The sequence below is a fragment of the Photobacterium sp. TY1-4 genome (genome assembly GCF_025398175.1).
Classification (GTDB): domain Bacteria; phylum Pseudomonadota; class Gammaproteobacteria; order Enterobacterales; family Vibrionaceae; genus Photobacterium.
Map to the genome: position 1 here is coordinate 512,330 of NZ_CP099734.1, position 115,343 is coordinate 627,672.

Consider the following 115,343-nt stretch of genomic DNA (forward strand, 5'->3'; position numbering starts at 1 on the left):
GGCGCCAATCGCAGTGCCAGCGACAGCCCGGCAGCGCCGCTGCCGATGACCAGCACATCGCACTGATGTTCACGGTTCTCGTTCATATCAATATCATATCCCTGTGGTAGTGGCGCTATGGTAGCAAAATCCGTCTCATTTGTTCATTTTTGACGGCGGGTTAACCACTTCATCGCTTGACGAGATATAATCGTCCGTTAACCTAATTGCAATACCGTTTTCTTAACAATCAGAATTCGTGCAGGGTGAGCCAGAAATAATAACGATGCGCGGGAACTTTGCCTGGTGCATTGAGTCTGAATAAGTGCTCATGCTCATTAATTTCATAGATGCTTGTTTTGTCGGGCTGAAACCAGAAGCCAGGCAAAATGCCGTTGGCATCGCGCGTCGGTGGAGACTTGCGGCAGGTGCAGGAAATCACGAGTGAATGACAGATATAGGAGTACACGCTCGAATGAGCGAGCAGCAAACTGATCAGGTCCTAGTAGAGCGGGTACAGCGAGGAGACAAGCAGGCATTTAACCTGTTAGTTGCGAAATACCAGAACAAAGTTTGTAGTCTGGTGGCTCGGTATGTCAGTAACTCCGGTGATGTGCCGGATGTTGCGCAGGAAGCTTTTATCAAAGCTTACCGGGCGTTGCCGACGTTTCGCGGCGAAAGTGCGTTTTATACCTGGTTGTACCGGATTGCCGTGAACACGGCGAAAAATTACCTGGTGGCTCAGGGGCGGCGTCCCCCGGCATCGGATGTCGATGCGGAAGAGGCCGAATATTTTGAAAGCGGCAATGCGCTGAAAGAAATATCGAACCCTGAGAACCAAATGTTGTCTGACGAATTGAAGCGGGTTGTTTTCAGTACCATTGAAGCGTTACCGGATGATCTGAAGACAGCAATTACCTTGCGCGAGCTGGAAGGGCTAAGCTATGAGGAAATTGCTGAGGTGATGGGTTGTCCTGTCGGTACAGTGCGATCGCGTATTTTCCGTGCACGAGAGGCCGTTGAAAAACGAATTCGTCCTCTGATGCAGCGTTAATTGTTAAGCCAAACGGTGAACAAACATGGCTGATAAGCAAAAGATTTCGGCATTATTAGATGGTGAGGCGCTCGACCAGAGCATCGTGAATGCACTGGCCGTTGATGAGGAAAGCCAGCAAACCTGGCAGCGCTACAGCCTGATTGGGGATGTCATGCGCGGCGAAGCACCACAGAATCCGGACTGGGATATTACCGCCCGGGTTGCCATGGCGCTGGAGCAAGAGCCGGTACACAACGGCCCGGTTGACGTCGAGCCTGCACCCGTGGTGCATCTGGCCAGTGTGCGCGAGCAACACGCGTCTGCCCCGCAACAAGCGCAGCCGACCCCGCAACAGGCCAAGCGGACTTTGCCGGCCTGGCTGAGCCAACTGGGTCAGGTGGCGGTGGCCGCCAGTGTCTCCCTGGCTGTGATTGTCGGGGTGCAGCAGTATAATGGCGGTGACGAGACCCTGGTGGTTTCAGCCGAAGAGTCCCAGGTCCCGGTGTTACAGACCATTCCTTTTGCCGGTGTTGCCGAACCTGTTAGTCTGACCCGGGATTCCATCCGAAGTAGTAATCATCATGCCGCGCCGAGTGAAGCGCAGGTGATGGAACAGCGTCGTCGGATCAATGCCATGCTTCAGGACTATGAGCTCCAGCTGCGTTTAAATGCTGAAGATGGCAGTATTGACAGAACTTTGCTTGAACAAAATTAATCTGGCGGATAAATGAGAAAAATTCTGGTCGGTGCATTGACACTGGTCAGCCTGTTGATGCCATGGCAAGCCTCTGCTGAAGAGTCCACTCCTTCGGCCGAGGCTTTGTTACATCAAATGGACGAGGCTAGCCGCGCGCTCAGCTACGAGCTGTCGTACATACTCATCAAGAAAAACAGTATCGAACCGTTGCGATATCGCCACAGCTATGAAGATGGTGAGACATTTGCGCATCTGGTTTACCTGAGCGGTCCGCCGCGGGAAGTGATTCAGCGGGGTAACGAAGTGAGCTACTTCGAACCGGGGCTGGATCCGTTCACCATTCATAGCAACAAGATGGTGGCGCCGCTGCCGCCAATTATGCAAACGGACATCACGGCGCTGGCGAAGTATTACGACTTTATCTCTATGGGGCGGGCCCGGGAAGCCGGAGTGGGCTGCGATGTGGTGCGGGTTGCGCCGAAAGACGGTGCCCGATATTCCTACCTGTTGTGGGTCGATACCCGCAGCAAGCTGGTGATGCGGGCGGACCTGCTCGATCGCGACGGCGAGCCGCTGGAGCAGTACCGCGCAGTCTCCTATGTGGTGAACCCGAAGGTCGGGGAAGTGCTGCAGAGTCTGAAAACCGTTGAGCTGCCGGCAGTGGTTCAACTGCCGCCCCAGCCACAGGTTGAGCTGGGCTGGCAGGTGAAATGGCTGCCGCAGGGGTTCGAGACCGTCTCGCATAACCGTCATCGCCTGATGATGACCGAGCGCCCGGTCGAGAGCAAAATGTTCAGCGACGGCCTGTTCAGTTTCTCGATCTATGTCGCCTCGGCCGATCAATTTACCGTTCGTGAGCAACTGGTGCGCCAGGGGCGCCGGACGTTGCACAGTTACCTGGCGAAAGGCAAAGAAGTGACGGTGGTCGGGGATATTCCACCGGCTACCGCCCGTCGGGTTGCCGAGTCCGTCGCGTTTCAAACGGCCAAAGGCGAGCAGCCATGATGCGCTCACTGGCGACCGTGGTCGCGGTTGCGCCCGGTCAGGTGACGGTGAGTTGCCAGCAGGAAACCAGCTGCGGGCATTGCGCCTCCCGGGATAGTTGCGGTACCGGTATTGTCAGCAAGGCGGTGCCGGGGCGCAGCCATCAGATTGACATTGCTACCCGTGAGTCCGTCGTAGTCGGTGATATCGTGGAAATCGGCCTGCCTGAGCAAAGCATGCTCAATTCGGCCCTCTTGGTCTATGTGCTGCCTCTGCTATGCTTGATCCTGGGCGCCGCGTTCGGCCAGTGGTGGTTTGTTGATCTGGCGGGCGGCGGAGAGCCGGCGGTGATCCTGAGCGCTGTGCTTAGTGCCGGTGCCGGGCTGCTGCTGGCGCGCCGCATGGCGAGACGTCTGGAACATCAAGCCGCCTATAAACCCAACCTGATTCGGGTGTTAGGCAGCCCGCTTGCGGCAACGCAATTGATAAATGCCGCACCGAAAGATAGCAGCTAGCGGTGAAATTGGGTAGAATCGGCCAAATTGATCTGTAGATCCCATTCATTTTTAATCACGAGTTAGTCACGCCAATTCATGAAGCACATTCGTAACTTTTCGATTATTGCACACATCGACCATGGTAAGTCGACGTTATCTGACCGCCTGATCCAAGTCTGTGGTGGCCTTTCCGACCGTGAAATGGCAGCCCAGGTGCTGGATTCCATGGACCTTGAGCGCGAGCGCGGTATCACTATCAAAGCCCAGAGCGTGACGCTCGATTACCTGGCGAAAGATGGTGAAACTTATCAGCTGAACTTTATCGACACCCCGGGACACGTCGACTTCTCGTATGAAGTTTCCCGCTCACTGGCCGCCTGTGAAGGGGCGCTGCTGGTGGTGGATGCCGGCCAGGGGGTGGAAGCCCAGACGTTGGCCAACTGCTACACAGCGATCGAAATGGATCTGGAAGTCGTGCCGATTTTGAACAAAATCGACCTGCCGGCCGCCGATCCTGACCGTGTTGCGGAAGAAATTGAAGAAATCGTCGGCATCGACGCGATGGAAGCGACTCGCTGCTCGGCCAAAACCGGTCTGGGCGTAGACGATGTGCTTGAGAATATCGTGTCGGCGATCCCAGCGCCGGAAGGCGATCCGGATGCGCCGCTGCAGGCGTTGATCATCGATTCCTGGTTCGATAACTACCTGGGCGTCGTGTCGCTGGTACGGATCAAGAACGGCGTCCTGAAGAAGAACGACAAGATCAAAGTCATGAGCACCGGCCAGACCTGGGGCGTTGACCGTCTGGGGATCTTCACGCCGAAGCAAGTTGATAAAGACGTGCTGAAAACCGGTGAAGTCGGCTGGGTGGTCTGTGGGATTAAAGACATCCTGGGCGCGCCGGTGGGCGATACCTTGACGCACGCGAAAAACGGTTGTGAAAAACCGCTGCCGGGTTTCCAGAAAGTGAAACCGCAGGTATACGCCGGTCTGTTTCCGGTCTCTTCCGATGATTACGAGAACTTCCGGGATGCGCTGGGCAAATTGAGCCTGAATGATGCGTCGCTGTTCTACGAGCCGGAAAGCTCGGCGGCACTGGGCTTTGGTTTCCGTTGTGGTTTCCTCGGCATGCTGCACATGGAAATCATTCAGGAGCGTCTGGAACGCGAATACGATCTGGACCTGATCACCACGGCACCGACGGTGGTGTACGAAGTGAAGAAAACCGACGGTACCATGATGTACGTTGACAGCCCGGCGAAACTGCCGGCGGTGAACGATATCGATGTGATTGGTGAGCCGATTGCCCGTTGTAACATTCTGGTCCCGAGTGAATACCTGGGTAACGTCATCACTTTGTGTGTCGAGAAGCGCGGCATGCAGGTCGACATGGTTTACCACGGTAACCAGGTTGCCCTGACTTACGACATCCCGATGTCCGAAGTGGTGCTGGACTTCTTCGATCGCCTGAAATCGACCTCTCGCGGTTATGCGTCTCTGGATTACAACTTCCAGCGCTACGAAGAATCCGACATGGTACGTGTGGATATCATGCTGAACGGCGACCGTGTTGATGCTCTGGCGATTATCACGCACAAAGACAATGCGCAGCACCGCGGCCGTGATCTGGTGGAGAAAATGAAAGAATTCATTCCTCGTCAGATGTTCGACATCGCGATTCAGGCGGCCATTGGCAACCATATCATTGCCCGCTCGACGGTGAAGCAGTTGCGTAAAAACGTTATCGCCAAGTGTTACGGTGGTGACGTGAGTCGTAAGAAAAAACTGCTGCAGAAACAGAAAGAAGGTAAGAAACGTATGAAGCAGATCGGCAACGTCGAACTGCCTCAGGAAGCCTTCCTGGCAATTCTGCACGTCGGTAAAGACAAGTAAGTAATGACAAAACTCATGGCTGTTGTCGGTTACCTGTGGGGATCGCTTGATCGCCGGGACCATGAGGCAAGAGTCGATGAGCAGTGCAGCAAGTTCGCTTGCTGCACTGTTACATTTATTAGGGATTAAAATGGCAAATACTTTTTCGCTCATTCTGGTGCTGGCTACGCTGGTGACCGGGATCATTTGGGTACTGGAAAAATTTCTCTGGGCGCCGAAACGTCAATTGAAGATTGAAGCCGCCGCCTTAAATGCCGGCGATCAAGTCGATGCTAAAACCCTACAAGCCGTAGCACCGCAACCGAGCTGGGTCGAGTCGACCAGTTCGCTGTTTCCGGTGATTGCGCTCATTATGGTATTTCGCTCATTTATTTATGAGCCGTTCCAGATCCCATCCGGCTCGATGATGCCGACACTGTTGGTGGGAGATTTCATCCTGGTTGAGAAATACGCCTATGGCCTGCGCGATCCGGTCTTCCGACACAAGTTGGTGGAAACCGGTGAACCAGAGCGTGGTGATATTGTGGTGTTTAAGTTCCCGCCTCAGCCGAATATTGACTACATCAAGCGAGTGGTCGGCCTGCCGGGCGATACCGTTCGTTACAGCGCCTACAAACAGCTGTGTGTGGCGCCGAAAGGCAGCAATGAGTGTACCCCGGTTCCGCTGGAGAATATGACCGACAGCGAATTTAGCCAGGGGATGACCCGCTTGGTGCAATTCAATGAGCAACTGGGCGAGCAGCAGCACAAAATCCTGATCCATCCGCTTAAGCGTGATCGGGTGCTGAACTACAAGCCGCGTCCGGGGATCAGCGAATGGGTTGTGCCGGAAGGACAATATTTCGTGATGGGTGATAATCGCGACAACAGTGCTGACAGCCGTTATTGGGGATTTGTGCCTGAAGCCAATCTGGTGGGTAAGGCGGTCGGGATCTGGATCAGCTTTGAGTTTGAACGAAGTGCTGAAAGTGTTCTTCCATCTTGGATTCCTACCGGTGTGCGCTTGAGTCGCATCGGTGGCATAAACTGATCGGGAAAAAATGACGTCTCCTGCAAATAAACTGCAGCGTAAGCTGGGTTATCAATTTAACAACACTGATCTTTTGACCTTGGCACTGACACACCGCAGTGCCAACGGAACGCACAACGAGCGCCTGGAGTTTCTGGGCGATTCGATTCTGAGTTTTGTGGTTGCCGATGATCTCTACCACCGCTTTCCGGCGGTGGACGAAGGCGATATGAGCCGGATGCGCGCAACGCTGGTGCGGGGCAAAACCCTGGCCGAGTTGGGGCGTGAGTTTGAGCTGGGCGATCACCTGCTGCTGGGACCGGGCGAGCTGAAAAGTGGCGGGTTCCGCCGTGACTCGATCCTGGCGGACTGCGTGGAAGCGATTATCGGGGCGATTTACCTCGACAGCGACATTGAAGTCGTCCGAAAAATCGTGCTGAGCTGGTATCAGTCGCGCCTGGAAACCATCAAGCCGGGGATCAATCAGAAAGATCCGAAGACCCGGCTTCAGGAGTGTCTGCAGGGGCGCCGTTTACCGCTGCCTGCATATACTGTAATTAAGGTGCACGGTGAGGCCCACAATCAGGAGTTTACCGTACAGTGCGAAGTGGCAGGCCTGGAGAAGCCTGTGATTGGTAAAGGCGGCAGTCGGCGCAAGGCAGAGCAGGCGGCAGCAGAAATTGCGCTTAAGCAGTTGGAATCATGACAGACAAAACACATTGCGGCTTTATCGCCATCGTCGGCCGACCAAATGTCGGGAAATCGACGCTGCTGAACCGTTTGGTCGGCCAGAAGTTGTCGATCACCTCGCGGAAACCTCAGACCACCCGCCACCGGATCATGGGAGTCGATACCCGTGACGGTTACCAGGCGGTGTATGTTGATACCCCGGGCCTGCACATTGAAGAAAAGCGCACCATTAACCGCCTGATGAACCGTGCGGCCAGCAGCTCGCTGACCGATGTGGAGCTGGTGCTGTTTCTGGTCGACGGCACCCTGTGGACGCCTGATGACGAGATGGTGCTGAACAAGCTGGCCAAGTCGCAGTTGCCAACCGTGCTGCTGGTCAACAAGGTCGACAACGTCAAAGAGAAGTACGATCTGTTCCCGCACCTGCAGGAATTGGCGAGCAAGATGGACTTTGTCGATGTCGTCCCGGTGTCTGCTAAACACGGGACTAATGTTGATACGGTTGAGAAGATCGTCCGCAAGCACCTGCCGGAAGGTGAGTACTACTTCCCGGAAGAGTATGTGACCGACCGTTCGCAGCGTTTCATGGCATCCGAGATCATCCGGGAGAAGCTGATGCGCTTTACCGGTGATGAACTGCCGTACTCGGTGACGGTGGAAATCGAGCGCTTTGATTACAACCCGGACACCGACGGCTTTGATATCAACGGCCTGATCCTGGTTGAGCGTCAGGGCCAGAAGAAAATGGTGATCGGCAAAGGCGGCGAGAAGATCAAAACCATTGGTCGTCAGGCACGGCTCGATATGGAAGATCTGTTCGAGCGCAAGGTCTACCTGGAGCTGTGGGTGAAAGTGAAATCCGGCTGGGCCGATGACGAACGTGCCCTGCGTAGCCTGGGTTACATCGACGATCTGTAAGGGGCACTATGGAGGGGCTACAGCGCTGTTTTGTCCTTCATACGCGTCCCTATAGCGAGACGAGCCTGATCCTGGATGTCTTCAGCGAGGACTCAGGCCGTGTCACCCTCCTTGCCAAAGGCGCGCGCCGCAAACGCTCCAACCTCAAAGGCGCGCTGCAACCTTTTACACCGCTGTTCATCAAATGGTCAGGCCGGGGCTCAATGCCGGTGCTGACTCAGGCCGAGCCGATCAGTATCGGCCTGCCGATGCGCAGCTATATCCTGTACTCCGCTATGTATGTCAATGAGATCCTGGCGCGGGTGCTGGAGCCCAATACTCCTTACCCGGTGTTGTTTCTGGATTACCTGAATGTGCTGCGTGAGCTGGCGCAGGCGGAGAATCCAGAGCCTGCACTGCGGCGCTTTGAACTGGCACTGCTGTACCATCTCGGCTATGGCATCGACTTTCTTCACTGTGCCGGTAGCGGCCTGCCGGTAGAAGATGGGATGACCTATAGCTACCGTGAGCAGCGGGGCTTTATCGCCTCGATGGTGCAGGGGCAACTGACGTTTACCGGCAATCAGCTCAAGGCCATCGCAGCCAGACATTTTGACAGTCCGGATCAGCTTCGGGCCGCAAAACGCTTTACACGGATAGCCCTGAAACCGTATCTTGGCGGCAAACCATTAAAAAGCAGGGAATTGTTTACCCTCAGAGGAAGGAGTTCCGGAAAATGAACAACATTTTACTCGGCGTGAATATCGATCATATTGCGACCTTACGGAATGCACGGGGGACGCGTTACCCGGATCCGGTCCACGCAGCAGAAGTGGCAGAGCGTGCCGGTGCCGATGGGATCACCATTCACCTGCGTGAAGATCGTCGCCATATCACTGACCGCGATGTCCGTATTTTGCGTGAAACCATCCAGACCCGAATGAACCTGGAAATGGCGGTGACCGATGAAATGGTCCAGATCGCACTGGATACCAAGCCGGAGTTTGTCTGTCTGGTGCCGGAGAAGCGTGAAGAGCTGACGACTGAAGGTGGCCTGGATGTCGCCGGGCAGTTGGAAAAAATCAAAGCCGCGACGGCAAAACTGACCGAAGCCGGGATTTTAGTATCGCTGTTTATCGATGCCGACCGTGCGCAGATCGATGCCGCCGTTGCCTGTGGCGCGCCGTACATTGAGCTGCACACCGGCCACTATGCGGATGCCCAAACGGAAGCGGAGCAGCAGGCCGAGCTGAAGAAAATTGCCGCTGCGGCCAGCTACGCTGACGATCAGGGCATCAAGGTCAATGCCGGTCACGGCCTGACTTACCACAACGTGAAGCCGATCGCCGCGCTGCCGGAGTTGTACGAGCTCAATATCGGCCACTCGATTATCGGCCGTGCCGTCTTTGACGGCCTGCACACTGCCGTGGCAGATATGAAAGCGGTGATGCTGGAAGCGCGTCGCTGATGGCGATTCTGGGGCTGGGCACCGATATCGCGGCCATCGACCGGGTGGAGAACGTGTTCTCACGCACCGGGGATACGTTTGCTGAGCGGGTGCTGGCACCGGAGGAGCTGGCGGTTTTTCACGGCCTGAAGCACAAGGCCCGCTATCTGGCCAAGCGGTTTGCGGTCAAAGAAGCGGCCTCGAAAGCGCTGGGCACTGGCATTGCCTGCGGGGTGACGTTCCATGACTTTACCGTCAGCAACGATGCCCTGGGTAAACCGGTGCTGGCGCTGTCCGGCAAGGCCGGGGAGCTGGCGGCGCAGATGGGTGTGCGGCATGTTCATCTGACCATTGCCGATGAAAAGCAATACGCGGTGGCGACGGTGATCCTCGAAAGCTGAGGCACAGCCACCGGGCCGATGGCTAACTCGGTAGATACAAAAAAGGCGAGCACACTGCTCGCCTTTTTTGTATTACTCAGTTCAAGCTAAGCCTAAGGCCGGTAGGCTTTGGAGGCCTTGACGACGTTGTTCATTTCGTCGACCAGCTCAAACAGCTCGGGTTCGAGCTCATCGGTGCTGGTCCCGGCCTTGAGCTCGGTTTCGATGGTGTGGCACAGGCTCTTGAGGCGCGGAACGCCGCTGTAGGCACAGCTGCCGTGCAGCTTGTGGATCGGCGGCCACAATTCGATATCCTTGCCGTCCAGCGCTTCGTTGACCAGCATCTCGACCTCCGGCATATAGTCAAGCAGCATTTGCAGCATGTCCCGCGCCAGTTCCTCTTTCCCCGCGGCCTGTTTCAGGGCCAGATCCCAGTCCCAGCTAATATTCTGATTGAGCGGCTCTGACTCAGGCTGGGGCGCCGGGGCGGCAGACAGCTCACCGTTTGGGACAGCATCCGTTGTCGTGTCATCTGCCCGGATCCACTTGGCAAGGATCTGCTGCAGGATATGCTCTTCAATCGGTTTGGTCAGGTAGTCATCCATCCCCGCATTGAGCAGGCGTTCGCGCTCGCCGGCCATGGCGTGGGCGGTGACCGCGATCACCGGGGTGTGGTGGTTGAGGTCGGTTTGGTGGATTTCCTGACAGGCGGTGACCCCGTCCATTTCCGGCATCTGGATATCCATAAAGATCAAATCGAAGCGTTTCTGGTGGGCATACTCGACCGCTTTGCGCCCGCCGGTGGCAGTGATCACGGTCTCGACCCGCTCGCTCAGCAGGGCTGAAATCAGCTTCAGGTTGGCCGGGTTATCATCGACCGCCATCACCGTCAGCGGCAGGATACTTTGGGCCGCGGCCGGCAGGAGTTGCGGCGCCGGCTCAGCCAGCTCGTCCGGCTCGGTGATCAGGGTCTCCAGTAGCTTGCGCTGTGCCAGCGGTTTAGGCAGGCAGGCGGAAACGCCAGCATTGAGCAGGCGCTCGGACAGGGCCAGCTCGGTGGTCGGCAGGCAGACCATCACTTTCTCGCTGTGCTGCTCGGCCTTGAATACCATATCGAGCAGGGTAGCAATCGGCGGCTGCTCGCCCGGTGCCAGACAGAGCAGGGCAAACTCATGCTGCTCGGCTTCTTCCGGCATGGTCGAGCGGTAGGTGACATGGATGCCGGCCCGGATCAGGCGTTGTTGCAGGATCGAGGCGGCCTGCATGTTCGGCTCGATCAGCAGCAGTTTCTTGCCGTTGAGCGAGGCGGTGTTGAGTGGCTGCGAGACCGGCAAGTCGGTTTTGGTCAGGCGCAGGCTGAACCAGAACGTTGAGCCCTGATGTAGGCGACTGGTCAGGCTGATCTCGCCGCCCATCTGGGTGACCAGTTTCTGGGTGATCACCAGCCCCAGCCCGGTGCCGCCGTAGCGACGGGAGATACTGGCATCGGCCTGGCTGAAGGCCTGGAACAATTGGGCCTGCTGACGCTCGGAAATCCCGATCCCGGTGTCGCGGACGATAAATTGCAGCTCGACGGTTTCATCCTTGTCGGCCTTGAGTTCGACGGACACATCGATGTTGCCGCGCTCGGTGAATTTCACCGCGTTGCCGATCAGGTTGGTTAGCACCTGCTGGATCCGCAGTGGATCGCCGATCAGCCCGGCAGGGATCCGCTCGTCGATTTTCAGCGTCAGCTCGAGGCCTTTCTCGTGGGCGCTCGGGGCCAGCAGCTTCATCACTTCATCAAGCGAGTCGGTAAAGTCGAACGGAATATTTTCCAGCAGCAGCTTGCCGGCTTCGAGCTTCGAGAAGTCGAGAATATCGTTGATGATGGTCAGCAGGTTGTTGGCGGATTTCTCGATCGTCTGCAGGTAGTCCTGTTGGCTGCTGCTGAGCCGGGTCTTGAGCATCTGGCGGGTAAAGCCGATGACGCCGTTGAGCGGGGTACGCAGCTCGTGGGACATATTGGCCAGGAACTCGGATTTCACCCGGGCCGCTTCCTGAGCCCGTTTTTTGGCGATATCCAGCTCGACGTTCTGGATCTCCAGCTGCTCCAGGGTTTCGCGCAGATCTGAAGTGGCTTGATCGATACTCTGCTGCATCTCAATGTGGTATTCCGACAGTGAGATCGCCATGGCATTGATGCCGTTTTTCAGCGTGTCGAGCTCGCCCAGCAGCTGGCCTTCAATTCGTACGTCCAGGTGGCCGCGGCGGATCCGATCAACCACGCTGACCATATGGGAGACCGGCCGGGTGACATCACGCATCAGGCGGTAGGCGAACATTGAAGCCAGCGTCAGGCCCAGCAACAGCACCATCAGGGCGGTAAAGACTTCCTGGTACTGCTGCAGGCGCAGGGCGCTGAGATCAAGTTCCAGCGCAATGTAGCCCAGTGGTTTGGCCTGCATGCCCGGGGTGGACAAGGTGCTGAATTGCCCCTCGCTGAGGATCGGCGCTCTTAAAATCAGGGCATTTTCATTGAGCCGGGTGTCGAGCAGCAGTGGGATCGGCTGGTCGTCCGGGTACATCAGGGTTTCGAAGTTGCGGTGGAAATTGGAGGTGACGAACAGCTGGTTGTCGGCATCAAACACCGCAATGCTGCGGACAATTTCCGAGTGCTTGCGGTGGGCGTAGCTGATCAGGCGCCGGACCGCTTCGCGGTTTTTGTCGGTCATGCCGTATTCGGTGGAAATCGCAAGGGGCTCGATAATACTGGCGCCGGTCGACAGCAGCTGATGTTCGAGGTCTCGGTAGCGGCTCATGGTGAAAAAAGCGCTCAGGAGCAGGCCGATAATCAGCGTCGGTGCTAATGTCAGGGTGAACACCCTGGCACGAAGTCCATATTTGGTCATGGTTCTCTTAATTACAAGAATGCGATTCTGTGGGAGAATTGTCCTCCACCTGTGGCCGTTAGCTTAATGAAACTAAGGCTGCTCGACAATCAACGAATACCAAACTGCTGGCAATATCACTCAGTTTGGTCGATCTGCTCCGTGAGTCAAAACACTATGGCACGTTTTTTTAAGCCTCAGAAACGAAAATTAACCGACACCAAACACAAGGAAATGACCATTCGCCGACTCGATCACCTCGGGGCCGGGATTGGTCATCTCGACAAAAAGCCGGTATTTGTTGATGGGGCCTTACCGGATGAAACCGTGGTGGTGCAGCTGACGGAAGATAAAAAGCAGTATGCCCGTGCCAAAGTGATCAAGCGCCTGAACGATAGCCCCGCACGGACTCAGCCGCAATGCCCGATCTACGAGCAGTGCGGCGGCTGTAATTTGCAGCACTTGTCCCATGCCGGCCAGGTGGCTGCCAAACAGCAGGCACTGGGCGAGCTGATGGGTAAATTTGCCGCCACGGATCAAGGGCAGTCTGTTGAACAGGCGCCGCCCATCACCGGGGATGCCTGGCACTATCGCCGCCGAGCCCGGTTCAGCCTGCGCGCTGAGAGCGGGCCGTTGCAGTTTGGTTTTCGCCGCAAGCAGAGCAAAGCTATCGTGGACGTCAGCCATTGCCCGGTGCTGGCAGAATCGCTGAATGCATTGTTGCCGCCGTTGCGGAAATTGCTGGCGGGCCTGAAGGGCAAAAAGCATCTCGGGCATTTGGAGCTGGTGGAAGCCGACAATGGCCGGGTCGTGATGATCCGTCACCTGCAGCCGTTCAATGACGTCGATCAGGCGGCGCTGCTGGCTTTTGCAAAGCAGCATTCGGTGATCCTGTATCTGGCACCGACAGCTGACAGCCTGGAGCGCGTGACCGGCGAGGCGCCTTACTATGCGCTGAACGGACAGAAGCTCTATTTCACCCCGCGTGATTTCATCCAGGTCAACGCACCGGTCAATGCCAGGATGGTGCAGCAGGCGCTGGACTGGCTTGACGTCGGCCCACAGGATCGGGTGTTGGATTTATTCTGTGGTTTAGGTAACTTTAGTTTACCCTTAGCCAAACAGGTCCAGGCCGTCGTCGGCGTGGAAGGGGTGGACGAGATGGTCCGCCGCGCCACGGATAATGCGACGCAGGCGCAGTTGGCCAATACCGAATTTTACCAGGCCAACCTGGAAGCGGATGTCACCACCCAGCCCTGGGCGCAGGCACCGTTTACCAAGATTTTGCTGGATCCGGCCCGGGCCGGTGCTGCGGGCGTGATGTCGCACGTGGTCAAGCTGGCTCCGGAGCGGGTGGTGTACGTCTCTTGCAACCCGGCCACCCTGGCCCGGGACAGTCAGGTGCTGTTGCAGCAGGGGTATCAGTTGGCACGTTTGGGAATGCTGGATATGTTCCCTCACACCGGACACTTAGAATCAATGGCGCTGTTTATCCGGTCGGAGCAGGGCCGCAAAAAATAGTGTTGAATCACGATAGAACAACAGGATAGAGAGATGGTCGCAGTTCGCGGTGCGCACTTAAAGGAAAATGAGACATTTGAGCTGGCTGCCTGGGTTGAGAGCCTGAAGCAGGACGCCAAAGTGGCGGAGCAGATCAAACAAACCTATCAACGTTGTATCGAGCTTACGAGCGAGGAAGCGTCGGCGCCGCAGTTGCTGTGGCGTGGTCGCGAAATGGTTGAAATTCTGGTGACCCTGAGTATGGATCGGGACACCCTGGTTTCGGCGTTGCTATTCCCGCTGGTGGAAGCGGGGATCTACAGCTACGAAGCCCTGAATGAAGATTACAGCAATACCATCTTGCAGATGGTATCCGGGGTTGAGCAGATGGCGGCGATCGGCCAGCTCAAATCCACCACTGAAGGGGCGTCGCAGTCAGCCCAGGTGGATAATATTCGCCGGATGTTGCTGTCGATGGTGGACGACTTCCGCTGCGTGGTCATCAAACTGGCCGAGCGGATCTGCAACCTGCGGGCGGTGAAAGATGAACCGGATGAAGTACGCCGGGCAGCAGCCAAAGAGTGTGCCAACATCTACGCGCCGCTGGCCAACCGGTTGGGGATCGGTCAGCTCAAGTGGGAAATTGAAGACTACGCGTTCCGCTACAACCATCCTAATACCTACAAGCAAATCGCCAAGCAGCTCTCCGAGCGCCGGATTGACCGCGAACACTACATCGAGCACTTTGTCGACGATCTCGACAGCGCGATGAAAGCGTCCAACATCAAGGCGGAAGTCCACGGCCGTCCGAAGCACATCTACAGCATCTGGCGCAAGATGCAGAAGAAGAACCTGGCATTTGACGAGCTGTTTGACGTTCGGGCGGTGCGGATCATCGCTGATCAGCTGCAGGACTGTTACGCCGCGCTGGGGGTGGTGCACACCAAGTACCGTCATCTGCCGAAAGAATTTGATGACTATGTCGCCAACCCGAAACCGAACGGCTACCAGTCGATCCATACCGTGGTGCTGGGGCCGGAAGGCAAAACCATCGAGATCCAGATCCGGACCAAGCAGATGCACGAAGAGTCGGAGCTGGGGGTGGCGGCCCACTGGAAATACAAGGAAGGGGCGACCGGCGGCGCCAAGTCGGCCTACGACGAGAAAATCAACTGGCTGCGTAAACTGCTGGCCTGGCAGGAAGAGATGTCCGACTCCGGCGAGATGCTGGAAGAGCTGCGCAGTCAGGTGTTTGATGATCGCGTTTACGCCTTTACGCCGAAAGGGGATGTAGTTGACCTGCCGATGAATGCCACACCGCTTGATTTTGCTTACCACATTCACTCGGAAGTGGGGCACCGGTGTATCGGGGCTAAAGTTGAAGGGCGGATTGTGCCGTTTACCTATCACCTGCAAATGGGCGATCAGGTCGAGATCATCACCCAGAAGGAGCCGAATCCGTCGCGCGACTGGCTGAACCCGAACCTGGGCTTTGTGACTTCCAGCCGGGCCCGGGCCAAGGTGCATGCCTGGTTCCGTAAACAGGACCGCGACAAGAACATCGCCGCCGGGCGGGAAATCCTCGAGACCGAGCTGGCCAAAATCGGCGCCACCCTGAAAGATGCCGAAGCCTACGCGCTGAAGCGGTTCAATGTGCCGTCGCCGGTCGAGCTGTTTGCCGGGATCGGCAGCGGCGACCTGCGGATCAACCAGGTCGTCAACCACATTAATGCACTGGTGAACAAGCCGACGGCCGAGGAAGAAGATCAGCAGCTGCTGGAAAAACTCAGTGAAGCCGCGCCGAGAGCCACCAAGAAGCCGCAGCGGGATGCGGTGGTGGTCGAAGGGGTCGATAACTTGATGACCCACTTGGCGCGCTGTTGTCAGCCGATCCCGGGCGATGATATCCAGGGCTTCGTCACCCAGGGCCGCGGTATTTCGGTGCACCGTCAGGACTGCGAGCAGTTGGAAGAGCTGCGCCATGTTGCGCCGGAGCGGATCATCGATACCGTCTGGGGCGGCGGCTTTGTCGGCAACTATATGCTGACGGTCCGGGTGACGGCCTCGGAGCGCAACGGCTTGCTCAAGGAGCTGACCAATACCTTTGCCAACGAGAAAGTGAAAGTGGCCGGGGTGAAGAGCCGGATCGATTTCAAAAAACAGATGTCGATTATGGACTTCGACCTGGAGCTGACCGACCTGGAAGTGTTGGGCCGGGTGCTCAAGCGGGTGGAGCAGGTCAAGGATGTTGCGGAAGCCAAACGGCTCCATTAATGTCCTCCCATCACGGGATTGGAACGGGTAGCCTGGCTGCCCGTTTTTGTATCGCCAGTAGATTGAAAAGGCAGTATTTGACATGAGTGACAACACACAGGCGCCGATTGAGCAGTTGCTTGAGATTATGGCGACATTGCGGGATCCCGAGACGGGATGTCCGTGGGATCTGAAGCAGGACTTTGCCTCCATCGTGCCGCACACGCTCGAAGAAGCGTATGAGGTCGCTGATGCCATCAATCAGAAAAATTGGGATGAGGTGCGTGAAGAGCTGGGGGATTTGCTGTTTCAGGTGATCTTTTACAGCCAGCTCGGCAAAGAGCAGGGGCTGTTTGCGTTTGAAGATGTGGTTCGCGGCATTAATGACAAATTGATCCGCCGTCATCCCCATGTATTCGGAGGCACTGAATTTGCCAACGAGGCGGAGATCCTCGCCAACTGGGAAGCTGAAAAAGCCAAAGAGCGGGCCGCGAAAGCGGCAGATGCCAGCCTGCTGGCGAATATCCCTCAAGCCCTGCCGGCGCTGATCCGGGCCGAGAAAATCCAGAAGCGCTGTGCTAAGCACGGTTTTGACTGGGACAGCCTGGGCCCGGTGGTGGAGAAAGTCCGCGAAGAACTGGACGAGGTGATGGATGAAGTCATCCAGGTGTCACCATCTCAGGACAGCATCGAGGATGAAATCGGCGATCTGCTGTTTGCTGTGGTTAACCTCAGCCGCCATCTGCAAGTGAAGCCGGAAACGGCACTGCAGCGTGCTAATCGAAAATTCGAGCGCCGGTTTCGCGAAGTTGAAAAAAGTGTGCTAGAACAAGGGAAGCGTGTTGAAGACTGCTCGCTCGAGATGCTTGATCAGGAATGGCATCGCGTCAAACAGCGCGAGCGTTAACCGCCTTGCTTAGCCGTTGAACGGTATGGGGTCCCTGATGTCTGTACCCGCGGGGATCTTTGATTTGAGACAAAAAAAAACTGCCAATGCTGTGATAGTTTTCACGTTGTGGCGATAAAGTGTGTCTGGTATACTAATTTCCCGTCCAGATACTTTTTATATCCTCTATACCAATCTTCCAGGTAAAACATGACGACGAATTACATTTTTGTTACGGGCGGGGTCGTATCCTCTCTAGGTAAAGGTATTGCTGCAGCCTCTCTGGCAGCGATTCTAGAAGCACGTGGTCTGAAAGTGACCATGATGAAACTAGACCCTTACATCAACGTTGACCCAGGCACCATGAGCCCGATTCAACACGGTGAAGTATTCGTAACGGAAGACGGTGCAGAGACCGACCTTGACCTGGGTCACTACGAGCGTTTTATTCGCACCAAAATGACCAAGCGCAACAACTTTACGGCTGGCCGCGTGTATGCGGACGTGCTGCGTAAAGAGCGCCGTGGCGACTATCTGGGTGCGACTATCCAGGTCATCCCGCATATCACCAACGAAATCAAAGAGCGTGTGATCGCCGGTGCCGAAGGCCATGATGTGGCGATCGTCGAAGTCGGTGGTACTGTGGGTGACATCGAGTCCCTGCCGTTTATGGAAGCCATCCGTCAGCTGGCGGTTGAACTGGGCCGCGAGCGCGCCATGTTCATGCACCTGACGCTGGTGCCTTACCTGGCTGCTGCCGGTGAAGTGAAAACCAAGCCAACCCAGCATTCGGTGAAAGAGCTGCTGTCGATCGGGATCCAGCCGGATGTGCTGATTTGCCGTTCTGACCGCATGATCCCGGCAAACGAGCGTGCCAAGATTGCACTGTTCTGTAACGTGCCGGAAAAAGCGGTCATCTCAATGAAAGATGTCGATTCCATCTACAAGATCCCACAACTGATCAAGGCTCAGGGCCTGGATGATCTGGTCTGTCAGCGCTTTGGCATTAACGCACCGGAAGCAAACCTGGCGGAATGGGAGCAGGTGATCTACGAAGAAGCCAATCCAACGGCTGAAGTGACCATTGGGATGGTCGGTAAGTACATCGAACTGCCGGATGCGTACAAGTCGGTGAACGAAGCCCTGAAACATGCGGGCCTGAAAAACCGTCTGTCAGTCAACATCAAGTACGTCGATTCACAAGATGTGGAGTCGAAAGGCACTGAAGTGCTGGAAGGCCTGGATGCAATCCTGGTTCCTGGCGGTTTCGGTGGTCGTGGTGTCGAAGGGAAGATCACGACAGCGCAATACGCCCGTGAGAACAAGATCCCATACCTGGGGATCTGCCTGGGCATGCAAGTGGCGCTGATTGAATTTGCCCGTCATGTAGCCGGCATGGAAGGCGCGCACTCGACAGAATTTAACGCTGAGACCAAATATCCGGTGGTTGGTCTGATCACCGAGTGGGTTGACAGCGAAGGCAACGTGGAAGAGCGTACCGAGAAGTCGGATCTGGGCGGCACCATGCGTCTGGGCTCTCAGCTGTGTCACCTGGCAGAAGGCTCGAAAGCCCGTGCGCTGTACGGCAACGCGACGATTCACGAGCGTCATCGCCACCGTTACGAAGTGAATAACAACCTGCTGCCGAAACTGGAGAAAGCAGGTCTGAAAATTTCGGGTCTGTCTGCAGACAAGAAACTGGTGGAAATTATCGAGATCCCGAACCACCCATGGTTTGTGGCGGCTCAGTTCCACCCTGAGTTCACTTCAACGCCTCGCGACGGCCATCCGCTGTTTGAAGGCTTTGTGAAAGCGGCAGGCGATAACCTGCGCGGTGAGCTGAATAAGTAAGGATTACGGATAGCTGTGGCAAAAAGTGCTACAGCTATTTTTTTAGCTTTTAAATTGAAGATAAAGCAAGAGGAAACATAATGTCTAAGATCGTTAAAGTTCTAGGTCGTGAAATTATCGATTCACGTGGTAACCCAACTGTTGAAGCAGAAGTTCACCTGGAAGGCGGTTTCGTCGGTATGGCTGCTGCACCATCGGGTGCATCGACTGGTTCTCGCGAAGCGCTGGAACTGCGTGACGGCGACAAGTCTCGTTTCCTGGGTAAAGGTGTTCTGAAGGCTGTTGAAGCTGTGAACGGCCCAATTGCTGAAGCACTGCTGGGTAAGGATGCGAAAGCTCAGGCTGATATCGATCAGATCATGATTGACCTGGACGGTACTGAAAACAAGTCTAACTTCGGTGCGAACGCTATTCTGGCGGTTTCTCTGGCGAACGCCAAAGCTGCTGCTGCTGCCAAAGGCATGCCACTGTACGAGCACATTGCTGAGCTGAACGGCACTCCGGGTCAATTCTCTATGCCTCTGCCAATGATGAACATCATCAACGGTGGTGAGCACGCAGACAACAACGTTGATATCCAGGAATTCATGATCCAGCCTGTCGGTGCGAAGACGCTGAAAGAAGGTCTGCGTATCGGTGCTGAAGTGTTCCACAACCTGGCGAAAGTTCTGAAAGCGAAAGGCATGAGCACAGCTGTTGGTGATGAAGGTGGTTTCGCGCCGAACCTGGAATCCAATGCTGCTGCCCTGGCTGCAATCAAAGAAGCTGTTGAACTGGCTGGCTACGAGCTGGGCAAAGACGTGACGCTGGCGATGGACTGTGCGGCCTCTGAATTCTTCGACAAAGAAGCTGGCAACTACAACATGAAAGGTGAAGGCAAGATCTTCACTTCTGAAGAGTTTAACCACTACCTGGCAGGTCTGGTTGAAGAGTACCCAATCGTGTCTATCGAAGACGGTCTGGACGAGTCTGACTGGGACGGCTTCAAGCACCAAACTGAGCTGCTGGGCGACAAAATCCAGTTGGTCGGTGACGATCTGTTCGTAACCAACACCAAGATCCTGAAAGAAGGCATCGAGAAAGGCATCGCTAACTCTATCCTGATCAAATTCAACCAAATTGGCTCTCTGACTGAGACGCTGGCTGCGATCAAGATGGCAAAAGATGCGGGTTACACGGCGGTTATCTCTCACCGTTCTGGTGAAACTGAAGATGCGACCATCGCTGACCTGGCTGTGGGTACTGCCGCGGGCCAAATCAAAACCGGTTCTATGAGCCGTTCTGACCGTGTTGCGAAATACAACCAGCTGATCCGTATCGAAGAAGCGCTGGGCGAGAAAGCCCCTTACAACGGTCTGAAAGAAGTGAAAGGCCAAGCGTAATTCATACGTTGAATCCCGGATGGCTTTCGGTCATCCGCAATGAGAAAACCGCCTGTATCAGGCGGTTTTTTTTCGTCTGAAGCCCGGCCTGCCGAGATGAATGACTTGTGGCTCAATCTGTTATCCGCCGGTGTGTCCGCTCTGTTCTGAGCGGTTTGACGGTAACTGGCCCTAGTCACACTCAGCGCTTTATGGGATTATTAGGACTATTTTTTAAATGACCCTGCTGATTGATGACAATGATCACTGTGGGGGTCCCCGAAAGTGCAAAACACGAATGAGCATGGGAGCCGTATGCGTTTATTCATTGTCGCGCTACTGATGACACTGGCATGGTTGCAGTACGATTTCTGGCTGGGGAAAAACGGCATGGGCGATTATCTGGCAGCCAAAGATAATGTGGCGTTGCAACAACAGGCCAATGCTGAGCTGGCGCAGCGTAACCAGCAGATGTACGCCGAAATCCACGATTTGCACCGCGGCCAGGAAGCGGTGGAAGAGCGGGCACGAAATGGCCTGGGCATGATCAAGCCGGGCGAAACCTTCTTTCGGATCGTCGGCGAATAGCCGTCGCGTCCGGGCTGGTGGATACAGCAGCGCCGCAGGATGAACCCTTGAAGTAATCAGCGAAAAGCGATACCTGAATTCATGACTGAACAAATCACCGCTGTCGTACCTGCGGCCGGGATCGGCAGCCGCATGGCGGCGGACCGTCCGAAGCAATACCTGCACATTGCAGGCAAAACAATTTTAGAACATACCCTGGACCGCCTGTTAAGCCATGCGGCGATTCGCCGTGTGATTGTGGCAATCAGTCCGGCGGACCCTTATTTTCACACCTTGCCGCTGGCGGATGATCCGCGTATCACGGTGGTGGACGGCGGTGCCGAGCGAGCCGATTCGGTGTTCGCCGGGCTGGCGGCCATTGAAGATGAGGCCAGCTGGGTTTTGGTACATGATGCGGCCCGGCCGTGCGTGCGCCGGACCGATCTGGACAAACTCATCACCTCGGCCCATGGCAGCGACTGTGGGGCGATCCTGGCAGCGCCGGTACGCGATACCATGAAGCGAGGCAATGGCCGTCAGGGCATTGCGGAAACCGTATGCCGGGATGATCTCTGGCATGCGCTGACACCGCAGATGTTCCGGGTGAAACAATTGCGCGATTCACTCCAGTACGCGCTGTCGCAAGGCGCGGTGATCACTGATGAGGCCTCGGCACTCGAGTTTTGCGGTTTACAACCCCGGTTGGTTCCGGGGCGGTTGGATAACCTCAAGGTCACTCAGCCGGAGGATCTGGCCCTGGCTGAATTTTATTTACAACAATTGATGAAGGACGAGCCATGATTCGCATTGGACACGGTTTTGATGTACACAAGTTTGGTGGTGAAGGGCCGGTCATTATTGGTGGCGTGGCGATTCCGTACGAGCAGGGGCTGATCGCTCACTCGGATGGGGATGTCGCCCTGCACGCCGTGTGTGATGCATTGCTCGGCGCGATTGGCGCCGGGGATATTGGCCGTCATTTTCCGGATACCGATGCCGAATGGGCCGGTGCCGACAGTCGTTTCTTACTGCGCGATGTCTATAGTAAAGTGAAGGCTCGGGGGTATCGTCTGGGGAATCTGGATGTGACGATTATTGCCCAGGCGCCGAAAATGGCCCCTTACATTGAGGCCATGTGCCAGGCGATTGCGGCGGATCTGGAAACGGACATCGGTAATATCAATGTCAAAGCGACCACCTCGGAGCGATTGGGATTCACCGGTCGCAAAGAAGGGATTGCTTGTGAAGCGGTCGTTCTGATCCATCAACAATAATGATAATGAATAGCAGCTGGCTGTGAAGGTCAGCTGGATTGCAGCAGTGTGCTGCTGCCTCTAAATGGTGTTTGTATGTCTAGTATTATGGACGGCTTTAGCTGGTTGTATGGGAAGCCTGCCTGTCAGGGGCGCTTGAAGGTTCAGCCTGAGGATTTCGTGGTGAATGAAATTCTGGGGTATACGTTTGCCGGAACCGGTGAGCATTTTATGGTGAAAATCCGCAAGACCGGGGAAAACACCAAGTACGTCGTAAATGAACTGGCCAAAGCGTGCGGCGTGAAATCCCGCGATGTCAGCTGGGCCGGACTGAAAGATCGTCATGCCGTGACCGAGCAGTGGCTCAGCGTTCACCTGCCGGGCAAGCCGGATCCGGATTTGTCAGCATTCGAAGCCACCCATCCGGGGGTCGAAATCCTGGAAACGGCGCGTCACGATAAAAAATTGCGCCCGGGCGATCTGCAAGGCAACTGGTTTGAATTGCGCCTGACTGAGCTGGATCAGCCGCAGGAAGTGATCGCCCGCCTCGAGCAGGTTGCCGCCCGGGGCGTGCCGAACTATTTTGGGGAGCAGCGTTTCGGCCATCACGGTAACAACGTGGTGAAAGCGCGGAGCTGGGGCAACGATGAATTCCGCGTTCGCGACAAGAGCAAGCGCAGCTTTTATCTGTCCGCGGCACGCTCCTGGCTGTTTAATCAGGCGCTCTCAGCCCGGATCGCCCAAGGTCAGGTACACACGCTCCTGGCCGGCGATTATCTGCAGGCTGCGGCTGGTGGACAGGATCAGGTGATTGACGCTGTCAGTGCCGACGTTCAGGCGCAGGTGGATCGGGGTGAGCTGGCCATTACCGCGCCGATGATGGGGGACAATGTCCTGCCGACCACAGCGGAAGCCGAAGCATTTGAAATGGCCGTGGTGGAGCAGGAGCCGCTGCTGCTGAAGCTGATCCGCGATAACCGGATGCGCCATGAGCGTCGCCCGTTGTTGCTGCAACCTCAGCAAATGGCGTGGCAGCAACAAGGGGATACGATCACCGTATCTTTTGCCCTGCCGGCCGGCTGCTTTGCTACTGCAGTGGTCAGAGAATTAATGATTGAACGTGAGCGAGAGGATGGCAGCCATGCGCATTTTGATCAGTAATGACGATGGTATTTTTGCAGAAGGGATCAACACCCTGGCAACCGCATTAGAAGCATTCGGGGAAGTCACGGTGGTGGCACCGGATCGCAACCGCTCCGGCGCGTCAAACTCGCTGACCTTGGAAACGCCGCTGCGGATCCGAGAAGAAGGCACGCGGCGGGTTTCTGTCGAAGGCACGCCGACCGACTGTGTCCACTTCGCCTTAAATGAGTGGCTGGACTACCGTCCCGATCTGGTGGTCGCCGGGATCAACCACGGTGCCAACCTGGGCGATGACGTGCTGTATTCCGGAACGGTGGCAGCGGCAACGGAAGGGCACTTCCTCGGGGTGCCGGCGATTGCTGTCTCGCTGGTGGGCTCGCGTTATTTCGCCACGGCTGCGCATGTGGTGAAAGATATTGTGGCTAAGCTGGCTGAGCAGCCGTTGCCGTCCAATAAAATCCTCAATATCAATGTGCCGGATGTGCCGCTGTCGCAACTGGGCGAGTGGCAAATCACCCGGCTTGGCGCACGCCACCGGGCTGAGAAAATGATTAAAGAGACGGATCCACGCGGCAAAGCTATTTACTGGCTGGGACCGCCGGGGGCCTGCCAGGATGCCGGTCCGGGCACCGACTTTTATGCCATCGAGCACAATCAGGTGTCGATCACGCCGCTGCAGGTGGATTTGACGGCCCATGATGCGCTTGCGGGTATGCAGCAATGGCTTGAGCAAGGGGAGAGCAAGTAAGGATGCGCTATGTGGAAGAGCGGCATAGTCTGCTGACATTTTTGCATCAGTTGGGGATCCGTGACGAGCGGGTCCTCAAGGCGATGGATGCGGTTCCCCGCGAACGGTTCATCGATGAAGCGCTATCGCATAAAGCGTATGAAAACAATGCCCTGCCGATTGGCAATGGACAGACGATCTCGCAGCCTTATATCGTTGCCAAAATGACCGAGCTGCTGGCTCTGAAGCCGGATTCCCGGGTGCTGGAAATCGGTACCGGCTCGGGTTATCAAACCGCGGTTCTGGCGCACCTGGTGGAGCATGTGTATTCGGTGGAGCGGATCAAGGCCCTGCAATGGCAGGCCAAGCGTCGCTTCAAGCAACTGGATCTGCATAATATCTCGACCAAGCACAGTGACGGCTGGCAAGGGTGGCCGAGTAAGGGGCCGTTTGATGCCATTATCGTGACGGCGGCTGCCGAGCGTATTCCGCTGGGGCTATTGTCCCAGTTGGCAGAAGGGGGACGGCTGATCATTCCGGTCGGTGAGGCGTCTCAGGTCCTTAAGCAGATTGTGCGTCAGGGCGATGAGTTCAGCTACCTCGATGTCGAAGCCGTCCGCTTCGTGCCGTTAATTGCCGGAGAGTTGGCATAGCGAACGATGAAGGTGGCGGTGAACTCTGTAGCTTGGCAAAAAACAACGGTAGCAGCCCTGGTGTTGCTGCTGTCGGCCTGTAGCAACCATTCACCGGCACCGGTGACCAGCATCGGAAAAGATTATGCAAGCCTGGAACGCGGCAGTTTCCGTGGTAGTTATTACGAGGTGAAAAAGGGCGATACCCTGTACTTTATCTCTTACATCACCGGCCGTGATGTGGCAGAGATTATTGCCAACAACAAACTGACCCCGCCCTACACCATCTACCCGGGGCAATCCCTAGAGCTGTGGAAGCCAAAGTATGTCGCCCCTGCCTTTGGCAAGCCCGGTACCGTACCGGCTGTAAAAATCCCAGAAAAAACAGTCAGTACCCCAGTCAAGCCCACAGTGAAACCAGCCCCGCCCCCAGCTGTTAAGCCGACGCCGGTTCCGCCTGTGGCAAAAAATGAGCCAAAACAGGCCAAGACAGCACAAAAAACGAGCAATAAAGATGTTGATCAGGCTCGCACAAAAGAGTACTCTCAAAATTCCAAAAGTAACAAAGTTGTTACAAAAAAGGGACCGGTAAGTAACAAGGTGACCAGTTGGTCATGGCCGACTCGAGGGCGTGTGGTTGGGAAGTTCTCCAATACTGAAAACGGCAATAAGGGAATTGATATTGCCGGTCAGCGGGGACAAACCGTGAAAGCCTCGGCCGCAGGGGTCGTCGTCTATGCGGGAAATGCACTGCGTGGTTACGGCAACCTGGTGATCATTAAGCACAACGATGACTATCTCAGTGCTTATGCTCACAACGACACCATACTGGTCAAGGAGCAGCAGACGGTCCACGCCGGACAGAAAATTGCTGCCATGGGCAGCAGTGGCACCAACAGTGTCCGTCTGCATTTTGAGATCCGTTACAAAGGTAAGTCCGTGAACCCGTTGCGGTACCTACCCAAGTAGACAACATGGCACCGTAACTTTGCTATGTTTTGCTAACTCGCCATCTGGGAGGCGCTATGAGTAGAAGCAATGCAGCGACCGATATCGACAACTTCGAGTTTGAAGAAGATATGGAATTAGATGCGGAGGAGATCGAGACCAAAGCAGCCGCTGAGGAAGACACGACGACCGATGATGTCGATATTTCGCAATACGGCGGCACGCAGAAAGCCCTGGATGCGACTCAGTTGTACTTGGGAGAGATTGGCTTTTCCCCTTTGCTAACCGCGGAAGAGGAAGTCTTGTATGCTCGCCGCGCGCTCCGGGGGGATGAGGTTGCCCGCAAGCGGATGATCGAAAGTAACCTGCGCCTGGTGGTGAAGATTTCCCGGCGTTACAGCAACCGGGGCCTGGCGCTGCTGGATCTGGTTGAAGAAGGGAACCTGGGCCTGATCCGGGCGGTGGAGAAGTTCGATCCTGAGCGCGGTTTCCGGTTCTCAACTTATGCCACTTGGTGGATCCGACAAACCATCGAGCGGGCGATCATGAACCAGACCCGGACGATCCGTCTGCCCATTCATGTGGTGAAAGAGCTGAACGTTTATCTGCGGACAGCTCGTGAGCTGGCGCAAAAGCTGGATCATGAACCGACTGCGGAAGACATCGCGCTGAAGCTGGATAAGTCAGTCGATGATGTCAACCGGATGCTGCGCCTGAATGAGCGGGTCGGCTCGGTGGACAACCCGATCGGCGGTGATTCGGAGAAAGCACTGCTGGACATTATCCCGGATGAGAAGAGCGGCGGACCGGAAACGTCCACGCAGGATGATGATATCAAAGCCTCGATTGTGACCTGGCTGCAAGAGCTGAATCCGAAACAGCGTGAAGTGCTGGCGCGTCGCTTTGGTTTGCTGGGGTATGAAGCATCCACACTGGAAGATGTGGGCCGTGAAATCGGTCTGACCCGGGAGCGGGTCCGTCAGATCCAGGTTGAAGGGCTGCGTCGCCTGCGCGACATGCTGACCCATCAGGGGCTGAATATCGAATCGCTGTTTAACCAAGAGCAGTTGTAAGTCGAGATTCACTTGAAGACAAACAAAAAGGGTTGATGCGCTGGCATCAACCCTTTTTTGATCGCAGTGGTTTGGCCCTTACAGCAAGGCTTTCAGGCGGTAGAGTTCATCCAGTGCCTGACGCGGCGTCAGCTCATCCGGGTTCACATTCGCCAGCGCCGTTTCCACTTCGCTGGGCTCCGGCAGCAGGGTCAGCTGGTGCTCGGCTTTCGGTGCTGTACCGGGAACATTCACGGCTTGTTGATGGCCGCTGGCTTCCAATTGCTGCAGTTTGGTTTTGGCGCGTTTGATCACTGGTTTCGGAACACCGGCCAGACTGGCAACGGCCAGACCAAAGGACTTACTGGCCGCCCCTTCTTGCACGGCATGCATAAAGGCGATTTCGTCACCGTGTTCGACGGCATCGAGGTGAACATTGGCCAGGGCAGACATCAGCGACGGCAGCTCGGTCAGTTCAAAGTAATGGGTCGCGAACAGGGTCATGGCGGCGATTTTATCCGCCAGCCACTCGGCACTGGCCCAGGCCAGAGACAGACCGTCGTAGGTGCTGGTCCCCCGACCGATTTCATCCATCAACACCAGGCTGTTTGGCGTCGCATTGTGGAGGATATTGGCGGTTTCGGTCATCTCAACCATGAAGGTCGAGCGGCCGGAGGCCAGATCGTCCGATGCGCCGATCCGGGTGAAGATCCGATCCAGCGGACCGATCGTGACCGCTTCGGCCGGGACAAACGAGCCGACATGAGCCATCAGGGCGATCAGGGCTGTCTGGCGCATATAGGTCGATTTACCCCCCATGTTCGGCCCGGTGATGATCAGCATCCGGCGATCCCGATGCAGCGAGATTGGGTTGGCGATAAACGGCTCACTCAGCACCTGCTCCACCACCGGGTGGCGCCCGGCGGTGATTTCAATCCCGGCGGTTTTGCTCAGCTGTGGCCGGCAGTAGTTGAGCGTGTCTGCCCGCTCGGCCAGGTTGGTGAGCACATCCAGCTCCGACAGGGCATTGGCAGCATTTTGCAATGCTTCCAGGTGCGGCAGCAGTTGATCAAACAGCTCTTCCCACAGTTTTTTCTCCAGTGCCAGTGCTTTGGACTTGGAGTTCAGTACTTTATCTTCGTGCGCTTTGAGCTCAGGGATAATATAGCGCTCGGCATTTTTCAGGGTCTGGCGGCGAACGTAGTGGCTCGGGACCTGATGGCTCTGGCTGCGACTCACTTGGATGTAGAACCCGTGGACCTGGTTGAACCCGACTTTCAGGGTATCGAGATCGTGGCGTTCGCGTTCGCTGGCTTCCAGCTCTTCAAGAAACTTGGTCGCTCCGTCGGCCAGATCCCGCCACTCATCCAGTTCGGCATTGTATCCCGGTGCCAGCACGCCGCCGTCGCGGATCACCACTGGTGGATTGTCGATGATGGCACGCTCAAGCAATTCGCAGAGTTCATCCATCGGCGCGGCCAGTTGGGCCAGCTCACCAATGCGAGGTTGGGCACTGTCTGCCAGTACATCGGCCAATGCCGGCAGGTGCTGCAGGGCGGTGCGCATGCGGGCCAGATCGCGCGGGCGGGCAGAGCGCAGAGCCAGACGGGCCAGGATCCGCTCCAGATCGCCCATATGGCGCAGGACGTCGGCCACATCGGTAAACAGTCCGGTGTCTTTAAAAGCACTGATGGCATCCAACCGGGCATTGAGCTGTTTCTGATCTCGGATTGGCTGGTGCAGCCAGCGCTTGAGCAGTCGGCTGCCCATCGGGGTCGCGGTCTGATCCAGGACAGACGCCAGCGTATTGTCGAACCCGCCGGCCAGATTCTGGGTCAGCTCCAGATTGCGGCGGGTGGCGGCATCCAGGATCACGGCGTGATCTCGGGTGTCCAGGGTGATCGCCCGAATGTGCGGTAGCGCAGTGCGCTGGGTGTCTTTGACGTATTGCAGCAAGCAGCCGGCGGCGCACAGGCCGCGCTCGGCATTGTCGACGCCGAATCCGACCAGGTCGCGGGTGCCGAACTGCATCGTCAGTTGCTGGCGGGCGGTTTCTAAATCGAATTCCCACACCGGTCGGCGACGATTGCCTTTAAACGGTTGCAGCAGGCCGGGCAGAGCAAAATCTTCCGGGTACAGCAGCTCGGCCGGGCTGGTGCGCTGCAGCTCGGCCTGCATCGCTTCTTCGGTGTCCGGCTCGGTCAGCATAAAGCGACCAGAGGTGATATCCAGCGTGGCGTAACCGAACCCCTGGCTGTTCTGGTAAATCGCGGCGATCAGGTTATCCCGGCGCTCGTTGAGCAGCGCCTCATCACTCACGGTTCCCGGCGTCACGATGCGGACCACCTGACGTTCAACCGGCCCTTTGCTGGTGGCCGGATCGCCGATTTGCTCACAAATCGCCACTGATACCCCTTGCTGTACCAATTTGGCCAGATAGCCTTCGACGGCATGATAAGGCACCCCGGCCATCGGGATGGGTTGGCCATTGGACGCGCCGCGTTTGGTGAGGGAGATATCCAGCAGTTGGGAAGCCTGCTTGGCATCGTCGTAAAACAGCTCGTAAAAATCCCCCATGCGGTAAAACAGCAGCACTTCCGGATTTTCGGCTTTGATCCTCAGGTACTGCTGCATCATAGGCGTGTGTTTGGTTAAATTATCTTTCGTTGTCATGGTGTTGTATTTCCTATGATGCTGATTTCAGGTGTCGTCGGAGCCGTGGGAGCACGATGGTCATCGTCTGAGGAAGGAGCGCGACACCGTGCGATACATGCGCGATGCCATTCGGACCATTTAGGTTGACAGCGCCGCTTTCAACACGTGTGTGGGCGGATTTCGGCCAGGCCACAGACAGCCCCGAAGGATATCAAATCGCACTCCGAAAGAGCAATCAGGAAAGGTGCGCTTCTGCGTTCCCTGAACTTAGCTGACTCGGGAGCAGGCAGAGGGAGATAGCGAGGATGGCAGCGCCGCCCAGCTCGGCAATCTTCGATAGATGATTGAATAATATGTGTTTGATGGCATAATTGCCGTTTTGTGAGTGCGCGTTTGCATATGTGCGATTCTCGCGTCAATCAGGAATAATCACGATGAAGATAAAAGCAGCAGTTATGTTGTTGTCACTGGCGGTGTTGGCCGGGTGCGGCAGTGACGATGACAATAAAGATGGCAAAACCGGCCCTACGTCCCCTTATGATTTGTCCAAGATTTCTCCGACTTGTTATGTGAAGCATCAAGAAACGCGTGATAACAGCGGGCAGGGGATTTATCTGCCGACAGGGGCGAACATCTATGCCTATACATCTTCCGATCTTACGCGGCTGAACCAGTGCTCCCCTGATGGGACGGATATTCCTTCATTTTTAGTCAATGATAATTTGCTGTCTGTGTTGGCGTACGTGCAGGATGTCGACAGTACCCACTATGTGTTTGCCTATGTGTTGCCGGATCCGGCGACATCTGTGGTTGGACTCGATCTCGCGGATGAGGTATGGCCGACATCGATTGCGGTTGAGGGAACGAATGCTCAGGGAGATTATACCATCGAAATTAATCTGGAACTGAATGCCCGGGTCTTTACTCAGAACAACGATGAACCGGTTGTTGAAGTGTATACGCTGGCACAAGCCCAGGCGGAATTCCCTCATATGTTGCAGCAAGGGGACGCGATGTTCCTGTTCCAACTTGCGAACGGGCAGGAGCCGTCGCTGTAACCTCCTCGATGCCAAGGTGGTTTATACGACCTTGGCCTTTTCGCAAGCCGAACTCTCTCCCCTCTATCTTGGCCCATTTTGAACGGGGTCCAACTTCGTTACGCTCGGTTAGGCTGGTGCTTGCTGTCCGGGCGGTGGCAGCGTATGGTGAGGCCAACTTTTACAAAAGGTGGGCAAGCAGATGGCAGATATCGCGCAACTGGCCCGGGAGCTGGGAACAGCGCTGAACCGGCAAGGCTGGATGGCAACGACGGCAGAGTCCTGCACCGGTGGCGGCGTGTCGATGGCGATCACTGAGATTGCCGGCAGCTCGGCTTGGTTTGACCGGGCTTTTGTCACCTACAGCAATGAAGCCAAACAACAGATGCTCGGCGTGACCGAAGCGACACTGGCGGAGCATGGCGCCGTAAGCGAGCCGGTCGCTGCGCAGATGGCAACCGGCGCGCTGGTATATTCTGCGGCAGCGATCAGTGTCTCCGTCAGCGGGATTGCCGGGCCGGGCGGCGGCAGCGCCCTCAAGCCGGTCGGGACCGTCTGTTTTGCCTGGGCGGATCAGACGGGTTGGCTTGTCACGGAAACCTGCCATTTTACCGGAGATCGTCGTGCGGTTCGCACCCAGGCCGTCGAAAGGGCGCTCACCGGTCTGCTGCAGCGTCTGCAGCAGTTGGACTAAATCAGAGTTTCTTGTTGTCTGGCCGGACGATCGAAAAAATTTTGATCCAGTGCTGGACACTGTATGAATAGACAGTATACTAAGCTTCATAAACAAGCTCCGTTTTTTACTTTAAGCATCCGTTGGAGAGTCGAATGGACGACAACAAGCAGAAGGCTCTTGCCGCCGCGTTAGGTCAGATTGAAAAGCAGTTCGGGAAGGGGTCGATCATGAAGCTCGGCGACAACCGGGCGATGGATATTGAAACTGTGTCTACCGGCTCCCTGTCGCTGGATATCGCTTTGGGCGCGGGCGGTCTGCCGATGGGACGTATCGTTGAGATTTACGGCCCTGAGTCTTCAGGTAAAACAACGCTGACGCTTGAAGTCATTGCCGCCGCGCAGCGCCAGGGCAAGACCTGTGCGTTCATCGATGCTGAGCATGCGCTCGATCCGGTGTATGCCCAGAAACTGGGTGTGGATATTGATAACCTGCTGGTGTCTCAGCCGGATACCGGTGAGCAGGCGCTGGAAATTGCAGATGCCCTGGCACGTTCCGGTGCGGTAGACATCATGGTTGTGGACTCCGTGGCAGCCCTGACGCCAAAAGCTGAGATCGAAGGGGAAATGGGTGACAGCCACATGGGTCTGCAGGCGCGAATGCTGTCTCAGGCGATGCGAAAGATCACCGGCAACCTGAAAGCATCGAACTGTATGTGTATCTTCATCAACCAGATCCGCATGAAGATCGGGGTGATGTTTGGTAACCCAGAAACCACCACCGGTGGTAACGCTCTGAAATTCTACGCATCGGTTCGTCTGGACATCCGCCGTACCGGTGCGATCAAAGATGGCGATGAAGTCGTGGGTAACGAAACCCGGATCAAGGTCGTGAAGAACAAAATTGCGGCGCCGTTTAAGCAAGCGGAAACGCAGATCCTGTACGGTCAGGGCTTCAACCGCCTGGGCGAGCTGGTGGATCTGGGCGTGAAACACAAGATGGTCGAAAAAGCCGGCGCCTGGTACAGCTACCAGGGGGATAAAATCGGCCAGGGTAAAGCCAATGCCTGTAAATTCCTGGGCGAGCACCCGGAGCTGGCTGAAGAGCTGGACAAAAAACTGCGTGACCTACTGCTGACGCCGGTGAAGCCGGAGGATGTAAAAGCGGATGTGGCGGAGCCGGTTGACAGCGAAGAAGATCAGGCATTCTGATTCTCGAGCACATGCAGTGAGCCCTCGTTATCGGCGGTAAATTCACAGGCATGTATCACAGGCTGACGCTGGACGTCGGCGAGAAAAATTGACGGGCTTTGTACTGGGTACAAGGCCCGTTTTGTATTTATCGGCCGGAACGCCAGGGCAATGTTTCGAAGGGGAGAGAGATGAAAAAAGCACCACCCAAACAGACGGTGAAAGAGGCCGCCGTCGGTTATCTGTCACGCCGGGATCACGCGGAAAAAGAGTTGCGGCAGAAACTGAAAAATCGGGGCTACAGTACCGAGGAAGTGGCTGAAGCGATTGCGTATTGTCAGGATTACAACTGGCTGGATGATGCCCGTTATGCTGGCATGATGCTGCGAAGCGGGATCGCCAAGGGGTGGGGAAGCCTGCGGATCCGTCAGGAAATGAAGCTCAAAGGTGTCCATGACACCATTATCCGCCAGACGCTGGATGCGTGCGAGCATGACTGGTATACGCAGGCCCGCGACATTGCCCGACGCAAGTTTGGCGAGGGTTCGGCCGACACCCCGAAAGAGAAAGCCCGGCGCTTTCGTTTTCTGCAATACCGGGGGTTTGACTTTGATCAGATCCAGTACGCCCTGGGCAATGACGAAGCCTTCTGATTTTTCATGAAATTGCCGTTTGACCGGCGGGTCATCGGCGCTTTCGGGCGGATGGCCACCCGGCTAATTTACAACAATTCTTAACATAACATTTCCCGTAGCCCCCACCCTTGTTTTACAATGGTCGGCAAAGATTTTATTTTAGAACCTGACCAGCATATTTATCCCGTGCCGAAGCGGGGTTGTGGGTGACAGGTTGTAGTCGCGCTGACGCGACTTTTCAGTATTTATAAAAGTATTTATTCAGGATTTTCCCATGTACATGAGCACTGATGAGATTCGCCGCGCGTTTCTTGCATTTTTTGAGAGCAAAGGTCACCAGATCGTCGAAAGCTCTTCTCTTGTACCTGCCAATGACCCGACATTGTTGTTTACCAACGCAGGTATGAACCAATTCAAAGATACATTTCTAGGCCTGGAAAAGCGCAACTACTCGCGCGCAACGACGGCTCAGCGCTGTGTTCGTGCCGGGGGGAAACACAACGACCTGGAAAATGTTGGTTTTACGGCCCGTCACCACACTTTCTTTGAAATGCTGGGTAACTTCAGCTTCGGTGATTACTTCAAACAAGATGCGATCAAGTATGCCTGGGCGTTTCTGACAGACGTTCTGAAACTGCCGCAAGACCGTCTGCTGGTGACTGTCTACGAAACCGATGATGAAGCGTTTGACATCTGGAACAAAGAGGTCGGCATTCCGGCGGATCGCATTGTGCGCATCGGTGACAAGGAAGGCGGTAAGGCTTATGAGTCGGACAACTTCTGGCAGATGGGCGATACCGGTCCATGTGGCCCATGTACTGAAATTTTCTATGATCACGGTGAGCATATCTGGGGTGGCCGTCCGGGTACACCAGAAGAAGACGGCGACCGTTTCATCGAGATCTGGAACAACGTCTTTATGCAGTTCAACCGCCAGGCTGACGGCACTATGGAGCCGCTGCCGAAGCCATCGGTTGATACCGGGATGGGGATTGAGCGGATCGCCGCGATCATGCAGGGCGTTCACTCAAACTATGAAATTGATATCTTCCAGACCCTGATCAAAGAAGCTGCGGCAGTGATTGGTCATGATGATTTGTCGAACCAGTCCCTACGCGTTGTGGCGGACCATATCCGTTCTTGTGCGTACCTGATCGTCGATGGCGTGATGCCATCGAATGAAGGTCGGGGCTATGTGCTACGCCGTATTATCCGTCGCGCGGTGCGTCACGGCAACAAGCTGGGTGCCAAAGACGCGTTCTTCTACAAACTGGTCGGGCCGCTGGCTGACATCATGGGCACCGCCGGTTCGGAGCTGAAGAAACAGCAGGCGATGGTTGAGAAAGTGCTGAAGATCGAAGAAGAGAACTTCGGCCGGACTCTTGACCGCGGGATGACAATTCTGAACGAGGCGCTGGATAACCTTGACGGTAAAGAGCTTGACGGCGACACCGTCTTTAAGCTGTATGACACCTATGGTTTCCCGGCGGACCTGACCAACGATGTGGCCCGTGAGCGTGGCTTCACGATTGACGAAGAAGGCTTCAACAATGCGATGGAAGCCCAGCGCCAGCGTGCCCGTGAAGCCGGCCAGTTCGGCGTTGACTATAACGACGCCATTAAGGTGGATGCGAATACTGAATTCTGCGGCTATAGCGGCACGCAAGGTGAGGGTGAAGTGATTGCCCTGTACCACAACGGTGAAGCGGTCGAGTCGATTCAGGCCGGTGATGAAGCCCTGGTGGTGCTGGATAACACGCCATTCTACGCCGAATCAGGTGGTCAGTGCGGGGATGCCGGGAGCCTGAAAGCGGCTGCGGGTCTGTTCAGCGTTGCTGATACGCAGAAGTTTGGCGATGCCATTGGTCACCAGGGCACTCTGAGTGAAGGCAGCCTGCGGGTGGGCGATTCAGTGGTGGCCGAGGTTGACGCGGAGCGTCGCGGGGCCATCAGCCTGAACCACTCTGCAACGCACCTGTTGCACGCAGCCCTGCGTAAGCTGCTGGGTGAGCATGTGACGCAGAAGGGCTCACTGGTGAAACCAGAAGGACTGCGGTTCGACTTCTCTCACCTGGAAGCGGTGAAGCCGGCGCAACTGCGCGAGGTTGAGCGGATGGTCAATGCCCAGATCCGTTTGAACCATGCCATCGAAACGGAGCTGATGGACATTGAAGCGGCCAAGCAGAAAGGCGCGATGGCCCTGTTTGGCGAAAAATATGACGATGAAGTGCGCGTGCTGAGTATGGGCGACTTCTCGACGGAGCTGTGTGGTGGTATTCACGCCAGCAACACCGGTGATATCGGCCTGTTTAAGATTGTCTCGGAAGGCGGGATCGCCGCCGGGATCCGTCGGATTGAGGCGGTCACGGGTGCTGCGGCGATTGAAGCATTGCATGCGCAAGAGGCGCTGCTGTCAGAGACTGCGGGTCTGGTGAAATCCGACAGCGCATCGGTGGTTACGAAAGTCAGCGCACTGGTCGCCCAGAATAAGCAGCTGGAAAAAGAGATCCAGCAGCTGAAAGACAAATTGGCGGCGCAGGAAAGTGCGGGCCTGATCAACCAAGCGCAAGAAATTAACGGCGTAAAAGTACTGGTTGCGAAGCTGGATGGTGCGGACAACAAAGCCCTGCGTGGCATGGTGGACGAGCTGAAGAACCAGCTGGGCAGCGGTATTGTCGTGCTGGGGAATGCCAGCGACGACAAAGTCGGACTAATCGCAGGGGTTACCAAAGACCTGATCGGCAAAGTGAAAGCCGGTGAACTGGTCAACATGGTGGCCCAGCAAGTGGGTGGTAAAGGCGGCGGCCGTCCGGATATGGCACAGGCGGGGGGCTCTGATGTATCAGCGCTTCCGGCTGCGTTAGAATCTGCACAGGTATGGATCGCAGAGCGCCTCTAAGGCGCTCTTTACCGCTATGTTTAGCAACGGGGTACAAGCCCCAGGAAGGTGAAGTAAAGTGACGCAGATTGCGCGTGAATCGCTAATAGTGCAAAAGTTTGGTGGAACATCAGTCGGTTCGATTGAGCGAATTGAGGCTGTAGCCAAGCGGGTCATGAAAGCTAAAAGTGAAGGCCATCAACTGGTAGTGGTTGTTTCGGCTATGTCTGGTGAGACGAATCGTCTCCTGGGCCTTGCACAGCAAATCGATGCTGTGCCTGCAGCGCGAGAACTTGATGTTCTCTTGTCGGCGGGTGAACAAGTCTCAATGGCGTTACTCGCGATGATGTTGAATAAGATGGGACAGCCCGCCGTGTCATTGACGGGTTGGCAGGCTGGCATCGAAACGGACGGTACGTTCAATGATGCAAGCATTACCCATATTGATCCTCGTCCTATTCAACAGTTACTGGCACAAGACAAAGTTGTGATAGTAGCTGGATTTCAAGGCATTAGTGACGAAAGGGAGATAACAACCCTGGGGCGCGGTGGTTCCGATACCACGGCCGTTGCACTGGCAGGCGCTTTACACGCGGATGAATGTCAGATCTTTACCGATGTGGACGGGGTGTATACCTGTGATCCACGGATTGAGCCGGATGCTCGTCGTCTGGACGTCGTGCATTTTGACGATATGACGTCAATGGCACGAAATGGCGCGAAAGTGCTACAATTACAATCAGTTGAGCATGCGCGAGAAAACGGTGTCCCGTTGAGGGTCCTGTCTTCGTTTGAAGAGGGGAACGGAACACTGGTGAGTTTCGACTCGCGAGTATCAACTGAGGTGGTTGGGGTGGCGCTGAAAGGCCAGCAAACTTTGCTGGAAGTGGCCATGCCGATTACAGAGCTGCAAGATCAGCTCAACTTGTTTGGTCTGGCGTGTTGGTGTCAACCGACCGCGATCCAGACAACGCAATTAGTGACAGCCAACGAGCAATTGGCTCGTTTGGAGCTGGTGCTGGAGCATAAGATGCAACCGCTGGCCGGCGTTGCGACGTTGTCGCTGGTCGGAAATGGGGTGGTGGATCTGGTGGATCCAGTGTGCGCTGTCTTGGCGGAGGCCGGTATCACCGTGCGTCAGCATCTGTGCTCCGCGCATTGTCTCTCCCTGCTGGTGAGCGACAGTGATCAACAGTTGGCTGTTAATATTGTCCATAAAAGGTTTGTGGTCGAGGCCGAAAGTCTGGATAATCGACCGCTTCTCGCTGTTTCTTGAGCAGTGAATATTTACGAATTCGTAAATATTGTTGGATAATAAACATTAAACGCTTATAAAACTGAGAATACTCAAGGAGCACACGAATGCTTATTTTGACACGTCGCGTAGGTGAGACGCTAATGATTGGTGACGAAGTAACCGTTACTGTCCTTGGCGTGAAAGGGAATCAGGTTCGCATTGGTGTGAATGCACCAAAAGAAGTTTCTGTGCACCGTGAAGAAATCTATATGCGTATTCAAGCAGAAAAAGAAACCGGTTCACAGGGATCGGGCAACTACTGATTCGGAAAAGGTCGGCCTAGGCTGACCTTTTTTGTAATTATTGCAGGCTGGTGTTCCTCGCCCGTTATGTTATTTTATTGAAATCAAATGCGATATTGTGCAAGTGACGTTGGATAAATTGCCGGGTTGGCTATTAAGTATCCATCTGCGCAAGCAATGTTATTTTTTGACGATAAAGTGTTTGACTTATTTTCGGGTGGCAGTAATATGAGCCCCCGCAAGACGGTGAGGTGGCCGAGAGGCTGAAGGCGCTCCCCTGCTAAGGGAGTATACGGTTTATAGCCGTATCGAGGGTTCGAATCCCTCCTTCACCGCCATTCTTTTTCAGAATGAATGGCCTTGCATTGCGCGTCCGTAGCTCAGCTGGATAGAGTACCTGGCTACGAACCAGGCGGTCGGAGGTTCGAATCCTCCCGGACGCGCCATTATTTTTACAGACAGGACGAAGTTGTCTGTCTGACAAACCGAATTAAGTGTGCGCTCGTAGCTCAGCTGGATAGAGTACCTGGCTACGAACCAGGCGGTCGGAGGTTCGAATCCTCCCGAGCGCGCCATTATTTCGTGTGGTGAGGTGGCCGAGAGGCTGAAGGCGCTCCCCTGCTAAGGGAGTATACGGTTTATAGCCGTATCGAGGGTTCGAATCCCTCCTTCACCGCCATTCTTTGTCCGGTTTTCCGGAACAAGAATATGCCTGCGCGTCCGTAGCTCAGCTGGATAGAGTACCTGGCTACGAACCAGGCGGTCGGAGGTTCGAATCCTCCCGGACGCGCCATTATTTTTACAGACAGGACGGAGTCGTCTGTCTGACAAACCGAATTAAGTGTGCGCTCGTAGCTCAGCTGGATAGAGTACCTGGCTACGAACCAGGCGGTCGGAGGTTCGAATCCTCCCGAGCGCGCCATTATTTCGTGTGGTGAGGTGGCCGAGAGGCTGAAGGCGCTCCCCTGCTAAGGGAGTATACGGTTTATAGCCGTATCGAGGGTTCGAATCCCTCCTTCACCGCCATTCTTCTCTTCAAGTCATGCTTGAGAAAGAAACCCTGCGCGTCCGTAGCTCAGCTGGATAGAGTACCTGGCTACGAACCAGGCGGTCGGAGGTTCGAATCCTCCCGGACGCGCCATTTCCCTTTAAGTATCAACGGACTGTTACTTAATACCGATGTTGTTTCAACATCGGGGTTAGGCTTTTCCTGACCCAAGCAAAATTATTCTGCGCGCTCGTAGCTCAGCTGGATAGAGTACCTGGCTACGAACCAGGCGGTCGGAGGTTCGAATCCTCCCGAGCGCGCCATCATTAAGGTCACTGACCTGATATTGCAACTGCAATATCGAAAAGCCTGCGCGTCCGTAGCTCAGCTGGATAGAGTACCTGGCTACGAACCAGGCGGTCGGAGGTTCGAATCCTCCCGGACGCGCCATATGACATCTGCAACGTTCTGACGTTGTGGCACATCGAGATTAAGCGTGCGCTCGTAGCTCAGCTGGATAGAGTACCTGGCTACGAACCAGGCGGTCGGAGGTTCGAATCCTCCCGAGCGCGCCATCTTTAAGGTCACTGACCTGATATTACGACTGTGATATCGAAATGCCTGCGCGTCCGTAGCTCAGCTGGATAGAGTACCTGGCTACGAACCAGGCGGTCGGAGGTTCGAATCCTCCCGGACGCGCCATATTGCTTTGGCAACGCTCTGACGTTGCGAAATACCGAGATTAAGCGTGCGCTCGTAGCTCAGCTGGATAGAGTACCTGGCTACGAACCAGGCGGTCGGAGGTTCGAATCCTCCCGAGCGCGCCATCTTATCAAGCCCGGCCTTTGGCCGGGCTTTTTTATTTTCTGCGCTTTATTTTGAAAATCAGTCGGAACTGTTTATTTTGCTATATGAAGTAACGAGATGATCTATTGCTGATCGATTCCTCGCTGTCATCGTGTGCACTGGCTTACTTTCGATGTTCCCCACTGGTAAATAATCATATGTTGGTTTATTGATTTGCTGTTGCTGGGGTATTTTGGAGATATATCCTTATCTTCCCTTGTGTACTTCCTGCTTCCCTCTGCTCCTGCCCTGGCCTTAAGAGCGATTGAAATTCAGTGTGTTATGTTGATTTCGCAACTATGTTAACAAAATGATGCCAATGCGGCGTAAATTGAGGTTAAATGCAGATATCAGCGCTTAAACTGTGAATCAATTTGACATATTTTGACCGCTCGTGTTAATTCTTAGCCAGCCAAATACTCGTTATGAAAGGAATCAATAATGGCAGATTTAGGTAGCCTGCTGTGGGAGGCCGCGACAATCATGATCACCGGGATGGTGGTTGTCTTTGCCTTTCTCAGCATTCTGATCTTTCTCGTGCAACTGCTCGCCAAAGTCGCGCCCAAAGATGACCTGCCGGCATCTCAGCCTGCGCCAGCCGTTGCCAATACTCAACCTGGTGTCCAGGCGGATGTTGTGGCCGCCATCACCGCTGCGGTGCATCAATACCGTCAGCGTTGACATTCAGGTTGCCGGACGATTTTAATTACAAGGAGTTTGTGAGCATGTCCAAGTCTTTAGCGATCACTGACGTTGTGTTACGTGACGCCCATCAGTCTCTTTTTGCCACCCGTTTACGTCTTGAAGATATGTTGCCGATTGCCGAGCAGCTCGATAATGTCGGCTACTGGTCTCTGGAAACCTGGGGCGGGGCGACATTTGATGCCTGTATCCGTTATTTGGGGGAAGATCCCTGGGAACGTTTGCGGGCACTGAAGCAGGCGATGCCGAAAACCCCGATGCAGATGCTGCTGCGGGGTCAGAACCTGCTGGGTTACCGGCACTATGCCGATGATGTGGTTGATAAGTTTGTCGAGCGGGCCCACGCCAACGGGATGGATGTGTTCCGGATTTTCGATGCGATGAATGATGTCCGGAACTTCGAGCGTGCGGTCAAAGCCACTGTTGATGTCGGCGCGCATGCCCAGGGCACCATTTCCTATACCACCAGTCCGGTGCACAATTTAGATACCTGGACCGATCTTGCCAAGCGCTTGGAAGATTTGGGCTGTCATTCAATCTGCATCAAAGACATGTCCGGCCTGCTCAAGCCGTACGAGGCCGAAGAGCTGGTCAAGCGGATCAAAGCCTCCTGTGATGTACCGCTGGCGCTGCATTGCCACGCCACCACCGGCCTGTCGACGGCGACGGCCATCAAAGCGGTGGAAGCCGGGTTGGATATTCTCGATACCGCGATTTCGTCGATGAGCCAGACCTATGGCCACACCCCGACGGAAACCGTGGTCGCGATGCTGGAAGGTACCGAGCGCGATACCAAACTGGATCTCCAGCAACTGGAGCCGATTGCCGGATACTTCCGGGATGTGCGCAAGAAATACGCCAAATTCGAAGGCAGCCTGAAAGGGGTGGATGCCCGAATCCTGCTGGCCCAGGTACCGGGCGGCATGCTGACCAATATGGAAAGCCAGCTCAAGGAGCAGGGCGCAGCGGATCGTTTTGATGAAGTGCTGGAAGAGATCCCGCGCGTGCGCGAAGACTTGGGCTTCATTCCGCTGGTGACGCCGACGTCCCAGATCGTCGGAACCCAGTCGGTGCTGAATGTGCTGACGGGCGAGCGCTACAAGAGCATCAGTAAGGAAACGGCTGGGGTGCTGAAAGGGGAGTACGGCGCAACGCCGGCACCGGTGAATGCTGAACTTCAGGCCCGGGTGCTGGAAGGGGCGGAGCCGATCACCTGCCGTCCGGCGGATCGGCTGGAAGCTGAGCTGTCGAACCTGACGGCGGAGCTGACGGCAAAAGCCAAGGCGGACGGGATCAAATTGGCCGATGCGTCAATTGATGATGTCCTGACTTATGCCCTGTTCCCACAAGTGGGGTTGAATTTCCTCAAAAACCGTAATAATCCGTCGGCCTTTGAACCGGTACCGGGCTCGGAGCCTGAAGCGGTACCTGCGCAAGCGGCAGCGGCGCCTGCTGCAACCGGTGGAGTCGAAGCTTACAGCGTGCGTGTCAATGGTCAGGTCTACAATGTGGAAGTGGGGCCGGGCGGTGAGCTGTCTTCTGTCGAGCCGGCTGCTCCAACTGCTTCAGCTGCTCCAGCAGCGTCCTCGGCGGAGCCGGTTGCTGCGCCGCTGGCGGGGAATATCTTTAAGATCAATGTTCAGCCGGGTCATCAGGTTTCCGAAGGCGATGTGCTGGTGATCCTCGAAGCCATGAAAATGGAGACGGAGATCCGTGCCACTCGCAGTGGGGTTGTCCAGGACTTGCATGTCAAAGAAGGCGACGCCGTAGCGGTCGGCTCTCCGATCCTGAGCCTGGCATAAGAGGAAACCATGGAAGGTTTATTGAAACTTTGGTTAGAAACCGGGATCGCCAACTTTGAGCTCGGCCAGTTGGTGATGATCCTGGTGGGTGCCGGTCTGTTGTTTCTGGCGATTCGTAAGGGCTTTGAGCCCTTGCTGCTGTTGCCGATGGGTTTTGGCGCCATTCTGGCGAATATTCCCAATGCCGGATTTACCGAGCCGGGCGGGTTGCTGTTTTACATCTACCACGTCGGGATTGAAACCGGGGTCTTCCCGCTGCTGATCTTCATGGGCGTGGGGGCAATGACCGACTTCGGGGCCCTGATTGCGAACCCGAAAACGCTGCTCCTGGGGGCGGCGGCTCAGTTCGGGATCTTCTTCACCCTGTTCGGCGCGATTTTGCTGAACCTGGTGCCGGGGATGGAGTTTAGCCTGGCTGATGCCTCGTCCATCGCGATTATTGGTGGGGCGGACGGCCCGACGGCGATTTTCCTCGCCAGTCGGTTATCTCCGGATCTGCTCGGGGCGATTGCGGTCGCGGCCTATAGCTATATGGCGCTGGTGCCGATCATCCAGCCGCCGATCATGAAAGCCCTGACCACCCCGGAAGAACGGACCATCCAGATGGAGCAGCTGCGCCACGTCAGCAAAACTGAAAAGGTGCTGTTCCCGTTGGCCGTGCTGCTGATGACCATTCTGTTCCTGCCGTCTGCGACGCCGCTGGTCGGGATGTTCTGCCTGGGTAACCTGATGCGCGAGTCCGGCGTGGTGGAGCGTTTGTCCAACACGGTGCAAAACGAGTTGATCAACATCGTCACCATCATGCTGGGGTTGGGGGTCGGCTCTAAACTGGAAGCGGACAAGTTCCTCCAGTTCGAAACCCTGGGGATCCTGGTGCTGGGCGCCGTCGCTTTCAGCGTCGGAACCGGCGGCGGGGTTCTGATGGCCAAGTTGCTCAACCGCTACAGCAAAGAAGCGATCAACCCGTTGATTGGTGCGGCCGGGGTTTCGGCGGTGCCGATGGCGGCCCGGGTGGTGAATAAGGTTGGCCTGGAAGCCAACCCGCATAACTTCCTGTTGATGCATGCCATGGGCCCGAACGTGGCCGGGGTGCTGGGCTCGGCGGTGGCGGCCGGTATCTTGCTGGCTCTGGTCGGCTAGCACGAAAAATATCCGGGAACCCACAAAAACGGGCAGCGTCAGGCTGCCCGTTTTTTTATTTGGTATGATGCTGTGATTGAGAGACAGAAGGAAAGGTGAAGATGGAAACCTATCAGCAATTGGCGATCACCCGTTTTGGTGAACCGGCCGTCCTGGCCATGCAAACTCAGACGCTCCCGGCGCTGACCGATGCCCAGATGCTTGCGGATGAGCAGGTGCTCGCGGATGATCAGGTCTTGGTCAAGGTGGCGTATGCCGGGGTGAACCCGATCGATGCCAAAACCCGGGCGGGTCTGGGATGGGCTGCGGCGCAGAACAAGGACAACCTGCCCTGGGTGCCGGGCTATGATATTGCCGGTGAGGTGGTGGCCTGTGGTCAGGCGGTGCGCCGGTGGTCGGTCGGCGATCGGGTGTCGGGCTTTATCGGCTTCCCATTGCAGGGTGGTGGCTATAGCGAGTACGTGGTGGTTCCGGCGGAGCAGCTGAGCTCGGTTCCGGCATCGACGCCGTTGCGTCAGGCGGCGGCCTTGCCGCTGGCTGGCCAGACCGCCTGGCAGGCGCTGGAGAAAGCAGCGGTGAACGCCGGTGATCAGGTACTGGTTCTGGCGGGCGCCGGGGGCGTGGGGCATCTGGCCATTCAGCTGGCCGTTGCGCGCGGGGCCAAGGTTTTTGCCAGTTGCTCGGCAGGCAATGCCGATTTTGTGCGCCAGCTCGGTGCAACAGCACTCGACTATCGCCAAGGGCCGCTGGATACCCAGTTGAAGGACGCTGATGTCCTGATCGATTTGATGGGCGGAGATGTCGGCATTGCCGCGCTCAGTTGTGTCAAAGCCGGTGGTCGGGTGGTGACGGTGCCGACAATCACGGCCGAGCAAGTCTGCGAGCAGGTGCGCCAGTGCGGGCTACAGGCCGAAGGGATGCTGGTCACGCCGTCGGTGACGCAGAACGATACGATGATGGCCATGCTGGCTGCCGGAACCCTGCGTCTGCATGTCGATGCGGTTTATCCGCTGGCAGATGGTGCGGCGGCCCACCAGGCGATTGAAAGCGGCCACACCCGGGGCAAAATTGTGCTGGCGGTAGGTAGCGATGCGTAACAGTTGTCCGGGTTCGGCCCGGCTCCGCCTGGAGCAAGTGATCTTGTACCGGGCATTTCAATGCTAGAGTTATTTCAAGGCAGCTCAGCCCTTTGGGTGTTGTTTTCGACCGGCCTGCTGAGTGCGACCCTGCTGCCCGGCGGCTCGGAAGCCAGTCTGGTGGCGGCCTTGACGCTGGGGGAGCAGCCGATCTGGCTGCTGATCGGTGTGGCCACGGCGGGCAATACGCTGGGGGGGATGATCAATTACTGGCTGGGAAGATGGCTGCCGGATAAAACTTCTGACGAGAAAAACGGTCATAAAGCTTTGCAATGGCTGAAAAAGTACGGCTATTGGTCGCTGCTGTTCAGCTGGTTACCCGTGATTGGGGATCCGTTATGTCTGGCAGCGGGCTGGCTGCGTATGCGCCACGACTTGAGCCTGGTGCTGATTTTTCTGGGCAAAGCCGTGCGCTACCTGTTGCTGGCGCTGGTTGTCCAAGGTTTTTGATAAGGAATGCTGACGTGCAAAAGTGGATTCTAGGTGTCGCGCTGTTTTCGCTGGCAGGGTGCTCTGCCCTGGAGGCGACACAAGACAAGTCCTCCGCGTTACCCGATGGGGTGACATTCGTTGAACAGGTGACGGCCGAGCAGGGCCAGCCGGTGATCCCGTATCGCAAGTACGTGCTGGAAAACGGTCTGACCGTGGTGCTGCATGAAGATAACTCCGATCCGCTGGTTCATGTCGATGTGACCTATCATGTGGGGTCTGCCCGCGAAGCGCTGGGCAAATCCGGCTTCGCCCATTTCTTTGAACATATGATGTTCCAGGGATCGGAAAACGTCGGCGATCAGGAGCATTTCCGTTTGATCACCGAAGCCGGCGGCACGTTGAACGGCACCACCAACCGGGATCGGACCAACTATTTTGAGACCGTCCCGGCGAACCAGCTGGAAAAAATGCTGTGGCTGGAGTCCGATCGAATGGGCTTTTTGCTCAACGCCGTCTCTCAACGTAAGTTTGAGATCCAGCGTTCGACGGTGAAAAACGAGCGCGCGCAGCGCTATGAAAACCGGCCTTACGGGCTGGTCTACGAGCGGATGGGCGAAGCCCTGTTCCCGCGCACCCATCCTTATTCCTGGCAGACGATCGGCTATGTTGAAGATCTCGACCGCGTCGATGTCAATGATCTCAAAGCCTTCTTCCTGCGCTGGTATGGCCCGAACAATGCCACGCTGACCATTGGCGGTGATCTGGATGTGGCGCAGACGCTGGCCTGGGTCAACAAGTACTTCGGCTCGATCCCGCGCGGCCCGCAGGTCGACAAGCCACAGCAGCGCCCGGTCACGCTTGAGCGCGATCGATACCTGACGCTGGAAGATAAGATCCAGCAGCCGATGTTGCTGATGGCCTGGCCGACCTCGTATTTGGGGGCACAGGATGAAGCCTCGCTGGATATGCTGGCCCAGGTGATTGGCGGTGGCAAGAACAGCCTGCTGTACCAGGACCTGGTGAAAACCGGTGAAGTCAACGATGCCGGGGCCTTCCATGACTGTGCGGAGCTGGCTTGTACCTTCTATGTGTACGCGATGGCCCAGAGCGGGGATAAAGGCGATCTGAAATCCCTGCGTGCCAAAATGGTCTCCATTCTCGACGGGTTGGAGCAACGCGGCGTCAATGCCAAAGAGCTGGATGATGTGAAAGGCATGGTGGAAGCCGATGCGATCTTTGGTCTGCAAAGTGTGCGTGGCAAGGTGTCGCAGCTGGCGGCCTATGAAACCTTCTTCGGGAACCCGAACCATCTGGGAGTCGAGCTTGGAAACCTGCGCGCGGTGACGCCGGCCAGTGTCGAGCAGGTGTATCAGCGTTATCTGAACGGGAACCCGAATGTAACGCTCAGCGTGGTGCCGAAAGGACGAACCGGGATTGAGGCCGCCAAGCCGAACTATACCCCGGCGCCGCGGCTCATTGCGGCGCACCAGAAAGTCAGCGACGAGCAACTGGTGCTGCGAGAAGCCAAAGATGACTTTGATCGCTCGGTGATGCCGGAGCCGTCTTCGCCGGTGACGCCGGCGATGCCGGAACTGTATGAGTTTGCGCTGGCCAACGGGATCAAGGTACTGGGAACCAACTATCATGAAACCCCGACGGTTGAGCTGCAGATGATGATCCCGGCCGGACGCCGGTTCGAAGCGGCGGGCAAGACCGGTCTGGCCAGTCTGACGGCGGCGATGATGAACGAAGCCAGTCAGAAATCGACCGTGGAAGCCCTCTCTTCGCGCCTCGATCGTCTGGGCAGTTCGATCCATTTTGATGCCGGGTTGTACGGCACCATTGTGTCCGTGTCGTCGCTGAAGAAGAACCTGGCGGAAACCCTGGCCCTGCTGGAAGAGCGGCTGTTCTATCCGGCTTTCAACCCGGATGACTTTGCCCGTTTGAAACAGCAGGCCCTGGAAGGACTTGTCTATGAGCACCAGAAGCCGTCCTGGCTGGCCGGTCAGGCCTCGCGGGAAGTGCTGTATGGCGGCACTACATTCAGCCTGCCGCCGGAAGGCTCCACCGCTTCGATTAACGCGATCACTCTGGCGGATGTCAAAGCCTTCTACCAGCGCTATTACACCCCGAACGGTGCGGATATCGTGGTGGTCGGGGATATCCAGGCCAAGGCGCTGACGGAGCAACTGGCGTTTCTGGCGCAATGGTCCGGGATGCCGAAGCCTGAGTATGCACCGCAAACGCTGCCGACGCTCAACGGGCAGACCCTTTGGCTGGTGGACAAACCGGGCGCACCGCAGAGCATGATCCGTCTGGTTCGCCAGGGATTGCCGTATGATGCGACCGGGGAGTTGTTCGAGACTCAGCTGGCGAACTTCAACCTGGCCGGGAACTTTAACAGCCGGATTAACCTCAATTTGCGGGAAGATAAAGGCTATACCTATGGTGCCGGTGGTTATCAGGACGGCGGCAAGGAAGTGGGGCTGTCTGCGTTCTATGCCCAGGTCCGGGCGGATGCCACCCTGGCCTCCGTGAAAGAGTTTTTGGCCGAGCTCGACACGATGAGCCAGCAGGGCGTGACGGACGAAGAAGTGGCCTTTATGCGCCTGGCCGTCGGTCAGCAGGATGCACTCAACTACGAAACGCCGGGCAAGAAAGCGCAGTTGTTGGGGCAGATCCTGACTTACGCGCTGCCGCAGGACTTTGTTGCCGAGCGCAATGAAATTGTGGCGACCATTACCAAGGCCCGGTTGGATCTGCTGGCGGCGAAATGGTTCAATCCGAAGGACTACCAGATCATCGTGGTGGGCGATGCGGCCTCACTGCGGCCGCAGCTGGAAACCCTGGGGATCCCGGTGAAAGCGCTGCAACCGCGCAGTTAACGGACAGAGAAGCCGGCGTTGATGCGCCGGCTTCTTGCTTTTTTAGCCGGCTGAGCGGGAGGTCCCGGACGATGAGGATTGTTTCTGGTCAGTAAAACTGTTTCGTATGAATAATCATGGTAATCGTTAAAAATAATGATTACTCTACCTCACTTCACTCAGTAAAAGATCGAGAATGGCCTTGATGGATTTTTCACAAAGGTTGCAACAGATTTCCACGAATCCTGATGCATTGACTCAGATAGGACGTGGCCTCGAACGCGAAGCGCTACGCATTACCCCGGAAGGCACATTATCTGCACAGCCGCACCCGGCAGGATTGGGCTCGGCGCTCACCAACCCGTGGATCACCACCGATTTTGCAGAATCGCTGCTGGAGTTTATTACCCCGGTATCGCGCGATGTGGACAGTTTGTTGACGCAACTGAGTGATATCCATCAGTTTACCTACCGTAAGCTGGGCGAGGAAACGTTGTGGCCGATGTCGATGCCGTGTTTTGTCGGCAGCGAAGACGAGATCACCCTGGCCCAGTACGGTCGCTCCAACAGTGGCCGGATGAAAACCCTGTACCGCCAGGGGCTGAAGCACCGTTACGGCAGTGTGATGCAGGTGATTTCGGGCGTTCACTTTAATTTCTCGTTCCCGGATGCATTCTGGGATCAGCTGTTTGGCGAGCAAACGGCTGAAGCGCGCCAGGCCGCCGTCTCTGATGCCTACTTTGGCCTGATCCGCAACTATTACCGCTTCGGCTGGTTGATCCCTTATCTGTTTGGGGCTTCCCCCGCCTTGTGTGGCTCGTTCCTCAACAACAGTGCCTCGGCCCTGAATTTTGAAAAAATCGGCTGCGGTACCCACTTCTTGCCGAACGCCACGGCGCTCCGGCTGAGCGATCTGGGTTACACCAATCATGAGCAAAGCTCGCTGAAAATTGGTTTCAACAGCCTGGCGCAATATCTGGAAGGTTTGCAGCGTGCGATCCGCACCCCGTCGGAAGAATTTGCCAAAATTGGGGTCAAGGTGGATGGTGAATACCGTCAGCTGAACGCCAACGTGCTGCAAATCGAGAATGAGTTGTACGCCCCGATCCGACCGAAGCGAGTCGCGAAATCGGGTGAGAAACCGTCCGAGGCGCTGGGCCGCGGCGGGGTCGAGTATATCGAAGTGCGCTCGCTGGATGTGAACCCGTTCAGTCCGATCGGGATCACCGAAGATCAGGTACGTTTCCTCGATCTGTTCCTGACTTGGGCTGTACTGTCGTCTTCCGAACCGATGGATGATGCCGAGCTGGCATGCTGGCGGGATAACTGGAACCGGGTGGTTCTGGATGGCCGCAATCCGGATCTGCAACTGAAGATCGGGTGCAACGGGGAACGTCTGTCGCTGCAGTCGTGGGGGCTGCGTGTGTTCGCTGAGCTGGGCCAGGTGGCTGAAGCGATGGATCAGGCTGCCGGCAGTGATCACTATCAGCAGACCGTCGCCCGCTTGAAAACCTGGATCGAAAATCCGGAACTGACGCTGTCGGCACAGCTGCTGGCGCAGATCAAGCAACAAGCGGGGATTGGGAATGTCGGCAAGGCACTGGCCCGCTCACACGCGCAAGCGCTGCAAGCACGCGACTTCCGATTCTATTCCGCTCAGGATTTTGAGCAGGAAGCGGCGGCTTCGGTAGCCAAACAACACGAGATTGAGCAGAGCGATCGTCAGTCGTTCGATGACTTCCTGGATACTTATTTCGATTACTTGAAATAATCCGCCTTGCGCCAGCCAACGCTGCTGGCGCAAGACCGCTCAGCCCGATTGAACCGGATAAAAAAAGGGCAGCCATAGAGCTGCCCGGTAAATGAATTTCGCAGGGATGACGACAGCACGGCTGCCAGTCATAAGTTCTGACCGCCGCATTGCTGTTTGGTTCCCGTGAGGGGGACGAAATGACGCGCTTTTTGAGACGGGCCATCTTCGGCGGCTCGCTGGCCGTGCTGTTAGCCGGCTGCGCCACGCCGCCACCGAAAGATCAGTCGAACCTATGTAACATTTTTCGGTCGCAGCCGGACTGGTATGAAGCCGGGCTGGAGATGCAGGACACCTGGGGGACGCCAATTCAGGTGGCCATGGCTTTTATCAAGCAGGAAAGCAGCTTTCGCCATGACGCCCGGCCACCCAAAGACTATCTGTTGGGTTTCATTCCCTGGGGGCGGATCAGCAGTGCATACGGGTACGCCCAGGCGCAGGATCCGGCCTGGGCCGATTACCAGAAAGCCACCGGCAATGGCGGCTCCCGCACGGACTTTGCGGATTCGCTGATGTTTGTCGGCTGGTACACGCATGAAACCCAACGTCAGCTGGGGGTGTCCAAATGGGATGCCTACAACCAGTACCTGGCTTACCATGAAGGGCGCGGCGGCTATCGGCGCGGCAGTTACCGCGCCAAACCGGGGGTGATGAAGGTGTCTCGCCGGGTGGATCAGCAAGCAAAGGATTATGGTTGGCAACTGAAGCAGTGCCGACAGGAATTGGAAGACAACCGTAGCTGGTGGCCGTTTTGAGCGAATAAACGCCGGAACAGCTAAGCTATGGAGAGCAGAATGACGATGGGCAAAGGAGAAGGAAATAATGCCATTACTCGATAGTTTTACGGTCGATCATACGCGCATGCACGCCCCGGCGGTCCGGGTCGCCAAAACCATGCAAACCCCGAAGGGCGATACCATTACGGTGTTTGATTTGCGTTTTTGCCGTCCGAATGCAGACATTCTCAGTGAGCGTGGGATCCACACGCTGGAGCACTTGTTTGCCGGGTTCATGCGTAATCACCTCAACTCGGATCAGGTGGAAATCATCGATATCTCACCGATGGGCTGCCGAACCGGTTTCTACATGAGTCTGATCGGCACGCCGAGCGAGCAGCAAGTTGCCGAGAGCTGGCAGGCGGCGATGGAAGACGTGTTGAAAGTCGAATCTCAAAACCAGATCCCGGAGCTCAATGAATACCAGTGCGGGACGTACAGCATGCACTCGCTGGACGAGGCGCAAGAGATTGCCAAGACGATTCTGGCGGCCGGGATTGACGTCAATAAGAATGACGAGCTGGCCCTGCCGGCCGCCATGCTGCAAGAACTGCGTGTGAAGTAAGCTTCATCTCGCGTGCAAGGCAACCCGGGTTGCGGACTTCCAGGTTGCGGACATAAAAAAGCCGGCGCATGCCGGCTTTTTTGATCAGGGATATTAGGCGACCCGGCTTTTCTTGGCGGTGGCCGGAGGCAGGACTTTGACCAGTTTGATCATATTGTCCGCGACTTCCACGATCTCCATCTGGTGCCCGCTGACTTTGATGCTCAGGCGGCCATTCGGAATGTCCTCGAGGTGTTCGAGGATCAGGCCATTGAGGGTCCGAGGACCGTCAGTGGGCAGATCCCAGCTCAGGCTCTTGTTGAGATCCCGGATATTGGCGGTCCCTTCAATCATCAGGCTGCCGTCCGCCTGCGGCGTAATTTCTTGTGCCAGGGTCGGGGTGATCGAGGTGGTAAACTCCCCGACAATTTCCTCCAGGATATCTTCCAGGGTGATCAGGCCCTGAATATCGCCGTACTCATCCACGATCAGGCCGATGCGCTGTTTGTTGCGCTGGAATTTCAGCAACTGGATGTTGAGCGGCGTCCCTTCCGGGATGAAGTAGACTTCGTCGGAAGCGCGCAGCAGGTTCTCTTTACTGAAATCGTTCTTGTCCATCATCAGGCGGTAGGCTTCGCGCACCCGCAGCATCCCGACCACTTCGTCAATGTTGTCGCGATACAGCACAATCCGGCCGTGGGCGGAGTGGCTGAGCTGGCGGACAATGGATTTCCAGTCGTCATTGATGTTGATCCCGGCAATATCACTGCGCGGCACCATGAGATCTTCGACGGTGACGTTTTCCAAATCGAGGATCGACAGCAGCATATCCTGGTGGCGGCGGGGGATCAGGCCACCGGCCTCGTTGACCACGGTGCGGAGCTCATCAGAACTGAGTTTGGCATCATCCAGGGCATCGACCTTCAGGCCCACCAGGCGCAGGAAAGTGTTGGTGATCCCGTTGACCAGCCAGACCAGCGGGTAGAGGATCCGCATCAGAAATTGCAGCACGATACTGCTGGTGTAGGAGACGCGTTCCGGGTAGAGCGCTGCGAGGGTTTTTGGGGTGACTTCGGCAAATACCAGAACCACTAAGGTCAGGACACCGGTTGCGATAGCGACCCCCATGTCGCCGTAGAGCCGCATCCCGAGGATGGTGGCGATGGCCGATGCCAGAATGTTGACCAGGTTGTTGCCGATCAGGATCAGGCCGATCAGGCGATCCGGGCGTCCCAGCAGCTTTTCAACGCGCTTGGCCCCCCGGTGTCCTTGGTTGGCAAGATGTCGCAGTTTATAGCGGTTGAGTGACATCATGCCGGTTTCAGAACCGGAGAAGTATCCGGAAATGACGAGAAGTAATATCAGGAGGGAGAATAAGACTCCCGTGGATATATCGTCCAAAAAGTTATGCCCTTAACGTTTCTGTTACAAATAATGTGTACCCGGAGCGGGTGGGTGTCAATCGAAAGATGGCTTTCATCCCGGCGTCAGGCACCGATGATGATTTCTTTGACAAACCGGCTGCCGAAGTAAGCCAGCGTCAGCAGGAAAGCCCCGACCATGCTGAACCAGATCACCCGGCGTCCGCGCCAGCCTTTCTGATAATGTCCCCACAGCAGCACGCTGTAGACACACCAGGCCAGTAGTGACAGCACCGCTTTGTGCAGTTTGCCCTGCGCCAGCATATCCTGGATGAAAATGAAACCGGTGATCAGGGTGAGGGTCAGGAGTGAATTTCCGACCAAAATGATCTTGAAAAGCTGTCGTTCGACCATCATTAAAGGAGGAATGTTCGGGTTGATCACCAGGCTCTTTTTCTTTTTCAGTTTGTGATCGAGCCAAGCCAGTTGAATGGCATACAAGGTGGCAATCATCAGGGTGGAGTAGGAAAACAGCGCCAGGGAGATATGCAGCAGCACCTGCGGATGCGCTTCCAGATGGGTGATGAAGGTCCCCGGCAGCAAGGTGGCCGCAGACAGGTTAATGGCGGCAAAGCTGTAAACCACCGGCAGCAGAAACCAGACCCGGATGCGCAAAATGGCCACCGTGGTCAGCAGCGCGATGATCAGGCTGATCAGCGAAGCGACGTTTAGAATACTTAAGTTCTGGCCGACACCGCCGTGGATCAGGTCTTTCAGCAGCAGGACATGCAAGGCAATGGCCGCCAGTGCGGTTACGAAGACCGGTTTGGTCTTGATGCCGTTACTGTTGGTCAACCCAGGCACAACCAGCCCCAGGGCGAGGAAATATAAGCAAGCAGCCATGAAGGCTATCAACATATCCATAGTCGACTGAACAAGTTAAGGTGATTTGAACCCGCAATTATACCTGCTCAATGTCTCGCCGCCAATGTCATGGCGTCCGGAATCTGTGGCGAAGAACCCAGTTCGCAACTGAACTGAAAGTAAAGTCGCCGCCAGAACATGAAAGCAGGCGGTGGAATGCGGTATACTCACCAGATCTTGCAGATTTAGTTGCGTAACGAGCGAGTAGCACATGTTCGAAAATTTATCGGAGCGTTTATCGCGAACGCTTAAGAATATCAGCGGCCGCGGTCGCCTGACGGACGACAACATCAAGGATACGCTGCGTGAAGTACGTATGGCGTTACTCGAAGCCGATGTTGCGCTTCCTGTTGTCCGTGATTTCGTCAAACGCGTAAAAGAGCGCGCGGTCGGTACGGAAGTGTCGAAAAGCCTGACGCCGGGTCAGGAATTTATCAAGATCGTTCAGGCTGAGCTTGAACTGGTCATGGGTGAGTCGAATGAAGATCTGAACCTCGCCAGTCAGCCGCCGGCGGTGATCCTGATGGCCGGACTGCAGGGTGCCGGTAAAACCACCAGTGTGGGTAAGCTGGGTAAATTGCTCAAAGAGCGCCAGAAGAAGAAGGTGCTGGTGGTCTCTGCCGACGTCTACCGCCCGGCGGCGATCAAACAGCTGGAAACCCTGGCCAGCGATATTGGCATCGAGTTCTTCCCGTCGAGCCCGGACCAGAAGCCGGTCGATATCGCTAATGCGGCGGTGGATCATGCCAAACGCAAATTCTTTGATGTCCTGATTGTCGATACTGCCGGTCGTCTTCACGTCGACGGCGAAATGATGGACGAAATCAAAGACGTGCATCGGGCGCTGAATCCGGTCGAAACCCTGTTCGTGGTCGATGCGATGACCGGTCAGGATGCGGCCAATACCGCCAAAGCCTTTGATGAAGCGCTGCCGCTGACCGGTGTGGTACTGACCAAGGTGGATGGTGATGCCCGGGGTGGTGCTGCGCTGTCGGTCCGTCATATTACCGGTAAGCCGATCAAGTTCCTCGGTGTTGGTGAGAAAACCGATGCGCTGGAGCCGTTCCATCCGGACCGTGTGGCTTCCAGAATCCTCGGCATGGGCGACGTACTGTCGCTGATCGAAGATCTGGAACGCAACGTCGACAAAGAACAAGCCGAGCAACTGGCGAAGAAATTCAAAGAGAAGAAAGGCTTCGACCTGGAAGACTTCCGTGGCCAGCTGCAGCAGATGAAAAAGATGGGCGGCATGATGGGGATGCTGGATAAGCTGCCGGGGATGTCGCAACTGCCGGAGAACGTCAAAGATCAGGTGGATGATAAGTTGTTTGTCCAGATGGAAGCTATCATTAACTCGATGACGCCGGGCGAGCGTGAGCGTCCTGAGCTGATCAAGGGATCGCGCAAGAAGCGGATTGCTCTGGGCTCCGGCACCCAGGTTCAGGATGTGAACCGCCTGCTGAAACAGTTTACCCAAATGCAGAAGATGATGAAGAAAATGCAGAAGGGCGGGATGAAGAACATGATGCGCAATATGAAAGGCATGATGCCGGGCGGCGGGATGTTCCCGGGCCGTTAAGGCTTTCTTCATTTGCTCAGGGTTATTTTACGTTTGCTGGTGAAAATTTAGCTAAAGCGGTTGCATTCGTCAGTTTTCGGAGTAAAATTCCCGAGCTTAATTTGGCACGGGCCCCGTTATTTTTGGCGGGGCCAATTTAATTTACAGTAATGCAAAGAGGACGATATGGTAACCATTCGTTTGGCACGTCACGGCGCGAAAAAGCGTCCATTCTATCACATCGTTGTTGCTGACTCTCGCGCTGCACGCGACGGTCGTAACATTGAAAAAATTGGCTTCTTCAATCCAGTAGCGAAAGGTCAGGAAGAGCGTCTGCGTCTGGACCTGGACCGTGTTAATCACTGGGTAGGTCAAGGTGCAACTGTATCTGACCGCGCAGCTAAGCTAATCAAAGACGCAGCTAAAGCGGCTTAATTAGTCCTGTCTGGTAGCAGAAACGATGAGTTCAAGTAACCAAGACTATGTTGTTGTCGGTAAACTGGGTGCCTCCTACGGTATCAAGGGTTGGCTCAAAGTTTTTTCCTACACAGAACAAGCTGAAAGCATTTTTGACTATCAGCCGTGGCTTGTAAAAGTCAAGGGTGAGTGGCAGGCGATCCATGTTGAGTCATGGAAACGCCATGGTCAGGGTCTGGTCGCGAAGTTAGAGGGCCTGGACGTTCGCGAGGACGCTCAGATGTTCACGAACTGTGAAGTGGCAATACAGGCCGATCAACTACCAGCGCTGTCAGATGAAGAATTCTACTGGCGCGAGTTGTATGGCATGACAGTGGTGACAACCGAAGGTTACGACCTGGGGAAAGTCACTGACATCCTGGAAACAGGGTCTAACGACGTCCTGGTAGTAAAGGCCAACCTGAAAGATGCTTTCGGACAAAAGGAACGTTTAATCCCGTTCCTCGATGAGCAGGTCATCAAGTCGATTGATCGCACTGCTCAGCGGATCGAAGTTGACTGGGATCCTGGATTTTAATCCCCGGTAATAGGTGAACAAATGAAGGTCGGCATTATTAGCCTGTTTCCTGACATGTTTCACGCCATTACCAATTTTGGGGTGACAGGCCAGGCGGTAAAAAAAGGCCTTTTGTCGGTAGAAACGTGGAATCCCCGCGATTTTACCCATGACAAACACCGGACGGTCGATGATCGACCTTACGGCGGCGGACCGGGCATGTTGATGATGGTACAGCCTTTGCGCGATGCCATTCATACGGCCAAGCAGTCTGTCGAAGGTCAGGCTAAAGTCATTTACCTTTCCCCTCAGGGCCGTAAGCTGGATCAAGCGGGTGTTGAGGAGCTGGCGCAGAATGAGAATCTGATTCTGATCTGTGGTCGCTATGAAGGGGTGGATGAGCGCATTATCCAACAAGAGGTAGACGAAGAATGGTCTATCGGGGATTTTGTGCTGACGGGCGGTGAATTGCCGGCCATGACGCTGGTTGACGCAGTGGTCCGGTTTGTTCCGGGCGTACTGGGGGACTTTGCGTCGGCAGAAGAAGATTCTTTTGCCAATGGTCTGCTGGATTGTCCGCATTATACGCGTCCTGAAGTGTTGGACGGGCAGGAAGTCCCTAAGGTCTTACTGTCAGGCAACCACAAGGACATTAGCCGCTGGCGGTTGAAACAATCGCTGGGCCGAACCTGGCTGAGAAGACCAGAGCTCCTGGAAAACCTAGCTCTGACTGACGATCAGGAATTCTTGCTGGCGGAATTTGTCCGCGAATACCAGGCAAGCAATTAATTTTTTTAGTATCAGTTTATTCTAGGGTATATACCAATGAGTAATATCATCAAAGCTCTTGAGCAAGAGCAAATGAAACAAGACCTGCCAACGTTCGCACCAGGTGACACTGTTGTTGTTCAGGTTAAGGTTAAAGAAGGTAACCGCGAGCGTCTACAGGCTTTCGAAGGCGTTGTAATCGCTAAGCGTAACCGTGGTCTACATTCTGCATTCACTGTTCGTAAGATCTCGAACGGTGAAGGTGTTGAGCGTGCGTTCCAAACTCACTCTCCAATCGTTGACAGCATTACTGTTAAGCGTCGCGGTGCAGTACGTCGTGCCAAGCTGTACTACCTGCGTGAGCGTTCTGGTAAAGCGGCTCGTATCAAAGAGAAGCTTGCTAAGTAATTCGTCGCGTAAGACGTTTAGAGAAAAGCCCGCCGATTCGGCGGGCTTTTTTTATTTGCTGTTTTGTATCTGTCGTTTTTGATCTGCTGTTTTATATCCGTCTGATTGGCCTGACTGTTTTCCGTCACCCCTCCCCATGCCTGTCATCGCCGGCCATGGCAAGAAAGCTCCGAGATAATGTCATCTAGATACTGCTATCTGAATCATGTCGTTTGCTCAAGGAACCGTGCATTTTGTTCATTGGATGACGCGGGTGATCGGGCTGGCTTTCAAACAGGAAGCCGGGAGACTTGTGATTTCCTTAGGGATGGTTGAGCGCTCGGTGAGGTGTTTCGTCGCGTTTGCGTTCAGTCCTGAAGCTGTTGGGGAGCAAGGGTGTCGGACTGCGGTATCTCGTCTGTCGGGTCAGCCGGAAAATCGTGGGGCCGCCTTCATACGAAGATCATAAAGCCGGAATAAAAAGAAACCAGCCGTCGGGCTGGTTTCTGTAGATTGCGGGACTGGTCGCGGTTAGGCGGTTTCCAGCTTGCCCTTGGTTTCTTCGTCATCGGCCAGGTCGGTTTCCCCTTTGCCTTTCGAGCGCTTGATGACGAACACGGTTGCCGCCAGGGCGCCGATGATGCCGGCGATGGTCGAGATGTTCATCGGCAAGCCGAAGCCCAACTGGCTGTTGTTCAGGATGAAGCTGATACAGACCGTGGTCATGAAAATGGCCGGGATGGTGGCCACCCAGTGCAGCTTGTTATGGCGCAGCAGGTAAGCCGATGCAGTCCACAGCATCATCACTGCAGTGGTCTGGTTAGCAAAGCCGAAGTAGCGCCAAATCACCCCGAAGTCGACCTGAGTCAGGATCCCGCCGATGACGAATAGCGGAACAGCCATCAGCAGGCGGTTGCGCAGGGTTTTCTGCTCCAGGTTGAAGTACTCGGCCAGGATCAGGCGGCTTGAACGGAATGCAGTGTCGCCTGAAGTGATTGGCAGAATGACCACACCCAGGAAGGCGATGATGCCGCCAAAGACACCCAGTAGGCCGATCGATGAGCTGTAAACCACGTTACCCGGACCACCGTTCTTCACCGCTTCAGACAAACCTTCCACAGAGCCGAAGAAAGACAGCGCCAGGGCACACCAGATCAGGGCAATCACACCTTCACCAATCATGGCACCGTAGAAGACAAAGCGGCCGTTCTTCTCGTTTTCCATGCAGCGAGCCATCAGTGGCGACTGGGTGGCGTGGAAGCCGGAGATCGCACCACAGGCGATGGTGATGAACAGCGCAGGCCACAGCGGCAGATCGTTCGGGTTCATGTTGGTGAACATCTGGCTCATTTCATAGTCGCCCAGCAGTGTGTGCTCGCTGGAGAAACCAATCGCGGTGATCAGGCCGACTGACATGAAGATCAGCAGGGCGCCGAACAGCGGGTAGAAACGGCCGATGATTTTATCCACCGGGACAATGGTCGCGATGATGTAATACGCGAAGATGATGCCGACCATCGTGGTCATCGACAGGCCAATGTCGGTTTGCTCGTTGACTAGGTTGGTGATCATCCCTGCCGGTGCGGAAACGAACACTACACCGACCAGCAGTAACAGGACGATGGCGAAAATGTTCATGAAATGCTTGGCGCCATTGCCCAGGTAACGGCCGGAGATAGTCGGTACGGACGCACCGCCGTTACGCACGGACAGCATACCGGAGAAGTAGTCGTGGACGGCACCGGCAAAGATACAACCCAGGACGATCCACAACATGGCTGCCGGGCCGTACAGGGCCCCCATGATCGGGCCGAAGATCGGGCCGACTCCGGCGATGTTCAGCAGTTGTACCAGGTAGACTTTCTTGTTCGACATCGGTACATAGTCGACGCCGTCTTGTTTGCTGTAAGCCGGTGTCTGGCGGTTTTCGTTAATGCCGAACACTTTCTCGATAAATGCACCGTAGATGAAGTATCCACCTACCAGGGCTGCCACGCACATCAGGAACCAGGTCATAGGGTTGTCTCTCTTCCGATTGGACTGGGGTTGTTTTGCGACCAGGGCCCTGACTGCTTCGGGCGGGGACTCGCAAAACTTCTTTGATTAGCTGCCATGCTAACGCGGGTCTGGAAAGATGCACGCGCTAATCTGCTGAGTGGTTGTATGGCGAGATGAGCGGTCGGTATGCAGCTTGAGTGGTTTTGGCAGATACTGTCAGTGGACGGTATGCCAGGGTGAGCGGCGCTGAGCGATAGAAAGCGGATTCAGTCAGGATTCAGCCGGGCGGCTTATGGTAGTGGGGCAAATGGGTGAATGAGGAAAGCAAGGTGCTGAAATACATCTTTCAGATCAGTGTGGTGGTGCTGCTGTTGAGTGGCTGTTCGGCGCTGACCACGCAGGCGTCGCTGATGGCAGATGAAAATTGGTATCAGCTCGGTGTGAGCCAGGGGCAGCGGGGCGAGCAACCTGATGAGCAAGCCGGGTTGCAGAGCCGGGCACAGACGGTGAACGCTGCGCTGGTGGTCGATTATCCGGCCTATCGCCGCGGCTATCAAAAAGGGTTGGCATCGTATTGCTCGTTGGAGCAGATGCGTCGGCTCGGGCTGGCGCGGCGGATGGACTGGGGCGCTTGTGAATTTCGTCGCCAGGACGGGCAGTTGTACCAGAACTTCTGGCAGCAGGGGTTTGATCGTAGCTTCCCCGGCGCGGACGGCTGGTAGCTCCCGGCTGCTAAGCGCCCCGGGATTGTTCGGATCAGCTCAGGCCGAAACGGTCTTTCAGCTCTTTAAGGTAGCGGCGGCTGACCGGCACCTGGTGGCCGTGCTGGGTGGTGATCTCGGCCAGGCCGTTGTCCAGCAGCTTGATCTCGCGGATCGCCTGCGGATGGATCAGGTACTGGCGATGACAGCGGATCAGCGGCGTTTTTTCTTCCAGGACTTTCAGGGTCAACTGGGTGCTGACCCGGCTGTCTTTGGTGACCACATGCACGCCGGCCAAATCACTGTAGGCGGTCTCGATCTCGGCCGGATCGAGCAGCAGGATCCGGTTGTGCCCGGAACAAGGGATCAGCTCCAGCATCTCGCTCATCAGCGGGGAATAGTCCGGGCTCAGGCATTCTTTCTTCAGCCGTTTGATGGTTTTCTCCAGCCGGCAGGTCTCGACCGGCTTGAGCAGATAGTCGAAGGCATTATCCTCGAAGGCTTTGAGCGCGTACTCATCATAGGCGGTGACAAAGATCACTTTCGGCATGGTGTCGGGATCCAGCATGCTGAGCATTTCGATGCCGGTGATCTGTGGCATCTGAATATCAAGAAAAATCGCGTCAGGTTTCAGGGCATTGATCTGTTTCAGCCCGTCAATGGCGTTACTGCACTCACCGATCACGTCCACTTCCCCGGTGTCTTGCAGTAAGTCGATCAGCTCTTCGCGGGCATATCGTTCGTCGTCAATGACAAGGGCCTTGATCATAATACGGAGTCTCCTTGAACCGATGGCAGGGCATCGGTCGGTAGTATCAGGGTGGCTCGGGTCCAGGTTTGGGGCTGATAGGTCATGGTGAGCCCGTACTGACGGCCGAACATGTTTCTCAGTCGTTTATCGACTATTTTCATGCCCAGCCCGCTTTCTTCGCCAACCGGGGCATAGTTACCGGCATTGTCTTCGACTTCCAGGGTGATCCCTGCTTGACAGCGGTAACCGTTGATTGCAATTTTACCATTTTCCAGCAGGGACGAGGTGCCGTGCTTGATCGCATTTTCGACCAGCGGTTGTAGGGTAAAGGTCGGCAGCTTCAGGCTCAGCAGCGCCGGGTCGACGTTCACTGTCACGCTGAGTCGGTCGGAAAAACGCGCCAGCTCGATCTCCAGGTAGGCATTCACGTGCTGCAACTCTTCTTCCAGCGTGACCGTTTCAATGTTTTGCTTGAGATTACGGCGGAAAAACTGCGACAGATGCTGGATCAACTGGCGGGCTTTATCCGGATCGCGCCGAACCACGGAGTTAATGGTATTCAGGGCGTTAAACAGGAAATGCGGGTTCACCTGGGCCTGGAGGAGGCGTAGCTCGGCCTCGGTCAGCAACGCTTGCTGGCGGGCATAACGGCCGGTCAGGATCTGGTTCGACAGCAGCTTGGCAATTCCTTCGCCCAGCGTCAGGTTGACGGTCGAAAACAGTTTACGTTTCGGCTCGTAGAGCTTGATGGTGCCCAGTACTTCCTGATTACCGCCAACCAGCGGGATCACCAGTGCCGAACCGAGCTTACACTTCTCATGCAGCGAGCACTGGTAGGGAATATCGTAGCCGTCAGCATAAACCAGCTCACAGTTGTCGATAGCCCGCTTGGTGTAGCCGGAAGAAATCGGTGTGCCCGGCAGGTGGTGATCGTCGCCGATGCCGATGAACGCCATAATTTTCTCCCGATCGGTGATCGCCACCGCGCCGACACCGGTTTCCTCGTAGACAATCTTGGCAATCTTCCGGGTACTTTCTTCATTGAAGCCCTGGCTCAGGATCCCGACCGAGCGCTGGGCAATTTTCAGCGCCCGGCTGGAAAATGCTGCAGAGTATTTCTCATAAATGGTTTTCCTGTCCTGAATAATGCTCATAAACATCGCAGCGCCAAGCGAGTTGGCAATCACCATCGGCAGGGCAATTGCACTGACCAGATGCAGGGCTTGATCAAACGGCTCAGCCACCATCAGGATGATAAACATTTGCAGGATTTCCGCGACCAGGGTGATGGTGAACACGGTAAAGGGCCTGTAAATCTGATCCACCTGCCCGCGGCGAACAAAGTAGCTGTGCATCAGGCCGCCAATCAACCCTTCGACGGTAGTGGAAATCGCACAGGCCACATCGGTAAAGCCGCCCATGCTGTAGCGATGCAGCCCGCCGGTGAGACCGACGGCAAACCCGACCACAGGTCCGCCGAGCAGGCCGCCCATCACCGCGCCGATGGCTCGGGTATTGGCAATGGCATCTTCAATGTCGAGCCCGAAGTATGTGCCTAAAATACAAAAGAGGGAAAACAGCACATAACACGAAAAGCGCTGGGACAGACGGCCGGAAACCGTGGTGAGCGGCATAAACAGCGGGGTTTTGCTGAGTAAGTAAGCGATTACCAGATAGACGCTGAGTTGCTGTAAGAGGGAAAAGATCAATTCCATCGCGGTTGGCCGTGCAGGTGTGGTGGGCGCTATAGTAACTGGCTTACAGGTCAGTACCAAACACAATTGAATGTAAATATTTATTTACGATTGGCTGTTTTTGTTTACACGCTCTTGTCACCAGTAGAACTCCCTTGCTATGGTGAAGTTATGGAACAGGGCTGCCCTGTTTAACGTCGTCCGATTATTACGTGTTTATATAGATTTACAGGGAAGCCGAGATGCAAAGAGACCAGCTGAATAACATCCACATCCAAGATGAATCTGTCCTGATCACTCCGAAAGAATTAAAAGAAAAAATCCCGGTCAGTGAGCAGGCTTTACAGTTTATCCGTCAGTCCCGACAAACCATTGCCGATATTATTCACAAGCGGGATCACCGTTTGCTGGTGGTGTGCGGTCCGTGCTCGATCCATGATGTGGAAGCGGCCAAAAGCTACGCGATGAAGCTCAAGCAACTCTCTGAGGCGCTCAGCGACCAACTCTATATTGTGATGCGGGTGTACTTTGAAAAGCCGCGTACCACGGTGGGCTGGAAAGGGTTAATTAACGACCCGCACCTGGACGGTTCGTTTGAGGTGGAAGAAGGGCTGCATATTGCCCGCCAACTGCTGACTGACCTGGTCGAGATGGGGATCCCGCTGGCGACCGAAGCACTGGATCCAATCAGTCCGCAGTACCTGGGCGATCTGTTCAGTTGGGCGGCAATTGGTGCCCGGACCACCGAATCGCAAACCCACCGGGAAATGGCCAGTGGCCTGTCGATGCCGGTCGGATTCAAAAACGGGACTGACGGCAGCTTAGGCACAGCAATCAATGCGATGCAGGCTGCGGCATCGGGTCACCGCTTTATGGGGATCAACCGGGAAGGGCAGGTGGCACTGCTCAATACCCAGGGTAATCCGGATGGCCATGTGATCCTGCGCGGCGGCAAGCAAACCAACTACGACTCTGTATCGGTGAACGAATGCGAAAACGAGATGATCGCGGCAGGTCTTTCACCGTCCTTGATGGTAGACTGTAGTCACGCCAACTCGAGAAAAGACTACCGCCGACAGCCGCTGGTGGCTGAGGATGTGATCCATCAGATCCGCGAAGGCAATACTTCGATTATCGGCCTGATGCTGGAAAGCCACCTCAACGAAGGCAACCAGAGTGCTGATCTGCCTCGCGAGGAGATGGCCTACGGCGTGTCGATCACCGATGCCTGCATCAGCTGGGAAGCAACGGAATCCCTGTTACGCCATGCGCATCAGGAACTGATCCCCTTCCTGGCAGAGCGGAACGCGGTTTAAGGTGTTGGACCCGCACCCGAAGACGGATGCGGGCCAAAACTGTGCTCGACTGGCAGGCAGCCGTTGCTGTTTTGGCTGAAAGAATTCGGATAAAAGAAATCATGGTTGCAGAGTTAAGTAAATTAAGAGATCAAATTGACGAAGTTGATCAGCAGATGGTGGCGTTGCTTGCTCGCCGTCTGGCGCTGGTCGAAGAAGTCGGGCATGTCAAAAGTCAGCATGGCCTGCCGATTTACGCTCCGGATCGGGAAGCGGCGATGCTGGCTTCCCGGCGCCGGGAAGCGGAAAACCAAGGGGTGCCGCCGGATCTGATTGAAGATATCCTGCGTCGCACCATGCGCGAATCGTACGCCAGTGAAAATGACTCCGGCTTTAAATGTCTCAAGCCGGATCTGCGCCCGATTGTCGTGGTCGGCGGTCATGGCCAGCTCGGCGGGCTGTTCTGTCGTCTGTTTGAACTGTCGGGCTACACCGTGCGTAAACTGGGCAGTCAGGACTGGGATCGCGCCGACGAGCTGTTGTCTGATGCCGGGATGGTGGTGGTGTCCGTCCCAATCAACCTCACCGAGCAAGTGATCCGCAAACTCGACCACCTGCCGGAAGATTGTATTCTGGCGGACTTAACCTCGGTCAAGAGTGCGCCGTTGCAGGCGATGCTGGAAGTCCACTCGGGGCCGGTCGTCGGCCTGCACCCGATGTTCGGGCCGGATATTGCCAGTCTGGCAAAACAGGTGGTGGCCTACTGTGATGGTCGGAACCCGGAGCGGTACCAGTGGCTATTGGAGCAGATCCAGATCTGGGGAGCGACGCTCAACCGGATCAGTGCGATTGAACATGATGAAGGCATGACCCTGATCCAGGTGCTGCGCCATTTTACCTCGTTCGCTTACGGGGTGCATCTGGCGGAAGAAGATCCCAAACTGGAGCAGTTGCTGGCACTGAGCTCACCGATTTACCGGCTGGAGCTGGCGATGGTCGGTCGTTTGTTTGCCCAGGACGCCCAGCTATATGCCGATATTATTATGTCTTCTCCGCAGAACCTGGCGATGATCAAACGTTTCCATCAGCGGTTCGGGGAAGCCATCGCGATACTGGAAGAGAAGGATAAGGCGGCGTTCAAGCAGGCCTTTCATCAGGTGGAAAGCTGGTTTGGAGATTATGCCCAGCATTTTTTAGCCGAGAGCCAGGGATTACTTAGACAGGCGAACGACGCAACGCACCGAACTTAAGCCAGAGCGATCTGGAGCAATTAAAAACGAGAGCTGCTGCTCTCGTTTTTTTATGGGCTGGCGGCGTCACTCCGCCTCGATCTCGACTTCCGTCGGCTTGACGTTCTCGCTCGGGTAGCAGCCCAGTACTTTGATAAAGCGGGTCAGGCGGGTCAGCTCTTCCAGCGCCTGCTGCATCACTTCAGACTTGAGATTCACTTCCACATCGACATAGAACATCTCTTCCCACGGATTCCCGATCACCGGACGTGATTCCAACTTGGTCATATTGATCTTGAGGTTGCGCAGAACCAGCAGACACTCGACCAGTGAACCGGCTGCCTGAGCGGTGGACATGATCAGGGTGGTCTTGGCCGGGATCAGGGTGGTGACGTCAACCGGCTTGCGGGCAACGACAATGAAGCGGGTGTAGTTTTCCTGTTGATTGGCGATATTGGTTTTCAGCGGTGTCAGGCCGTACAGCTCGCCGCTGGAGGCATTGCCAATGGCAGCCACATTAGGCAGCTTCAGCTCGGCGACTTTCTGCATCGCCTCTGCGGTGCTGGGGCAATATTCCTGGGTGATCTTGCCCATGGTGTGCAGGTACTCACTGCATTGCTGATGCGGTTGGGGGTGCGAGTACAGGGTGTCAATCTGAGCCAGGTTGGTGTCGACGGCGGTCAGCAGGCAATGCTCGATCGGCTGGGTGATCTCACCGACAATTGACAGGCTGGTATGCTGGAGCAGATCGTATACCTCGTTAATCGAGCCGGAGCTGGTATTTTCGATCGGTAGCACCCCGTAATCGGCGTTCCCGGTTTCGACCACATTCACCACATCCCGGAACGTTGAGCAGCTGATCTCAACCAAACGGGTTTGTTTCTTGCTGAAATAATTGCGGCTGGCCAGATTGGAGTAGGAGCCTTTGGCACCGAGGAAAGAGACCCGGGCAACTGGCTGCAAGCTGTCCGGGTTGGTGAGCTTTTGCAGGTAGGCCTGCTGGAACAGGACAGAGTCTTCAATAATGGTGTGGAAAATCTGGGTGACATACTGAGCATCGAGTTGTTCTTGCTTGCCCCATTCGATCAGCTTGAGCAGCAACTCTTGCTCCCGGGTCTGATCCCGGACCGGTTTCGCGGTCTGGATTTTGCTTTTGGCAACGGCCAGGCTGAGCTGGCGTCGCTCTGCCAGCAGCTTGATTATTTCATGGTCGATGCGGCTGACATTGTTTCGGATGTCGTCCAGTGAATAGGTTTGCTCTGTCATTGTCTTTCCCTGTCTGAATGCGCCTGATACAAAAAAGCCTCCCGAGAAGGAGGCTGTCTGTTCGTCTTTCGCTTGTTTCTCGCGTCACGAATCGCCCCCGTTACGGTGACATAAAAAAGAAGCGAAAGAAAAACAGTTGAAATCGGCGCATGGTGTTGATGAGTTATCGTTCTATTATGTGTGAATATGATTCCACAGTATTCAGCCGCTCAGGGCTTGTCAAGCAGAAAGTAAACCGCCCTGCAAGGGCAGGGCGGTTTGAAATCCTCTCGGTTTGATTATGCTTCTTCTTCTTGTTCTTCTTCGACCTCAGCTTCAACCTCTGGTTTATTGCTGTGGCTGGCACGGCGGGCTGCCGGTTTGTGCGCCTGTTTGTTGAGCTGACGTTCCAGCTTCTGATAGACCTCGGTAATGGCGCCGTACATATCGTCATGCTCTGCGGAGGCGACGATTTGACCACCTGGAATCGCTGCTGAGGCTTCAATTTTAAACTGCTTGCCCGGCTCAGTGCTGATGGTCGCATTCTTACTGATGAGTGGGACTTGGTACTTCTCTAACTTTTTGAATTTAAATTCAATTCTGTCACGGATAGCAGGAGTGATGTCTAGGTTTTTGCCGGTAATATTTACTGTCATAATAATCTTTCCTCTTTTGCTACCCTTCGTTGGGTTAACTCCAGATTACTAAAATCAGGATTGAATAATGTGACCTAGGTCACGTTTGGGTGATTGCGATGATGTCCAGAAAAATTATGTGATCCGTCCTCATTTGTTGCAAAAATTTATGATGAAAACACTTGTCCGAGGGATGAAATCTAAGGCAGTATGAAACCAGGAAGAACGCTGGTGGCTGGTGCTGACTAGGGGCCTAATTCGATTAATAACAATAAGTTGAGCTCACTTTGACCAAGTGGGCCTGGCCCTGAGAACTCATATCAGCGTGCACTTTCACCTCTGATTTCTTCGCGGCGCGCTTGCGTGATACCGCATTATAAAAAACAGCAGCCTGAGGCTGCTGTTTTTGTTTTCGGTTGGCTCTTCTTGTGTTTACTGTGGATTCAGCGTCATCAGCTCGCGGGTATGCTCCAGCGGCTGTTGCAGGTTTAACTGCTGATAGGCGGTTTCCATCAGCGCCAGCGACTGGCGCGCGGCCTGGGTATCCGGGTAGTGACGCTGCAGCTGTTGCGCCCGGTTGATCGCGGCGACCCAGGCTTCGCGGCGGATATAGTAGTCGGCAGCTGCCAGCTCATAATCGGCCAGTCGGTTTTTCAAAAAGACCATGCGTGCTTTGGCATCGGCCGCGTACAGGCTGCTCGGGTAGCGTTCCAGCAGACGTTTAAAGTCGCGGAAAGCGCGGCGGGAAGGCTCCGGATCCCGGTCATGGCGTTCGATATTAAACAGATCGTGCAGGAAGCTGCGATCCTGAGCCATGTTGGTCAGGCCGCGCATGTAAAGTACCCAGTCTGCCTTTTCATGTGCCGGGTTCAGGCGGTTAAAGCGGTCAATGGTCGCTTCGGCCAGTGCCAGATCATCATTCTTGTAGTACGCATAAATCAGATCCAGCTGAACCTGTTCAGAGTAGGCGCCAAACGGATAACGCGAGTCCAATGTTTCCAGTCGCTCAATGGCCGTGATCCAGCTGCCGCTCTGCAGCGCTTGCTGGGCGGTGGCATAGAGTTCGGACGGTGGAATATCGGGCACAATTTCGTCAGTGCTGGAACAGCCTGAAAGAAGGGTAACGGCAAGCAGAGTCGAGATTGTCAGGCGTTTCATTGTGTCGTCTGTTTCCTTGGTCAATTTATTTTCTGTGGATCCATTACGGACAGGGCCGTTAACAGATACAATGGCACTATGAAGTTATTTTACGCAGCGTTTGACGTTTAGTCCCACGCTTTTTGAAAAAGTTCGCGATGGCACAGCAAATAGAGTTAACAAATACGGTAAACGAGAGCCAGCTAGGGCAACGCCTGGATCAGGCGCTGGCAGAATTATATCCGGATTACTCCCGTTCTCGGATCAAAGAGTGGATTCTGGATGGCAAGGTATCGGTGGATGGTGAAGTGGTCAAGAAACCACGGACCAAGATGATGGGGGGCGAGTCGCTTCTTGTTCAGGCCGAGATTGAAGATGAAGTCCGCTGGATGGCTCAGGATATTCCGCTTAATATCGTCTATGAAGATGAGCATATCCTGGTGCTCAACAAGCCGCGTGACTTTGTTGTTCACCCGGGGGCCGGTACCCCGGACGGGACGGTTCTGAACGCCCTGCTGCACCACTGTCCGGAGTTGGCAGAAGTGCCGCGGGCCGGGATCGTTCACCGTCTGGATAAAGATACGACGGGTCTGATGGTGGTGGCGAAAACCATTCAGGCGCAAACACGCCTGGTGCGCGCGTTGCAAAAACGCAAGATCACCCGCGAATATGAAGCCATTGCCATGGGCAAAATGACTGGTGGCGGGATCGTTGAAAAGCCAATTGGCCGTCATTCGACCAAACGTACCTGCATGGCCGTTCATGAGCTGGGGAAACCGGCGATCACGCATTACCGGGTGGCCGAGCATTACCGCGAGCACACGCGCATTGTTCTGCGCCTGGAAACTGGTCGGACGCACCAAATCCGGGTGCATATGTCCTATCTGTCACATCCGCTGGTGGGAGATGCCACCTATGGCGGTCGTCCGCGCCCGCCGCGCAATGCATCGGATGAGCTGATCCAGGCACTGCGCGCGTTTGATCGCCAGGCGCTGCATGCACGCATGTTACGTCTGGATCACCCGATCACCGGGGAGCTGATGGAGTGGCATGCGCCATTGCCGACCGATATGGTGGTGATGATGGATATTCTGCGCAAAGACAAAGAAGAGCACCCAGAGGACGACTACTAACATGTTCCTGACTCCCGACTGGCCGGCACCGGTGCATATCAAGGCAGTTTCGACCACCCGTGAAGGGGGGATCAGCCTGCCGCCGTATCAGGGATTGAACCTGGGCGCCCATGTCGGGGATCAGTCTGAACATGTAGCGTTGAATCGAGAAGCACTGCGCCAGGCTTTAGATTTGGCCCGGTCGCCGATCTGGCTCAATCAGATCCACAGCAACCGGGTGTTGACCCTGACGGCGCCAACTTCGGCTTTGCCGGATGCGGATGGGAGCTATACCCAAACCCCCGGAGTGGCTTGTACGGTGATGACGGCGGACTGTCTGCCGGTGTTGCTGTGCGATCAGGACGGCACGCAGGTGGCGGCAGTACATGCCGGTTGGCGCGGGTTGGCGGATGGTATTCTGGAGGCGGCCCTGGCGAAATTTACGGGACCGGGCGAGACGATCCTGGCCTGGCTGGGACCGGCCATCGGACCGAGCGCTTTTGAAGTCGGCGGTGAAGTGCGCGCGCAATTTATGGCAGTGATGCCGGAAGCGGAAGCCGCGTTTCAGCCACGGGGTGAGAAATGGCTGGCTGATTTATATCTGCTGGCCCGCCAGCGACTGGCGCGTGCCGGGGTTCATCAGATCTTTGGTGGCGATCAGTGTACCTACAGCCAGCCGGAACAATACTTTTCCTACCGCCGTGACGGCATCACCGGCCGCCAGGCCAGCTTGATCTGGATTGAGCCATCGTGAATCCTTGCCGGGCTCAGGCCTGGCATTGCGTGACCTCAATCGACAAATGATCCGGATGCTCGAAAAGCGCCGTGATAGCATCATAACCTCCTGAATAAGAAGCACTGAGTGTGATCATCAGTTGCGGCTGACCGTGTGGGTCGGTGTAGGCCGACAAATGACTTTCTATCGCTGAGCTGCGCTGAAAAGCAGAACCTGCCAAAATCCGCTGAAGGACGTCCACTTTTTCTTTCACAATGCTTCCGGCGCGGTTGCCGGGAGTAAAGTGTGCGACCGTCACCAGCGTCACCTGACCATTGAATTCTTCAAAGCACTGGCTGGCATGTGCTTCCCGGGGAAGCCCGAGCCACAACAGGGCGGCTCCAAGGAGCCTCCTGCGCCGAATGACTGCGGTTGTTTTCATCATCTTGTCCATCCCTGCCCAATGGTGCTGCTGAATTTTGAAATTATTTCGGGCTATCTGTCGGAAACCAAGCCATTACTGAGTTGGCTGCGAGGGGATTCACGTTGGGGGTGAACTGTGATGCAGGTTTACATCAAGAGTGTTCCATTTGACGCATTTCTCGGTGTGGAAAACTTGAAAATGTCGGATTCGGCAACCATATCAGTGATTGTGATCAGACAATGATAGGGGGCCGCATGCGTCTTGACCGATTTACTAGTAAATTCCAGATGGCAATCTCTGATGCTCAATCGTTAGCATTGGGGCGAGACCATCAGTATATCGAGCCGACTCACTTGATGTTGGCCTTACTGAACCAGGATGGCAGTACGATTCGACCGTTACTGACGATCCTGGATATTGATGTCTCCCAGCTTCGTTCCAGCCTGTCTGAGCAACTTGATCGCCTGCCGAAAGTGAGTGGCATCGGCGGAGATGTTCAGCTGTCTCATGGCATGGGCATGTTGCTGAACATGTGCGACAAGCTGGCGCAAAAACGCAAAGACAAATTCATATCATCCGAGCTGTTTATTTTGGCGGCGGTGGATGACAAAGGTCCGTTGGGACAGTTGCTCAAGCAGATGGGCCTGACGGCAAATAAAGTTGAAAAAGCCATTGAGCAAGTGCGTGGTGGTCAGAACGTTGATGATCCGAATGCAGAAGACAATCGCCAGGCACTTGAGAAATATACCATTGACCTGACAGAGCGGGCCGAGCAGGGCAAGCTGGATCCGGTGATTGGCCGGGATGATGAGATCCGCCGCACCATCCAGGTGTTGCAGCGCCGGACCAAGAACAACCCGGTGCTGATCGGTGAGCCGGGTGTCGGGAAGACAGCCATCGTCGAAGGGTTGGCGCAGCGAATTGTCAACGGCGAGGTTCCGGAAGGGTTGCGTCACAAGCGGGTGCTGTCGCTGGATATGGGCGCCTTGATTGCCGGGGCCAAATATCGCGGCGAATTTGAAGAGCGCCTTAAAGCGGTGCTCAATGAACTGGCTCAGGAAGAAGGGAACGTGATCCTCTTTGTCGATGAGCTGCATACCATGGTCGGTGCCGGGAAAGGCGAAGGCGCCATGGATGCCGGGAATATGCTCAAGCCGGCCTTGGCGCGCGGTGAGTTGCATTGCGTCGGCGCTACGACGTTAGATGAATACCGTCAGTACGTTGAAAAAGATGCCGCACTTGAGCGCCGCTTCCAGAAAGTGCTGGTGGAAGAGCCGACAGTGGAAGATACCGTGGCGATCCTGCGAGGACTGAAAGAGCGCTATGAGCTGCACCACCATGTAGAAATTACGGACCCGGCAATCGTCGCCGCGGCCAGCCTGTCCCACCGTTATGTGTCGGATCGTCAGCTGCCGGACAAGGCGATTGACCTGATCGATGAGGCCGCGTCCAGTATCCGGATGCAAATTGATTCTAAGCCGGAGTCGCTCGATCGCCTCGAGCGCCGGATTGTTCAGCTCAAGATTGAACAGCAGGCGATGGAAAAAGAGAGCGATGAGGCCAGTAAGAAGCGCTTAAATGATTTGCGCGAAGAGCTGGACAGCAAAGAGCGTGAATATGCCGAACTGGAAGAGGTGTGGAATGCAGAAAAAGCAGCCCTCTCGGGGACGCAGCATATCAAGTCAGAGCTGGAGCAGGCACGGACAGATATGGAAGTGGCACGCCGTGCCGGGGATTTAAACCGGATGTCGGAATTGCAGTATGGCAAGATCCCGGCTTTGGAAAAACAGCTGGACTTGGCCACGCAGGCAGAGATGCAGGAGATGAGCCTGCTGAAGAACCGGGTCACTGATGCTGAAATCGCAGAAGTGCTGTCACGTCAGACCGGGATCCCGGTGGCGAAAATGCTCGAAGGGGAGCGGGAAAAACTGCTGCGCATGGAAGAGGCATTACACAAACGGGTGATTGGCCAGAATGAAGCCGTGGATGCGGTGGCGAATGCGATTCGCCGTAGCCGGGCCGGGTTGTCGGATCCGAATCGTCCGATTGGCTCATTCCTGTTCCTCGGCCCGACCGGAGTCGGGAAAACCGAACTGTGTAAAACCCTGGCGAACTTTATGTTCGACAGTGATGACGCCATGGTCCGTATTGATATGTCGGAATTTATGGAGAAACACTCGGTTGCTCGTCTGGTGGGGGCACCTCCGGGCTATGTCGGCTATGAGGAAGGGGGCTACCTGACTGAAGCGGTTCGCCGCAAGCCGTACTCTGTGATTCTGCTTGATGAGGTGGAAAAAGCGCATCCGGATGTGTTCAACATTCTGCTTCAGGTGCTGGATGACGGTCGCCTGACCGATGGTCAGGGCAGAACGGTCGATTTTCGTAATGCTGTGGTGATCATGACCTCGAACCTGGGGTCGGATCGGATCCAGGAACACTTCGGTGAGTTGGATTATGACGGGATGAAGCAAACGGTGATGGATGTGGTCAACCATCATTTCCGCCCTGAGTTCATTAACCGGGTCGATGAAACCGTGGTCTTCCACCCTCTGGGCGAAGCGCATATCAAGAATATCGCGTCAATCCAGATGGAGCGTTTGGTGAAACGTCTGCAAGAACGCGATTACCTGCTGGAGGTGAAGGACAGTGCGCTGGAGCTGATGGCTGAAGCAGGGTTTGATCCGGTATATGGTGCCCGTCCGCTGAAACGTGCGATTCAGCATTATCTGGAGAATCCGCTGGCGCAGGACATCCTGTCGGGCAAGTTTGAGCCGGGTAAGGCCATCGCGGTCTCGGCTGAAGACGGTAAGATTGTCGCGAAGCAGTGATGCGTGATTAAACTTCCCGGAAATCGAAAGCCCTCACTTGAATAGAGTGGGGGCTTTTTATATGAGAGATTTTTTCATGTAGGAGAGCTTTGGTCTGCCTTGTTTATATCTGAACATCTGAATTGCCGGCCAAGGGCAACATAAGTGGTGAAAAAACACACTCACAAATCACGCATTGGTCAATGTTTGGTCTCTTGGCCGTTTTTGGTGATTTTTTTCTAAAAAGCCTCTTGCCAATGCGATCCAAGTCTCTATAATGCCGCCTCACTGACACGGAATGTGGCGAGATAAGCCAGTGACGTGAAAGAAAAGTTCTTTAACAATTTGACCATGCAATCTGTGTGGGCACTCGTGAAATGATAGTCAAAGCTTATTTGTCTTCGCTTTAAAAAGCGAAAGCAAACAGGTTATCAATGAACTGAGTGACCAATACGACATAGCTTCGGCTATATCGGCACAGTCAATTCGTTTCGCTCATTCTTTACGAAGTAAAGAGGAGTTGAAACAATCAGTATTCATTGAGCCAAAAAATCTTTAATTGAAGAGTTTGATCATGGCTCAGATTGAACGCTGGCGGCAGGCCTAACACATGCAAGTCGAGCGGCAGCGACAACATTGACCCTTCGGGTGATTTGTTGGGCGGCGAGCGGCGGACGGGTGAGTAATGCCTGGGAACATGCCTTAGTGTGGGGGATAACCATTGGAAACGATGGCTAATACCGCATAATCTCCTGTCTTTTGCGAGATGGGAGCAAAGAGGGGGACCTTCGGGCCTCTCGCGCTAAGATTGGCCCAGGTGGGATTAGCTAGTAGGTGGGGTAACGGCTCACCTAGGCGACGATCCCTAGCTGGTCTGAGAGGATGATCAGCCACACTGGAACTGAGACACGGTCCAGACTCCTACGGGAGGCAGCAGTGGGGAATATTGCACAATGGGGGAAACCCTGATGCAGCCATGCCGCGTGTGTGAAGAAGGCCTTCGGGTTGTAAAGCACTTTCAGTCGTGAGGAAGGCGGCTAAGTTAATAGCTTAGTTGTTTGACGTTAGCGACAGAAGAAGCACCGGCTAACTCCGTGCCAGCAGCCGCGGTAATACGGAGGGTGCGAGCGTTAATCGGAATTACTGGGCGTAAAGCGCATGCAGGCGGCTTGTTAAGCCAGATGTGAAAGCCCGGGGCTCAACCTCGGAATCGCATTTGGAACTGGCAGGCTAGAGTCTTGTAGAGGGGGGTAGAATTTCAGGTGTAGCGGTGAAATGCGTAGAGATCTGAAGGAATACCGGTGGCGAAGGCGGCCCCCTGGACAAAGACTGACGCTCAGATGCGAAAGCGTGGGGAGCAAACAGGATTAGATACCCTGGTAGTCCACGCCGTAAACGATGTCTACTTGGAGGTTGGTGTCTTGAACACTGGCTTTCGGAGCTAACGCGTTAAGTAGACCGCCTGGGGAGTACGGTCGCAAGATTAAAACTCAAATGAATTGACGGGGGCCCGCACAAGCGGTGGAGCATGTGGTTTAATTCGATGCAACGCGAAGAACCTTACCTACTCTTGACATCCAGAGAACTTTCCAGAGATGGATTGGTGCCTTCGGGAACTCTGAGACAGGTGCTGCATGGCTGTCGTCAGCTCGTGTTGTGAAATGTTGGGTTAAGTCCCGCAACGAGCGCAACCCTTATCCTTGTTTGCCAGCACTTCGGGTGGGAACTCCAGGGAGACTGCCGGTGATAAACCGGAGGAAGGTGGGGACGACGTCAAGTCATCATGGCCCTTACGAGTAGGGCTACACACGTGCTACAATGGCGCATACAGAGGGCTGCAAGCTAGCGATAGTGAGCGAATCCCAAAAAGTGCGTCGTAGTCCGGATTGGAGTCTGCAACTCGACTCCATGAAGTCGGAATCGCTAGTAATCGTGGATCAGAATGCCACGGTGAATACGTTCCCGGGCCTTGTACACACCGCCCGTCACACCATGGGAGTGGGCTGCACCAGAAGTAGATAGCTTAACCTTCGGGAGGGCGTTTACCACGGTGTGGTTCATGACTGGGGTGAAGTCGTAACAAGGTAGCCCTAGGGGAACCTGGGGCTGGATCACCTCCTTAACGATATGACGCATTGTTTGATGCAGTGTCCACACAGATTGCTTGGTCGAAATAGAAAGAACATGTTTTTCTAAGTGCCCAAACTTAGAAACCAAAGTCCCATTCGTCTAGAGGCCTAGGACACCGCCCTTTCACGGCGGTAACAGGGGTTCGACTCCCCTATGGGACGCCACGGGTCGTTAGCTCAGTTGGTAGAGCAGTTGACTTTTAATCAATTGGTCGCAGGTTCGAATCCTGCACGACCCACCATCTTCTCCTCGAAGATGGCAGTTTTGATTTCACTTTTACAAAAGTGAAAACAAGCTGAAATACGGAGGGCGATTAGCTCAGTTGGGAGAGCACCTCCCTTACAAGGAGGGGGTCACTGGTTCGAGCCCGGTATCGCCCACCACTTTTCCTTTATGCTGCGTTATCGCATTTCTCGTTTAGCGAACTAAACGTCGAAATACGAGACCTTGCCTAAAGAAAAAGCACCACATGATGGGGCTATAGCTCAGCTGGGAGAGCGCTTGCATGGCATGCAAGAGGTCGGCGGTTCGATCCCGCCTAGCTCCACCACTTTCTAAACACACTTACGAGTGTCGTTAGAAAGTGTCTGTCCCTTCGGGATAACAACACATGCTCTTTAACAATCTGGAAAGCTGACTAGTAATTCGATTTTTAGGAATCGAAATTATTGTTTCTCGAAAGAGAAACGAGTTCTCAAGCAATACACATTCAAGTGTCTTGTGTAAGTTTGTCTTCACTTTTCAAAGTGAAGACAGACAAAGAGTCCGGCAAAACAAACTATTCCATCTTTTACTCAGATGGAAACCTTGGTTGTTTACCACACAGACCCTTTGGGGTTGTATGGTTAAGTGACTAAGCGTACACGGTGGATGCCTGGGCAGTCAGAGGCGATGAAGGACGTACTAACTTGCGATAAGCGCAGATGAGGCAGTAAGAGCCACTTGAGTCTGCGATTTCCGAATGGGGAAACCCAGCTGCAGAAGCAGTTATCATTAAGTGAATACATAGCTTAATGAGGCGAACCGGGGGAACTGAAACATCTAAGTACCCCGAGGAAGAGAAATCAACCGAGATTCCGGCAGTAGCGGCGAGCGAAACCGGATTAGCCCTTAAGCTTTTTATGCGTCAGGTGAAGGCTCTGGAAAGTGCCGCGATACAGGGTGATAGCCCCGTAGCCGACAACGCATTTAAAGTGAAAACGAGTAGGACGGGACACGTGTTATCTTGTCTGAAGATGGGGGGACCATCCTCCAAGGCTAAATACTCCTGACTGACCGATAGTGAACCAGTACCGTGAGGGAAAGGCGAAAAGAACCCCTGTGAGGGGAGTGAAATAGAACCTGAAACCGTGTACGTACAAGCAGTAGGAGCACCTTCGTGGTGTGACTGCGTACCTTTTGTATAATGGGTCAGCGACTTAATTTCAGTAGCAAGGTTAACCATCTAGGGGAGCCGTAGGGAAACCGAGTCTTAACTGGGCGTGCAGTTGCTGGGATTAGACCCGAAACCAGGTGATCTAGCCATGGGCAGGTTGAAGGTGCGGTAACACGCACTGGAGGACCGAACCGACTAATGTTGAAAAATTAGCGGATGACTTGTGGCTAGGGGTGAAAGGCCAATCAAACCTGGAGATAGCTGGTTCTCCCCGAAAGCTATTTAGGTAGCGCCTCGGACGAATACTACTGGGGGTAGAGCACTGTTAAGGCTAGGGGGTCATCCCGACTTACCAACCCTTTGCAAACTCCGAATACCAGTAAGTACTATCCGGGAGACACACGGCGGGTGCTAACGTCCGTCGTGGAGAGGGAAACAACCCAGACCGCCAGCTAAGGTCCCAAAGTTATCGCTAAGTGGGAAACGATGTGGGAAGGCTCAGACAGCCAGGATGTTGGCTTAGAAGCAGCCATCATTTAAAGAAAGCGTAATAGCTCACTGGTCGAGTCGGCCTGCGCGGAAGATTTAACGGGGCTAAGCGATACACCGAAGCTGCGGCAATGTAGTTTACTACATTGGGTAGGGGAGCGTTCTGTAAGCTGTTGAAGGTGGTCTGTAAGGGCTGCTGGAGGTATCAGAAGTGCGAATGCTGACATGAGTAACGATAAAGGGGGTGAAAAACCTCCTCGCCGGAAGACCAAGGGTTCCTGTCCAACGTTAATCGGGGCAGGGTGAGTCGACCCCTAAGGCGAGGCCGAAAGGCGTAGTCGATGGGAAACGGGTTAATATTCCCGTACTTCTTACTATTGCGATGGGGGGACGGAGAAGGCTAGGTGGGCCTGGCGACGGTTGTCCAGGTTCAAGGGTGTAGGCTGATGGTTTAGGCAAATCCGGACCATCTCAAGGCTGAGACCCGATGTCGAGGTGCTACGGCACTGAAGTCATTGATGCCATGCTTCCGGGAAAAGCCTCTAAGCTTCAGATAGTAAGGAATCGTACCCCAAACCGACACAGGTGGTCGGGTAGAGAATACCAAGGCGCTTGAGAGAACTCGGGTGAAGGAACTAGGCAAAATGGTACCGTAACTTCGGGAGAAGGTACGCTCTTGACGGTGAAGTCCCTCGCGGATGGAGCTATTGAGAGTCGCAGATACCAGGTGGCTGCAACTGTTTATTAAAAACACAGCACTGTGCAAAATCGAAAGATGACGTATACGGTGTGACGCCTGCCCGGTGCCGGAAGGTTAATTGATGGGGTTATCTTCGGAGAAGCTCTTGATCGAAGCCCCGGTAAACGGCGGCCGTAACTATAACGGTCCTAAGGTAGCGAAATTCCTTGTCGGGTAAGTTCCGACCTGCACGAATGGCGTAATGATGGCCACGCTGTCTCCACCCGAGACTCAGTGAAATTGAAATCGCAGTGAAGATGCTGCGTACCCGCGGCTAGACGGAAAGACCCCGTGAACCTTTACTACAGCTTGGCACTGAACATTGACCCTACATGTGTAGGATAGGTGGGAGGCTTCGAAGCAGGTACGCCAGTATCTGTGGAGCCGTCCTTGAAATACCACCCTTGTAGTGTTGATGTTCTAACGTCGCCCCCTTATCGGGGGTGCGGACAGTGCCTGGTGGGTAGTTTGACTGGGGCGGTCTCCTCCCAAAGCGTAACGGAGGAGCACGAAGGTGGGCTAATCACGGTCGGACATCGTGAGGTTAGTGCAATGGCATAAGCCCGCTTGACTGCGAGAATGACGGTTCGAGCAGGTGCGAAAGCAGGTCATAGTGATCCGGTGGTTCTGAATGGAAGGGCCATCGCTCAACGGATAAAAGGTACTCCGGGGATAACAGGCTGATACCGCCCAAGAGTTCATATCGACGGCGGTGTTTGGCACCTCGATGTCGGCTCATCACATCCTGGGGCTGAAGTCGGTCCCAAGGGTATGGCTGTTCGCCATTTAAAGTGGTACGCGAGCTGGGTTTAGAACGTCGTGAGACAGTTCGGTCCCTATCTGCCGTGGGCGTTGGATGATTGAGAGGGGCTGCTCCTAGTACGAGAGGACCGGAGTGGACGAACCGCTGGTGTTCGGGTTGTGTCGCCAGACGCATTGCCCGGTAGCTAAGTTCGGAATCGATAACCGCTGAAAGCATCTAAGCGGGAAGCGAGCCTCAAGATGAGTCATCCCCAAGGCTTTAAGCCTTCTGAAGGGTTGTCGTAGACTACGACGTTGATAGGCAGGGTGTGTAAGCGCTGTGAGGCGTTGAGCTAACCTGTACTAATTGCCCGTGCGGCTTAACCATACAACACCCAAGGGGTTTTACGGACTCCATGAGCACTTGAATGAGTGTTTGAGATACTAGTTAACTTTTCCAGATTTAGTGTAGGGTCACATCGCTCCTTGCCATCCATGGCATCGCGATATTCGTGAATCCCTTCACGTCGAATTTGCTTGGCGACCATAGCGTTGCGGACCCACCTGATCCCATGCCGAACTCAGCAGTGAAACGCAGCAGCGCCGATGGTAGTGTGGGGCCTCCCCATGTGAGAGTAGGACATCGCCAGGCTTCCAATTTAGTGCGGAGTGGTAGTTCAGTTGGTTAGAATACCGGCCTGTCACGCCGGGGGTCGCGGGTTCGAGTCCCGTCCACTCCGCCAATCATTAAGTCCCTAGCAGAAATTCTGGGGATTTTTTGTATGCGCAGTATAGATTGGTTGTTCAGTTAGTTTTTTACCTTGAAAGCAGCGGTCTGTCACGCTGCCGAAGGCAATCGCGGGTTCGAGTCCCGTCCGCTCCGCCAATCATTAAGTCCCTAGCAGCAATGCTGGGGATTTTTTGTATGTGCAGTATAGAGCGGTTGTTCAGTTGGTTAGTTTTTTACCTTGAAAGCAGCGGCCTGTCACGCTGCCGAAGGCAATCGCGGGTTCGAGTCCCGCCGGAATGCCGGCCCAGCCGCTCCGCCATTCTTTAAAAATCCCAGAATAGGCGTCCCCGACGAAAGACTGGGCTTTTTGCTATTTGTTTCCCTGGATTGTCATACCCGTTTACAACTCTTTGCGCTGGCGCTGCAATTGGGACTTGTGGTGGCCTTAGCGATTGTGAGAGGGTATGGCCACAAACCGGAATGGATAACATCTCATGAAATTCTTTGTTGAACGTACTGAAACCGAGCAAGCAATTCAGATTGTGCTGAAGCCTCACTCTTTGTATCTCATGCTACTGATGCTCGGTGGTTGGTTGCTGAACGATCTGGTGATGCAGTCGACCCCGATTGCCCAGGTGATCATGCCGATCTTTATCGTCTTTATGGTGATCCGCTTTTTCTCGCTGATCCGGATCCAGAAAGAAGTGTTGGTAGCGATGAAGCAAAATAAGGTCACGACGACCGGGAGTAAATTCTCCTTCTCCAAGCCTTTCACGTATACCATCAATAAGTAATCCCACAGTTGTGATGCCGCCCAAATACCGGGCGGTTCCCATTCTTTCCTGTTAAGAAATAATCTCTGTAGAATACGCTGCTTCTTGTTTGCCGATTGTTATGGATAATAAATAGATCGCCCGCGTCCGGGCAGTTGAATCAAGAAGATCACAGGAGCGATATGGACAGATTTCACTGGAAACCCTTGCTGTTGGCATGTTTGATTGTCAGCATCGGTCAGCTGAGCCTCGGATTGATCTTTCCGTCATTGCCCTGGATCGCGCAGGATCTTGGGATCAGTGCCGATCAGGCTCAGTATCTGGTTTCCGGTTATTTGCTCGGATTCGGCGGCTCTCAGTTGATCTACGGGCCGCTGTCAGATGTGATTGGCCGTCGGCCGGTGTTGCTGTCCGGTTTATTGATCGCCATGGCCGGCTTATTGATTGCGGTGTTTCAGGCGGATTCGTTTACCTGGCTGCTGGTCGGTCGCTGTATTCAGGGGCTGGGCGCCGGGAGTGTGTCCGTGTTGGCCCGTGCGACAATCCGCGACAGTTACCTGAGTCACCACCTGGTGAAAGCCATGAGCTGGGTGGCCATTGTGGCGGCATTCACCCCGATTATTGCGCCCGTGCTGGGCGGATTAATCAACCACTATGCCGGTTGGCTGGCGGTTTTTGGATTACTGCTGGGATATGTTGCGGTGATCTGGTTGCTGATGGCGATGACGTTTAAAGAAACCTTGGTCAAACCGGTCCAGTCGCACTCGGTCGGGCAGTTGATGATGTCTTATGGGTCGCTGTTGCGTGAGCGCCATTTTTTGATTTTTGCCGGAATTGGTTGGCTGAATTTTGCCTTGGTTGTGCTGGCGATCTCGCTGCTGCCGTTTATCATGCAAGTGCAAATCGGGATGCCCTCCGATGAATATGCGCTGTGGGCGATGGTGCCGGCAATCGGGTTTCTCTCCGGTGGTTTACTGTGCCAACGGCTGAGTCCGAAGTTTGGGGCTCACCGGATGCTCCTCATCGCCCCTTTTCTGCAATTGACCGCGGGCCTGATCCTGATGGTATCGCCGCTGGTGCCGACATGGATGATCGCCGGCCACTTTTTTCTGGCGATGGCCAATGGTCTGGCGTTTCCCTGTGCCCAGTCATTGCTGTTGGTGCCGTACCGCGAACGATCCGGCACTGTGTCGGCACTTTCCGGCGCCTGCCAGATGATGTTTGCTTCCTTGGCCAGTAGTCTGTTGTTGAAGGCCGGGATCCAGCAACCGGCACAGTTGGGTGGGGTGATCCTGATGGCAGCCTTGACCGGCTTGCTTCTGGTCACGCTGGGGACCCGCAGTTCCAGCGGACAACAGGCGGTTGCCTCGCTGAGTGAAGTCCGGTAATGGCGAACAAGTTGAACCATAATTAAGACTGCTGAAGTGAATCTGTAATAGGCGATAAGATGTTCAAGCACAGTCTTTTAGTAGCCGGGCTCCTGTTGGCGGCCTGTGTCACCCCCTATGAAGCAGAGTTGTCACAGAAGGATGCATGGGAGCAGTTGGGGGCTTATCACGGCAAGCAGGGTTACCTGGAGTGGGATGAAAAGCGGCTCGGTAAACAGGGCGCGATGACGGAAACGGACTACGAAGAATATCGAGCCGGCTATTTGCGGGGACGGTATGAGTATTGCAGTGACAAGAAACAAGTCACCACGGTGGTGAACCCCGGTTATCCGGATGATTGCAAGCCGCACCAGGGCAGTTATGGTTTAGTAGAGCGTGGCTACTAGCGTTTGAGTTAATCCTGTCATCCGGGCATCAAAAAGGCTGCAAACGCAGCCTTTTTCGTCATTTAAGCTTGGGATTATTAGTTGTTGCTGTGCAGCTCGCTGTTCAGTTCTACAGCCGTCTTGTTGGTCAGGCACTCGATTTGGCCGGTGACGGAGTTGCGACGGAACAGCAGATCGGATTTTCCGGCCAGATCGCGGGCTTTCACCACTTCCACTTCTTGACCGTTTGCATCAAGCATACGGATTTTTGAGCCTGCTGTGACGTACAGGCCGGACTCGATGGTGCAGCGATCACCCAGCGGGAAGCCAAGACCGGCGTTGGCACCCAGCAGGCTGTTCTCACCGATTGAAACCACGACTTTACCGCCACCGCTCAGGGTCCCCATGATGGAGGCGCCGCCGCCGATATCTGAGCCTTCACCAACCATGACACCGGCAGAAATACGACCTTCCACCATACTCACACCAGCAGTACCGGCATTGAAGTTGATAAAGCCTTCGTGCATGACAGTCGTGCCTTCACCCACGTGGGCACCCAGACGAACACGTGACGTATCAGCAATGCGCACCCCGGCAGGAACCACGTAATCCACCATTTTCGGGAATTTGTCGACACAATCGACGGTCAGGGTTTCGCCGTTCAGGCGCGCTTCGATCTGGCGTTCTTCCAGCTCCGGCAGGTCGATCGGGCCTTGGTTGGTCCAAGCGATGTTATGCAGCAGGCCGAAAATACCGTCCAGCACCACACCGTGTGGCTTCACCAGGCGGTGCGAGATCAGTTGGAGTTTCAGGAAACCTTCGGCAACGGACGTCGGCGCAGCATCGCTCGCCAGCACAACAATCACCAGTGGCTGCGAAGACAGGGATGCTTTGGCGGCAAACTGGGCGCTTTTCTCCTCACCGGCGGTGTTGAACGCAGTCGCTAATGCTGCACATTGGGCCGGGGTGACTTCAATGGCCTGGTTGCCTTCTTTGTAGTCGATGACATCTGCAATCGCTGAAACCAGCGCATCAGACGGGTTCAGGACAGGTGCCGGAAAGAAAGCTTCAATGATTTTGTTATCGCGGTTTTTGGTTGCAGTACCAAGGGCGAGGGCAAAGCTGGCCATGATTGAATGTTCTCCATGTCAAAATGATTGAGCTGTGCAGTTGAGACGAGTGGTTTGTCTATGCAGCTCATCGTGAATAAACCCATCATAATGACACTTGGCGCGATATTGAAGGGGGAGCGGGTAATTGAATGAAAATTGGTGGCAGATTGATGCGGATCGCACCGGGAACTGAGGTGAGGTTTGAGAAAGTAATCAGATTGAATTGGTTTTTATGCACAAATAAACCTCCGTAAAGGAGGTTTATTCAAAAGAATGCGTTAAAGCTGAGCGGACTCAGGCAGCATCTTGCGCGGATTCTGATACTTCGTCAGCGCTGGCTTCAACCGACTTGGCCGGTTTCTTTTTCGGGGCCGGTTTTTTCTTGGCACCCAGTGCGATCAGCACGTCTTCACGCTTTTGCGCCAGGAACATTGATAGTTCTTCTTGCTTGGCTTCGTCTTCGAACAGCTCACTTTCACTCAGTAAAGCAAACATCTCGTCAGCCATATCCAGCATTTTGTCGTATGCGTCGGCTTCGGACTTAGAGGTGAAAGTCATCTTTTCTTCTCCGTTGCGCTCAACCACATATTTGACGATAACAGCCATGGTCACCCTCTCCGAAATTGATTTACTGGCTGTTTATACAGTAGCATGGTAGCTATTGTCCAGAGGGAAGCGAATTAATGTGATGGCGAGAGAAAAATTCGATCAGATTTATGCGCGTGCAGCGGCGCGTAAAGGCGGCGATGCGGTGTTGGAAAGCTTACTGGCGACACCGCTCACTGCAGACGAAATCAAAGCAATTCCGGACAGCCGCTGGCTGGCGGCTTTTTCCCAGAAAGTGTTTCAGTCCGGGATGAGCTGGAAAGTGGTGCTCAGCAAGTGGCCCAATTTCGAGGAAGTCTTCTTTGGTTTTGACATCGAGAAAATGTTGCTGATGCCGACGGAAATGTGGGAGCGCAAGGCCACTGATCCGGCAATCATCCGCCATCTGGGCAAAGTGATGACTATTCCGGCCAATGCTCAGATGATCCATGAAGCCGCGCTGAAACATGGCTCGTTTTCGGCGATGGTGGCCGACTGGCCGAGCGAGGATATCACCGGGTTGTGGCGCTATCTGAAAAAGCACGGCCAGCGGCTGGGTGGCAATACCGGCCCGTATACGCTGCGGGTGATGGGCAAGGATACCTTCATCGTGAGCCAGGATGTTGAAGCCTATCTGCGTCATACCGGGATCATCGACGGCGGCAAGGATACCCAGCGCTCGCAACAGGCGATGCAGCAGGCGTTCAGCGCCTGGCAGCAGGAATCCGGCCGACCGCTGTGTCAGATCAGCCAGATCATTGCTTTCAGTCTGGGTGACAACCGGGTGTAAAGCGCGACAGAGCGGCCGGAAGAGCCGGACTAAGGCGCTGGCCGGGCGTCCGGAAATCGCCATTCCCGGCAGAACTCGATGAACAGCTTCAGCAACGGGCTCTGGTACTTTTCCCGGTGGTACAGCAACCAGTACTGGCGGTGCATATCCAGCGGCAGCTCGAGCTGTGTCAGGCGTTGATCCTTGACGGCATGGGCCACGGCAAGCCTGGACAGGCAGGTCAGCCCCAGTCCGGCGGCAGCACAGTTGATAATGGCTTCGGTGGTGTTGAGTTCAAATGCCTGCTGCCAGTGTGCTAAGCGCGGAGCGATCCGGTTAAGGAAAAACTCCCGGGTGCCGGAGCCGGCCTCGCGGAGGATCCATTGGGACTGCTCCAAATCCGATAGTTGCAGCGCCGGCAGGCGGGTCAGCGGGTGCTCCGGGTGACACACCACCACCATCTCATCATTGAGCCATGGCTCGGCCGCTAAGTCCGGAGCCTGGACTTTGCCTTCGACCAGACCGACATCGAGCTCGAACTCGTTCAGTCTGTGGCAGATTTGCGTGGTGTTGGCGATATGCAGTGACTGCTCCTCATGCTCACAGCGGGCGCGAAAATCACGCAGCAGAAATGGGGTGATCTGGTTGCCCACGGTATCGCTGGAGCCAATCTTCAGTTGGCCAGTGATGGGACCTGCGTGATCGAACAGCTGCTCAATTGCCCGGCTGCGTGCCAGCAACTCATCGGCCAGCGGTAACAAGCGTTTGCCCTGCTCGTTGATGATCAGCCGGTTGTTGTTGCGGTCAAACAGCTTGTGCCCTAACTGCTTTTCCAGCTCAGACAGCGCCATGCTGACCGCCGGTTTGGAGAGAAACAACCGCTCCGCCGCTGCGGTGATCGTGCCTTCCTGGACCACGGCGACAAAGACGTTGAGCTGCTTGAGTGCAATCGTCATTTCCTGCTCCGTTCAATAGGGTTGAGTCTGAATCATAAGGGATTCAGCGCAGCTTAACCATGCTTGCTGTTGCCCAATGTCCTGCTCGGGGGATGCAGAAGATCAGCTGCCGGACGTGGCGTGAGTGCTTTCAAATTGATGGCGTTTTGTGTACTTGGGTGGTTCGGGATGCGTTGGTTCTGAAAAGCCGACAGTGCCTCCGCCTTTCGTTTGCAGGGCGTCGAGGATTGGTAGACAATCGGGCTAATTTTCTTTGTCTGCGAGCGACCTGCGTGTTTACTGTTTATCACTCCAATCAACTGGAACTGCTGAAATCCCTGCTGGTGGAGCTGATCCGGCTCGATCCGCTGGAGAACCCGTTCGAACAAGAGCAAATCCTGGTGCAAAGCCCGGGGATGTCGCAATGGCTGAAGTTGGAGCTGGCCAATTCCTTCGGGATTGCCGCCAACATTGAGTTTCCGCTGCCGGCGACCTTTATCTGGACCATGTTTACCCGGGTGCTGGCCGATGTGCCTGAGCGCAGTGCCTTCAACAAAGAAGCCATGACCTGGAAGCTGATGACGGTGTTGCCGGAACTACTCAGCCAGCCAGAGTTTGAGCCGCTGGCCCGCTATCTGCAGGAAGATGAGCAATCCGTCAAACGGTATCAGCTGGCCGGGAAAATCGCTGATATTTTTGACCAATATCTGGTGTATCGCCCGGAGTGGATCCAGGCCTGGGAAGCGGGGGAGATCGATCCGGAGCTGACGGGCGATCACCCGTGGCAGCCGCTGCTGTGGCAGGCGCTGTACGACCAGACCCTGGCGCAGGGCCAGTCGCCGTATCACCGGGCCAACCTGTACGATCATTTTATCGAAACCCTCGACAGCTATGCCCAGAGCGGTGCGCCGCTCCCGGACGGGTTGCCGAAGCGCTTGTTCGTGTTCGGGATTTCTGCCCTGCCACCGCGCTATCTCGACGCTTTGGCGGCGCTCGGCAAGCACATTGATGTTCACCTGATGTTTACCAACCCGTGTCGTCATTACTGGGGAGAAGTGCGGGATCGCAAATACCTCGCCCGGTTGGCGGCCCGGCAGCGCCAGCAAATCCAGTGGTGCGTTGATCACAGCGAGCGCGGTGAGCTGATCTCGCCGCTCAAAGGTGAGCTGGAAGAGAATCTGGTTGATGACACTCATGAAGGGGCGGTTGGCAATACCCTGCTGGCATCGCTGGGCAAGCTCGGCCGGGACAACCTTTACCTGTTGTCCGAGATGGAAGCCTACGATGTCGAAGCATTTGTTGAGATTGAGCCGGACACCCTGCTGCATGCGATCCAGGCCGATATTCTGAACCTCGATGATCGTCTCGATGACACCCTGACTGAATCCAGCCATCACAAGCTGGCGATTTCTCCGCAGGATCAATCGCTGGCTATTCACGCCTGCCACTCGCCGATGCGCGAGGTGGAAGTGTTGCACGATCGTTTGCTGGCGATGCTGGCCGCAGACCCGTCGCTGTCGCCGCGTGACATTATCGTGATGGTCGCCGATATCAACAGCTACAGCCCGTATATTCAGGCCGTGTTCGGCAATGCCCCGGGCGATCGTTATATTCCGTTTTCGATTTCCGATCGCAGTGCCGATCAGGAAAACCCGGTGTTGCTGGCGTTCCTGCGGCTGCTGAGTCTGCCGGAAAGCCGCTGTCAGGCCTCCGAGCTGCTTGAATTGCTGGAAGTCCCGGCAGTCATGGCGAAGTTCGGTTTCGACAGTGACCGCTTTGAGCGGGTCAAAGGCTGGATTGAAGAAGTCGGGATCCGCTGGGGGCTGGATGAAGCCACCGCCAGCGAGTTCCAGTTGCCGCGCCAGCGCCAGAACACCTGGCTGTTCGGCCTGCAACGCATGCTGCTCGGCTATGCGATGCCGCAGGAATCCGGCTTGTATCAGGGCATTCTGGCCTATGACGAAGTGCAGGGGATGGACGCCGAGCTGGCCGGCCAGCTCGGTCTGTTTGTCGAAATGCTGATGCACTATCGTCAGCAGCTGGCGCAGCCGCAACCGGCGCAGGCGTGGACCGGGCTGCTCAATGAGTTGCTGGATGATTTCTTCCGGGTCGATACCGACGGGGAAATGGTGCTGCGGATGATCCGCGATAAGCTGGAGCAACTGGAGCAGCAGCTGGCCGATGCCGGATACCGGGAAGCCATCAGTCCGGCGGTGCTGCGCAGCTATCTCAATGACAAGCTGTCCGGTGAGCGGATCAGCCAGCGCTTCCTCGCCGGTCAGGTCAACTTCTGTACCCTGATGCCGATGCGTTCGATCCCGTTCAAGGCGGTCTGCCTGCTGGGGATGAACGACGGCGTGTACCCGCGCTCGATCCCGCCGGAAGGGTTTGATCTGATGGCCGGACAGGGCCGCTACGGGGATCGTTCGCGTCGCGATGACGACCGTTACCTGTTCCTCGAAGCAATCCTCTCGGCGCAGGAAGCGCTGTATATCAGCTATGTCGGCCGTTCGATTCAGGATAACAGCGATAAAATGCCGTCGGTGCTGGTCAGCGAGCTGCTGGAGTACTGCCAGCAGGGCTACTGCCTGGAGGGGGATCAGCCGCTGAGTGCCGATGACTCGGCGGCCCGCATCGCCGAGGCGTTGCAACATCATCATCCGTTGGTGCCGTTCAGCCCGCAGGCGTTTCAGGGGCCGAATCCGAGTTTTGCCGCTGAATGGCTGCCGGTGGCCCGGCGTCATCAGGTGGTGAGCGAAGCGTTTCACAGCCAGCCGCTGGCCCGGGAGCCGGAGAGCGAGGGCACCGAGCCTGAGCTGGAGCTGGCGGAGCTGATCCGTTTCTGGCGTCTGCCGGTGCAGTATTTTTTCAACCGGCGGTTGAAAGTCTTCTTCGAGCCAGCCAAAGGGGCGATGGAAGACGATGAGCCGTTTGCCCTCGACGGGCTGGGCCGCTTCCAGCTGCGCAGTGAACTGTTGACCGCCTTTCTGGAGGCCGGCAGCCAGGGCACTCCAGCACAGAAAGACGCGCTGTTTACCCGCTTCACCCGCTATCAACAGGCCTCCGGCGCGTTGCCGCTCGGGGAGTTCGGCGCGCTGGAGCTGGCTCAGGAGCGCGGGCCGATAGAGACGCTGGCGGATACCGTGACCGGGCTGATGGCCCAGCCGCTGCCGGATGTTGAAGTGGACCTGAAGTTGGATCTCGGCGAGCGTTCACTCCGCTTGCTGGGCTGGCTCAGACACCACACGCAGGCAGGGCTGGTGCGCTATCGTCCGGGGTCGATCCGGGCGCAGGATATCTTGCAGGGCTGGATGGAGCACCTCTGTCTGGCCTTGGCCGGTCAGGCCAGGCCTACGCATTTGCTGGGCGTTGATGAGCACTACACGCTGGCCCCGGTCGACGCGGCAGATGCCCGGACTCACCTGACGTCCCTGTTGCTGGCTTATGATCAGGGACTGTCCCAACCGCTGCCGTATTTCCCGCGCACGGCACTGGCAGGGTTGCAGGCATGTCAGGACAAACAGGGGAACTGGCACAGTGACGAGGACACGCAGGAGAAAGCCCGGCTCAAAATGGCTGAAGCGTTCAACGGCGGGTATCTGTTCAGTGGCGAAGGGATGAATGTGTATATCAACCGGGTGTGGCCGGCATGGGACGATTCTGTCAGTGAATCGGCGGCGCTGGCCGCAGAAACATACCTCAAACCGGTAGTGCTGAAATTACAGAAAGTTGAGTCGTAGGGCTGGGAAAGCAGGAAAAAAGTAGCGTGGCCGCCAGCAAATCATTTTAGATTGTAGGGTGCTTGCTGTACGGCCACAGGTCCAGAGGTGACCAGATTTCGTGGGGCGAATCATAGCGAATGACGCCGGGGGAAAACGTGAAAGATCTCTCATATCAACAGATAGGAATGTTATTAAATTCGATATATTCCTTTGAATTCGCCCCTGATCACAAAAAAATATTTTGGACGAACAGGGTTTCGGGCCATAACAGGAACGCATGTATCCGATGAGTCAACAACATACATCTGCAGATCATCTTCAGGACGGCTCGGCAGTCGCGAGCACCACGCCGCAGGCGCTGGAGCCGATGACGTTTCCGCTCCACGGCAACCGGCTGATTGAAGCCTCGGCCGGGACCGGGAAGACCTTTACCATCGCCAGTCTCTACCTGCGCCTGCTGCTCGGCCATGGCGATCCCGACAGCCGTTTTCCGCGCGAATTGCCGGTCGATCAGATTCTGGTGGTGACGTTTACTGAAGCCGCCACGGCCGAGCTGCGCGATCGGATCCGACGGCGGATCCACGATGCCCGCCTGGCCTTTAATCGCGGCCAGAGCACCGATCCGGTGATTGCCCCGCTGCTGGATGAGATCCCGGACCATAAGGCGGCTACGGCGATCCTGCTTCAGGCGGAGCGGCAGATGGACGAGGCGGCGATTTTTACCATTCACGGATTTTGTCAGCGGATGCTGACCCAGAATGCCTTTGAGTCCGGCAGCCTGTTCGACAATGAATTTGTCACCGAAGAGGGCCAGTTGCGGGCGCAGGTGGTGGCCGATTACTGGCGCCGCCACTTTTATCCGCTGTCCCGCACGTTGGCTTCGGAAGTGCGTAGCATCTGGGCTTCGCCGGGCGCTTTGCTGCGGGAGATCAACCTGTTCCTCTCCGGTGCCGAGGTGGCGATCCGGGCCCCTGAACTGTCGGGCTCTCTGGAGCAGTTACATGCACAGAACATCGCCCGCATTGAGCAGGTGAAGCAGTTGTGGCGGGCCGATGCGGCTGATTTTCAGGCCCTGATTGCCGACTCTGGGGTGAACAAGCGCAGCTATACCAAAACCAGCCTGCCGAAAGCGCTGGCGGAAGTGGGGGTCTGGGCCGAACAGGACACCACGGATTATCGTCTGCCCAAGGCGCTGGAGAAGTTCTCGCAGCAGGTGCTGGTGGAAAAAACCAGCAAAGGCAATCCGCCGCAGCATCCGGTCTTTGTCGCCATTGATGACTTGCTTGAAAACAAACCCAATGTCAGGGATCCCTTGCTGGCCCATGCCATTCGCGAGTGCCGTCAGTTGCTGGCAGAGGCCAAGCAGCGCAAGGGCTGGTTGTCGTTTGATGATCTGCTGACCCAGCTGGCCGCCGCGCTGGCCAACGACAGCGATGGCAGCCTGGCGGCGCGGATCCGCAGCCAGTTCCCGGTGGCGATGATCGATGAATTCCAGGATACCGATCCCCTACAATACAGCATTTTCAATACCGTGTACGGCGAGCAGCGCCCGCAGGCAGCCGATTTAACCGAAGTGCCGGTGGACATGGCGGTACAAGCGCCGGACTGCGGCCTGTTTATGATCGGCGATCCCAAGCAGGCCATCTATGCCTTCCGGGGGGCGGATATCTTCACCTATATCCGTGCCCGGCGTCAGGTTAGTGCTCACTACACGCTGGGCACCAACTGGCGCTCGACCGCTGAAATGGTCACTGCGGTCAATTGCATTTTCCAGCAGCCGTCCCGGCCGTTTATCTACGATCGCGACATCACCTTCCTGCCGGTCAACTACAGTCCGAAAGCGGCCAATCGCAGTTGGCAGCTGGCAGGCAGCAAGCAACCGGCTCTGACTTTCTGGTCGCAGGAAGCCGATGCACCGGTCAAAAAAGGCGACTATCAGCAGGCAATGGCAGCGGCGACTGCCGCTGAGATCCAACGCATCCTGACTTTGTCACAGCAGGGCGACGCCAAACTGATGGACGGCGAGGAGAGCCAGCCGATCCGTGCCAGTGATATTTCGGTGCTGGTGCGCACCGGCAGCGAAGGGGCGATGATCCGTCAGGCACTGGCCGCGCAGGGCATTGCCAGTGTCTACCTGTCGAACCGCGACAGCGTCTTTGCCTGCGCTGAAGCTCAGGATCTGCAACGGCTGCTGGCCGCTGTCCTGATCCCGGAAGATGAGCGGGCATTGCGGGCGGCACTCGCCTCCGGGCTGTTTGCGCTCAGTGCCCGCCAGCTCGATGAACTGAATATCAGCGAAGAGAAGTGGGAGCAGCAGGTTGCAGAGTTTCGCGAGTACCGCAAAGTATGGCAAACCCGCGGGGTGTTGCCGATGCTGCGACAGGTGCTGGCCAAGCGCCAGATCTCGGAGCGGCTGCTGGCCGAAAACGGCGGCGAGCGGCGCCTGACCGATATTCTGCATCTCGGCGAGCTGTTGCAACAGGCGAGCCAGACCCTCGACAGCGACCATGGCCTGATCCGCTGGCTGGCCGAGCACATCGACATGCCGAACGGCGATGTTGATGAGCAGCAGCTGCGGCTGGAATCGGATCGCAATCTGGTGCAAATCGTCACCATTCACAAATCCAAGGGGCTGGAATATGACCTCGTCTTCCTGCCGTTTGTCTGTGGTTACCGGGCAGCAGACACCGCGCTGTTTCACGACGAAGCGACCCAGCAGGCGGTGTTGGATGTCACCGGGCAGGAAGAGACCCTCGCTCTGGCGGAGCAGGAGCGGCTGGCGGAAGATTTGCGGCTGATTTATGTTGCCCTGACCCGCGCAGTCTACGGCTGTTATATCGGCATGGGGCCACTGCGCAACGGCCTGAGTCGCAAAGAGCCGACCGGGCTGCATCAGTCGGCCATCGGCTGGCTGGTTCAGGATGGTCAGGAAGGCGGGATAGCCGAGCTGGATCAGGCGTTGCTGAAGCTGACTTCGGCCTGCGCCTCGATTGCCGTGACGGTGCCGCCTGCGTTGCCGGAAACCCCGTGGACGCCGGTTGAAAGCGAGCAGCCCGAGCTGGCAGCGGCGACCTTCCAGCAGCCTATTGAGCGCAACTGGTGGATCACCAGTTATTCTGGCCTGATCAAGCAGGGCCACCACAACCATGATGCTTCGTTCGAGATGCCGGGTTTTGATACCGACTCTTCCGGCGAGCAGCAAACCGAAGACGGCGAGGCGGAAGCGCAGCAGCTTTCCATTTACACCTTCCCGCGGGGGGCCCGGCCGGGGACATTCCTGCATACCCTATTTGAGGAGATTGAATTTACCGCGCCGGTAGACAGCGAGGCGACACGGGAGAAAATTCTGGCCCTGTTGCGGCTGGAGAACTATGACGCGGTCTGGCTGCCGGTGCTGCAACAGCTGATCGCCGATGTGCTGCGCTGCCCGCTGGATGGCGAAGCCATGTGTCTGGGCACAATCCCGGCCGCGCAACGTCTGACCGAAATGGAATTCATGTTGCCGATTAATGTCCTGTCGGCACCATTGCTCAACAAGGTGATTGCCCGCCATGATCCGCTGTCGGCCCGGGCCGGCGAGCTGGGATTCGCCACCGTCAGCGGTATGCTCAAGGGCTTTATCGATCTGGTGTTTGAACATCAGGGGCGCTACTACGTGCTGGACTGGAAATCGAATCACCTGGGCGATGATCCCGAGGTTTATCGCGGCGAGAAGCTCAATGAGGCGATGCGGGATCACCGCTACGACCTGCAATACCAGCTCTACGCCCTAGCGCTGCATCGTTTCCTCAAAAGCCGCAAGGCGGATTATGACTATGACCGCCATTTTGGCGGCGTGTATTACTTGTTCCTGCGCGGGATGCAGGCCGATGGCACCAGCGGGATTTTCAATGCCCGCCCGAGTCTGGCGCTGCTCGAAGAACTGGAAACCCTGATTGACGGAGAACCGCTTGATGCTTAAACAGCTTGAATCACTGACCCGGCTGGGGGCCATCCGTCCGCTGGATTCACAGTTTGCCCGCTTCATCGCGATGTCGGTCGCGGCCGAAGATCCCGAAACGCTTCAGCCTCTGGTGACACTGGCCGCAGCACTGGCCAGCGCCGAGCTGGGGCGCGGTCATGTCTGCCTGCTGCTGGCCCAGCTGGACGCGCAACATCTGTTCGGCCTCAATCGTGAGCTGAGTACTCAACTGAGTGAGGGACTGCCCGCAATTGAAGAATGGGAAGCGCTGCTGGCGTCATCGGCGGCGGTGTCGGACGGCAGCGAAGCGACGCCGTTGGTGCTGGCTCAGGGCCGTTTGTATCTGCATCGTTACTGGCAATATGAGCAGACGGTGGCACAGCGGTTGCGCCAAGCGGCGCAGGGCGTGACCACGGCAATGGCCGAGAGCGCCCAGATGGCGACCGAGCTGGATACCCTGTTTGCGCGCAGCTATGCCTACCTGTTTCAGGACCTGCAACAGCTGCGGGCTTCAGCGTCCGACTCGTCGCAGGCCCGGCAGCAGGCGGTGTGTGACAAGCTGGATGTGGTGGCACCGGCGCCACTGGACTGGGCCGCGATTGATGCGGTGCTGACTTCGGCGGCGCAGGTGAAAGATTTAACGGCGCTGGATGTTCTGATCCCGCCGTCCGCTTGCCTGAACTGGCAGAAAGTTGCGGCAGCGGTGGCCCTGACCCGGCAGTTTGCGGTGATCTCCGGTGGGCCGGGGACCGGGAAAACCACCACGGTTGCCAAACTGCTGGCTGCGCTGGTGACTCAGGCGATGCAACAGGGCGATGGTGATCCACAGGGCCGGGCGATGTTACCGGAAACCAAGCTGTCGGAGATCAAGTTGCCGGAGATCAAGCTGGTGGCACCGACCGGTAAAGCGGCGGCGCGACTGACCGAATCCATTGGTGCGGCAGTGGCCTCGCTGGCTGTTGACGCGTCGGTGAAGGACGCGATCCCGACTCAGTCCAGTACCTTGCACCGCTTGCTGGGGGCGATCCCCGAGCGGGTGGCGTTTCGTCATCACCGCGACAACCCGCTGCACCTGGATGTGCTGGTGGTCGATGAAGCCTCGATGGTCGATTTGCCGATGATGGCGCGTCTGCTGGATGCGCTGCCGCCGCATGCCCGGCTGATTTTGCTCGGCGACCGGGATCAGCTGGCGTCGGTGGAAGCCGGCGCGGTGCTGGGGGATATCTGCGCTTTTGCCGGTCAGGGCTACAGTCCGGCGCACAGCCAGTTGCTGAGTCAGCTGACCGGGTTTGCGTTTGTTCCCGGCAAGGGCGAGCAGAGCGTGGTGAGTGACAGCCTGTGTATGCTGCAAAAAAGTTACCGCTTCCATGCCCAGTCTGGCATTGGTCAGCTGGCCAAAGCGATCAATGCCGGTCAGCCGCATTTGGTGGATCAGGTGTGGCAGCAGGGCTATGCGGATATTCAGTTCCATCCGCTGACCACCGACCATTATCAGGCGATGATCAACCGGACGGTGACCTTTTATCTCAATTACCTCGATGGGATCCGGGACGATATGCCGCCGCGCGAGGTGCTTCAGGCGTTTTCGCAGGTCCGCCTGCTGTGCGCGCTGCGGGACGGGGATTTCGGCGTCTCCGGGCTGAACCAGCGCATTGAGCGGGCGCTGGCGAAAAAAGGCCGGATCAAACCGGACGATGAAACCTGGTATCTGGGCCGGCCGCTGATGATCACGCGCAACGATCACGGTCTCGGGCTGTATAACGGCGATATCGGGATTGTGATGCGCGACCCGGTACCAGACCCGGAAACCGGCGAGCGACGGCTGCGGGTGTTTTTTGAAATGCCGGACGGCTCGATCCGCGGCGTGCTGCCGAGCCGATTGCCTGAGCATGAAACTGTTTATGCAATGACGATCCATAAATCTCAGGGCTCGGAGTTTGCCGATACCCTGATGGTACTGCCGGCGGAGTTCAGCCCGATCCTGACCCGTGAGCTGATCTACACCGGCGTGACCCGGGCCAAGAAGAATCTGTATCTGTACGCCCAGCCGGAGGTCGTCAGCCGCGCAGTCCGGCTGCGGACCGAGCGGGCCAGTGGCCTGGCCCAGTTGTTGGCGTAAGAGCACGGCATGCGTCGCGACATCTTGCCGGTGGCTGAGTTGCGGTGTAGCGGTGTAACGGTATAGCTATATAGGTGTATCGCGGTATCGGAGTGAAGCTGTCAAAGCCAAAAACAAAGAGAGGGCGCAGCTCGGGGTAACCTGAGCTGCGCTTTTGTCATATTGGCTAGAGATCCAGGATCAGGATTTTGGAGCGGCGCTGGTAGTTATACAGCGCTTTCTTGGCCATCGGCAGCTGCTCGACATCGCACTCGTAGAACCCCTGCTCCCGGAACCAATGCAGGCTGCGGGTGGTCAGGACAAAGATCTGGCTCAGCCCCTGGGCTCTGGCTTGCTGGCGCAGGCGGTTGAGGAGCAGCACGCCGCGGTCGCCATCGCGATAATCCGGGTGGATCGCCACGCAGGCCATCTCTGCCATGTTCTCTTCTTCAAACGGGTACAGGGCGGCACAGCCGATGATCAGGCTGTCACGCTCGATAATGGTAAACTGTTCAATCTCCCGCTCCAGCTGCTCCCGGGAGCGGCGCACCAGCAGTCCTTCCTGCTCCAGCGGGCGGATCAGCTCCAAGATCCCGCCGATATCATTGATCCCGGCCTGGTGGACTTTCTCGGCGCTGGCCATCACGATTTGGGTCCCGATCCCGTCAAAGGAGAACAGCTCCTGGATCAGGGCACCGTCTTCTTTGTAGCTGATCAGGTGGCTGCGGGGCACACCGGCCAAGCAGGCGGAGATGGCCCCGCGCAGGAAGCGACCGGTTCCGCTGCCGGCGGCACCGCGGGCAATCAGTCGTTGCAGTGCGTCTTCCGCTTCGCTCGGCAGCATTTCCGATGCCACGCTGCCGTCTTCGGTCAGTACCCCTTGCTCAGAGCAAAAGCCGATGAGCTTATCGGCCTGCATCTTGATCGCCAACTGGGTGGCAATTTCTTCCGAAGTCAGGTTAAAACACTCGCCGGTCACTGAGCTGGCGATGGGGCCTAAGAGGACAATTGCCCGCTGATCCAATTGGCGGCGAATGCCTTCGATATCGATGCGCCGCACCCGGCCGCTGTGGTGATAATCCACGCCGTCATCGACGCCCAGCGGCTGGGCAATGACGAAGTTGCCGCTGACCACATTGATCTGCGCCCCGGCCATCGGGGTGTTATTCAGCCCCATCGAAAAGCGGGCAGTAATATCGAGCTGGAGCTGTCCGGCGGCTTGCTTGGCCAGCTCCAGCGCCCGGGCATCGGTGATCCGCACGCCTTTGTGATACGGGGTGGCGAAACCGTGCGATTCAATTTGCTGGGTGATTTGCGGCCGGGCCCCATAGACCAGCACAATGCGCAGCCCCAGGCTGTTGAGCAGGGCGATATCATTGACGATATGGGCAAAATTACTGTGGGCAATGGCTTCGCCCCCAAGCATGACGATGATGGTCTTCCCGCGGTGGGCATGCATATAGGGGGCAGACTGGCGAAATTCTTTGACCAGATCCGTACTTCTAAGCTTCACTGTGTAACATCCATGAACAGTCGCAGTCATTAGCGCCCGGCAGGCCGTCTTAATGAGCGAGAGGTAAATAAATATTCATCATTATTGGCTAACTATGCCTGCAAGTTCAAGCAAAATGAAACCAGCCGTGTAACGATTTTTGGATACAAGATCTCGTTATTGTATGACAAGCACGGGATTTCCCTGAATTCCCCGTTAAATGAGGTATATTGTTTTTAATTATAGATAGTTAGGGCCAGAATGACGAAAATTCAGTACAAGACACTGCAGGCGACCCTGTTGCTGACAGTGATCTCATCCGGACTGGGTTTCTCTGCGCTGATGGCGATGGGTGCTATCGGGCGTGATGTTCTGGGCAGCTTCGGCGGTACTGATATTAATATTTATGGGGTCTGGGTCGAGCGCAATGTCGCACCTTATGTGGCTGAGCAGTTTGAACTGCGCCCGGAAGGGGTGTTTGTCGGCGGTCGTCAGGTGAGCACCCAATATGAATGGGACGGCACCACCTTAACCTACCGCCGGGGGGAGCAGACCTATATCTATACCTATTTACCGGGCGAGTTTATCCGCCACGCCCCGGCACATTATGTGTCTTCGTTTACCCGCCAGGGCACAACACTCAGAGATATTAAAGCATCACAGCAAGCGATGCGCCTGTAACGGGCCTTGGCCCTTTTCCTCTGTTATTTTTGACATTCCCTCGGTTGAGTATCACATCCCGCTGACATCTCGTCGGACATTTTTTGTAAACTATCGCCTCTTTCTTGCGAGGGTTGCTTTAGGCATACTGGGCGCCGGCGCATTACTTCGATTTCATAGGTTTTTATCCGTGCTCTTAGGTTTTTCCGATTTTCGTAACGTAACAATTGCCATGATGATTCTGGGCTTGGCTGGATGTGCCAAGCCGACCGACCGTGGCCAGCAGTATCTCGATGGTGAGTTTGAACAGGTCCTGAACCCGGTGCCGGCGATCAGCTCCGACAAACCGCGTGACTTTAGCCAGTTCAATGGCCAGATGGTGAAGGTGCTGGCGCGTTCGCCGTCGATGGCGACGCAGTACGAAGGGCTGTATACGCAGGTGGAAAACTGGATTGCGCAGGGGGGCGATCCGGCGGCGCTGGGCAATTTCGGCATCGAGGCGGCTCAGATGGGCGGCGGTGACGGTTATGGTAACGTGATGTTTACCGGATACTTCTCGCCGGTGATTGAACTGCGCCATGATCCGGATCCGATTTTCCGCTATCCGGTCTACGCCATGCCGACCTGTGAGCAGCAGTGTCCGACCCGGGCCGAAATTTATGCCGGGGCACTTGAGGGCCAGGGCTTGGAGCTGGGATACAGCGCGTCGATGCTGGATATTTTCATGATGGAAGTGCAGGGCAGCGGTTTTGTTCATTTTGAAGATAACGATCAGTTACAGTACTTTGCCTACAACGGCAAGAACGGCCACCCGTATGTCAGCATCGGTAAAGTGTTGATTGAGCGTGATGAAGTGCCGCGCGAAAAGATGTCGCTCAAGGCCATTGAGACCTGGGTGAAACAGCAGGATGAAGACACGGTGCGCGAGTTGCTGGAGCAGAATCCGTCGTTTGTGTTTTTCCAGCCGCAGACCAGCCTGGATGTCATGGGGACGGCGGGGATCCCGCTTCAGGCCCACGCCTCGGTTGCCGCCGATCGGGAGTATTTGCCGATGGGCAGTGTGTTGCTGGCGGAAGTGCCGCAGCTCGACAGCGAGGGTAACTGGAACGGCCAACATGTGCTTCAATTACTCATGGCGCTGGATACCGGCGGCGCGGTGAAGAAAAACCACCTCGATCTCTATCACGGCATGGGTACCCAAGCCGGGGTGGATGCCGGCCATTACAAACACTTTGGCCGGGTGTGGAAGCTGGAGCTGCCAAATCCGGCGCAGGCGCCGCAGTTGCTGACCGCCCGGGAATAAAGTTAACCCTTGCCCCGGACTCGCCGGTAGTCTGGACAATTGTGATCAGAGCGCGTATAAAACGCGCTCATTCTTTTTCTGAACGACTGAAAGTTATGCGTGAATTAGACACCCCGGCTTCTGACCAATACGACCAGCGTTTCGGGGGCACCCGACGTTTATACGGCAACAGCGAAGTAGAGATCCTGCGCGCGGCCCACGTGTGCGTGATCGGCATTGGCGGCGTCGGCTCCTGGGCAGCCGAAGCCCTGGCGCGGACCGGTGTGGGCGAGCTGACGCTGATCGATATGGATGATGTTTGTGTCACCAATATCAACCGTCAAATTCATGCGATGAGCGGAACCGTCGGCCAGAGCAAGATTGAAGTGATGGCCGAGCGGATCCGGCTGATTAATCCGGAGTGTCAAATCAACCTGATTGATGACTTTATTACTCCGGAAAACATCGCGGAATACATCGACCACCGCTTTGACTATGTGCTGGACGCGATTGACAGTGTGAAGCCGAAGGCCGCGCTGCTGGCGTACTGTAAACGCCATAAAATCAAGGTGATCACCACCGGCGGTGCCGGGGGCCAGACCGATCCGACCCAGATCCAAATTGCGGATTTGACCAAGACGATTCAGGACCCGCTGGCGGCTAAAATCCGTACCATGCTGCGCCGGTTCCACAATTTCAGCAAAACCCGCAAGTTCGGAATTGAGTGTGTCTATTCGACTGAGCAGCTGAAATACCCGCAAGCCGACGGGTCGGTGTGCAATGTGAAAGCCACGGCTGAAGGGCCGAAGCGGATGGACTGTGCCAGCGGGTTTGGTGCGGCCACCATGGTGACGGCCACCTTTGGCTTTGTCGCCGCTTCTCGCATTGTGCAAAAGCTGATTGAAAAGCACCGGAAATAATTTCTGCGGGACCCGCCCTCAGGGAACGGACTCAAGCAAACAAAAAAGCGACGGCCAATCGGCGGTCGCTTTTTTATCTCTGAGGATCTGGGGAAAACGCTGTGCTCAGTTCGCGGCCAGCTGCTTGATCTGCTCGACAATCGCTTTGAGGCCATTGCCCCGCGATGGGCTCAGGTGAGCCATCAGCCCCAGGCGGTCAAAATAGCCGTCGATATCAAACGCGCGGATAGCCGCGGCATCTTTGCCTTCATAGGCTGCCAGCACCAGGGTGATCAGGCCGCGCACAATCCGGGCATCGGAGTCGGCGGCAAAATGAAACACGTTGTCGCGTTGCTCGTGGGCCAGCCATACCTGGCTTTCACAGCCGTTCACCAGCAATTGTGCCTGTTTATATTCCTCCGGCAGTGCCGGCAGTTTTTTCCCTAACTGGATCACTTGGCGGTAACGGTCTTCCCAGCCTTGAGCGGTCTGCATCTGGGCCACAATAGTGTCCGTGGTGATCTCGGTCCCGAAAGGGTGGGCGGGTAACTTCATTTAGATCTCCTACAGTAAATCGCAGGCTTTGTGCAGTGCGGCGACAAAGCGTTCAACATCTTGTTCGGTATTATATAGCGCCAGTGATACCCGCAGCGTGCCGCTCAGGCCGAGGGCATCAAGCATCGGGTGGGCGCAGTGATGGCCGGCGCGCAGGGCGATCCCCTGCTGATCGAGCAGGGTGGCGATATCCTGGTGATGCACACCCTCGACCACAAAGGAGAACAGGCTGGCATCGGGTTGCAGGCCGACAATCCGTAAGCCGTCGATATCCCGGATCCCGTCAATGGCCAACTGGCGCAGACGGTGAGTATGCGCTTCGGCGGCGGGGTGATCAATGTCGTTCAGCCAGTCAATCGCGGTCGCCAGCGCCAGGCTGCCGGCGACATTCGGAGTGCCGGCTTCAAATTTGCCGGGCAGGCCGGAGAACGTGGTGCCGTCAAAGGTCACCTTCTCCACCATCTTGCCGCCGCCGTGCCATGGTGGCATGGCATCGAGCAGGGCCCGTTTGCCGTATAGCACGCCGATCCCGGCCGGGGCGAACATCTTGTGGCCGGAGAATACATAAAAGTCGGCGTCCAGCGCTTGTACGTTGATGCGTTCGTGGACCACGGCCTGGGCGCCGTCAACGACGACCACCGCACCTTGCTGGTGGGCGGCGGCAATGATGGACTCAATCGGGTTGCGGGTGCCGGTAACATTGGTGATATGGGCCACGGCGACGATCTTGGTGCGTGGGGTCAGCAGGCGCCCAAAGGCATCCATATCCAGGGTGCAGTCCGGTCGCATCGGCAGCTTGACGACTTTGGCACCGGTCTGCTCGGCGACGATTTGCCACGGCACGATGTTCGCATGGTGCTCCAGCTCGCTGACCAGGATCTCATCGCCCGGTTGCAACTGCTGACGGGCGTAGGTCTGGGCTATCAGGTTCAGGGCCTCGGTCGCGCCGCGGGTCCAGATGATCTCTTCCCGTTGTGCCGCATGGATAAAGTGTTGTACCGTGGTGCGTGCCTGCTCGAACTGCGCGGTGGCAGCCGCGGTCAGGCTGTGACTGCCGCGATGGACATTGGCGTTGTGGCCACTGTAGTACTGCCGGATGGTCTCGATCACCACCTGCGGTTTTTGGCTTGTGGCGGCACTGTCTAGATAGACCAGAGGCTGGCCGTGACATTGTTGGGCCAGGGCCGGAAACTGTTGGCGAATCATGTCGATATCAAATTGCGCAGTCATGGGGAGTCACATTGCTGATCAGAAGGAGGCGATCATGCCATTATTTGCGCCAAGAGCAAGGGCTAAGGCCATTTGTTACTGGTAATTATAGGGGGCACAGCGGTTATTCGAGGGGGTTGCGAAGCGCAGGCATAAAAAAAGCACTGCGTTGGGGCGCAGTGCCAACAAGAAACTTTGACAGACAGGTCAAAATACAGGAAGTAAAAACGGTAGATGGACTACCCGTCCGGCACAACCCGGACAATATGCAAACACAACATCGCAACGACGGGTAAAAGTTCGTCAAACAATTCGTCAAAACGAAGCCTCGCTCACCGTTGCGGTGCAAATCATATGGTTTATGTAGCACTTGAACAATCGACAATTTATAATGTTAAGCATAAAAAAATCTAATGCAGGAAGGCCATGTCGAGACGTTTACCGCCACTGAATTCACTCAAAGTGTTTGAGGCCGCCGCCCGGCACTTGAGTTTTACTCGGGCAGCTGAAGAATTATTTGTCACACAAGCTGCTGTAAGTCACCAGATTAAAGCCCTGGAGGAATTTTTAGGGCTCAAATTATTTCGTCGGAGAAACCGCTCTTTGCTGCTGACCGAGGAAGGCCAGAGCTATTTTCTCGACATCAAAGACATCTTTTCAGCCATCTCCGACGCCACGGACAAAGTTCTGGAGCGGGGCTCGAAGGGGGCATTAACCATTAGTTTACCTCCGAGTTTTGCCATTCAATGGCTGGTACCGCGTCTGGCTGACTTTAATGAGCAGCATCCGGATATTGATGTGCGGATCAAGGCGGTTGACCTCGACGAGGGCTCCCTGACTGACGATGTGGATGTTGCCATCTACTATGGCCGCGGCAACTGGCCGGGATTACGTGCCGACAAGCTGTACCAGGAGTTTTTGCTGCCGGTGTGCTCGCCGATGCTGCTGACCGGTCCCAAGCCGTTACGCTCGCTGGCCGATCTCAAGTGCCACACCCTGCTGCACGACTCCTCGCGTAAAGAGTGGAAAACTTTTGTCCGCCAGAACAACCTGGAGAGTGTGAACGTCAACCAGGGGCCAATCTTCAGCCACTCCACCATGGTGTTGCAGGCAGCGGTGCACGGCCAGGGGATTGCGCTCGGCAATAACGTGCTGGCACAGCCGGAGCTCGATGCCGGACGTCTGGTCTGCCCGTTTGATGAGGTACTGGTGAGCAAGAATGCGTTCTACCTGGTGTGCCAGGAGAAGCAGGCGGAAACCGGCCGGATCCAGATCTTCCGCGACTGGGTGCTGGCCAAAGCCGCCCGTGAGCAGGAGGATCTGCCGGATGTCTGAGTTGTCTGAGTATTTGATTGACGGCCCGTCCGCCGACACGGCGCAGGCGACGTTTTTGTTTGCCCACGGCGCCGGTGCAGGAATGGATCATGCGTTTATGGCCACCCTGGCCGAGGGGCTGGCTTCACACGGGATCCGGGTGGTGCGGTTTGATTTTCCGTACATGGTCAAACGCCGGGAAGACGGCAAGAAGCGGCCGCCGGATCGCCAGCCCAAGCTGCTGCTGGATTTTCAGCGCCATATCGAGGCGTTTGCTGCCGATGGCAAGCTGGTGATCGGCGGTAAATCCATGGGCGGGCGGATGGCCAGCCTGATGGTGACAGATCTCGCGGCGGAATCACCGGGCGTGTCCAATTGTCGCGATCGGGTCAAAGGCGTGGCGTGTCTCGGCTTTCCGTTTCATCCGCCTGGTAAACCGGAGAACTTCCGCGGCGATCACCTGCGCGACATTGCGGTCCCGACGCTGATCCTACAGGGGGAGCGGGATACGTTCGGTACCCGCGCCGAAGTCGAAGGCTGGTCTTATGCCGAGACGGTTCAAACTGCGTTTTTGCCCGACGGCGATCACAGCTTCAAACCGCGTAAAGCGTCCGGCCATACGGAAGCGGGCAATCTGGCGCTGGCGATTGCGCAGCTGGCGGCGTTTATCAAGGAATGTGTAGAAGATGATTAATGGATGGAGCCGCGGCTTACTGGTGTTGGCCGCATTGAGCGGGGCGGTGACGGTATCGCTCGGGGCATTTGCGGCCCATGGCCTGAAAAGCCACTTGTCGCCATACTTGTTGGGCGTATTTGAGACCGGGGTGCAGTATCAGGCCTGGCATACCCTGGCGATCATCGCGTGTGTGATCTTGGCACGCATTCTGTCGTCAAAAGCTGTATTATACGCAGCCCTGTTTTTTGCGGCGGGGATTGTGTTGTTCAGCGGCAGTTTGTATGCCCTGGCGCTGACCGGCATCAAGTGGTTTGGCCCCATCACCCCGATGGGCGGCGTCTGTTTTATTATTGGCTGGGTAGTCCTTGCGGTGGCTGCCTGGCGATCAGCTTGAGGGTTGAAAGTGAATCAAGTTCTGTTGTACTGCCGTCCCGGCTTCGAGAAGGAATGTGCCGGTGAAGTTCAAGACAAAGCAAATACACTGGAGTTGTATGGCTTTCCGCGCGTCAAGCACAACAGCGGCTATGTGGTGTTTGAGTTTTACCAGCCGGGCGATGCAGACCAGTTTATTCAGCGTCAGCCGTTCTCTGAGCTGATTTTTGCTCGTCAGATGATGGCGGTGATGCCGATGCTGACGGATTTGCCGTCGGATGATCGCATTTCCCCGATCCTGGAAGCAGTGGCGGACTTCCCGCGCTGTGGTGATCTGCGGGTCGAAACGCCGGATACCAACGAAGCCAAAGAGCTGCTGAAGTTCTGCCGTAAATTCACGGTGCCGCTGCGTCAGGCCCTGCGTAAGCAAGGGATGATGTACGCCAAGGACAACCCGAAGAAGCCGGTGCTGCACCTGTGCTTTATCGCCCCGGGCTGCTGCTTTATCGGTTACTCGTACACGCATAACAACTCGGCATTCTTCATGGGGATCCCACGCCTGAAGTTCCCGGCTGATGCGCCGAGCCGCTCGACCCTGAAGCTGGAAGAAGCGTTTCACGTGTTTATTCCGCGCGAGGAGTGGGAAACGCGTCTGGCTTCCGGGATGTGGGGCGTCGACTTGGGTGCTTGCCCGGGTGGCTGGACCTATCAGCTGGTGAAGCGCTCCATGTTCGTTCATGCGGTGGATAACGGCCAGATGGCGCAAAGTCTGATGGATACCGGTCAGGTGAAGCACCATGAAGCGGATGGATTCAAGTTTGAACCGCCGCGCAAGAACGTGACCTGGTTGGTGTGCGACATGGTCGAGAAACCAGCCCGCGTGGCGCACCTGATGGGCAGCTGGCTGATCAAGGGCTGGGCCAAAGAGACCATTTTCAACCTCAAGCTGCCGATGAAAGGCCGTTATGATGAGGTGCTGCAGGATATCGAAAACCTGAAAGTATACCTGATTGAGAACGGGGTGAAATTCAAGATCCAGGCCAAGCATCTGTATCATGACCGTGAAGAAATCACAGTGCATATTCAGCGTCTGGATAATCGCTCAGCGTACTAAAGCGGCTTGCAAAGCCAGGTTTCAGTAAAACCTGGTTCTATTACAGCCAGGTGTTTGCAAAAAGCGCCGGCAAAACGAAGCTCGGGCACCAAAGGCCCCTGCAAAAACGCCATCCCATTTCGGTGATGGCGTTTTTTATGGCTGCGATTTAGCGATTTAGCGATTAAGCGGTGTTGGCTGAGCTGGTCACGGCCTGCTGAAAGCGGATATCCTGCAGGTTGAACCCCAGTTGCAGCTCGGTTTTCAGCGCAGCAACCTGTTTGCAGATCATCGCCTGTTCACGATGAGCGTCGATTTTTTTCTGCCACTTGGCCGGGAGATCGTCGGCGGCCAGGATGGCTTCTAAATTAGGATAATTGCTGAGCAGCTCGACGGCGGCTTTGGGGCCGATCCCGGGGACGCCGGGAATTTTGCTGGTGCTGATCCCGGCCAGCCCCCAGTAGTCACTCAGCTGCTCGGGGCGCACGCCAAATTCTTGTTCGATAAACCGGCTGTCGAGCCAGCGTTGCTGGAAGTAATCGCGGATCCGCAGGGTCGGGCGCAGCAACTGGCAGTAGCCTTTGTCGGTCGAGACGATGGTGACTTGCTGGCCGCGGTCGGCCACTTTCAGCGCCAGGGTGGCAATCAGGTCGTCGGCTTCGTCCCCGTCCGAGAGCAGCGAATCGACGCCGAGGGCCATAAAGGCATCCTGGATCACATCCATCCCGGCCTGAAGCTCGGGTGGCATCGGTTTGCGGCCTTCCTTGTAATGCGGCAGCAGTTCGGCCCGCCAGCCCCGATCGTCGCCCTCATGATCGAAGACGGCAACAATATGGCTCGGCTGGCTGACATTGATGATTTTGCTCAGGGCCTGGCAGCACACCCGGGCGGTATTCTGGACATCCGGCTCACCCGGCTGGGCGGCATGGACACGGCGGATCAGGTTCAGGGCATCAATGATGACAAGGTGGATAGACATAGCGGAATATCAGGTCGTGAAAAGGGCCGATTCAGGCCCTTTATTGTACATGGGTGAGCCGGGGTGTCATCCCCCCGGCCCGATGGCATGGGGTTATTTCCCGGCTATTTTCCGCCGATTGGGGTGGTGATGATCTCGTAGCAGGGCTCGTAATGAGAGCCGGGCAGTTTCATCCGCTGCTGCTCGACAAAGCTTCTGAGCAGTTTGTCCATCCGCTTCATCAGGGTTAAATCGCCGTTGATCTGGAACGGTCCTCTGCGCTCGATCAGTTTCATCCCTTCTTCTTTCACGTTCCCGGCGACAATCCCGGAGAAGGCCCGGCGCAGGCTGGCCGCCAGATGCTCCGGCCGCTGGTTCATGTGCAGATCCAGGCTGGCCATGGTGTCGTGGTTGGGTTCAAACGGCAGCTGGAATTCCGGCGGGATCTTCAGCGACCAGTTGTAGCTGTAGGCATCGCCGGTGGCCTGGCGGTGCTCCTTGATGATCGGCATCGCCGATTTCATGATCCGGGCGACCTCGACCGGGTCGTCGATGACGATTTCATAATGGCGGGTGGCGGCTTCGCCCAGGGTGTCGCGGATAAAGCTGTCGAGCGTGCGGAAGTACGGCTCGCTCTCGCGCGGCCCGGTCAGCACCACGGGCAGTGGCTGATCGGCATTTTCCGGCTCCATCAGGATCCCGAGGATGTACAACAGCTCTTCGGCGGTCCCGGCCCCGCCGGGGAAAATCACAATGCCGTGACCCGAGCGCACGAAGGCTTCGAGCCGTTTTTCGATATCCGGCAAGATCACCAGCTCGTTGACGATTGGGTTCGGCGGCTCGGCCGCAATGATCGACGGTTCGGTCAGGCCGATAAACCGGCTGCTGGGAAAGCGCTGCTGGGCGTGGCCAATCGCGGCGCCTTTCATCGGACCTTCCATCGCGCCCGGGCCGCAGCCGGTACAGATATTGAGCTCGCGCAGGCCCAGCTCGTGGCCGACGTCCCGGGTGTATTGATATTCGACCGGGTTGATCGAGTGGCCACCCCAGCACACCACCACATTGGGATCTTCGCCGGAGCGCACGACGCGGGCGTTGCGCAGGATACTGAAGACAAAATTGGTGATATGCGGGGCGCTGGTCAGATTGATGTCCCGCCGTTGCTCCAGATGCATATTGACGTAGATGATGTCGCGCAGTACGGCGAACATGTGTTCCTGGATCCCGCGGATGATTTTGCCGTCGACGAACGCATGCTCGGGCGGGTTCATCAGCTCCAGCTTGATCCCGCGCTCGCGGCGCAGCACGTTGACATCAAAACTCTTGTGTCTTTCCAACAGTTCTTTGGAGTTGTCGGTGTGGCTGCCGGAGTTGAGGACCGCCAGTGAGCAGTTGCGGTACAGACGGTATAAGTCGCTGGATGCCGTTGCCTTGAGCAGGTCAACCTCCAGTTGAGAAAGCAAATCCATCGCGCCAACAGGACTGATATGCGTGATCATGGGTACCTCCCTGGTCTAGAAAAACGGCCGTATTCATGATTTCGAGTGATTGGATGTAGAAATGAACCAGCCGGAGAGAGAACATCGCAGAGGGTTTTTAAGCCGGTTCCCGTTGATACTTGAATCTCGGGAATCTCGGTGTCTTAAAAATCAGTCTGTTATTTCAACATACACAGGGAAATGGCATTTGACCAGTAAATGATGAGTCGGATGATAGGCCGGTGGTTGTCACGCGGTCGGGAAAATGGCCCGGCGGTGGATCAGGTGAGCCAGAGAATGCGGCCTTTGCCGGCGTGCCGGGCGCTTTGCAGCGCTTTGTCCGTCCGCTCCAGGATGTCGCTCGGGGTGTCGTTGCCGTCAAACACCGTGGCGCCGATGGAGACGGTGACCGACACATTCTGCTCCCGGAAGCGGAACGGCAACTGGGTGATGGCCTCGCGGATCTTGCTCAGGGTCTTATTGCGGCTCTCTTCGCTGGCATCGGGCAGGATCACCATGAACTCATCGCCGCCGAAGCGGGCCAGGAATTCAGTTTCGCCGAGCTGCTGGCGGATCGCGCGGGCAATGATTTTCAGCATTTTGTCGCCGGCCAGATGGCCGTAGCTGTCATTGATTTCTTTGAATTGATCAATGTCGATCAGGGCCACGCAGAGCGGGTGCTGATAGCGCAGCCAGCGGCGGTACTCGTGCTCCAGGCGTTCGTTGCAGGCCGCGCGGTTGTAAACCCGGGTCAGGTTATCGAGGAACATCCGGCGCTCCTGATCCTGCAGACGGTGGCGGTAGCTTTGGGTCTGCTCGAACAGGTGGGTGATCTTGTTCTGGTTGTAGCCGAGCTGTTCAATCAGGGCTTTTTCCCGTTTCTCCAGCGCCCGGTGACGCTCGGCCAGCACCAATAACTCTTTGGTCAGGGTGGTCAGCGTCGGACGCCAGTGTTCGAGGTTATCCTGATCCTGCAATCCCTGGCGGATCTGGCCGGCCAGCTCTGTCAGCTCGCCGGTCATCGTACTGCGGTGCTCATACAGGGTGCTGCTTTGCTCGACACTCTGGCTGGTGGTTTTTTGCAGCGTGGCCAGATCACTGTTGACGCCGTCGAGGAACTGCTGGGAGCTCTGGCGCTCGCGGCGGGTGCCGTCGACCACCAGGCGCAGGACTTCCAGTGACAGTTCGACCAGCGCCTGTGGCGCAACCCCGTGCAGGAGTTGGTTGCGGATCGTCAGCAGCTTGTCTCCGGCGTCGCCCTCAAAATCCAGCTCTGAAATCAGCTGTTGTAACTGCGCGTTGAGTTGCAGCAGGAGATCGTGCTCCAGGGCGTTTTTCTTATCCAGGACATCGCTGGACACGGCAGTCATTTTCAGCGCCCGCTCGTACAGCGCCAGCAGGCGAATGGTCTGATGGTGGGTCTGGGCCAGGGTGTCGGATGGCTGGCTGAGTAGGTTGCGCAGCTGGCGTTTGAACTGGGGTGGCAGGCCATGCAGCCGCTTGAGGGTTTCGCCGCTTTGGCGGCACTGCTGCGCCAGCTGTTGGTTTTCCTGATCGATAAAGCTGGCCTGGCGGATCACCAGGCGTTCAATGACGGCCAGCCGGGGGATCAGCCGGCTGACATCGCGTTGCTGCTCGAGCTCGGTACGCAACTGGTCCATTTTCTGATCCAACTCGCTGTCCAGGCCGCGGCAGGCGACAGATAAGCGGCTAAGCAAACGTTTCAATATCACGATTTCGCGGCGCGCTTTCAGCGAGGCATCGCGATAGGTGAGTTGAGCCTGGTCGAGACGCAACCTCAATTTACTCATTTCAGAGGCTACGGCGGTTATATCAGTCACGTTAGATTCACATTACCCTGCAAGAACGCTCTTCATATTCAGCAGCTTAGTCGAGGAAGGACGAAGCATATTAACAAAATAGCGAAAACACTGCATGGTTATCGATGATCCGAAATAGAACTGGTGAACTCTAGCTGACATTTTTGTCAGATTCGTGATCATTATTCCAGATGATGTCCACCGTCGATGAACTCTGGACTTTCACCAGACCGTTATCTATCCCCTGCAGGCAGGCTTTGCGGATATTGTCGCAGGCAAAGCTGGCGGCCGGTGCGGCATCAATCGCACTGAGGTGGACCCACTGGCTGCCGGGATCGGTTTTGCTGATCAGCCGCGCGGCGTTGGCGGCCATCAGCAGAATATCCAGCAGCTCATGGTCGTTGATGGCGGTATAAGCCCGGGGCAGGAACGGATATTCAGCCATGCCGATCCGGACCCGGTTATCCAGCCGGTGCTTGATCAGGAAGTTATCAACCAATTGCTGGATTGAGTCGGCCAGCTGCTCCGGTGCGGTCTCCAGGCGGGAGTTCGGCTCGATATAGAGGAACATGGCATCGGAGAAATGATACAGCCGGGCCGGCTTGCAGACTTGTGCCTTCAGGTACTCGCCGAACTGACGCTCCAGCTCCAGTCCCTTCTGGTAGCCGTGCTCAAGGTAGATTTGCTTGAGTGACGGCACTTCGAACAGGGCAAAGCGCAGCCGATCGCTGAGCGGCTCGTTGATGATTTCGCCCAGGTGCCACTGCTCAAAGTTGGCGCTGCTTTGTTGCAGGGAGTTCGGCAGGCGAATGGTCAGCATCCGCAGGTTTCGCAACCCGCTGCGCGGATGGGTGTAAAACTCGGTGCGCAGGCGTAGCAGGCGCTCCTGGAACATTTTGGCGGTTTTATGGCGCCGGAGCAGCACGATCAGCACCACACACAGCACACTGAACAGGACAATGGAGATGTTCTTCTGTTTATACAGGGCTTTGTCGCTTTCGAACTGCTTGCGCTCCATTTCTTCGAGTAGTAGTGAGCGCTCCAGCATCCGTTGTTGCTGCTTGAAGACGGCGACATTACTTTTGGCCTGATCTTCCTGCTTGCTGGAAAACAGTTGCTCATAGCGGCGCTGGCTGAGCAGGGCATTGTAGTAGTCGTTTTGTTGTTCGAATGCGTCCGAAAGCACCGATTCACCCATCAGTTGCAGATCGCGATCGCCAATCCGGCTGGCGGCGATCAGCCCGGCCTGCAGGGTCGACACCGCAGTTTCAGTCTGCCCCTGGGCTAATTCCAGTCGGCCTTGCAGCAATTGAGACTCGATCTGGATTGCTTCATTGCCGCTCTGCTTGGCCAGCTGGCGGGTGTGTTGTAGGTACTGCTCCGCTTTCGGGTAGTTATAGAGCTGAAGATAAACCCGGGCGATATTCAGCCGCAGCTTGGCCGAGCGGGCATCGTGATTGAGCTGGGTTTCCTGATCCAGGGCATTGAAATAGTGGACCAGGGCCAAATTGAAGCGCCCCTGCTGTTCATAGATCGAGGCGATGAGCGCCAGGGTTTTGGCCAGCGGCCGGGCCTGGTTAAAGTGCTCGAAAAATTCACCGGCCTGGGTGGCGTGCTCCAGGGCGCGGTCAAACACTTTTCGCTGTTCGAACAGATCTGCAAGCGCCAGGTTGGTTTGTGCCACCATGGCGTTGTTTTCCTGCTCTACGGCCAGCCAATGGCTGCCCAGCAATTGATCCAGGGCCAGATCATAGTGCTGATGACGCAGGTAGTGCTGGCCCAGCGCCAGCTGGAAGTCGATCATCGCGCCGCTTTCTTCCAGCGACGGCAGATAGCGTTTGGCCTGGGTAAACAGTTTTTCGGCGTCAGCTTCCTGATCAAGGCTGGAGGCAATCTCGGCCCGCAGCATTACCGACTGGTATTGCAGTACTTTGACCTGCTTGGTCAGCTGCAGGGCCTCGGATTTAGCAATATCCTGATCGATTTTATCCAGCATCCGCAGCGCGGTGGCGTTGTTCTTCAGGTTTTCCCAGTAAATCTGAGCATGGATCAGGCGAGTTTCCAGAATGGTAAAGGCCAGAGTGTTGTCCTGTGCCAGCCGCTCCGCTTCGCGCACGGCGCGAATGGCTTGCTCGGGCTGGTTCAGCAGCGAGTAGGCCCGGGCCTTGATTTGCAGTGCATTGATGGTATTGAGCGGGGTACGCACGGTGTGATCGGTTTCGTCATTGACGTGCACCCGAGAGAGCTCTTTGGGATTGCTGAGACGGCGCTGCGCTAAATAGCGGTTGGTCATCTCCAGTGATTTTTCCGGACTGGTGAGGAGCAGCTCGTTGGCGTCGGCCAGGATCGGCGTGGTATAGATTTTTGCGTGTGCAGTAAAAGAGGCGGCCAGGATCACCAGCGCGCTTACCAGCCAGCGGCTCAGACTCATCGTATTTCTAAATTCCTAAAAAAACTTGGGTCTAATATTACTGGCTCCGGCAACCAAGTCCAGCAAACTACACGGGTTTGCCGGACTTATTCTGTGCGATCGCGGCTATTGGCGTGCCAGACGGAAGTTATTGCTCGGGGTTTTCCCCATATTGGTGCGGTATGGGTTGATATCCAGGCCCCCGCGGCGGGTATAGCGGGCATAGACGGTCAGCAGTTCCGGCTGGCAATACTTCATCAGGTCGGTGAAGATCCGCTCGACGCATTGCTCGTGGAACTCGTTATGGTTGCGGAACGAGATCAGATAACGCAGCAACTTCTCGCGGTTGATTTGCTTGCCGGTGTAGGAAATCCGCACGCTGCCCCAGTCCGGCTGGCTGGTGATCAGACAGTTGGATTTCAACAGGTGGCTGTGCAGCTCTTCAGTGACCACGTCCCCTTCGGCAGCGTTCTCCAAATAGGCCGGGTCGAAATCATAGCTGGTGATTTCGATATCCTGGTTGTCGATACACTCACCGCTGAAGTTAACGATTGGCTGATCGTCGAAATCTTCCAGTGGCTGGATGGTGACATCCACCTCAGCACCGGCACAGGCCGACAGATCTTGTTGCAGGGTATCGGCAATGTGCTGCCAGCTGTCAAAGCGGGTCTGGTTAAAGCTGTTGAGGTAGAGCTTGAAAGACTTTGACTCAATCAGGTTCGGGCTGCTCGCTGGCAGGCGTACTTCGCCGATGGCAACCTGAGGCAGGCCCTTGCTGTTTAGCCACGACAGCTCATACAGTGTCCAGATATCATAGCCGGTAAAAGGCAGTGACTCGCCCAGATCCAGATCGTCGCGGTTCAGACTGCGTGGCACGGGCTGAAGCAGTGAAGCGTCGTACTGATCTTTGTACTCGGTCTGCTGGCCGAGGGTTAAACCTGCTAATTCTTTAGCGTCTTTATATTTGCTCATACTGTCCTGGACACTCTTGGATTAGAATGTGCAAAGTGTACTTAATCTTGAATGAGGTTGCGAATGAATCATCCTGTTGCGGACGCTTTATCTGCGTTCTCCGCGCGCTTTTTGCAGGCCTGGTGTGATGCCGGTCACGATTTTCCGGTCAGCGACGATCTGGTAGGGCTGGCGTCGCCCTGCGTGATCCGTGATACCGGGGATGTGGTGGCCTGGCAACCGGTTGTGCGGGAGCCGATGGGCGATCTGGCGGCAGTGGAGCGGGGCATTGAGCTGCGGTTGCACGAAGATATCAAAGTTTTTTACGGCGCCCAGTACAGCGGCGATATGACGGCCCGCTTCCGGACGCTGACGTTCGACTTGCTGCAGGCCTTCAGTGCCCGGGACGAGCAACGGCTACAGGAAAATATCCTGGGGCATCTGGTAATGCAGCGCCGGCTGAAACAGAAGCCGACGGTGTTTATCGGCGCGCTGGACAGCGAATCGCAAGTGATTGCGATCTGTAACCTGACCGGGCAGGTGATCCTGGAGACGCTGGGCAAAGATCAGCGCGAGGTGCTGGCGGCGGACGTCGAAAGCTTCCTGATGCAACTTGAGCCGGTGGTGAGAGCGAGCTGAGTTATGTACGTCATCGAAATGCAATTTGAGTGTTTTGACAACACCACAGTGTCCGCGGTGGACACCGCCGTTAACGGCCTGATGGATGCACTGCGCTATAACGGCCAGATCCTCGGCCGGGAGTTTCCGATCGTGATGGATGAGGGGATGTTCCGGGTTCGGGTGGTGTGCCCCGAGCAAGACAGTCTGCATCCGCAGTTTCACAGTGCGCAGGTCAAGGCCTGTCTCAAGCGCCTGAGCCAGGCCAGCCTGCTGGCGCCGAAGGTGAAGCTGCTGGGGCGGGATATCAATTCTGAAGCGGCGGCGGAGAACTTTACCCCGTCGTGGCAAATCATCTACACCACCTATGTCCACACCTGCTCGCCGCTACGCTGTGGCGAGACCTTGATGCCGATCCCGTTGTATCGAATTCCGGCGACCTTCAACGGCGATCATAAAGCGGTGGTGAAGTGGCAAACCGAGTGGCAGGCCTGCGATGAAATTCAGATGGCTGGCGGCTGCCAGGCAGAGCATGCGGCGCTACATGAGATCCGTGATGTTGACAGCGATTTGTTCCGTCGTGGCTGGGATCTGCGTGGGCGGATTGAGTACCTGACGAAAATTCCGACTTACTATTACCAGTATCAGGTGGGTGGGCAGAGCCTGGCGCAAGAGCAGCAGCGTCCGTGCCCGAAATGTGGCGGCGCCTGGTATCAGGAAGAGCCCCTGCATGGCATTTTCCACTATAAGTGCGATGAGTGTCGCCTGGTGTCAAACCTGTCGTGGGATTTCCAGTAACCGCTGTAACCGCAGTTCATCAGTGAGCGCAGGGAAATCACTGCATTGCGCATCCGGCTGGTACCGGATGCGCAGTTCAAGTTGAGCGGCTCCGGGTGAATTACGGATCGGCCGCGCGCTTTTCCAGTTGCGCCAGCCGCGCGGTCAAGTCCGCGACTTGCTGTTCGAGTTGGGCAATCCGGGCCTCCTGCGTTTGCGGGGCGGCGCATTGCTCAATTTTCGGAACTTTGGCACTTTTCTTCCAGGCCTGCAGGGCCTGAATGATCAGTGGCATTGGCAGCGGCCGGGACAGGCGGGATTTAATCAGCGCCACTGAAGGCTCCTTGCCTTCGGCAACAAGGGCGGCAATGGCCTGCTCCAGGGCCTGGGTGATCTCGGATGACATAACGCTTCCTGACGTAGTGAGAGAGGGGTTATTTTCGTAGCAAAGCATCTAACTGATCAATCACTTCGCACCAGTCGGCATCTTCTGCCACAGATTCTTTGAGAAATCGCTGTTGGGCCGGTTGCCAGAAATGGGCCTCCGCCAATTGCTCATGCTCTTCCAGGTGATGTTTTTTGACAAATTCCTCGATGAACTCCTTAGAACTGTTTAATCCTAATTGATTGAATAAATTCGATAAATTGTGGTTAAAGGTCTCCATTGCGCACTCCTTTCTTATGATTGTCATCGCGGTTTATGCCTAAGTATAGAGAATATTTGTGTCCTGATATCTGCTGCGCTTGTGCGAGATCGCTTACACGTGCGTAGGACATCGCAACGTTGAGGACTCGGGTATATCTGATGGTTTTAATATAAGTGAGTGATTTTATTTGTGTTTTTATTATTTCTATCGTTGTGTTTGTAAAAAACATTGGTTTTTCGCCAGGCGGTAGCATTGTTCTGCCGCCGGGAAACCGTATGATGGACCCTGTCGGAAGGAGCTGACGGAACGGAACAGGAACTTTGCCAAGGATTTGGGCAGTCTCAGGATGAGACCGGTGTACCAGGACGGTATATCGAACATGGACTGTGAAGGGAACCACCGAAGGACTCGGTACAGCAGGCAGGATGTTTGCTGGTCAGGAAGACACCAGGACCGCTTCAGGAAGAAGCCAGGGACACCGCCAGGATGGTCGAAGAGAGTCAGGACAGGACGGACTGACGGGTCAGGAGACCGAAGGACATCTTCAGGATGAAGACAAAAAAGGATCGCTGAAGGATTCAGCACAACGGAATGTTGCAGGGAGCACTTTCGTAGCGGGAATGCTGCATGTAAGACCTAAGGGCGCGACGCAAGTCGCGCCCGTTTCTTTTTGGGCGCGTGAATGGATGTGCTCTGCCAAACCCGGGTTGCAGCAATCGCTGATTTGACCCTTCCCCCTTGCTTTTTGTTGATCCCAACTTGTTTGATTCTCCTGATGGTTGAACTGCATTCCATCTTGTCACTGCATTTACCTTCATTTTTTCGCTGCGTTTAGCATTTTTTCTGGTTTAACCGTGATTTAACAGATTTTCTGACAATGTAATCGGTTACTGGATATATGCCAGGGTGGCTGTAAGAGATCTCTTACAGCCGCGTGGGAGAAAGATGTGTCTCATTACCTCAATTCACTGCTGTCTTCATGTTTTATTTTTTAAAATCAGGTGCTTAATTGCATTGTTGCGAGGTTGTTGTTGATTCTGCACCGCGACGGGGGGAGTGAGGATGTTGTTCGGCGGGGGGAACCGCGTAAGATGTCTCGTGTCGCAAGGGAAGCGCGATAAGGACCACGGCAGTACAGGATGTGCTGACCCCGAGTGGGACGTTGTTGGCAAGGTATGCCGGCAGCCAGGAAGGCAGAAACGAGCAGGATATCGGCAGCGGGTCGGAGACCGGCTGGCAGGAAGAGCCAAGGACCGCACCGGGATGGTGTTTCAAGGAATAGCTTCGGGATGAAGTCAGGGACCGCACCGGGATGGTGTTTTCAGGAACAACTTCGGGACGAAGTCAGGGATCGCACCGGGATGGTGTTTTCAGGAACAACTTCGGGATGAAGTCAGGGACCGCACCGGGATGGTGTTTCAAGGAATAGCTTCGGGATGAAGTAAAAGGACACCGCCAGGACAGGATAGAGAGAGCCGTCATCGGAGATGGCGACGGGTCAGGGTTAGACCACAGGACACTCTGGGATGAGTTCAGGGACGGTCGCAAAGGGATGCGTAGAACATGGATGCCGGCAGGGAGCATCAAGCGTAGCGGGAATGCTGCAGAAAGACCTCAGGGCGTGACGTAAGTCACGCCCGTTTTTTTATGGGCCGGTTACAGGTTCTGATCCCCAGGCAATGGAGTGCTCTTGAGCCGCATGATGTTTCTCGATTGTCTCGTAACTTTGTAAGAGATCTCTCACAAGGTTGTGGGATAAACAGGAAATATGACATAGAAAAACACCATGGATGTAATTTTAAAGTTTTGTTTTCAAACGACTTTGTTGTTATTTGATGTCGGGTGCGACCCGCCGGGGACCGATTTTCTCTGTCAGCCGGGTTCTTTTCCGACAGAAACTGCGTAATCTTAAAGGTGTCGGAAGGAGCTGACGGAACGGAACAGGAACTTTGCCAAGGATTTGGGCAGTCTCAGGATGAGACCGGTGTATCAGGACGGTATATCGAACATGGACTGTGAAGGGAACCACCGAAGGACTCGGTACAGCAGGCAGGATGTTTGCTGGTCAGGAAGACACCAGGACCGCTTCAGGAAGAAGCCAGGGACACCGCCAGGATGGTCGAAGAGAGTCAGAACAGGACGGACTGACGGGTCAGGAGACCGAAGGACATCTTCAGGATGAAGAGAAAAGGATACTGCTGAAGGATTACAGCATATCAATGGAATGATGCAGGGAGCACTTTCGTAGCGGGAATGCTGCATGTAAGACCTAAGGGCGCGACGCAAGTCGCGCCCGCTCTTTTTTAG

Annotated in this window: 93 protein-coding genes, 18 tRNA genes, 3 rRNA genes and 1 other annotated feature (1 of these 115 cut by a window edge); of the genes, 89 read left to right on the plus strand and 25 right to left on the minus strand. The window is 55.9% G+C overall.

Features of this window, described 5'->3' with window-relative positions; genetic code table 11:
* Positions 1–86 carry the 5' end (the start) of an L-aspartate oxidase gene (gene nadB, locus NH461_RS02540; RefSeq protein WP_261601763.1) on the minus strand. It extends 1,534 nt beyond the left edge of the window, so the window shows 86 of its 1,620 coding nt (coding positions 1–86); the start codon lies at positions 84–86; the stop codon falls past the left edge of the window.
* Between the two features lie 368 nt (positions 87–454).
* Between nadB and rpoE the strand changes: the two genes are divergently transcribed.
* From rpoE to acpS, 11 genes are all read left to right on the plus strand, one after another.
* Positions 455–1,033, plus strand: coding sequence for an RNA polymerase sigma factor RpoE (rpoE, locus tag NH461_RS02545; protein WP_255389460.1), 579 nt, complete (start codon positions 455–457; stop codon positions 1,031–1,033).
* Between the two features lie 25 nt (positions 1,034–1,058).
* On the plus strand, positions 1,059–1,730 hold the full coding sequence (locus NH461_RS02550; RefSeq protein WP_261601764.1) for an RseA family anti-sigma factor: 672 nt from the start codon (positions 1,059–1,061) through the stop codon (positions 1,728–1,730).
* A gap of 12 nt (positions 1,731–1,742) precedes the next feature.
* Complete coding sequence (gene rseB, locus NH461_RS02555) at positions 1,743–2,717, plus strand: sigma-E factor regulatory protein RseB (RefSeq protein ID WP_261601765.1); 975 nt, start codon at positions 1,743–1,745, stop codon at positions 2,715–2,717.
* The gene (locus tag NH461_RS02560) at positions 2,714–3,211 is read left to right on the plus strand and encodes a SoxR reducing system RseC family protein (protein ID WP_261601766.1); all 498 of its coding nucleotides are present in this window, start codon (positions 2,714–2,716) and stop codon (positions 3,209–3,211) included. The genes rseB and NH461_RS02560 overlap by 4 nt, the downstream gene beginning before the upstream one ends.
* 78 nt (positions 3,212–3,289) lie before the next feature.
* Positions 3,290–5,086, plus strand: coding sequence for a translation elongation factor 4 (gene lepA, locus NH461_RS02565; protein ID WP_261601767.1), 1,797 nt, complete (start codon positions 3,290–3,292; stop codon positions 5,084–5,086).
* A 130-nt stretch (positions 5,087–5,216) separates the two neighbouring features.
* Entirely contained in the window at positions 5,217–6,116 is a 900-nt protein-coding gene (lepB, locus tag NH461_RS02570) for a signal peptidase I (protein WP_261601768.1), read from the plus strand.
* 10 nt (positions 6,117–6,126) lie between these two features.
* Positions 6,127–6,801 carry a ribonuclease III gene (rnc, locus tag NH461_RS02575; RefSeq protein WP_261601769.1) on the plus strand — a complete coding sequence of 225 codons (675 nt, stop codon included), beginning with the start codon at positions 6,127–6,129 and terminating at the stop codon, positions 6,799–6,801.
* Positions 6,798–7,703, plus strand: a complete 906-nt coding sequence (era, locus tag NH461_RS02580) for a GTPase Era (RefSeq protein WP_261601770.1) — start codon at positions 6,798–6,800, stop codon at positions 7,701–7,703. Before rnc ends, era begins: the two co-directional genes overlap by 4 nt.
* Positions 7,704–7,711: 8 nt before the next feature.
* Positions 7,712–8,422, plus strand: coding sequence for a DNA repair protein RecO (gene recO / locus NH461_RS02585; protein ID WP_261601771.1), 711 nt, complete (start codon positions 7,712–7,714; stop codon positions 8,420–8,422).
* Positions 8,419–9,150: a pyridoxine 5'-phosphate synthase gene (gene pdxJ, locus NH461_RS02590; RefSeq protein ID WP_261601772.1), complete on the plus strand. Its 732-nt coding sequence runs from the start codon at positions 8,419–8,421 to the stop codon at positions 9,148–9,150. Before recO ends, pdxJ begins: the two co-directional genes overlap by 4 nt.
* The gene (gene acpS, locus NH461_RS02595; RefSeq protein WP_261601773.1) at positions 9,150–9,530 is read left to right on the plus strand and encodes a holo-ACP synthase; all 381 of its coding nucleotides are present in this window, start codon (positions 9,150–9,152) and stop codon (positions 9,528–9,530) included. The genes pdxJ and acpS overlap by 1 nt, the downstream gene beginning before the upstream one ends.
* A gap of 92 nt (positions 9,531–9,622) precedes the next feature.
* Here the strand turns inward: acpS and barA are convergent, their stop codons facing one another.
* A complete protein-coding gene (gene barA, locus NH461_RS02600) occupies positions 9,623–12,400 on the minus strand; it encodes a two-component sensor histidine kinase BarA (protein ID WP_261601774.1) in 2,778 nt (925 codons plus the stop codon).
* 156 nt (positions 12,401–12,556) lie between these two features.
* Between barA and rlmD the strand changes: the two genes are divergently transcribed.
* The 13 genes from rlmD (at position 12,557) to rpoS (ending at position 26,573) form a co-directional block, all read left to right on the plus strand.
* Positions 12,557–13,900 carry a 23S rRNA (uracil(1939)-C(5))-methyltransferase RlmD gene (gene rlmD / locus NH461_RS02605; protein ID WP_261601775.1) on the plus strand — a complete coding sequence of 448 codons (1,344 nt, stop codon included), beginning with the start codon at positions 12,557–12,559 and terminating at the stop codon, positions 13,898–13,900.
* A 33-nt stretch (positions 13,901–13,933) separates the two neighbouring features.
* Positions 13,934–16,153, plus strand: coding sequence for a GTP diphosphokinase (relA, locus tag NH461_RS02610; protein WP_261601776.1), 2,220 nt, complete (start codon positions 13,934–13,936; stop codon positions 16,151–16,153).
* Between the two features lie 82 nt (positions 16,154–16,235).
* Positions 16,236–17,039 (plus strand): nucleoside triphosphate pyrophosphohydrolase, encoded by an 804-nt coding sequence (gene mazG / locus NH461_RS02615; protein WP_261601777.1) that lies wholly within the window; start codon positions 16,236–16,238, stop codon positions 17,037–17,039.
* A 189-nt stretch (positions 17,040–17,228) separates the two neighbouring features.
* The gene (locus NH461_RS02620; RefSeq protein WP_261601778.1) at positions 17,229–18,869 is read left to right on the plus strand and encodes a CTP synthase; all 1,641 of its coding nucleotides are present in this window, start codon (positions 17,229–17,231) and stop codon (positions 18,867–18,869) included.
* An 80-nt stretch (positions 18,870–18,949) separates the two neighbouring features.
* Positions 18,950–20,251, plus strand: coding sequence for a phosphopyruvate hydratase (eno, locus tag NH461_RS02625; protein WP_261601779.1), 1,302 nt, complete (start codon positions 18,950–18,952; stop codon positions 20,249–20,251).
* A 294-nt stretch (positions 20,252–20,545) separates the two neighbouring features.
* Entirely contained in the window at positions 20,546–20,818 is a 273-nt protein-coding gene (gene ftsB / locus NH461_RS02630; protein WP_261601780.1) for a cell division protein FtsB, read from the plus strand.
* Between the two features lie 81 nt (positions 20,819–20,899).
* Positions 20,900–21,598: a 2-C-methyl-D-erythritol 4-phosphate cytidylyltransferase gene (gene ispD, locus NH461_RS02635; protein WP_261601781.1), complete on the plus strand. Its 699-nt coding sequence runs from the start codon at positions 20,900–20,902 to the stop codon at positions 21,596–21,598.
* Positions 21,598–22,071 (plus strand): 2-C-methyl-D-erythritol 2,4-cyclodiphosphate synthase, encoded by a 474-nt coding sequence (ispF, locus tag NH461_RS02640; protein ID WP_261602813.1) that lies wholly within the window; start codon positions 21,598–21,600, stop codon positions 22,069–22,071. Before ispD ends, ispF begins: the two co-directional genes overlap by 1 nt.
* Positions 22,072–22,146: 75 nt before the next feature.
* Entirely contained in the window at positions 22,147–23,211 is a 1,065-nt protein-coding gene (truD, locus tag NH461_RS02645) for a tRNA pseudouridine(13) synthase TruD (protein ID WP_261601782.1), read from the plus strand.
* Positions 23,192–23,941 (plus strand): 5'/3'-nucleotidase SurE, encoded by a 750-nt coding sequence (surE, locus tag NH461_RS02650; RefSeq protein ID WP_261601783.1) that lies wholly within the window; start codon positions 23,192–23,194, stop codon positions 23,939–23,941. The genes truD and surE overlap by 20 nt, the downstream gene beginning before the upstream one ends.
* 2 nt (positions 23,942–23,943) lie before the next feature.
* Positions 23,944–24,573, plus strand: a complete 630-nt coding sequence (locus tag NH461_RS02655) for a protein-L-isoaspartate(D-aspartate) O-methyltransferase (protein ID WP_410000088.1) — start codon at positions 23,944–23,946, stop codon at positions 24,571–24,573.
* Between the two features lie 6 nt (positions 24,574–24,579).
* A complete protein-coding gene (gene nlpD / locus NH461_RS02660; protein WP_261601785.1) occupies positions 24,580–25,521 on the plus strand; it encodes a murein hydrolase activator NlpD in 942 nt (313 codons plus the stop codon).
* Positions 25,522–25,577: 56 nt separating this feature from the next.
* Positions 25,578–26,573, plus strand: a complete 996-nt coding sequence (gene rpoS / locus NH461_RS02665; protein WP_261601786.1) for an RNA polymerase sigma factor RpoS — start codon at positions 25,578–25,580, stop codon at positions 26,571–26,573.
* Between the two features lie 78 nt (positions 26,574–26,651).
* On the opposite strand, the gene mutS is transcribed toward rpoS, so the two are convergent.
* The gene (gene mutS, locus NH461_RS02670) at positions 26,652–29,225 is read right to left on the minus strand and encodes a DNA mismatch repair protein MutS (protein ID WP_261601787.1); all 2,574 of its coding nucleotides are present in this window, start codon (positions 29,223–29,225) and stop codon (positions 26,652–26,654) included.
* Between the two features lie 416 nt (positions 29,226–29,641).
* Between mutS and NH461_RS02675 the strand changes: the two genes are divergently transcribed.
* The 29 genes from NH461_RS02675 (at position 29,642) to luxS (ending at position 50,220) form a co-directional block, all read left to right on the plus strand.
* The gene (locus NH461_RS02675) at positions 29,642–30,265 is read left to right on the plus strand and encodes a hypothetical protein (protein ID WP_261601788.1); all 624 of its coding nucleotides are present in this window, start codon (positions 29,642–29,644) and stop codon (positions 30,263–30,265) included.
* Positions 30,266–30,446: 181 nt separating this feature from the next.
* Complete coding sequence (pncC, locus tag NH461_RS02680) at positions 30,447–30,938, plus strand: nicotinamide-nucleotide amidase (protein ID WP_261601789.1); 492 nt, start codon at positions 30,447–30,449, stop codon at positions 30,936–30,938.
* Between the two features lie 134 nt (positions 30,939–31,072).
* Positions 31,073–32,128 carry a recombinase RecA gene (gene recA, locus NH461_RS02685; protein ID WP_261601790.1) on the plus strand — a complete coding sequence of 352 codons (1,056 nt, stop codon included), beginning with the start codon at positions 31,073–31,075 and terminating at the stop codon, positions 32,126–32,128.
* A gap of 170 nt (positions 32,129–32,298) precedes the next feature.
* Entirely contained in the window at positions 32,299–32,760 is a 462-nt protein-coding gene (gene recX / locus NH461_RS02690; protein ID WP_261601791.1) for a recombination regulator RecX, read from the plus strand.
* Positions 32,761–33,016: 256 nt separating this feature from the next.
* Entirely contained in the window at positions 33,017–35,641 is a 2,625-nt protein-coding gene (gene alaS / locus NH461_RS02695) for an alanine--tRNA ligase (RefSeq protein WP_261601792.1), read from the plus strand.
* Between the two features lie 58 nt (positions 35,642–35,699).
* On the plus strand, positions 35,700–36,896 hold the full coding sequence (locus NH461_RS02700; protein ID WP_261601793.1) for an aspartate kinase: 1,197 nt from the start codon (positions 35,700–35,702) through the stop codon (positions 36,894–36,896).
* An 86-nt stretch (positions 36,897–36,982) separates the two neighbouring features.
* Complete coding sequence (csrA, locus tag NH461_RS02705) at positions 36,983–37,180, plus strand: carbon storage regulator CsrA (protein ID WP_036818084.1); 198 nt, start codon at positions 36,983–36,985, stop codon at positions 37,178–37,180.
* A 224-nt stretch (positions 37,181–37,404) separates the two neighbouring features.
* A tRNA-Ser gene (locus tag NH461_RS02710) sits at positions 37,405–37,497 on the plus strand.
* Between the two features lie 31 nt (positions 37,498–37,528).
* Positions 37,529–37,605: transfer RNA gene (locus tag NH461_RS02715), tRNA-Arg, on the plus strand.
* Between the two features lie 52 nt (positions 37,606–37,657).
* Positions 37,658–37,734: transfer RNA gene (locus NH461_RS02720), tRNA-Arg, on the plus strand.
* 11 nt (positions 37,735–37,745) lie between these two features.
* A tRNA-Ser gene (locus NH461_RS02725) sits at positions 37,746–37,838 on the plus strand.
* Between the two features lie 37 nt (positions 37,839–37,875).
* Positions 37,876–37,952: transfer RNA gene (locus tag NH461_RS02730), tRNA-Arg, on the plus strand.
* A 52-nt stretch (positions 37,953–38,004) separates the two neighbouring features.
* Positions 38,005–38,081, plus strand: a tRNA-Arg gene (locus tag NH461_RS02735).
* A gap of 11 nt (positions 38,082–38,092) precedes the next feature.
* Positions 38,093–38,185 (plus strand) — tRNA-Ser (locus NH461_RS02740).
* 38 nt (positions 38,186–38,223) lie between these two features.
* A tRNA-Arg gene (locus NH461_RS02745) sits at positions 38,224–38,300 on the plus strand.
* Between the two features lie 93 nt (positions 38,301–38,393).
* Positions 38,394–38,470: transfer RNA gene (locus tag NH461_RS02750), tRNA-Arg, on the plus strand.
* A gap of 50 nt (positions 38,471–38,520) precedes the next feature.
* A tRNA-Arg gene (locus NH461_RS02755) sits at positions 38,521–38,597 on the plus strand.
* A gap of 48 nt (positions 38,598–38,645) precedes the next feature.
* Positions 38,646–38,722, plus strand: a tRNA-Arg gene (locus NH461_RS02760).
* A gap of 50 nt (positions 38,723–38,772) precedes the next feature.
* Positions 38,773–38,849, plus strand: a tRNA-Arg gene (locus NH461_RS02765).
* Between the two features lie 48 nt (positions 38,850–38,897).
* A tRNA-Arg gene (locus NH461_RS02770) sits at positions 38,898–38,974 on the plus strand.
* Positions 38,975–39,434: 460 nt separating this feature from the next.
* Positions 39,435–39,674, plus strand: a complete 240-nt coding sequence (locus NH461_RS02775) for an oxaloacetate decarboxylase subunit gamma (protein WP_261601794.1) — start codon at positions 39,435–39,437, stop codon at positions 39,672–39,674.
* Positions 39,675–39,718: 44 nt separating this feature from the next.
* Complete coding sequence (gene oadA, locus NH461_RS02780; RefSeq protein WP_261601795.1) at positions 39,719–41,497, plus strand: sodium-extruding oxaloacetate decarboxylase subunit alpha; 1,779 nt, start codon at positions 39,719–39,721, stop codon at positions 41,495–41,497.
* 9 nt (positions 41,498–41,506) lie between these two features.
* Positions 41,507–42,637, plus strand: a complete 1,131-nt coding sequence (locus NH461_RS02785) for a sodium ion-translocating decarboxylase subunit beta (protein ID WP_261601796.1) — start codon at positions 41,507–41,509, stop codon at positions 42,635–42,637.
* Positions 42,638–42,738: 101 nt separating this feature from the next.
* Positions 42,739–43,734, plus strand: coding sequence for an NADP-dependent oxidoreductase (locus tag NH461_RS02790; RefSeq protein ID WP_261601797.1), 996 nt, complete (start codon positions 42,739–42,741; stop codon positions 43,732–43,734).
* Positions 43,735–43,794: 60 nt separating this feature from the next.
* On the plus strand, positions 43,795–44,223 hold the full coding sequence (locus tag NH461_RS02795; protein ID WP_261601798.1) for a YqaA family protein: 429 nt from the start codon (positions 43,795–43,797) through the stop codon (positions 44,221–44,223).
* 14 nt (positions 44,224–44,237) lie between these two features.
* Positions 44,238–47,090 (plus strand): M16 family metallopeptidase, encoded by a 2,853-nt coding sequence (locus NH461_RS02800; RefSeq protein ID WP_261601799.1) that lies wholly within the window; start codon positions 44,238–44,240, stop codon positions 47,088–47,090.
* 181 nt (positions 47,091–47,271) lie between these two features.
* Positions 47,272–48,840, plus strand: a complete 1,569-nt coding sequence (gene gshA / locus NH461_RS02805; protein ID WP_261602814.1) for a glutamate--cysteine ligase — start codon at positions 47,272–47,274, stop codon at positions 48,838–48,840.
* 179 nt (positions 48,841–49,019) lie between these two features.
* Positions 49,020–49,634 carry a hypothetical protein gene (locus NH461_RS02810; RefSeq protein ID WP_261601800.1) on the plus strand — a complete coding sequence of 205 codons (615 nt, stop codon included), beginning with the start codon at positions 49,020–49,022 and terminating at the stop codon, positions 49,632–49,634.
* Positions 49,635–49,701: 67 nt separating this feature from the next.
* Positions 49,702–50,220, plus strand: coding sequence for an S-ribosylhomocysteine lyase (gene luxS, locus NH461_RS02815; protein ID WP_261601801.1), 519 nt, complete (start codon positions 49,702–49,704; stop codon positions 50,218–50,220).
* Between the two features lie 93 nt (positions 50,221–50,313).
* On the opposite strand, the gene NH461_RS02820 is transcribed toward luxS, so the two are convergent.
* Both NH461_RS02820 and NH461_RS02825 read right to left on the minus strand, forming a co-directional pair.
* A complete protein-coding gene (locus NH461_RS02820; RefSeq protein ID WP_261601802.1) occupies positions 50,314–51,600 on the minus strand; it encodes an HlyC/CorC family transporter in 1,287 nt (428 codons plus the stop codon).
* Positions 51,601–51,686: 86 nt separating this feature from the next.
* Complete coding sequence (locus tag NH461_RS02825; protein ID WP_261601803.1) at positions 51,687–52,484, minus strand: inner membrane protein YpjD; 798 nt, start codon at positions 52,482–52,484, stop codon at positions 51,687–51,689.
* Between the two features lie 211 nt (positions 52,485–52,695).
* Between NH461_RS02825 and ffh the strand changes: the two genes are divergently transcribed.
* The 5 genes from ffh to rplS all read left to right on the plus strand — a co-directional run bounded on the left by ffh (position 52,696) and on the right by rplS (position 56,191).
* Entirely contained in the window at positions 52,696–54,063 is a 1,368-nt protein-coding gene (gene ffh / locus NH461_RS02830; protein ID WP_261601804.1) for a signal recognition particle protein, read from the plus strand.
* Between the two features lie 165 nt (positions 54,064–54,228).
* Entirely contained in the window at positions 54,229–54,477 is a 249-nt protein-coding gene (gene rpsP / locus NH461_RS02835; protein ID WP_255389525.1) for a 30S ribosomal protein S16, read from the plus strand.
* A 25-nt stretch (positions 54,478–54,502) separates the two neighbouring features.
* Positions 54,503–55,036 (plus strand): ribosome maturation factor RimM, encoded by a 534-nt coding sequence (gene rimM / locus NH461_RS02840; protein ID WP_261601805.1) that lies wholly within the window; start codon positions 54,503–54,505, stop codon positions 55,034–55,036.
* Between the two features lie 21 nt (positions 55,037–55,057).
* Positions 55,058–55,804: a tRNA (guanosine(37)-N1)-methyltransferase TrmD gene (gene trmD / locus NH461_RS02845; RefSeq protein ID WP_261601806.1), complete on the plus strand. Its 747-nt coding sequence runs from the start codon at positions 55,058–55,060 to the stop codon at positions 55,802–55,804.
* 36 nt (positions 55,805–55,840) lie between these two features.
* Entirely contained in the window at positions 55,841–56,191 is a 351-nt protein-coding gene (gene rplS, locus NH461_RS02850) for a 50S ribosomal protein L19 (protein WP_255389528.1), read from the plus strand.
* 510 nt (positions 56,192–56,701) lie between these two features.
* Here the strand turns inward: rplS and NH461_RS02855 are convergent.
* Positions 56,702–58,186 carry a carbon starvation protein A gene (locus NH461_RS02855; RefSeq protein WP_261601807.1) on the minus strand — a complete coding sequence of 495 codons (1,485 nt, stop codon included), beginning with the start codon at positions 58,184–58,186 and terminating at the stop codon, positions 56,702–56,704.
* Positions 58,187–58,497: 311 nt separating this feature from the next.
* Between NH461_RS02855 and NH461_RS02860 the strand changes: the two genes are divergently transcribed.
* On the plus strand, positions 58,498–58,890 hold the full coding sequence (locus NH461_RS02860; protein ID WP_261601808.1) for a DUF2799 domain-containing protein: 393 nt from the start codon (positions 58,498–58,500) through the stop codon (positions 58,888–58,890).
* A 34-nt stretch (positions 58,891–58,924) separates the two neighbouring features.
* Here the strand turns inward: NH461_RS02860 and btsR are convergent, their stop codons facing one another.
* Positions 58,925–59,638, minus strand: coding sequence for a two-component system response regulator BtsR (gene btsR / locus NH461_RS02865; RefSeq protein ID WP_261601809.1), 714 nt, complete (start codon positions 59,636–59,638; stop codon positions 58,925–58,927).
* On the minus strand, positions 59,635–61,335 hold the full coding sequence (locus tag NH461_RS02870; protein WP_261601810.1) for a sensor histidine kinase: 1,701 nt from the start codon (positions 61,333–61,335) through the stop codon (positions 59,635–59,637). The genes btsR and NH461_RS02870 overlap by 4 nt, the downstream gene beginning before the upstream one ends.
* Before the next feature lie 221 nt (positions 61,336–61,556).
* Between NH461_RS02870 and NH461_RS02875 the strand changes: the two genes are divergently transcribed.
* Positions 61,557–62,630: a 3-deoxy-7-phosphoheptulonate synthase gene (locus NH461_RS02875; RefSeq protein ID WP_261601811.1), complete on the plus strand. Its 1,074-nt coding sequence runs from the start codon at positions 61,557–61,559 to the stop codon at positions 62,628–62,630.
* A 101-nt stretch (positions 62,631–62,731) separates the two neighbouring features.
* Positions 62,732–63,859 carry a bifunctional chorismate mutase/prephenate dehydrogenase gene (gene tyrA / locus NH461_RS02880; protein ID WP_261601812.1) on the plus strand — a complete coding sequence of 376 codons (1,128 nt, stop codon included), beginning with the start codon at positions 62,732–62,734 and terminating at the stop codon, positions 63,857–63,859.
* A gap of 66 nt (positions 63,860–63,925) precedes the next feature.
* On the opposite strand, the gene pheA is transcribed toward tyrA, so the two are convergent.
* From pheA to bamD, 3 genes are all read right to left on the minus strand, one after another.
* Positions 63,926–65,104, minus strand: coding sequence for a prephenate dehydratase (pheA, locus tag NH461_RS02885; RefSeq protein WP_261601813.1), 1,179 nt, complete (start codon positions 65,102–65,104; stop codon positions 63,926–63,928).
* 27 nt (positions 65,105–65,131) lie between these two features.
* Positions 65,132–65,251, minus strand: a sequence feature (Phe leader region).
* 131 nt (positions 65,252–65,382) lie between these two features.
* Entirely contained in the window at positions 65,383–65,739 is a 357-nt protein-coding gene (gene hpf / locus NH461_RS02890) for a ribosome hibernation-promoting factor, HPF/YfiA family (RefSeq protein WP_261601814.1), read from the minus strand.
* Positions 65,740–66,150: 411 nt separating this feature from the next.
* A complete protein-coding gene (gene bamD, locus NH461_RS02895) occupies positions 66,151–66,876 on the minus strand; it encodes an outer membrane protein assembly factor BamD (protein WP_261601815.1) in 726 nt (241 codons plus the stop codon).
* A gap of 137 nt (positions 66,877–67,013) precedes the next feature.
* Between bamD and rluD the strand changes: the two genes are divergently transcribed.
* On the plus strand, positions 67,014–67,988 hold the full coding sequence (gene rluD / locus NH461_RS02900) for a 23S rRNA pseudouridine(1911/1915/1917) synthase RluD (protein ID WP_261601816.1): 975 nt from the start codon (positions 67,014–67,016) through the stop codon (positions 67,986–67,988).
* 1 nt (position 67,989) lies between these two features.
* Positions 67,990–68,721: a peptidoglycan editing factor PgeF gene (pgeF, locus tag NH461_RS02905; RefSeq protein ID WP_261601817.1), complete on the plus strand. Its 732-nt coding sequence runs from the start codon at positions 67,990–67,992 to the stop codon at positions 68,719–68,721.
* A gap of 13 nt (positions 68,722–68,734) precedes the next feature.
* On the opposite strand, the gene NH461_RS02910 is transcribed toward pgeF, so the two are convergent.
* Positions 68,735–69,127, minus strand: coding sequence for a hypothetical protein (locus NH461_RS02910; RefSeq protein WP_261601818.1), 393 nt, complete (start codon positions 69,125–69,127; stop codon positions 68,735–68,737).
* Positions 69,128–69,360: 233 nt separating this feature from the next.
* Between NH461_RS02910 and clpB the strand changes: the two genes are divergently transcribed.
* From clpB to NH461_RS02970, 12 genes are all read left to right on the plus strand, one after another.
* Positions 69,361–71,934, plus strand: coding sequence for an ATP-dependent chaperone ClpB (gene clpB, locus NH461_RS02915; protein WP_261601819.1), 2,574 nt, complete (start codon positions 69,361–69,363; stop codon positions 71,932–71,934).
* A 535-nt stretch (positions 71,935–72,469) separates the two neighbouring features.
* A 16S ribosomal RNA gene (locus tag NH461_RS02920) occupies positions 72,470–74,035 on the plus strand.
* Between the two features lie 96 nt (positions 74,036–74,131).
* Positions 74,132–74,207, plus strand: a tRNA-Glu gene (locus NH461_RS02925).
* A gap of 1 nt (position 74,208) precedes the next feature.
* A tRNA-Lys gene (locus NH461_RS02930) sits at positions 74,209–74,284 on the plus strand.
* A gap of 66 nt (positions 74,285–74,350) precedes the next feature.
* Positions 74,351–74,426, plus strand: a tRNA-Val gene (locus NH461_RS02935).
* A 91-nt stretch (positions 74,427–74,517) separates the two neighbouring features.
* Positions 74,518–74,593 (plus strand) — tRNA-Ala (locus tag NH461_RS02940).
* A 293-nt stretch (positions 74,594–74,886) separates the two neighbouring features.
* A 23S ribosomal RNA gene (locus NH461_RS02945) occupies positions 74,887–77,775 on the plus strand.
* Positions 77,776–77,923: 148 nt separating this feature from the next.
* Positions 77,924–78,039 (plus strand): 5S ribosomal RNA (rrf, locus tag NH461_RS02950).
* Together the 16S, 23S and 5S rRNA genes with 5 tRNA genes alongside form the textbook arrangement of a ribosomal RNA operon.
* Before the next feature lie 14 nt (positions 78,040–78,053).
* A tRNA-Asp gene (locus NH461_RS02955) sits at positions 78,054–78,130 on the plus strand.
* 481 nt (positions 78,131–78,611) lie between these two features.
* Positions 78,612–78,911, plus strand: a complete 300-nt coding sequence (locus NH461_RS02960) for a hypothetical protein (RefSeq protein WP_261601820.1) — start codon at positions 78,612–78,614, stop codon at positions 78,909–78,911.
* Between the two features lie 161 nt (positions 78,912–79,072).
* Positions 79,073–80,278: a multidrug effflux MFS transporter gene (locus NH461_RS02965; RefSeq protein WP_261601821.1), complete on the plus strand. Its 1,206-nt coding sequence runs from the start codon at positions 79,073–79,075 to the stop codon at positions 80,276–80,278.
* 59 nt (positions 80,279–80,337) lie between these two features.
* Positions 80,338–80,664: a DUF2799 domain-containing protein gene (locus tag NH461_RS02970; RefSeq protein WP_261601822.1), complete on the plus strand. Its 327-nt coding sequence runs from the start codon at positions 80,338–80,340 to the stop codon at positions 80,662–80,664.
* 77 nt (positions 80,665–80,741) lie between these two features.
* Here the strand turns inward: NH461_RS02970 and dapD are convergent, their stop codons facing one another.
* Together dapD and NH461_RS02980 are read right to left on the minus strand one after the other, a co-directional pair.
* The gene (dapD, locus tag NH461_RS02975; protein WP_261601823.1) at positions 80,742–81,773 is read right to left on the minus strand and encodes a 2,3,4,5-tetrahydropyridine-2,6-dicarboxylate N-succinyltransferase; all 1,032 of its coding nucleotides are present in this window, start codon (positions 81,771–81,773) and stop codon (positions 80,742–80,744) included.
* Between the two features lie 276 nt (positions 81,774–82,049).
* On the minus strand, positions 82,050–82,361 hold the full coding sequence (locus NH461_RS02980; RefSeq protein ID WP_261601824.1) for a YebG family protein: 312 nt from the start codon (positions 82,359–82,361) through the stop codon (positions 82,050–82,052).
* Between the two features lie 82 nt (positions 82,362–82,443).
* On the opposite strand from NH461_RS02980, the gene NH461_RS02985 reads away from it, so the two are divergent.
* Complete coding sequence (locus NH461_RS02985; protein ID WP_261601825.1) at positions 82,444–83,130, plus strand: DNA-3-methyladenine glycosylase I; 687 nt, start codon at positions 82,444–82,446, stop codon at positions 83,128–83,130.
* A 29-nt stretch (positions 83,131–83,159) separates the two neighbouring features.
* On the opposite strand, the gene NH461_RS02990 is transcribed toward NH461_RS02985, so the two are convergent.
* The gene (locus NH461_RS02990) at positions 83,160–84,065 is read right to left on the minus strand and encodes a LysR substrate-binding domain-containing protein (protein WP_261601826.1); all 906 of its coding nucleotides are present in this window, start codon (positions 84,063–84,065) and stop codon (positions 83,160–83,162) included.
* Positions 84,066–84,337: 272 nt separating this feature from the next.
* Between NH461_RS02990 and recC the strand changes: the two genes are divergently transcribed.
* The 3 genes from recC to recD all read left to right on the plus strand — a co-directional run bounded on the left by recC (position 84,338) and on the right by recD (position 93,846).
* Positions 84,338–87,784 carry an exodeoxyribonuclease V subunit gamma gene (recC, locus tag NH461_RS02995; protein WP_261601827.1) on the plus strand — a complete coding sequence of 1,149 codons (3,447 nt, stop codon included), beginning with the start codon at positions 84,338–84,340 and terminating at the stop codon, positions 87,782–87,784.
* A gap of 268 nt (positions 87,785–88,052) precedes the next feature.
* A complete protein-coding gene (gene recB, locus NH461_RS03000; RefSeq protein WP_261601828.1) occupies positions 88,053–91,727 on the plus strand; it encodes an exodeoxyribonuclease V subunit beta in 3,675 nt (1,224 codons plus the stop codon).
* Positions 91,720–93,846 carry an exodeoxyribonuclease V subunit alpha gene (gene recD, locus NH461_RS03005; protein WP_261601829.1) on the plus strand — a complete coding sequence of 709 codons (2,127 nt, stop codon included), beginning with the start codon at positions 91,720–91,722 and terminating at the stop codon, positions 93,844–93,846. Before recB ends, recD begins: the two co-directional genes overlap by 8 nt.
* A 166-nt stretch (positions 93,847–94,012) precedes the next feature.
* On the opposite strand, the gene argA is transcribed toward recD, so the two are convergent.
* Complete coding sequence (gene argA, locus NH461_RS03010; protein WP_261601830.1) at positions 94,013–95,338, minus strand: amino-acid N-acetyltransferase; 1,326 nt, start codon at positions 95,336–95,338, stop codon at positions 94,013–94,015.
* 240 nt (positions 95,339–95,578) lie between these two features.
* On the opposite strand from argA, the gene NH461_RS03015 reads away from it, so the two are divergent.
* The 3 genes from NH461_RS03015 (at position 95,579) to tcdA (ending at position 98,179) form a co-directional block, all read left to right on the plus strand.
* Complete coding sequence (locus NH461_RS03015; protein ID WP_261601831.1) at positions 95,579–95,998, plus strand: DUF2850 domain-containing protein; 420 nt, start codon at positions 95,579–95,581, stop codon at positions 95,996–95,998.
* 169 nt (positions 95,999–96,167) lie between these two features.
* Entirely contained in the window at positions 96,168–97,280 is a 1,113-nt protein-coding gene (mltA, locus tag NH461_RS03020) for a murein transglycosylase A (RefSeq protein WP_410000089.1), read from the plus strand.
* Between the two features lie 95 nt (positions 97,281–97,375).
* On the plus strand, positions 97,376–98,179 hold the full coding sequence (gene tcdA / locus NH461_RS03025) for a tRNA cyclic N6-threonylcarbamoyladenosine(37) synthase TcdA (RefSeq protein WP_261601832.1): 804 nt from the start codon (positions 97,376–97,378) through the stop codon (positions 98,177–98,179).
* Between the two features lie 105 nt (positions 98,180–98,284).
* Here tcdA and csdE read toward each other — a convergent pair whose 3' ends face one another.
* Together csdE and csdA are read right to left on the minus strand one after the other, a co-directional pair.
* Entirely contained in the window at positions 98,285–98,713 is a 429-nt protein-coding gene (gene csdE / locus NH461_RS03030; RefSeq protein WP_261601833.1) for a cysteine desulfurase sulfur acceptor subunit CsdE, read from the minus strand.
* 9 nt (positions 98,714–98,722) lie between these two features.
* Entirely contained in the window at positions 98,723–99,943 is a 1,221-nt protein-coding gene (gene csdA / locus NH461_RS03035; protein ID WP_261601834.1) for a cysteine desulfurase CsdA, read from the minus strand.
* A gap of 405 nt (positions 99,944–100,348) precedes the next feature.
* On the opposite strand from csdA, the gene NH461_RS03040 reads away from it, so the two are divergent.
* From NH461_RS03040 to rlmM, 4 genes are read left to right on the plus strand one after another with little or no spacing between them, the layout of a single operon-like run.
* Positions 100,349–101,257 carry a transcriptional regulator GcvA gene (locus NH461_RS03040; RefSeq protein ID WP_261601835.1) on the plus strand — a complete coding sequence of 303 codons (909 nt, stop codon included), beginning with the start codon at positions 100,349–100,351 and terminating at the stop codon, positions 101,255–101,257.
* Positions 101,250–101,930 carry an alpha/beta fold hydrolase gene (locus NH461_RS03045; RefSeq protein WP_261601836.1) on the plus strand — a complete coding sequence of 227 codons (681 nt, stop codon included), beginning with the start codon at positions 101,250–101,252 and terminating at the stop codon, positions 101,928–101,930. Before NH461_RS03040 ends, NH461_RS03045 begins: the two co-directional genes overlap by 8 nt.
* Positions 101,923–102,306, plus strand: a complete 384-nt coding sequence (locus tag NH461_RS03050) for a DUF423 domain-containing protein (protein WP_261601837.1) — start codon at positions 101,923–101,925, stop codon at positions 102,304–102,306. Before NH461_RS03045 ends, NH461_RS03050 begins: the two co-directional genes overlap by 8 nt.
* A gap of 9 nt (positions 102,307–102,315) precedes the next feature.
* Positions 102,316–103,398 (plus strand): 23S rRNA (cytidine(2498)-2'-O)-methyltransferase RlmM, encoded by a 1,083-nt coding sequence (gene rlmM, locus NH461_RS03055; RefSeq protein ID WP_261601838.1) that lies wholly within the window; start codon positions 102,316–102,318, stop codon positions 103,396–103,398.
* A gap of 163 nt (positions 103,399–103,561) precedes the next feature.
* Here rlmM and xni read toward each other — a convergent pair whose 3' ends face one another.
* From xni to queF, 5 genes are all read right to left on the minus strand, one after another.
* Positions 103,562–104,356, minus strand: a complete 795-nt coding sequence (gene xni, locus NH461_RS03060; protein WP_261601839.1) for a flap endonuclease Xni — start codon at positions 104,354–104,356, stop codon at positions 103,562–103,564.
* A 104-nt stretch (positions 104,357–104,460) separates the two neighbouring features.
* Positions 104,461–105,834 (minus strand): nucleotide 5'-monophosphate nucleosidase PpnN, encoded by a 1,374-nt coding sequence (gene ppnN / locus NH461_RS03065; protein ID WP_261601840.1) that lies wholly within the window; start codon positions 105,832–105,834, stop codon positions 104,461–104,463.
* A 260-nt stretch (positions 105,835–106,094) separates the two neighbouring features.
* The gene (locus NH461_RS03070) at positions 106,095–107,654 is read right to left on the minus strand and encodes a diguanylate cyclase (RefSeq protein ID WP_410000090.1); all 1,560 of its coding nucleotides are present in this window, start codon (positions 107,652–107,654) and stop codon (positions 106,095–106,097) included.
* 130 nt (positions 107,655–107,784) lie between these two features.
* A complete protein-coding gene (locus tag NH461_RS03075) occupies positions 107,785–110,064 on the minus strand; it encodes a GGDEF domain-containing protein (protein ID WP_261601842.1) in 2,280 nt (759 codons plus the stop codon).
* Between the two features lie 105 nt (positions 110,065–110,169).
* Positions 110,170–111,015: an NADPH-dependent 7-cyano-7-deazaguanine reductase QueF gene (queF, locus tag NH461_RS03080; protein WP_261601843.1), complete on the minus strand. Its 846-nt coding sequence runs from the start codon at positions 111,013–111,015 to the stop codon at positions 110,170–110,172.
* Positions 111,016–111,078: 63 nt separating this feature from the next.
* On the opposite strand from queF, the gene syd reads away from it, so the two are divergent.
* Together syd and NH461_RS03090 are read left to right on the plus strand one after the other, a co-directional pair.
* Complete coding sequence (gene syd, locus NH461_RS03085; RefSeq protein WP_261601844.1) at positions 111,079–111,633, plus strand: SecY-interacting protein; 555 nt, start codon at positions 111,079–111,081, stop codon at positions 111,631–111,633.
* Between the two features lie 3 nt (positions 111,634–111,636).
* On the plus strand, positions 111,637–112,410 hold the full coding sequence (locus NH461_RS03090) for a Zn-ribbon-containing protein (RefSeq protein WP_261601845.1): 774 nt from the start codon (positions 111,637–111,639) through the stop codon (positions 112,408–112,410).
* A 100-nt stretch (positions 112,411–112,510) separates the two neighbouring features.
* Here the strand turns inward: NH461_RS03090 and NH461_RS03095 are convergent, their stop codons facing one another.
* Complete coding sequence (locus NH461_RS03095; protein WP_261601846.1) at positions 112,511–112,795, minus strand: hypothetical protein; 285 nt, start codon at positions 112,793–112,795, stop codon at positions 112,511–112,513.
* Positions 112,796–112,823: 28 nt separating this feature from the next.
* A complete protein-coding gene (locus NH461_RS03100; protein ID WP_261601847.1) occupies positions 112,824–113,054 on the minus strand; it encodes a DUF2789 domain-containing protein in 231 nt (76 codons plus the stop codon).
* A gap of 1,123 nt (positions 113,055–114,177) precedes the next feature.
* Between NH461_RS03100 and NH461_RS03105 the strand changes: the two genes are divergently transcribed.
* On the plus strand, positions 114,178–114,318 hold the full coding sequence (locus NH461_RS03105) for a hypothetical protein (protein WP_261601848.1): 141 nt from the start codon (positions 114,178–114,180) through the stop codon (positions 114,316–114,318).
* Positions 114,319–115,343 lie beyond the last annotated feature (1,025 nt).

What these genes read in the sequence shown, in the direction of transcription:
- rpoE (WP_255389460.1), top strand. Translation starts at nt 455, where the DNA reads ATGAGCGAGCAGCAAACTGATCAGGTCCTAGTAGAGCGGGTACAGCGA.
- NH461_RS02550 (WP_261601764.1), top strand. Translation starts at nt 1,059, where the DNA reads ATGGCTGATAAGCAAAAGATTTCGGCATTATTAGATGGTGAGGCGCTC.
- rseB (WP_261601765.1), top strand. Translation starts at nt 1,743, where the DNA reads ATGAGAAAAATTCTGGTCGGTGCATTGACACTGGTCAGCCTGTTGATG.
- NH461_RS02560 (WP_261601766.1), top strand. Translation starts at nt 2,714, where the DNA reads ATGATGCGCTCACTGGCGACCGTGGTCGCGGTTGCGCCCGGTCAGGTG.
- lepA (WP_261601767.1), top strand. Translation starts at nt 3,290, where the DNA reads ATGAAGCACATTCGTAACTTTTCGATTATTGCACACATCGACCATGGT.
- lepB (WP_261601768.1), top strand. Translation starts at nt 5,217, where the DNA reads ATGGCAAATACTTTTTCGCTCATTCTGGTGCTGGCTACGCTGGTGACC.
- rnc (WP_261601769.1), top strand. Translation starts at nt 6,127, where the DNA reads ATGACGTCTCCTGCAAATAAACTGCAGCGTAAGCTGGGTTATCAATTT.
- era (WP_261601770.1), top strand. Translation starts at nt 6,798, where the DNA reads ATGACAGACAAAACACATTGCGGCTTTATCGCCATCGTCGGCCGACCA.
- recO (WP_261601771.1), top strand. Translation starts at nt 7,712, where the DNA reads ATGGAGGGGCTACAGCGCTGTTTTGTCCTTCATACGCGTCCCTATAGC.
- pdxJ (WP_261601772.1), top strand. Translation starts at nt 8,419, where the DNA reads ATGAACAACATTTTACTCGGCGTGAATATCGATCATATTGCGACCTTA.
- acpS (WP_261601773.1), top strand. Translation starts at nt 9,150, where the DNA reads ATGGCGATTCTGGGGCTGGGCACCGATATCGCGGCCATCGACCGGGTG.
- barA (WP_261601774.1), bottom strand. Translation starts at nt 12,400, where the DNA reads ATGACCAAATATGGACTTCGTGCCAGGGTGTTCACCCTGACATTAGCA.
- rlmD (WP_261601775.1), top strand. Translation starts at nt 12,557, where the DNA reads ATGGCACGTTTTTTTAAGCCTCAGAAACGAAAATTAACCGACACCAAA.
- relA (WP_261601776.1), top strand. Translation starts at nt 13,934, where the DNA reads ATGGTCGCAGTTCGCGGTGCGCACTTAAAGGAAAATGAGACATTTGAG.
- mazG (WP_261601777.1), top strand. Translation starts at nt 16,236, where the DNA reads ATGAGTGACAACACACAGGCGCCGATTGAGCAGTTGCTTGAGATTATG.
- NH461_RS02620 (WP_261601778.1), top strand. Translation starts at nt 17,229, where the DNA reads ATGACGACGAATTACATTTTTGTTACGGGCGGGGTCGTATCCTCTCTA.
- eno (WP_261601779.1), top strand. Translation starts at nt 18,950, where the DNA reads ATGTCTAAGATCGTTAAAGTTCTAGGTCGTGAAATTATCGATTCACGT.
- ftsB (WP_261601780.1), top strand. Translation starts at nt 20,546, where the DNA reads ATGCGTTTATTCATTGTCGCGCTACTGATGACACTGGCATGGTTGCAG.
- ispD (WP_261601781.1), top strand. Translation starts at nt 20,900, where the DNA reads ATGACTGAACAAATCACCGCTGTCGTACCTGCGGCCGGGATCGGCAGC.
- truD (WP_261601782.1), top strand. Translation starts at nt 22,147, where the DNA reads ATGTCTAGTATTATGGACGGCTTTAGCTGGTTGTATGGGAAGCCTGCC.
- surE (WP_261601783.1), top strand. Translation starts at nt 23,192, where the DNA reads ATGCGCATTTTGATCAGTAATGACGATGGTATTTTTGCAGAAGGGATC.
- NH461_RS02655 (WP_410000088.1), top strand. Translation starts at nt 23,944, where the DNA reads ATGCGCTATGTGGAAGAGCGGCATAGTCTGCTGACATTTTTGCATCAG.
- nlpD (WP_261601785.1), top strand. Translation starts at nt 24,580, where the DNA reads ATGAAGGTGGCGGTGAACTCTGTAGCTTGGCAAAAAACAACGGTAGCA.
- rpoS (WP_261601786.1), top strand. Translation starts at nt 25,578, where the DNA reads ATGAGTAGAAGCAATGCAGCGACCGATATCGACAACTTCGAGTTTGAA.
- mutS (WP_261601787.1), bottom strand. Translation starts at nt 29,225, where the DNA reads ATGACAACGAAAGATAATTTAACCAAACACACGCCTATGATGCAGCAG.
- NH461_RS02675 (WP_261601788.1), top strand. Translation starts at nt 29,642, where the DNA reads ATGAAGATAAAAGCAGCAGTTATGTTGTTGTCACTGGCGGTGTTGGCC.
- pncC (WP_261601789.1), top strand. Translation starts at nt 30,447, where the DNA reads ATGGCAGATATCGCGCAACTGGCCCGGGAGCTGGGAACAGCGCTGAAC.
- recA (WP_261601790.1), top strand. Translation starts at nt 31,073, where the DNA reads ATGGACGACAACAAGCAGAAGGCTCTTGCCGCCGCGTTAGGTCAGATT.
- recX (WP_261601791.1), top strand. Translation starts at nt 32,299, where the DNA reads ATGAAAAAAGCACCACCCAAACAGACGGTGAAAGAGGCCGCCGTCGGT.
- alaS (WP_261601792.1), top strand. Translation starts at nt 33,017, where the DNA reads ATGTACATGAGCACTGATGAGATTCGCCGCGCGTTTCTTGCATTTTTT.
- csrA (WP_036818084.1), top strand. Translation starts at nt 36,983, where the DNA reads ATGCTTATTTTGACACGTCGCGTAGGTGAGACGCTAATGATTGGTGAC.
- NH461_RS02775 (WP_261601794.1), top strand. Translation starts at nt 39,435, where the DNA reads ATGGCAGATTTAGGTAGCCTGCTGTGGGAGGCCGCGACAATCATGATC.
- oadA (WP_261601795.1), top strand. Translation starts at nt 39,719, where the DNA reads ATGTCCAAGTCTTTAGCGATCACTGACGTTGTGTTACGTGACGCCCAT.
- NH461_RS02785 (WP_261601796.1), top strand. Translation starts at nt 41,507, where the DNA reads ATGGAAGGTTTATTGAAACTTTGGTTAGAAACCGGGATCGCCAACTTT.
- NH461_RS02790 (WP_261601797.1), top strand. Translation starts at nt 42,739, where the DNA reads ATGGAAACCTATCAGCAATTGGCGATCACCCGTTTTGGTGAACCGGCC.
- NH461_RS02795 (WP_261601798.1), top strand. Translation starts at nt 43,795, where the DNA reads ATGCTAGAGTTATTTCAAGGCAGCTCAGCCCTTTGGGTGTTGTTTTCG.
- NH461_RS02810 (WP_261601800.1), top strand. Translation starts at nt 49,020, where the DNA reads ATGACGCGCTTTTTGAGACGGGCCATCTTCGGCGGCTCGCTGGCCGTG.
- luxS (WP_261601801.1), top strand. Translation starts at nt 49,702, where the DNA reads ATGCCATTACTCGATAGTTTTACGGTCGATCATACGCGCATGCACGCC.
- NH461_RS02825 (WP_261601803.1), bottom strand. Translation starts at nt 52,484, where the DNA reads ATGGATATGTTGATAGCCTTCATGGCTGCTTGCTTATATTTCCTCGCC.
- ffh (WP_261601804.1), top strand. Translation starts at nt 52,696, where the DNA reads ATGTTCGAAAATTTATCGGAGCGTTTATCGCGAACGCTTAAGAATATC.
- rpsP (WP_255389525.1), top strand. Translation starts at nt 54,229, where the DNA reads ATGGTAACCATTCGTTTGGCACGTCACGGCGCGAAAAAGCGTCCATTC.
- rimM (WP_261601805.1), top strand. Translation starts at nt 54,503, where the DNA reads ATGAGTTCAAGTAACCAAGACTATGTTGTTGTCGGTAAACTGGGTGCC.
- trmD (WP_261601806.1), top strand. Translation starts at nt 55,058, where the DNA reads ATGAAGGTCGGCATTATTAGCCTGTTTCCTGACATGTTTCACGCCATT.
- rplS (WP_255389528.1), top strand. Translation starts at nt 55,841, where the DNA reads ATGAGTAATATCATCAAAGCTCTTGAGCAAGAGCAAATGAAACAAGAC.
- NH461_RS02855 (WP_261601807.1), bottom strand. Translation starts at nt 58,186, where the DNA reads ATGACCTGGTTCCTGATGTGCGTGGCAGCCCTGGTAGGTGGATACTTC.
- btsR (WP_261601809.1), bottom strand. Translation starts at nt 59,638, where the DNA reads ATGATCAAGGCCCTTGTCATTGACGACGAACGATATGCCCGCGAAGAG.
- NH461_RS02870 (WP_261601810.1), bottom strand. Translation starts at nt 61,335, where the DNA reads ATGGAATTGATCTTTTCCCTCTTACAGCAACTCAGCGTCTATCTGGTA.
- NH461_RS02875 (WP_261601811.1), top strand. Translation starts at nt 61,557, where the DNA reads ATGCAAAGAGACCAGCTGAATAACATCCACATCCAAGATGAATCTGTC.
- tyrA (WP_261601812.1), top strand. Translation starts at nt 62,732, where the DNA reads ATGGTTGCAGAGTTAAGTAAATTAAGAGATCAAATTGACGAAGTTGAT.
- pheA (WP_261601813.1), bottom strand. Translation starts at nt 65,104, where the DNA reads ATGACAGAGCAAACCTATTCACTGGACGACATCCGAAACAATGTCAGC.
- hpf (WP_261601814.1), bottom strand. Translation starts at nt 65,739, where the DNA reads ATGACAGTAAATATTACCGGCAAAAACCTAGACATCACTCCTGCTATC.
- bamD (WP_261601815.1), bottom strand. Translation starts at nt 66,876, where the DNA reads ATGAAACGCCTGACAATCTCGACTCTGCTTGCCGTTACCCTTCTTTCA.
- rluD (WP_261601816.1), top strand. Translation starts at nt 67,014, where the DNA reads ATGGCACAGCAAATAGAGTTAACAAATACGGTAAACGAGAGCCAGCTA.
- pgeF (WP_261601817.1), top strand. Translation starts at nt 67,990, where the DNA reads ATGTTCCTGACTCCCGACTGGCCGGCACCGGTGCATATCAAGGCAGTT.
- NH461_RS02910 (WP_261601818.1), bottom strand. Translation starts at nt 69,127, where the DNA reads ATGATGAAAACAACCGCAGTCATTCGGCGCAGGAGGCTCCTTGGAGCC.
- clpB (WP_261601819.1), top strand. Translation starts at nt 69,361, where the DNA reads ATGCGTCTTGACCGATTTACTAGTAAATTCCAGATGGCAATCTCTGAT.
- NH461_RS02960 (WP_261601820.1), top strand. Translation starts at nt 78,612, where the DNA reads ATGAAATTCTTTGTTGAACGTACTGAAACCGAGCAAGCAATTCAGATT.
- NH461_RS02965 (WP_261601821.1), top strand. Translation starts at nt 79,073, where the DNA reads ATGGACAGATTTCACTGGAAACCCTTGCTGTTGGCATGTTTGATTGTC.
- NH461_RS02970 (WP_261601822.1), top strand. Translation starts at nt 80,338, where the DNA reads ATGTTCAAGCACAGTCTTTTAGTAGCCGGGCTCCTGTTGGCGGCCTGT.
- dapD (WP_261601823.1), bottom strand. Translation starts at nt 81,773, where the DNA reads ATGGCCAGCTTTGCCCTCGCCCTTGGTACTGCAACCAAAAACCGCGAT.
- NH461_RS02980 (WP_261601824.1), bottom strand. Translation starts at nt 82,361, where the DNA reads ATGGCTGTTATCGTCAAATATGTGGTTGAGCGCAACGGAGAAGAAAAG.
- NH461_RS02985 (WP_261601825.1), top strand. Translation starts at nt 82,444, where the DNA reads ATGGCGAGAGAAAAATTCGATCAGATTTATGCGCGTGCAGCGGCGCGT.
- NH461_RS02990 (WP_261601826.1), bottom strand. Translation starts at nt 84,065, where the DNA reads ATGACGATTGCACTCAAGCAGCTCAACGTCTTTGTCGCCGTGGTCCAG.
- recB (WP_261601828.1), top strand. Translation starts at nt 88,053, where the DNA reads ATGAGTCAACAACATACATCTGCAGATCATCTTCAGGACGGCTCGGCA.
- recD (WP_261601829.1), top strand. Translation starts at nt 91,720, where the DNA reads ATGCTTAAACAGCTTGAATCACTGACCCGGCTGGGGGCCATCCGTCCG.
- NH461_RS03015 (WP_261601831.1), top strand. Translation starts at nt 95,579, where the DNA reads ATGACGAAAATTCAGTACAAGACACTGCAGGCGACCCTGTTGCTGACA.
- tcdA (WP_261601832.1), top strand. Translation starts at nt 97,376, where the DNA reads ATGCGTGAATTAGACACCCCGGCTTCTGACCAATACGACCAGCGTTTC.
- csdE (WP_261601833.1), bottom strand. Translation starts at nt 98,713, where the DNA reads ATGAAGTTACCCGCCCACCCTTTCGGGACCGAGATCACCACGGACACT.
- csdA (WP_261601834.1), bottom strand. Translation starts at nt 99,943, where the DNA reads ATGACTGCGCAATTTGATATCGACATGATTCGCCAACAGTTTCCGGCC.
- NH461_RS03040 (WP_261601835.1), top strand. Translation starts at nt 100,349, where the DNA reads ATGTCGAGACGTTTACCGCCACTGAATTCACTCAAAGTGTTTGAGGCC.
- NH461_RS03045 (WP_261601836.1), top strand. Translation starts at nt 101,250, where the DNA reads ATGTCTGAGTTGTCTGAGTATTTGATTGACGGCCCGTCCGCCGACACG.
- NH461_RS03050 (WP_261601837.1), top strand. Translation starts at nt 101,923, where the DNA reads ATGATTAATGGATGGAGCCGCGGCTTACTGGTGTTGGCCGCATTGAGC.
- xni (WP_261601839.1), bottom strand. Translation starts at nt 104,356, where the DNA reads ATGTCTATCCACCTTGTCATCATTGATGCCCTGAACCTGATCCGCCGT.
- ppnN (WP_261601840.1), bottom strand. Translation starts at nt 105,834, where the DNA reads ATGATCACGCATATCAGTCCTGTTGGCGCGATGGATTTGCTTTCTCAA.
- NH461_RS03075 (WP_261601842.1), bottom strand. Translation starts at nt 110,064, where the DNA reads ATGAGTCTGAGCCGCTGGCTGGTAAGCGCGCTGGTGATCCTGGCCGCC.
- queF (WP_261601843.1), bottom strand. Translation starts at nt 111,015, where the DNA reads ATGAGCAAATATAAAGACGCTAAAGAATTAGCAGGTTTAACCCTCGGC.
- syd (WP_261601844.1), top strand. Translation starts at nt 111,079, where the DNA reads ATGAATCATCCTGTTGCGGACGCTTTATCTGCGTTCTCCGCGCGCTTT.
- NH461_RS03090 (WP_261601845.1), top strand. Translation starts at nt 111,637, where the DNA reads ATGTACGTCATCGAAATGCAATTTGAGTGTTTTGACAACACCACAGTG.
- NH461_RS03095 (WP_261601846.1), bottom strand. Translation starts at nt 112,795, where the DNA reads ATGTCATCCGAGATCACCCAGGCCCTGGAGCAGGCCATTGCCGCCCTT.
- NH461_RS03100 (WP_261601847.1), bottom strand. Translation starts at nt 113,054, where the DNA reads ATGGAGACCTTTAACCACAATTTATCGAATTTATTCAATCAATTAGGA.